The organism is Micromonospora sp. CPM1, assembly GCF_023896895.1.
GTDB classification, from domain to species: domain Bacteria; phylum Actinomycetota; class Actinomycetes; order Mycobacteriales; family Micromonosporaceae; genus Micromonospora; species Micromonospora tulbaghiae.
This window is the reverse complement of sequence record NZ_JAMHIU010000011.1, coordinates 56192-171534: the sequence shown is the minus strand read 5'-3', so window position 1 is coordinate 171534 and position 115343 is coordinate 56192. Positions and strand designations below refer to the sequence as shown.

Genomic DNA, 115343 nt, shown 5'->3' with positions numbered 1-115343 from the left:
CGAGCAGCGCCGACACCGCCCGCAGTTGCGCGTACGCCTCGTCCGCGTCGCCGTCGTGGCGGGCCATGTACGCCTCGGCCAGCGCCAGCTCGGCCAGCGCGCCCGGCCAGGCGACCCGGGCGGCGAGCCGTTGCGCCTCGGCCACGGCGGCGGCGCTCGCCGCCTCGTCGCCGCCCAGCCGGTACAGCCAGGCCAGCCGCGCCCGCATCCGGATCACGTCCTCGACGGCGCCGACCTCGGTGACCGCCGCGACGGCCTGCTCGTAGTACGCGCAGGCGGCGGCGACGTCACCGCGTACGGCGATCAGCTCGGCCAGCTCGCTGAGCGCGAACGAGATCCCGAAGCGTTCGCCCACCGCCCGGAACTCGGCGAGCGCCTGCCGCAGGCACGCCTCCGCCTCCGCCGCCTCGATGCCGAGGATGACCCGCAGCTTGCCCAGGTGCAGCCGGGCCAGCGCGCGTACCCACGGGTCCTCGTGGTCGAGCAGCGACTCCCAGGCGGGCAGCAGCGCGTCCGGCTCCCGCAGCATGCGCTCCATCGGCACGACAAGGGCCAGCTCCGGGTGACCGCCGCGGCCTTCCCCGCTCAACCGGTACGCCTTGTGGATCCACTCGGCCGCGTGCTGCGCGTCGCCCGGGCCGGAGCTGAGGAACAGCACCACCAGCCCGTACACCACGGCGCGGATGTGGTCGGGCACCTCGCCGGGCGTCTCGGTGGCCGCGATGATCAGTTCCATGCCCTCGGTCCGGTGGCCGCCGAGCCACCAGTACCAGCCGGCGCCGGCCGCGAGCCGCATCGCCTCGCGCCCCTCGCCCGCGGCGAGCGCACCGCGCATCGCGGCGGTGATGTTGTCGTGCTCGGCTTCGAGCCGGGCGAGCCAGGTGAGCTGGTCGGCGCGGCGCAGGCGCGGCTCCGCCGTCTCGGCCAGTTCGGTGAAGTACGCCAGGTGCGCGTGGCGCGCGAGGTCCGCCTCCCCCGCCTCGGCGAGCCGCTGCGCGGCGTACTCCTTGATCGTGCCGAGCATGCGGTAGCGCGGCGCGACGTCGCCGGCGGCGACCAGCAGCGACTTCTCGGTCAGCGCGGTGAGCAGGTCGAGCACGTCGCCCGGCTCGACGACGCCGCCGGCGCAGACCCGCTCGGCCGCGTCCAGGCCCGCCCCGCCGGAGAACACCGACAGCCGGCGCAGCACCGCGCGTTCGGCGTCGGTGAGCAGTTCCCAGCTCCAGTCGACCATCGCGCGCAACGTCCGGTGCCGGGGCAGGGCGGTCCGGCTGCCACCGGTGAGCAGGCGGAACCGGTCGTCGAGCCGGGTGGCGAGCTGGTCGACGGACATGGCGCGCAGCCGCGCCGCGGCCAGCTCGATCGCCAGCGGCATGCCGTCGAGCGCGCGGCAGATCCGCGCCATCGTCATCGCCGTGCGGGCGTCGGACGCGAGGTCCCGGCGGACCGCGACGGCCCGGTCCCGCAGCAGGCGGACGGCGGGCGACGACTCGACCTCGGCGACCGCGGCATCGCCGTCCGGCAGGCCCAGCGGCGCGACCGGCCACAACACCTCCCCGGTGATGCCGAGCGGTTCCCGGCTGGTGGCCAGGATCCGCAGCCGCCGGCACTCGCCGAGCAGCCGGTGCGCCAGCGCCGCCGCCTGCTCCACGACGTGTTCGCAGTTGTCCAGGATCAGCAGCATCTCCCGGTCCCGGATCGCCGCGACGAGCCGGTCGCCCGGCTCCGCGCTGCCCGCGTCGCCGAGCAGCGCGTCGCGCAGGCCGAGCCCGGAGATCGTCGCCTGTGCCACGTCCCCGTCGGCGCTGATCGCGGCGAACTCCACCAGCCACACGCCGTCCGGCAGGTCGCCCGTCATCCGGCGTCCGGTCTCGGTGGCCAGCCTGGTCTTCCCGGAGCCACCCGGGCCGGTGAGCGTGGTGAGCCGGTGCTCGGCCACCAGCGCGCCGACGGCGGTGAGGTCGGCGTCCCGGCCGACGAAGCTGGTCAGCTCGGCGCGCAGGTTGGTCCGGCGGGTGTCGTCGCGGCGTACCGTCTCGCCCCGCAGCAGGGCGACGTGCAGCGCCGACAGTTCCGGCGACGGGTCGGCGCCCAGCGCGTCGGCGAGCGCGTCGGCGGTGCGCTGGTAGACCAGCAGCGCCTCGGTGTCCCGGCCGGCCGCGACGAGCGCGCGCATCAGTGCCATGGCGAGCCGCTCGCGTACCGGATGGGCGGCCACCAGGTCGGTCAGCTCCGGGATCAGGTCCGCTTCCCCGCCGAGCCCGGTCTCGGCGTCGTACCGGTCCTCCGTCGCGGTCAGGCGCAGCCGTTCCAGCCGGGTCGCCGCCGCGTCGAGCGCCGGGCTGTCGGGCAGGCCGACGTCGCGCAGCGCGTCGCCGCGCCACAGGCCCAGCGCCTCGCGCAGCAGCCGTACCCGCTGCGGCCCGTCGCCGTCGCGGGCCCGCCGGACGAGACGTTCGAACCGTACGGCGTCGACGGCGTCGGGCTCGACGGCGAGCCGGTAGCCGTCCGGCAGCCCGTCGACGGCGCCCGCCGGCAGCGCCTTGCGCAGCCGGGACACCAGCCGTTGCAGCGCGTTCGCGGCGTCGGCGGGCGGCTGCTCGCCCCAGATCCAGTCGACGAGCGCGGCCTTCGGGACCACCCGGCCGGGCTGGAGCGCGAGGGCGGCCAGCAGTCCGCGCAGCCGTGCGCCCGGCACGTCGGCCGGTAGGCCGCCGTCCGTGGTGACCTGGAACGGCCCGAGCAACCCGATCTGCACGCGCCGATCCTGCCACGGCCGGCGCCCCGGTCCGGTCCGCCGCCCCCGCCGGTCAGGTGGCCAGGCGCAGATGCCGGCGCTGTCGCAGTCGCACCGCGGCGGCCACCACGACCAGCACCGTGAGCGCGACAGCGAAGACCAGCCCGTGGGTCAGGCCCCGGGTGAGATAGCCGCCGTCGGTGTGGTCCACGGCGTACGTGGCGAGCTCGCGGCTGAACCAGAACGGCAGCGCCCGGGTGGCGCTGCCCGCCGGGTCCATCACCATCTGGAGACCGACCACTGTCAGCAGCACCAGCGTGCCCTCCAGCTCGCGCGGCAGCACGGCGCTCAGCAGCAGGCCGAACGGCACCGACACGAACACGGTCAACGCCATGATCAGCGCGATCGCGCCGTACCGCACGTCGCGCTGGTCGACCAGGACGAGCAGGAAGTACGGGGTGGAGAGCAGCACGCCGACGGTCCAGAGCGCGAGCAGCCGGCCGAGCACCAGGTGCCGGCTGCCGTAGCCGGAGAGCCGCAGGCGGGGTTCCATGCCCCGCGCCGCGCTGCCCGCGAACAGCGCGGCGGTGCTGAGCGCCCAGGCCAGGCCGAGACAGACGAAGCGGATCGACTGCCCGAGAAAGTCGCCGCGGCGGCTCAGGTAGAAGGCCAGCGGCATCAGCAGCAGGATGACCAGCACGGTACGGCGGCGCAGCAGCTCGCGCAGGGCGGCCTCGGCCACCACGAGGGTCCGGCTCATGCGTTCCGCTCCCCGGAAAGATCAAGCACGGCGTCGACCCGGTCGAGCTGGTTGAGCAGGTGGGTGACGACCACGACGGCCTTGCCGGCGTCGCGCCACCGCCACACCTCGTGCCAGAAGTCGAGGTAGGTGCCCCGGTCGAACCCCTGGTAGGGCTCGTCGAGCAGCAGCACGTCCGGCTCGCCGAGCCGGGCCAGCACCAGGTTGAGCTTCTGCCGCGTGCCGCCGGAGAGGTGCCGGGCCTGGGTGCGCCGCGGCGGTGTCCACTCCAGCCCGGCCGCCTCCGCGCGCCCGGCCCGCCGCGCCGCCGTCCGGCCCAGCCCTCGGCCGGCGCCGATCAGCACGAAGTGCTCGTCCGGGCTGAGGAACTCGGCGGTGCCGCCGTCCTGCGGGCAGTATCCGAGCGTGCCGTGCACCTCGACGGTGCCCGCCTCCGGGCTCAGCAGGCCGGCGCAGATCCGCAGGAACGTGCTCTTGCCGGCGCCGTTGGCGCCGACCACCGCGGCGATCTGGCCGGCCCGGACGGTGAGGTCGACCCGGTCCAGGACGGTGCGTCCCCGGTAGCGCTTGGTGACGCCCCGGGCGGCGAGCCGCACCGGTCCGGGCTGGCGGCGCGGCGGCCGCACGTCGGGGCCGCCGAGGCTGTCGACCACCGCCCGGGCGTACGTCTCCGGCGCGCCGAAGACCCGCAGCGGCGATTCCCCGCTGTCGAGCAGGTGGGTGGCCGCCTCGGCGACGACGTGACCGGTCAGGTCGGGCCCCACCCCGTGCCGGCGCAGCTCGCCGGTCAGGGCGGCGAGCCAGGGTTCGTGGTTCACCGCTTCGGCTCCTCGCGCAGTATCTTGCCCACGCTCGACGCGAAGGCGCTCCAGTCGATCGCGGCGGCCCGCAACGCCGCGCTGCCGGCCGGGCTGATCCGGTAGTACTTCCTCGCGGGCCCGGTCCCGCCCTCCCGCCAGTGCGCGGTGAGCAGGCCGGAGCGCTGCAACCGCAGCAGCACCGGGTAGAGGGTGCCGCCCTGCACGATGCCCAGCCCGTGGGCCCGCAGCGCCTGGGACAGCTCGTAGCCGTAGGACTCGCCGCCGCTCAGCAGCGCGAGCACGCAGAGGTCGAGCACCCCGCGCAGCCACTGCGCCCGCCGTTCCTGGTTCATTCCGCTCCGCACTGTCCCGATCGGACGACATCCGGCGATGACGGTAGCGCCGCCATCTAGGTAGCGCAACCATCTAGTGGGCCTCCTCCGGCCCGGCGAGGCTGATAGGTTGCGCGCTCCGCACGGGTTCGACGGGGGAATGCGCATGTCCGACACGGGGGCCGGATCCGAGCAGGGACCGGCGGGGGACGCGGAACAGCGGGGAGAGACCGCCTGGATGCGGCCGGCCGGCGAGCCGCCCGGCGTTCCCGGGCCGCCACCACCGCCCGCCACCGGGCCGGGTCACGGGTCGCCCGTTGCGGGTTACGGGCCGCCCACCGCTGGTCCGCCGTACGGTCCGGCCACGCCACCCGGCCCGCCGTCGTCCGGCCGCGGCCGCGCTCTGGTCGTCGCCGTCGCGTTGCTGAGCGTGCTGCTGCTGGTGGCGTGCTCGGGCCTGATCGGCGGCGCGTTCCTGCTGGGTTCCTCGCCCCGCGAGGCGGCCGAGCGGGAGCCGGCCGCGCCGCCGGCGGCGCCCTGGCGGTCGTCCGGCGCTACGCCCACGCCGGGTGCGACGGCGAGCGCGGAGCCGTCGGCGCGCGGGCCGCAGCCGAGCGACTTCCCGGCGGCGCAGATCTCCGATCTGAACGACGTGTGCGACGGGGTTCTCTACTTCCCGCAGTCGCCGAAGCGCACCGGAGCGGCGCCGCACCCGGTGGCACTGCTCGTCGGCACCGACCTCGGCACGGGCAGCCGCCGCCACGACCAGGTCTACTACTACGACGAGGGCCTGTCGAAGCGGGTGGAGCGGACCTGGGCGTCGGAGGACCCGAAGGTCGTGCAGATGGTCGCCTGCCTGGATCGCACGAGCACCGGCGCGACGATCCGCAAGTGCCGCTACGACGACCCGGAGCCGGACACGCTGACGCTGCTGAAGGCCACCTACCGCCTGCGGGTGTACGAGGTGGCGACCGGTCGCCGGCTGCTGGACAAGACCATGGGCGGGGACGACCAGCAGTGCCCGTACGTGGTCCTGTACGGCCGGGACAAGAAGATCTACGCCGAGGTCAGCCACCGCTCGCTGCTCTCGGCGCTGCGCAACCTCGTCAAGCGGTAGGCCGCGAGCGCGGCGGTCAGGCGGTCAGTGCGATGTACTTCTCCTCCAGGAACTCCAGGATGCCCTCGGAGCCGCCCTCCCGGCCGAGCCCGCTCTGCTTCACGCCGCCGAACGGGGCGGCCGGGTCGCTCACGACGCCCCGGTTCACGGCCACCATCCCGGCTTCGAGCCGCCGGGCCACGCCCATCGCCTCCCGCTCCTCGCCGAAGACGTACGCCATCAAGCCGTACACGGTGTCGTTCGCCATCCGGACCGCGTCGTCGACGTCGTCGAAGCGGACGACGGCGGTGACCGGGCCGAAGATCTCGGTCGTGGTGATTGTGGAACCGTGCGCGACGTCGGTCAGCAGCGTCGCCTCGTAGAACGCGCCGCCGGCCACGGGCCGTCCACCGCGGACCACTGTGGCGCCCTGCGCGACCGCCGTCTCGACCAGGTGGGCCACCTTGTCCCGCTCGGCCACCGAGACCAGCGCCCCGAGGTCGTTCGTCCGGTCGAGGCCCGGCCCGACCGACACGGCGGCGAGGGCCGCGTCCATCCGGGCGACGAACTCGTCGTGCACCGCGTCGTGGACGTAGAAGCGGTTGGCGGCGGTGCAGGCGGAGCCGCCGTTGCGCATCTTGGCCAGCAGCGCGCCCGCCACCGCGACGTCCAGGTCCGCGCCGGGCAGCACGATGAGCGGAGCGTTGCCGCCGAGCTCCATCGACGTGCTCACCACGCTGTCGGCACACGCGTGCAGCAGCTCGCGGCCGACCTCGGTGGACCCGGTGAAGGAGAGCTTCCGGACCTCGGGGCGGTCGATCATCCGCTTCACGAGCGGGCCGGTCGGCACCGGCGTGACGAGGTTGACCACGCCGCGCGGCACCCCGGCCCGGCGCAGGACCTCCACGACGTACGCGGCGGTCAGCGGTGTCTCGCGGGCGGGCTTGAGAACCGTCGCGCACCCCGCCGCCAGCGCCGGGCCGAGCTTGCGCGTCGCCATGGCGGCCGGGAAGTTCCACGGCGTGACGAGCAGGGAGACGCCGATGGGCTGCCGGTCCACCACGATCCGCTTGTCCCCCGCCGGCGAGAGGCGGTAGTCGCCCGGCACCCGTACGGCCTCCTCGGCGAACCAGCGGAAGAACTCCTTGGCGTAATTGGCCTCTCCCACGGCGTCGGCCCACGACTTGCCGTTCTCGCGAACCATGATCTCCGCGAAGACGTCGATCTCGTCGGTCAGGATCTCGTACGCCCGGCGGAGGATCTCACCGCGATCCCGTGGCGCGGCGGCGGCCCAGGCCGGCTGGGCCGCCGCGGCCGCGTCGACGGCCGCCATGCAGTCCTGTTCGGACGCGACGGCGAACGCCGCGACGGTGGAGAGGTCGGCGGGGTCGACCACGTCGAAGCGGCGGCCGTCGGAGCCGGGGCGCCACTGTCCGTCGATGAAGAGGTCCGCGAGCAGGTTCACCTGACACTCCGATTCTCCAGGGCGCCGTGGTAGGCGCGTTCGAGGATGCCGAGCAGCAGTTCGTGGGACGGCTCGACCGGAGCGGCCGCGACGAGCCGGGTGGACCTGAGCCCCAGTTCGGCGATCTGCGGCAGCTGGTCGGGCGTCAGCCCGATGTCGGCGAGCGTCTCCGGCACGCCGATCTCCCGGTTGATCTCGACCACCCGGGCGAGGGTCCGCGCCGCGGACGTCTCCGCCGGGGGTATCGCTTCGAGCGCCGCGCCGAGCGCCGCGAGCCGCGCGGCGGCGTCCGGCTGCGCCATCAGCGTGTCGATGACGTACGGGAGCATCAGGCCGGTGCCGAGCCCGTGCGGGGTCTTCGTGAGCGCGCCGATCGGATACTGCAGGGCGTGGCACAGGTGGGTGCCGGTCGAGCCGAACGCGATGCCGCCGAGCAGCGAGCCCAGCGCGACCTCGTGCCGGGCCCGCCGGTCGCCGGGCCGGTGGACCGCGACCGGCAGCCACTGCCCCAGGCGCGTCGCCGCCTCCAGCGCGGCGGATTCGCTCAGCACGTTGCGCCCGGTGAACACCGGCAGCGGAGCCGGCCAGTCCGGGCCGAAGGGCTTGGCCGTGTACGACTCGACCGCGTGCACGAGCGCGTCGATGCCGGACCAGGCGGTCACCGTCGCGGGTGTCCCGAGCGTGAACTCGGGGTCCACCACCGCGACGGACGGCACCAGGAAAGGGCTGGAGATGCCCACCTTCAGCTCGCGTGCCGGGTCGGACACGACCGCGACCGGTGTCACCTCGGACCCGGTGCCGGCGGTCGTGGGCACCGCCACCAGCGGCACGATCGGCCCGGGTACGAGGTTCTCGCCGTAGTAGCGGTGCAGTGGCCCGCCGTACGCCGACAGCAGCGCGATCAACTTGGCGGCGTCGAGCGCGCTGCCGCCGCCGATGGCGAGGACGACGTCCGCCCGGTAGTCGCGGGCGGTCGCGACGGCGGCGTCGAGGGTGTCGACGGGCAGTTCCGGCGTGATGTCCGAGTGCACCAGCACGCCGAGCCCGGCCGCCGTCAGGGCGTCCACCGTCTCCCGCAGGATCGGGGTACCGACCAGGAAGGGGTCGACGACGGCGAGGACGCGCCGGCCGTGGAGCCGGACGACCTCCGGCAACTGCCGGCGGGCGCCGTACCCGAAGTGGATCCGCGGGGGGAGCCGGAGCGTGCCCACCGCGGCTGCCGCGGTGTCGTCAAGCACTGAACCCACCGTCCACCGGGAGCACGGCGCCGCTGATGTGGCTCGCACGGTCACTGAGCAGGAACGACGCCGTGGCGCCGACCTCCGCCCCGGTCCCCGCCTTCCGCAGCGGCGTCGCCGCGATCCGGGCCTCGACGCCGCCGGGGATCGCCAGCCGGGTCCGGGCCAGCATGGGCGTCTCGGTGGGGCCGGGCGCGATCACGTTCACCCGGATGCCGAGCGGGCCGAAGTCGTGCGCGGCGGTGCGGGTCAGGCCGATGACGGCGTGCTTGGTCGCCTGGTACGCACCCATGCCGGAGCTGCCCCGCAGCCCGCCGATGCTGCTCATGTTGACGATCGAGCCGCCGCCGTTGCCGAGCATCACCCGCACCTGCTCGCGGACGCACAGCCACGTGCCCTTCACGTTCACCGCCATGATCCGGTCGAAGTCCTCCTCCGGTACCTGGTCCAGGCGGCCGGCCTGCGTCATGGCCGCGTTGTTGAAGGCGCCGTCGAGCCGGCCGAACCGCTCGACCGTCCGGTCCACGAAGGCGGCGACGTCGCGGCTGTCCGACACGTCGCCGGTGGTGTGGGCGACGTCGTGCCCGGCCGAGGCGAGTTCGAGGGCGACCTTCTCCAGCGGCCCCTCGGAGCGGGCGACGAGCATCAGCGAGGCGCCGTCGGCGGCGAGCAACCGGGCGGCGTCGGCGCCGATGCCCGCGCTGGCGCCGACCACCAGGACGACTTTTCCGGACAACGGGAGGGTGTGGTTCTGCGGGTCAGGCATGGGCTTCTCTATCCCTCTTCTCAACGGCCGTCGGCGACGGCGATGTTCGGATAGCGCAACCGAAGTTCATATTACGGATCAGGCTTCGGGGTGTCCACAGTCGGAGATCGCCGGGCCGGGCACGGTGGAGCGCCTCTCCCGAGCCGATCGGAAGAGGCGCTCCACCGGGTTGCGGCCCGGATCCGGGCCTCAGCCCACGTCCACCCCGTCGACCTGCGGGCCGAGCGGCGGCTGCTGCCAGCCGTGCTCGGTCATCCGCCAGTCCGGCCGCACCTCGCACGGCGCGCACTGCGGCCAGTAGAACTGCGGCTCACGGCCACTGACCGGGTTCTTGTAGTGGAACCACATCGGCACGATCCCGGGCCACGCGATGTATCCGGGAGAACCGCCCTGGAACCCGCGCGAGCGCTCACCCATGCTGCTGAGCAGCACGTCCGGCGGGTACCTGGTCACCAGCGTGCTGGGTGCCGGGTCCGGCAGCTCCGGGTTGCGCGGGTTCGCCGCGGCCCAGCCGCCGGCCCAGTTCGTCGACTGCCAGTAGAACTCGTCGATGGTCAGGCTCCAGATGCGCCACACGCCGTTCTCGAGCACGAACTCGTCGTTGTACATCGCGCCGTTGAACGCGCCGGCGTTGGTTCTCGACGTACGCGGCTGGAGCAGCCGGGCGCGCATCGTCGCCGACCGCCCGTCCTCCGACACGAGGATCACCGGTTGCGGCCGCCAGTGGTACGAGATGCTGGCGCGCGTCGTCGACGGGTTGGTTCCGTAGACCGTCACCCCGGCCTGCCGGATCCGGTCCGGGCCCTGGAAGTAGCCGGCGAACGGCGACAGCTTGTGGCCGAACTCCGCGTGGATCTGCGCCATCTCGTAGATCCGGAGGTCGTCCAGGTAGGCGGTGTAGGCCATCGAGACGTTCTCCGCGCCGTCGAACGCCAGCGAACGAGCCAGCCGGCGGTCGAGGTCGGCCAGGTTCCGGTTCGACGACGCCGCGCCACCGGCGTTCTTCTGGCTGCGCGCCTCCACGTCGAGGAAGGCCGGCACCCGGGTCGGCGCCGGTGCGATGCCGCCGTCACCCCAGCCGGTGGAGTACGGGGCGATCACCAGCGGCGTGATGTTCATGTCCTTGAGCTTCCACAGCCCGCCCTGCTTGACGAAGTGGTTGTGGAAGACGGAGATCTCCCACGACGCCTCGCGGGTGTTGGCGTCCCCGACCATGGCGAACTCGATGCCCCGGGCGGTCGCCTGCGTGCCGCTGGTGTGCACGTCGACGATCGTGTCGAACTGGATCCGCTCGTTGAGGATGCCCTGGCTGAGGTTCTCCGGGCCCATGCGCTCCATCGCCTGGCGGACACCGGCGGCGCCCCGGAACGTGCCCACGTTGTCGATGGACACCGTGGCGCCGTTGGCGAACAGGTCGACCACGTCGGACCACATGCGCCGGTCGACGTAGTAGCCGTAGGCGTGCTGGAGGTTGCGGACCGCGTCCTCACTGTTGAGCTTGTCGATGCGGGCCGCCACCTTGTTGACGGTCGTGCCGGCCCGCGGGGCCGGGCCGACCGGCTCCGGGATCGGCACGCCCGCCTCGTCCGGGGTGAAGTGGTACGGGACGATCGGCAGCAGCGCGAGGTCCTTGTTGCGCCATCCGGTGGCGTAGTCGCCCTCGTACTGCGGGTAGTAGTGAAGCAGGGAGATCCGCCAGCGGCCGTTCTCGAAGACGTACTCGTTCTCGTAGATGCCGCCCTCGATCCGGGCCGCGCCCGCGCCGTCGCCCAGGAAGCGGAAGCCGTTCCAGCGCGCCTTGGCGGACAGGCCGTCGACGGAGAGGTTCACCAGCGGCTGGTCGACGATCACGGTGTGCAGGGATCCCGGGTTGACGCCGTTCATCGCGCCGGCGTCGGCCTCGAGCCAGTCCCTGATCGCGGTGCGGCCGGTCACCGTCTCGTCGCCCCAGCGGAAGGTCGCGTCGGTGCTGAACAGCGCCGCCATGTCCGACCACCGGCCGTACTGCGCCAGATGCGCGTACGTGCGCTGCACGTCCTTGACCTCGCGCAGCGACTCGACGCGGACCAGGTCCCGGGCGAGGGTGTCGAGGGTGACGGTCGGGGTGGTGGCCGAGGCCGGGGGCGCCTGGAGGGCGACCATTCCGGCGGCGACCAGCAGCAGTGCGGAGGCTGTCGCGGTCAGCCGTCTTGTCAGACGTCTCATCTTCACATCCCTGTCCGTTGCTGTCGTATGTGGAATCCCCGTGGATCGGCGGGCGGTCGTGGGATCACGACCGGAGGCAGTTGCCGGAAACGTACGGGACATGTTCGCAGGGCGCAAGGGCTGTTACGTCAGATGAACTTTGCCCAACCCGCACCATCTCGCCACCGACTGGGGGACGCCGGAGTGCGGCAGGCGCGCGGAGGCGCCCCTCCCCGCGGGATGCGGGAAGAGGCGCCTCGGGACGGTCGCGGCGGCCGGCCGCCGTCAGGGACGGATCAACCCACCTCCAGCCCGTCGATCTGCGGTCCGGTCGGCGGCAGCTGGTAGCCGTGCCGCGTCATGCTCCAGTCCGGCCGCACCTCGCAGGGCGCGCAGTCGTACCAGAAGTGCGGTGGCACCCGGCCGCTGACCGGGTTGCGGTAGTGGAACCACATCGGCACGATGTCCGGCCACTGGATGTATCCGGGACTGCCGCCACGGAAGCCGCGGGACCGCTCGCCCAGCGCGCTGTGCAGGACGTCCGGCGGGTAGGTGTTCACCAGGTTGCTCGGCGGCGGGTCGGGCAGGCTCGGGTCACGCGGGGCCACGCCGCCCCAGCCCTGGGCCCAGTTCGGCGACTGCCAGTAGAACTCGTCGATGTCCAGGCTCCAGATCCGCCAGATGCCGTCCTCCAGCACGAACTGGTCGTTGTACATCGCGCCGTTGATGTACCCCGCGTTGACGGTCGAAGCGTTGACGTGCATGAGCCGGGCCCGGACCGACGCCGACCGGCCGTCGTGCGAGACGTCGATGACCGGCTGCGGCCGCCAGTGCAGCACCAGGAAGGACTTCTGCGTCGGCGGTGGGGTGTTGCCGTACGTCGAGACCACCGAGCCGAGGATCCGCTCGCGCGTCACGTTCCAGCCGGCGAACGGCGACAGCTTGTGGCCGTTCACCGCGTGCACGGCCGCCATCTCCGGCCACCTGCTGTCGTCGATGTAGTAGCTGTACGCCGCCGAGACGTTCTCCGCCCCGTCGAACGCGACCGACCGGTTCAGCCTCCGCTGGAGGTCGGCCAGGTCCGCCTTCGGGCCCTTCGGCGCGCCGGCCGCCTTGCCGGGCTTCGGCGCCGGGGTACGCCCGGCCACGTCGAGGAAGTTCGGCGGCTTACCGGAGGCGGCCGGACCGGTCCCGCCGTCGCCCCAGCCGGTGCCGTAGGGCGCCGTGACCAGCGGCGTCAGGTGGATCTCCTTGAGCTTCCACAGGCCGCCCTGCTTGACGAAGCGGTTCGTGAAGACGGAGAACTGCCACGAGGCGCCACCGGCGTCGTTGAGCATGCCGACCTCGATGCCCCGGGTGGTCGCCTTCTTGCCGTTGTCCTCAACGTCGACGATCGTGTCGAACAGCGGCCGGTCGTTGAGCACCCCCTGCGTCAGACCCTCCGGTCCCATCCGCTCCATCGCCTGGCGGACACCGGCGGCGTTGCGGAACACGCCCACGCCGTCGACGGTGACCTTCGCGCCGTCGGTGAACAGGTCGACGACGTCGCTCCACATCCGGCGGTCGACGTAGTAGCCGTACGCGTGCTGGAGGTTGCGCACCGAGTCCTCGTCGTTGAGCGCGGCGATGCGGTCGGCCAGCTCCTTCGCGTTGAACCGGGTCTTGGGCGCCGGCCCGGTCGCCGCCGGGATCGGCACGCCGGCGACGTCCGGCGTGAAGTGGTACGGCACGACCGGCACCGGCTGGCGGTTGATCGTCCGGAAGCCGGTGGCGTAGTCCCCCTCGTAGAGCGGGTAGTAGCGCAGCAGCGAGATCTTCCACTCGCCGTTCTCCAGCACGTACTCGTTCTGGTAGATGCCGCCGTCGATGCGCGCCGCACCGGCCCCGTCACCGAGGAAGCGGATACCGGACCAGCGGCCCTTCGCGGTGCGGCCGTCCGGCGAGAGGTTGACCAGCGGCTGGTCGATCACCGTGGTGTGCAGCGCGCCCGGCCGGGCGCCGTTCATGTCCCCGGCCTCCGCCGCGAGCCATCCCTTGATGGCGTGGTGGCCGCTCACCACCTGACTTCCCCACTGCAGCGTGCCGTTCGCGCTGAACAGCTTCGCCATGTCCGCCCAGCGCCCGAACTGGGCCAGGTGGGCGTAGGACCGCTGCACGTCCTTGACCTCGCGCAGCGACTCGACCCGTTCGACGTCCCGGGCGAGCGAGTCGATGCTCACCGGGGCGTTTCCGCTCGCCGCCGCGTGCGGCGCCCGCACCGCGACGGTCACGCCGGCCACCAGCAGAAGCCCGGTCGCGGCCGCCGTCAGCCGTCTCGTCAGAGGTTTCATCGTCACATCCCTGTCCGTTGCTGCCGTGCGGAATCCCGCGCGGATGGGTGGAGGGAGAGCTCTGCCATCGCCAGGCCCGGCCGGGGTGCGATGCGGTGAAGGTACGCGAGCATGTTCGGCCACCGCAAGAACCATTCCGCTCTACGAACATTCCGCGCCTGGAGTGGCGGACGGCAGCGGCGCAGGCCCGGTCCGTGGTTCCGGACCGGGCCTGTGGGTTGGACGGAGGACGCTGTTACTCGTCGACGTGCGGTGCGCGGTCCGCGGGGGCGCCCAGCTCGGCGGTCAGGGCCGTGGCGGTCGCCACCAGCAGCTCGATGGCGTTGGAGAGTTCGGCGATGTCGCCCGCGCCCAGGATGGCGACGGTGGCGCACAGGCCCTTCTCGTCGAAGACCGGCGCGGCCACCGCGAACAGACCGCCGCTGTGCCGGGCCACGCTGTATCCCTGCCGGCGGGCCGCGTAGACCTCGGAGTCCAGGCGGGCCCGCGCCGCCGGGGACATGCCCGCGGCCAGCACGTCCATGGCCGCCGCGTCCGAGTACGCGAGGAACACGTGTGTCTGTGCCGCGCTCGCGTCGAGCTTCGTACCGGGGTGGACGGTGACCACCACCTGGCGGCTGGTGTCCTCCTCGACGAGCGTGACGACCGGGCCCTGCGCGCCGCGGACGCTGAGCACCGCCGTCATGCGCGCGTCGGTGCTCAGCTTCCGCAGGTGGGGGCCGGCGATCTCGACGATGCGCTGGCGCCCCAGCGCACGGATTCCCAGTTCCAGCATCAGCCCGCCGAGCGCGAACGTCCCCCGGCGCGTCCCCCGTTCGAGAATGCCGGCGGCAGTCATCGACGCGCAGTAGCGATATGCGGTGGTCCGGTTCAGACCCGTCCGTTCGGCGACGTCCGCAGCCGTGAGTTCGACGACCCGGGGCCCGAAGAGCGCGCAGATCTGGCCCACACGCGCAACCGCCCGGATGTCCGAGTTCGAGGCCTCATTCGGATCAAAGTTCGCCACCCCCGAAGCGTAGTTCACATGACGGACGAATCGCTACCTCGGGGTCGGGCTCAGCCCGCGAGCCAGTTGGTGAGCTTCGCGGTGACCTCGTTGAAGTTGTCGGCGTACCACTGGACGTCCTGCAGGACCGTCTTGCCGGTGTTGGCGTCGCCGTAGACCTCGACCTTCTTCGCGTTCGCCGAGAGGTTCGGCTTGGCGGCGAGGTTCACCGGCGCGGTGCCGAGCGCCTCGGAGATGCCGGCCACCGCCTCCGGGCTCACCACGGTGGCCAGGAACCGTTCCGCGGCCACCTTCTTCGGCGACCCCTTCGGTACGGCGAAGCAGTTGATCGACGCGACGGTGACGTCCCAGACCACGGTGATGTCCGCGCCCTCGTCCATCAGCGGCACGAGCCGCGCGTCGGCCAGCAGGAACATGTCCACCTGCTTGGAGCCGACCGCCTGCTGGAGCGCGCCGACGTTCGGGGCGAACGTGGTCACCTTGCGGATCGTGTTGAGCTTCTTCAGCGCCCGGTCGACGTCGAGCGGGTAGAGCGCGTCCGGCTCCACACCGTCGGCCAGCAGCGGGTATTCGAGGATGCCGTTCTGCAGGTTGGTCAGGATCCCGCGCTGGCCCGGGAACTTCTCCACGTCGAAGAAGTCCTTGATGCTCGTGGGCGCCTTGCTCGGGTCCGGGAACGCCTCGGTGCGGTACGCGAAGGGCGAGGCGTTGATGAAGTTACCGATGTAGCACTTGCCGATCGTCCCCTCCGCCAGGTCCTTAGTGTCGACGCCGGAGAAGTCGAGCGGCTCGAAGAGCGTGCCGCAGTTCTGGGTGGCGGCGGCCGGCGCGGTGGCCACCACGTCCCAGAGCACCGCGCCGCTCTCGACCTGGGCCTTCACCTGGGCCACGTCGGGCGGCGACGTGTTGGTGAAGGTCACGTTCGGGTGCGCCTTGGTGTAGGGCTCCTGATAGTGCTTGATCATGGCGTCCTGGCCGACGCCGCCGTACGCCACGAACGTCAGCTTGACGTCCCCTTCGGGGTCCACCGCGGCGGCCGGCTCGTCTCCGCCACAGGCGGCCGTCATCGAGACGACAGCGGTCGCCACGAGGACCGCGAGGACGCGGGATGTCTTCAACACCGTGTCACTTCCTTCGACTCTGGCCCGCTTGCGTGGGCTGGCTGTTCGGAATGTGTATTGCTACTTCGTATGGTGAACAGTATCGAGGTCGCAACGTCCCCAACAAGAGCGTGAGTCGAGTTCGTTACCAAAGCATGAAGCGGAATGTGCGCATGGTGAACGGCTAGACGGCGACGATGCGCTGCCGCTCCACCCGCCACCACGCGACCACCGGCTGGCCGATCCGCACGTCGCTCTCCAGCGCGTCGAGCCGTGCGCGACCGACCACGTCCGAGGCGCCGCCGAGCGACAGCATGGCGGTGCGGTACGCGCCCATGTACTCGATCTCGCGGACGATCGCGGCCGCCGCGTTCGTACCCGGCGGCACCGCGTCCCGGTCGGCCGCGATCCGGACGTCCTCCGGCCGTACCACCAGTGCGGCGGCACGCCCCTCGGTCACCAGGCCCGACACCGTGCCGGGGTCGACCGACCACACCTCGCCCTCCCACACCGCCGTCGTGCCGGCGGCCCGCGACAGGGTGAACACGGTGGAGTCGCCGAGGAACCGCGCGGCGAAGAGCGTCTCGGGAGACCGGTAGAGCGCCTCGGGGCGGCCGAGTTGCTCGATCCGTCCGTCGTTGAAGAGCGCGATCCGGTCGGACAGGTTCATCGCCTCCTCCTGGTCGTGGGTGACGAAGACGAACGTCGAGCCGACCTCCCGGTGGATGCGACGGATCTCCAGTTGCAGCGTCGCGCGCAGGTTGCGGTCCAGCGCGCCGAGCGGCTCGTCCAGCAGCAGGGCGTTCGGGTCGAAGACGATGGCCCGGGCGAGCGCGACCCGCTGCTGCTGCCCGCCGGACAGCTGGGCCGGGTAGTGGCCGTCACGCCCGGTCAGCTGGACGAGTTCGAGCACGTCGGCGACCCGGCGTGCGATCTCCGGTTTGGGCAGGCGGCGCTCCCGCAGCGGGTAGGCGACGTTCTGCGCCACCGTCATGTGCGGGAACAGCGCGTAGTTCTGGAAGAGCATGCCGAGGTTGCGCTTGTGCGGAGGCAACCGGCTCACGTCCACCCCGTTGAACGAGATGGCGCCGGTGGTGAGCGACTCGAAGCCCGCGATGAGGTTGAGCGTCGTGGTCTTCCCCGAGCCGCTGGGCCCGAGCAACGTCATGAACTCGCCCGGTTCGATGGTCAGCGAGACGTCGTCGACGGCCGGATGGGTCAGTCCGAAGTCCTTCGTCACGTTGCTGAGCCGGATCTGCGTTCCGGCCTGCGTGGACGACGCCGGCTTGGGCCCGGCCGTGCGAAACGTGGATGCGGACATGGCGCTCCTATCGGCTCTTTCGATTGCCCGCGAACAGCACGAGGCAGATGACGGTGACCGCGACGACGACCAGGCTGGACGAGGCGGAGATGGTGGGGTCGATCTCGACGGTGACGCTGTTGTACATCTGCACCGGCAGCGTCTGGAACGTCGGAGCACGGAGGAACAGCGCGATCACCACCTCGTCGAACGAGGTCACGAACGCGAAGATCGCGCCCGTGACGATCCCCCGGCTGATCAGCGGCATGGTCACGAACAGGAAGGTCCGCAGCGGCGTCGCGCCCAGCGAGGCCGACGCGCGCAGCAGCTTCGGGTCGAACCCGCTCAGCGCGCTCGTCACCGACACCAGCACGAACGGCACACCGATCGCCGCGTGGGCGAGCACGTAGCCGCTCAGCGTCCCGACGAGGTGCCACTTCAGGAACGAGATGTACACCGCGACCGCGATGACGATGGACGGCGTGACGATCGAGACCATGAGCAGGGTCCGCGCGATCCGCGCGAGCCGCCCGGTCAGGCTGTGCAGGCCGATCGCGGCCGCCGTGCCGACGACGGTGGCCAGCGACGCGGCGAGCACGCCGACGAGCACCGAGTTGCGCAGCGACGCCAGCCAGGTCGGGTCGGTGAAGAAGTTCTCGTACAACTTCAGCGAGAAGCCGGTGGGCGGGAACTGGAACGTCGACGCGGTGCTGAAGCTCATCGGGACGACGAACAGGGTCGGCAGGATGAAGTACAGGGCCACCAGGGCCCCGACGAGCTTCAGCCACCAGGGGATCGGGTCCACGCCGGTGACCCGGCGCGGCCGGCGTGGCGTGGTGGCCGGCCGCCGGGTGGTCCGCTGCGGGGTGCCGGTGGGCGTCGTGGTCATGGCTGGTCCTTCGTCCGGGCGGCGGCGACGACGCCGATCGCCGAGATGGTCCCGCCGAGGCGGTTCGCCCAGGCGACGAGCACGAGGGTGACGACGAGCACGAGCATGCCGAGCGCGCCGGCCCCCGGGAAGTCGAGCAGCAGGGTGGTGCGCTGCCCGAGCAACTGGGCGACGAGGGACTGCTGGGGCGAGCCGAGCAGCGCCGGCGTGACGTAGAAGCCGAGGCTCAGGGTGAACACGAGGATCAGACCGGCGACCACCCCGGCGCGGGACAACGGCCAGTAGATCTTCCAGAACGCGACGAGCGGGTGGGAGCCGAGACCGCGCGCGGCCAGCAGGAGGCGCCGGTCGATGCCGGACAGCGCGCTGAACAACGGCAGCACCATGAACGGGAGCAGCACCTGGCTCATGGCGACCGTCACGCCGGCCACCGTGCCGTACAGCACGACGTCCAGGCCGAACATCTCGAAGAACGAGTGCACCGGGCCGTTGCGTTGCAGGATGACGATCCAGGCGTAGTTGCGGGCCATGACCGAGGTCCAGAACGGGATCAGCACGACGACCAGCAGGACACCTCGCATGCGCGGCCCGACGCGGGTCATCAGGTAGGCGTACGGATAGCCCAGCAGGAAGGCGATGACGGTGACGGCCGCCGCCGTCATCGCGGTGCGGACGAGCACCCTCATGGTCACCCCGTCGGTGAACAGGGACTCGTAGTGCCGCAGCGTCCAGTCGCCGTTGCCGACGCTGCGCAGGAGGCTGTTCCCGAGCGGCACGAGCAGGATCCAGGCGAGCAGGGTGAGCGCCGGTACGAGGAGCAACCACTGCGGACGCGGCCGGAGCCGCCGTTGCAGACCTGGCATGTCGGTTTCCGCCTTCCGCCCGTCGTCCCGGGCTCGCCTGTCATGCATGGCTTGTCGCGATCATCGAGCCCAGCGCCTCGGCTGCCTGTTCGAGTGCGGCGACACGCGCCGGGGGCCGGTCCGCGGGGTTGAGCATCTCCGTCGTGCCAAGCAGACCCATCGCCGCCTGCACGTCGTAGGTGGCGAAGACCGGTACCGCCACCGAGGCCAGGCCAGCGCGGTCCAGGTCCGCCCACGCGATGCGGTGCCGCCGCACCCGGGCCAGCGCCTGACGTTCCACGGCCGCCTCCGCCGGGCCGAGGCCCGCGTGCGCGCGGGTCACAGTGGCCGGATCGGCCTGGAAGGCGAGCAGTACGCGGGTCTGGGCGGCCCTGAGCTCCAGCACCGTCCCGACCCGGGCGGTCAGCACGATGGAACCGTGCTGCGGCTCCTCGACGAGCGTCACCACCGCGCCGGAACGCCCGAGGAAGCTCAGCACCGTCGTGAGACCCGTCGTGTCCGAGAGCTGTCGCATGATCGCCGGCGCGAGCGTGAGGATCTGCTGGCGGACCGAGACGAGGGCGACGAGCTGGTCGAGCAGCGGACCGGGCCCGTACGACGCGCTCAGGAAGCCGGCCCGTTGCAGGGACTGGAGGTACCGGTGCGCGGTCGTCCGGTTCAGGCCGAGGCGTTCGGCCACCAGGCCCGGGGCGAGACTCCGGGTGTGCTGGTCGAGCAGCGCGAGGACGTTCGCGGCCCGGTCGATGGACTGGATCATCGTCCGGTCCGCATCCGCCGGCACCGCTCCGGCACTCGTGCGCTGGTGATCGGGATCGACGCTCATCCTCACCTCCTTGCCGGACGCTTCGTCCCGGGGGCACGGTAGGGGCAGACGAAAGTTCACATGCGGGCAACCCAGGCCACGATGCGAACGACAGTTCTTCCGCTCGACGCCGCGACGGGCACGCCGACGAGGCGCGAGCGCTGGGCGGATCCGGTTCGACGGAGGGCTGACCCGAGACCGGGCGTTCGTTTTGCGAGCTCCCGCTTTCGGTATGCGGACGATAACCGGTAACCCGCACGCAACACAATGGTCCTTTCGACGGCCCTGCGCAGGCGGAGCGCTGCGTGACGGCCCATGGACACGAACCATCGTCGTCCGTATCCTGAACGTCAAGTTCATTTGATGAACAGGAGGAGTCGATGGGCGTCTCGAAGGGTGACCAGCCGGTCTCACCAGCGCTGCTGAAGGTGCTGAACGGCGCGGTGGACCTGCACTGCCACTCCGGCCCGAGTCCCTTCCCGCGGCGGATCAACCACGTCGAGGCGTCGTACGACGCCGCACGCATCGGCCTGCGGGCGCTGCTGGTGAAGTCGCACCACCACAACACCGTCATGGACCTGCTCGCCATGGGCCCCTGGCTGAAGGACGCGCCGACTCCGGTCTACGGGGGCGTCGCGCTGAACTCCGAGGTCGGCGGCATCAACCCGTCGGCCGTGGCGATGAGCCTGCGGATGGGCGGCCGGTGCGTCTGGGCGCCCACCGTGTCCGCGCGCCAGCACATCGAGCACCACAGCCACGCGCACGGCTTCCCGACCTCCGGGCTGGACCTGCTGGAGAGCGAGGTGTCGGTCCTGGACGGGACCGGGTCGGTCTCCGGGGCGACCGAGCAGGTCGTCGAGGTCGTCGCGGACGCGGACGCGCTGCTGACCGGCGGCCACCTCGACGCCGACTCCATGCGCGCGCTGTTCACGGTCGCGGTGGCGAAGGGCGTCCGCCGGCTGCTCGTCCAGCATCCCGACTTCATCGTGGGCGCCTCCGACGGCGACATCGAGGAGCTGCTGCGCATGGGCGCGTACGTCGAGCACGAGATCGCGATGTACCACCCCGACGTCCCCAAGCCGGGTTGGCCGATCGAGCAGCTCGTCGGCTGGATCCAGCGCGTCGGGCCCGAGCGCACCACCATCGGCTCGGACCTGGGCCAGCAGGGCAACCCGCTGCCGGTCGACGGCTACGTCTACATCGTGCAGCGCCTGCTGGACCACGGGGTGTCCGAGAAGGACGTCCGCCGCATGATCGCCGGCAATCCGGCCTACCTGCTGGGTCTGGAGGACAGCCCGTCGTGATCAGGGCGGACAGGGTCATCATCAGCGCCGCGGTAACCGGGTCCGTGCACGTGCCCTCGCAGAGCGACCACCTGCCGCTGTCCCCCGAACAGGTGGTGCAGTCGTCCCTGGAGGCGGCTCAGGCGGGCGCCGCGGTCATCCACCTGCACGCCCGGCACGCGGACGGGCGGCCCGCGTTCGAACCGGCGGTCTTCGAGGAGATCATTCCGCCGATCGTCGGCCAGTGCGACGCCGTCATCAACATCACCACCGGCGGCGCCTCGTCGATGACGATCGAGGAACGGCTCGCCGCCGCGGCCCGGTTCAGCCCCGAACTCGCCTCGCTCAACATGGGGTCGATGAACTTCGTCTACTCCGGCATCGCGGAGCGGGTCGGCCGGTGGAAGCACGACTGGGAGAAGCCGTACGTCGAGAACACCTACCGGCAGCCCTTCATCAACACCTTCGCCCAGATCGAGTACACGCTGCGCGAGATCGGGGAGAAGGGCGGAACCCGGTTCGAGTACGAGTGCTACGACATCGGGCACCTCTACACGCTCGCCCACTTCGTGGACCGCGGCCTCGCCCGGCCGCCGCTGTTCATCCAGGGTGTCTTCGGCATCCTCGGCGGCATCGGCTCGGACCACGCCAACCTCACCCACATGATCGCCATCGCGGACAAGCTGTTCGGCGACGAGTACCACTTCTCCGCGTTCGCCGCCGGCCGCCACCAGATGCAGTTCTGCACCCACAGCGCCTGGCTGGGCGGGCACGTCCGGGTGGGCCTGGAGGACAACCTCTACATCGGCAAGAGCGAGCTCGCCACCAGCAACGCGCAGCAGGTGCGCAAGGTCCGTTCGGTGGTGGAGGACCTGGGCCGCACCATCGCGACGCCCGACGAGGCCCGGACGATCCTGGGCCTCAAGGGCGGCCGGAACATCAGCCGTTGAGGCCACCGACACTTCGCAGGGACGGATGACATGACGATGTATGCCAAGGACGACATCCGGTCACAGCTCGCGACCGTGGTTCCGTCACGATCGGTCGACCCCTCCACACCCGTGCGGCCGGCTCAGTACCTCGCGCTCTACGACACGGCGCCGTCGGTGGTCAGCCCCGCCGGCAGCCGGACCCGGCTGGTACGCGGCCAGCACCTCGTCCTGTCCTGGACCGAGGCCGTGGCGGGCGACCGGTTCACCCGCTCCGGGCACCCGGACGAGTACGCCGTGCTCGTGTACTCCGGCAGCGCGGCGGTGCGGGTGAGCGCGGGCGGCGAGTCGGCCGAGGTGGCGCAGGAGGCGTTCGTGGTGGTGCCGCCCGGTGACAGCGTGGTCGAGGCGCTCGCCGACGGCCCGGTAATCCGGGTGTTCTCCACTGTCGCGCCGGACCTCGCCCAGGGGTGCGCGAACGCGAGCGCCTACCGCGAGCCCGACCCTCGCTGCGCGCCGCTGGCCGCCTGGCCCGACCCGGTCGGCGGGTTCCGGCTTCGGGTGTATCCGCTCGCCGAGCACCCGATCGAGTCGGGCCGGTTCGGGCGCATCTTCCGCACCACGAACATGATGATCAATTTCCTGGCGGAGGAGCCCGCACCCCGCGATCCGCTGAAGCTCTCCCCCCACTCGCACGACGACTTCGAGCAGCTCTCCTTCGGCGTCAAGGGCGAGTTCGTGCACCACATCCGGTATCCGTGGGGGCCGGACTCGACCCGCTGGCGCCCGGACGAGCACGGACGGCTCGGCGTGCCCTCCCTCTGCGTCATCCCGCCGCCGACCGTGCACACCACCCAGGGCGTCGGCGACCACCAGCAGCTGATCGACATGTTCTCGCCGCCGCGGGCGGACTTCTCCGCCAAGCCCGGATGGGTCCGCAACGCCGACGACTACCCGATGCCGTCGTGAGCACCGGCGCGACCGGCCCGAGACGCAGCCGGTTCCGGGCGGCGCTCGCCCGTCCGGGCGGCCCGGCGCTCGGTACGTGGGTGAAGCTGCCGGTGACGGAGAGCGTCGAACTGCTCGCGCTCGCCGGGTTCGACTTCGTGGTCGTCGACCTCGAACACGCCCCGATCGACATGCAGACGGCGTACCAGCTGATCGGTACCGCGAACCAGCTCGGGCTGGGGTCGATCGTCCGGATCCCGGCACTGGAGCCGGGCGTCGTGCAGCGGGTGCTCGACGCGGGCGCCGAAGGCGTCATGGTGCCGCACGTGGACACCGTCGAGCAGGCGCGTGCCGCCGTCTCGGCGGTGCGGTTCCCGCCGCTGGGCGCCCGCGGCGTCGGCAGTACGAGCCGGGCCGGCGCGTGGGGCGCGACGGCCCGTGCCGAGTACCTGCGCTACGGCCAGGAGGAGGTCGTGCTCATCGCCCAGATCGAGAGCGCCCGCGCCGCGTCGTCCGCCGGCGCCATCGCCGCGGTGCCCGGTGTCGACGCGCTGCTCGTCGGCGCCGCGGACCTGTCCACGTCCGAGGGCACGACCGAGGACGATCCGCGGATCGTCTCGCTCGTCACCGCCGCCGTCGAGGACTGCCTCGCGGCCGGCGTACCGATCGGCAACGCCGGCGCGGCGACGGCCGAGTCGGTCCGACGGGCCGTCGCGACCGGCTACACCTTCACCCTGCTCGGCAACGACGCCGGCCTGCTCGGGGCGGCGGCCCGCGCGGCGGTGGAGGCGGGCCGTTCGGTCCGCCGCCCCGGTTGAGGCCCACGATGGCACCCCTCACCGCCGCGGTGCAGTTGCGCTGGGCGGACACCGATCACTACGGACACGTCAACAACGTCACCTGGCTGCGCTACGTCGAGGAGGCCCGGATCCGCACGTTCGGGCTGCCCGACCTGCCCGGCACGTTCGACCGGGCCCGCCCGCCGGCGCTGGCCGTCCTGGGGACCGGGACGTTCACCATGACCGCTGCGGCGCGACTGGAGTTCACCGCCGAGCGCCGACCGCCGGCCCCGGCCGCTGACCGGCGCCGAGCGCGAGGCGCTCGCGCCCTACCGGGGCGATCCGCTGACCTTCCGTTGAGCCCGCCCGAGAGGAATCACCGTGCCTACCTACGACGAACTCTCGACGCACGCGGTGCCCGGCGCCGCCTGGGACGTCTTCGGGCCGGGCGACCAGCTCGGCAGCATCAACCTGCTGACGCCGCAGCGGGTGGCCGCCGCCGCCCGCCTGGTCCGCCGCGGTACGCGATTCAACCTCGACTATCCGATGAACGCCTTCGAGCCCTACCCGACCGGCACGCGGCGTCCCACCGAGCACCACGTCTTCGCCAACAACCCGCTGCATCGCGACGACTGGATCGACTCGTTCTACCTCCAGTCCACCTCCCAGCTGGACTCGCTGCGCCACATCGGGCACCCGGCACACGGCTTCTACGGTGGGCTCTCCGCCGAGGACAACGTCGAGGGCTCCACAGCGCTCGGCATCCACCACTGGGCGCAGGCCGGGATCGCCGGCCGGGGCGTGCTGCTGGACGTCCCCCGCCACTTCGCCCGCGAGGGCCGCCCGTACGACTGCGAGCAGACCATCGCGCTCGACGAGACGGTGCTCGACGCCGTCGCCGAGGCGCAGGGCGTGACTTGGCAGGGCGGCGACATGCTCCTGCTGCGCACCGGCTGGGCGGAGAACTACGTCGCCAAGAACGTCGAGGAGCGCATCGAGTTCAACACCCGCAACCGGTCGCCCGGGCTCGCCCAGCGCGAGTCGGTGCTGCGCTGGTTGTGGGACCACGAGATCGCGCTCGTCGCGGCCGACAACCTGGCCGTGGAGGCCGATCCGGTGCTGGAGTCGGACTTCCGCACGGCCGGCGACCGCCCGCCGCCGCGCGGCGTGGATCACAGTGGCATGCTGCACCGGCCGCTCATCGCGCTGCTCGGGATGGCCATGGGTGAACTGTGGAAACTCGACGACCTGGCCCGCGACTGCGCCGCCGACGGCGTCTACGAGTTCTTCCTGACCTGCAAGCCGCTGAACCTGCCCGGCGGCGTCGGGTCGCCGCCGAACGCGCTCGCCATCAAGTGAACGGCTGACGACGCCGGCCCCGGATCGGGGCCGGCGTCGCTCGCTGTCGGCCGTCAGAGTGTGGTTTCGCCGGTGAGGCCGAAGTAGTCGTGCCATTTGGTGGAGGGGGCGAATGTGGTGCCGGTGGACAGGGCGACGTAGACGTCGTTGGTGGTGTTCTTGGTGAAGACGATGAGGTCGTGTTTGCCGTCGCCGTTGGCGTCGGCGAGGTAGGGGAATTCGCCGGGTAGGCAGAAGAAGTCGTGCCATTTGATCGTGGTGCCGGCGAAGGATGTTCCGGTGGAGGTGGCGGCGTAGACGTCGGCGTCGGTGTTGCAGGTGAAGGTGACGATGTCGTCGCGGCCGTCGCCGTTGATGTCGCCGACGCGGGGTTGTTCGGTGCCGACGGCGAACAGGTCGTGCCATTTCTGTGGTGCCCCGAACGAGGTGCCGGTGGACAGGGCGACGATGACGTCGGCTGCGGTGGCGGGGCCTTGGGTGAAGGTGATGATGTCGTCGCGTCCGTCGCCGTTGACGTCGCCCAGGGCGGGGAACTCCCCGGCGATGGAGAAGTAGTCGTGCCACTTGATCGCGGTGCCGGTGAAGGATGTGCCGGTGGACAGGGCGACGTAGACGTCGGCTGTCGCGTCGTGGGTGAAGGCGACGATGTCGTCCCTGCCGTCGCCGTTGACGTCACCGACGGCGGCGACCTCCGCGCCGGGGGCGAACCAGTCGTGCCATTTCGCCGACGCCGCGAACGACGTGCCCGTGGACAGGGCGACGTGGACGTCGGCGGTGGTGCCGTGGGTGAACACGATCGCGTCGTCTCGTCCGTCGCCGTCGACGTCCCCGGTCAGCGGTGTCTCCCCGGACAGGGCGAACCAGTCGTGCCACTTCACCGACGTCCCCGAGAACGACGAACCCGTCGACGTCGCCACATACGCGTCAGCCGCCGCACCGTGGGTGAACGCCACCACGTCATCCCGACCGTCACCATCGAAATCCGTCGGCGAACCACCGAGATAGCGCGCCGCCGATCCACCTCCGCCCTGGTTCACCAGCAAGAGGTAGTAGTTCCAGTTCCAGTTCGGCCCCGGGTCGGTGTGGTCGTTGCCCGGGATCTCGTTGTGGCCCTTGATGCCGGTGCGGTTCTTCGGGATGCCGTACTTGTCACACAGGTAACGGGTCAGCGCGGCCGACGATCGGTACATCGCGTCGGTGAACCAGGCCGGGTTGTCGACGTACCCCTCGTGCTCGATGCCGACGCCGTACGCGTTGCCGGACCGGGCGTGGTAGGCGGTGTCGCCCTCGCGGACCATCTGGGTGATCTCGCCGTTGCTGGACTTCACCACGTAGTGGGCGCTGACGCCGGACGACGGGTTCTGGAACCAGCTGATGGTCCCGGCGTACGAGCCCTGGGTGACGTGGAGGATCACAGTGGTGATCCGGCTGGACCGCCCGACGCCGTAGTTGGCACCGTTCGCGGCGACCCACCGCGCCGGCGGGTACTCGGGCACGGCGGCGGCCAGGGTACGGGACGCCGTGCCGGCGGGGGCCACAGTGGCGTAGCGGCCCCGCTCCGGCTCGACCCGGTGCGCCCGGACCGGCACCGCCCCGGCAATGCCCTGCTGCACCAGCTCGTAGATCCCGTCCGCGTACAGGCGTGCGGTGGCGTCGTCGGCCGCGCCGCCGTACCGCGCCACCACCGGATACCAGGCGGTCACCCGGTCCCGGTCCCGCGCGGTCAGCCCCTCGGCGTCGGCCAGATCGCGCAGCACGGCCGCACCGCCGCGGATGTTCGCCGGCGTGACGGTCTTCAGTCGCCCGACCGGCTCGCCGGTCAACTCCGCCGCCCGTTCCAGGCTGTGCTGGACCGGGTTGCTCACCAGGTGCATCACCCCGTAGCCGTTCGCCTGGCTCGGCTTGCCGCCGTGCGCGTCGAGGCGGGACTCGCCGTAGCCGACCGCGACCAGGACGTCCCGGGGTACGTCGTACTCCTGCGCCGCCCGCACGAACGCGGCGTCCAGCGCGGTCCGGCCCGGCGGCGTCGCGGACGCCGGCGCGGGCTGCACCGCGATCCCGCCGGCGAGCGCCGCGGCCAGCAGGGCGACGCCGGCGCGCCGCCGTCTCCGTCGTGTTCCGGCCACGGGGGCCTCCCATCCTGGTGTCACAGCGTCACCTCACCGGTGAGGCCGAAGTAGTCGTGCCATTTGGTGCTGGGGGCGAATGTGGTGCCGGTGGACAGGGCGACGTAGACGTCGTTGGTGGTGTTCTTGGTGAAGACGATGAGGTCGTGTTTGCCGTCGCCGTTGGCGTCGCCGAGGTAGGGGAATTCGCCGGGTAGGCAGAAGAAGTCGTGCCATTTGATCGTGGTGCCGGCGAAGGCGGTGCCGGTGGAGGTGGCGGCGTAGACGTCGGCGTCGGTGTTGCAGGTGAAGGTGACGATGTCGTCGCGGCCGTCGCCGTTGATGTCTGCGACGCGGGGTTGTTCGGTGCCGACGGCGAACAGGTCGTGCCATTTCTGTGGTGCCCCGAACGAGGTGCCGGTGGACAGGGCGACGATGACGTCGGCCGCCGAGGCGGGGCCTTGGGTGAAGGTGATGATGTCGTCGCGTCCGTCGCCGTTGACGTCGCCCAGGGCGGGGAACTCCCCGGCGATCGAGAAGTAGTCGTGCCACTTCACCGCCGTGCCCGCGAACGACGAACCGGTCGACAACGCCACGTAGACGTCCGCCGTCGCGTCGTGGGTGAAGGCGACGATGTCGTCCCTGCCGTCGCCGTTGACGTCACCGACGGCGGCGATCTCCGCGCCGGGGGCGAACCAGTCGTGCCACCGGCCCGGCGACGTGAACGCTGATCCGTTCGACAGCGCAACGTACACGTCGCCGGTGTTGCCGTGCGCGAACGTGACGATGTCGTCGCGGCCGTCACCGTTGACGTCGCCCGTCGACGCGGTCTCCCCGCCGATGGAGAAGAAGTCGTTCCACTTCACCGACGTCCCGGCGAAGCCGGTTCCGGTCGACGTGCTCGCGTACACGTCGGCGGAGGCGTTCTGGGTGAAGGTGAGGATGTCGTCGCGGCCGTCACCGTTCACGTCCGTCGACGAGCCGCCGGCCATGCCGTGGGTTCGCGCCGCCTGGTTGAGCAGCGTCCGCGCGGTCGCCGCCGCCTGGTCGTACCGGTCGGGGAAGCCCGACCGCTGGACGCACTGAGCGACCTGGCCCGGGGTGAAGCCGGGGTTGTTGCGGTCGCAGGTGATCGCGCGCGTGACGTACTGCGTGGTGGCGTAGACCGGGTCCATGATCTGCTCCGACGTGCCCCAGCCGTAGTCCCAGCGCTGCTGGAACACGCCCAGGCTGGACTTGTCGCCGCAGGGCAGGTTGTTCATGTGGGACTCGACCCAGCCCGCCTCGAAGGTGGAGAGCATGACCTTGTCGTTGACGTTGTACGACCGGGCCACCCGGTAGACGATCACGGTGACGGCGGGGTCGTGGGTGGCCGGGACGGACGGGCAGGCGAGCGTGTCAATCGGTACGGCGGCGGCCGGCGCGCCGAGCGCACCGGCCGCCGTGACGGTGCAGAGCGCGACAAGCATCGCCAGCAGGTTTCGTCTCACCGTGCTCCTCGGGGGTGTGGGGGTGACCAGCGGCACCAGGCGAGAAATCGATTGCTGACGAGTCTCGTAGTCACCATCATCGATGTCAATAGCGTCGGCCGTGCGCGACGCACCCGTCCGGAAATCGATTGCTGGGCGGGTATAGGATTCCGAGCGATCTCCCGCGGTGGCGGTCCCCCTCCGGTACGTCACCATCCGACGGGGGCCGGGCCGGTGCGCCCGGGCGACGACGACGGGAGCGCGATGACGACCATCTACGACGTGGCGCGTCGCGCGGGAGTGTCGCCGGCGACCGTCTCCCGTGTCCTCAACGGGCGTGCCTCGGTCGACCCGGAGATGGCCGCGCGGGTACGGCAGGCCGCGCAAGACCTCGACTACCGCCCCAACGCCGTCGCGCGCAGCCTCCGCCGCAGCCGGACCAGCCTCTGGGCGGTCATCATCTCCGACATCGGGAACCCGTTCTTCACCTCGATGGTGCGCGGTGTCGAGGACGTCGCGCAGGAGGCCGGCTTCTCGGTCGTGCTCTGCAACGGCGACGAGGACCCGGAGAAGGAGGCTCGCTACGTCGCCGCGGCCCTGGCCGAGCGGATGGCCGGGGTGATCATCTCCTCGTCCGGGCGGCCGGCCCTGATCAGCCGCCTGGTGCAGGCCCGCATCCCGGTCGTGGCGATCGACAGGCAGCCACGCGGCGTCGAGGTGGACACCGTGCTGGTGGACAACACCCACGGCGCCGAGCAGGCGACCGCCCATCTGGTGGGCAGCGGCTACCGGCGGATCGCCTGCATCACCGGCCCGCGCCGGATCTCCACCGCGATGCAGCGGCTGCGGGGTTACCAGCGGGCGCTGAAGGCGAGCGGACGCCCGGCCACCGAGGACCTGATCCGGTACGCGGACTTCCGCGAGGAGGGCGGCTACCGCGCGATGGCCTCCCTCCTGGAGACCGCCGAGCCGCCGGACGCGGTGTTCGCGGCGAACAACCTGATGACGGTGGGCGCCGTCGAGTGCCTCGTGGACAACGGCATCGGCGTGCCCGACCCGTTCGGCATCGTCGGGTTCGACGACATCCCGTGGGCGCACCTGGTCCGGCCCTCGTTGAGCACCGTCGCGCAGCCCACCTACGACCTGGGGCGCACCGCGGCGACGCTGCTGGTCGAGCGGATCGCCGACCCGGCCAAGGTGCCCTCGACAGTGGTGCTCCACACCGAGTTGCAGGTACGCGAGAGCTCGGCGCCGTCGGCCGGCCGGCAGGGCCCCGCGGCGGGCCGAACCCGGTCACGCGGCACTGCCGCCGGCTCGCTCAGATCGTGACCTCCCCGCACAGGTGCACCCGTACGCCCAGCTCGGCGAAGAGGGCGGCCTTGACCCGTAGCGCGCGGTCGGCGGTGTCGGCGTCGGGCGCGTAGACCACGTTGACGTGGTTGGCCTTGTGCCGGGCCATCAACTGGTCGCGGCCCACGCCGTGCAGCACGGCGTGCATGATCGGCCACTGCGGTGTGGTGGCGTCCAGCCGCCGCCGGGTCTCCGCCTCGGGCAGCTCCACCACCGTGCCGCGCCCGAGGTCGACGTGCAGGCCGCCGTCCATCACGAACACCCGCGACCAGACGATCTCCCCCGGCTTCGACACGCCGCTGAGCGTGCCGCCGCCGAGCGGGAAGTACATCGGCGGCTGACGCATGCTGTACGACCTGTCGTAGCCCCCGTTGTGCGACGCGGGCACCGAACCGGAGATCTCGAAGACCCAGACGAAGTGCTCGCCGTACTGCTGTCCCCAGCGGATGTCGTGCAGCGTCGTCGCCGGGTCCAGGCCCATCGCGGTCCAGATCCGGTTGGTGACCAGCGAGTCCACCGCGACGCCCTCGTCCACCTCGTTGAAGTGCGGCAGCGCGACGCCCGGGTACAGCTCCCGGGAGCCGTCCCGGCTGGTCACCGGGGGGCGATCGACGTTGTTGAGCAGGCCCTCGGCCAGGTCGCTGGCGGGCACCGTGTCCTTGAGCCCCTGCTGGTACTGGATCCCGACCGCGTCCAGGCCGAAGTCGTCGGCGATGCGCAGCGCCGCGACGTACATCCGGCACTGGCTGAGCAGCTGGGCGTGCGTCAGCTCGGTGGCCTCGTCGGCGCCGGTGTGGAACGTCATCCCGGCCGCCTCCAGCCAGGCGAGCACCGCCCGCGCCTCGGTGTCGGGCACCCGCGCCATCTCCGCCACCAGTGCGCTCTGCGACAGGCGTTCCTTGAAGACGCCGATCGGGTTGAGCAGCTCGTCGTCGATGATGGCGTTGTACATGCCCATGCAGCCCTCGTCGAAGACGCCGATGACGGCCCGCTCGGAGACGAGCTGCCGGGCCAGCGCCACGCCGAGTTCGACCTCCTCGTCCGGCCGCAGCTCGGGCAGCGGGCGTACGTGGCTCTCGTCGTGCGTCACCCGGCCGGTCTCCAGCCACTTCTTCAGGCCGTCGCGCGCCCACTCGTCGGTGAAGTCCTCGCTCCACAGCGTCGAGTACCGCACGCCCGCCTTGGTGAGGCTGCCGGCGAGGTTGAGCAGGCCCACCAGGCCCGGATACTCCCCGCTCCAGTTCGCCACCAGCAGGATCGGCCCGCGGTGGGCGCGCAGCCCGGCCAGCACGTGGTGGCTGTACTGCCAGACCGCCTCCACCACGACGAGCGGCACGTCGGCCGGGATGCTCCGGAAGACCTCGATCCCGGCGCGCTGGCTGTCGATGAAGCCGTGTCCCTTGAGCGGGTCGACGTCGTGACCGCGCCGGACGTGCCAGCCGAGCGCGGTGACGGCGGCGGCGAGGTCGGCTTCGAGCTGCCGCTGGGTGGGCCAGCAGGTGACGTTGGCGCTCGACCGCAGGTCGCCGCTGGCCACCGTGTAGACGGTGCGGGGCGGGGCGGCCGGGCGCTCGACCGGCACGGGCATTGTGTAGCGGGTCACGGGGCGGCTCCCTCGACGGGCGGACGGTGGGCGGGACAGGGCGCGGCCGCGTTCAGAGGCCACCGAGCTTCGCGTACGCCTCGGCGGCGTTCTCCTCGGTGATCCGCATGGTGCCCAGCGTGGTGGTACGCGGGACGTCCTCGGCGCAGTCGACGAGGATCTTCCGGGCCAGCTCGACCGCCTCCCGGCCGCCGGTGGCGTACTGGAACGTGGCGGCCAGGCGGCCCTGCTCGACGGCCTTGATCCCGCCGGAGGGCACCGGCAGCGCGTCGATGCCGGTGAACTTGATCCGCTGCGCCTTGCCCGCCGACTTCGCGGCGAGGTAGGCGCCCTCGGCCATCGGGTCGTTGTGCGCGTAGATCGCGGACACGTCCGGGTGGGCCTTGATCAGTGCGTCCGCCACCGACTGTCCCTTCTCCCGCAGCCAGTCGCCGGGCTGGGAGGCGACGATCTGGATCTTCGGGTTGACGGCGATGCCCTCGCGGAAGCCCTGCGCGCGTTCGGCGGCGGGGGTCGAGCCGGGCAGCCCGGCGATCTCGATCACCTTGCCGCCGCCGGGCAGCAGCGTCGTGGCGTAGAACTCGCCGGCCGCCTTGCCGATCGCCACGTTGTCGCCGCCGATGAACGCGGTGTACGCCTCCCCCTCGACCTTGCGGTCCAGCACGATCACCGGCACGCCCTGGTCGTACGCCTTCTTCACCACGGCGGTCAGCGGCTTGGCCTCGTTCGGCGAGACGATCAGCAGGTCGATCTTCTGGGTGAGGAAGTTCTCCACGTCGGCGACCTGCTTGCTGTTGTCCTGCGCGGCGTCGGAGACCACGACGCGGAAGCCGGGCACCGACTTCGCCGCCGTCTGCACGTCGTTGTTCATCACCTGCCGGTACGGCTCGGCGTTGTTGGCCTGGGACATGCCGATCAGGAAGTCCTTGCCGGCGCCGCAGGCACGGGCCTGCCCGGCGTCGTCGGACGGCTTCTCGACGCTGCACCCCGTCGCCGCCAGCGCGCCGGCGACCAGCAGCGCGAGCAGTGTGGTTCGCTTGTCCATCGGTGGCTCCTCGGAGTCGGTTCGGTCAGGCGAGGCCGCGGCGCAGCTTCTGCAACGCCGCCGCGAGCACGATCACCAGTCCCTTGATCAGCAGCTGGACGTTGGCGTCGATGTTGTTGAGCGCGAGGATGTTGTTGAGGATGCCGAGCAGCAGCGCGCCGGCCAGGGTGCCGCCCATCGAGCCGGAGCCACCGGCCAGGCTGGTGCCGCCGATGACGACGGCGGCGATCGCGTCCAGCTCGTATCCGGCGCCGTCGTTCGGGCTGCCCTGGTTGAGCTGTCCCGCGTGGACCACGCCGGCCACCGCCGCCAGGAGGCCGGCGACGGCGAACACGGCGACCTTGACCCGCGTCACCGGCACGCCGGAGAGCCGGGCCGCCTTCTCGTTGCCGCCGATCGCGTAGACGTGCCGGGCGAACGCCGTCGTCCGCAGCACCACGACAGCGGCCACCCCGATCAGGACGAACAGCACCGCCGGCACCGGGAGCACGCCGTTTATCGAGCCGTTCAGCAGTTCGAAGGCGGGCGGCGCCTCCTGGGGTCCGTCGCCGTAGGCGATCGGGATGCCGAGGCCGCCGGACCATATCCGGGCGATGCCTCGGGCGACCTGGAGACCGGCCAGTGTCACGATGAACGACTGGATGCCGAGGCGGGCCACGGCGTACCCCTGGAGCGCGCCGAACAGCGCGCCGATCGCGAGCACCGCGGCGACGGCGGGCAGGATGCCGAGCCCGGAGTCGACCATGAGCGTCGCGGTGCCGACCGCCGACAGACCGAGGATCGCCCCGACCGACAGGTCGATGCCGCCCAGCAGGACGACGAACGTCATCCCGATCGCGATGATGCCGATCTCCGACACCGCGCGGACGATGTTCCCCAGGTTGCCGGCGGTGAGGAAGAGGATCTCGCCGTCGCGGCGCGGGGAGGCGAGGACCGCCACGACGAAGACCACGAGCAGCGCGAAGAGACTCTGCACCGCGAAGAGCCGGTCGGCGAGTTCCCGGCGGCTGCGCGGCCGGCGCAGCCAGTGGGCTGTCGCGCCGCGCAGTCCGGCCGTACCGGCGGCCGGCCCGGTCACTGCCGGCTCGGGCGGCGGCACGCGGGTGTCGGTCATCGGTCGTCCCTTCCGGCGGCCGGGCCGCCCATCGCCGCCGCGAGGATGTCCTCGGCGGTGCAGCCGCCGGTGGCGAGGTCGGCCACGGCCCGGCCGCGGCGCAGCACCACCACCCGGTCACAGACGCCGAGCAGCTCGGGCAGTTCCGAGGAGGCGAGCAGGATGCCCATGCCGTCGCCGGCGAGCCGGCGCAGCAGCCGGTAGATCTCCGCCTTCGCCCCGATGTCGACGCCGCGGGTCGGCTCGTCCAGCAGGAGCAGCCGCGGCTCGGTGAGGAGGTGGCGGGCGAAGACGACCTTCTGCTGGTTGCCGCCGGAGAGCGCGCCGACCGGCGTGGCCGCCGACGCCGTCTTGATCGCCAGGTCGGTGACCGACCGCGCGACGGCCGCCCGTTCCCGGCCGCGGCTGACGAACCCGGCCGAGGTCAGCCTGGACAGGGCGGCCAGCACGATGCTCCGGCCGACCGGGTGTTCCAGGACGAGCGCGGAGCGGCGCCGGTCCTCGGGGACGAAGCCGACGCCGGCACGCAGCGCCGCGCGGGGCCGGCGCGGCGCGTACGGGCGGCCGGCCAGCAGGACCGTGCCGGTGCGGCGACCGGCGGGCCCGGCGCCGAACAGGGTCTCCAGCAGTTCGGTGCGTCCGGCGCCCATCAGCCCGGCCAGGCCGACGATCTCCCCGGCCCGCACGGTCAGGCTGATGCCGTCCGGCTCGCAGCGGCCGGGCCGGGGCGCCCGGGGCCGCACCGCCAGGTCGGTGACGTGCAGCACCGGGTCGTCGCCGGCCGATCCGGGCGGCGGGCCGGGAGCGCCGGCCACGTCCGTCGGAGCGGGCTCGAACAGTGACGCGGCCCGGCCGCCGACCATCATCGCCACGATCCGCCGCCGGTCCATCCGGCCGGCCGGTACGACACCGGCGACGGAACCGTTGCGCAGCACCGTCGCGCGGTCCGCGACGACCTCGATCTCCTCCATCCGGTGGGAGATGTAGACGACACCGACGCCCCGGCGGCGCAGGCCGCCGATGGTGGTGAACAGCCGCCGCACCTCCCCGTCGGCGAGGGCGGCCGTCGGCTCGTCCATGACGAGGACGCGGGCGTCCAGGGCGAGCGCCTTGGCGATCTCGACGAGCTGCTGCTCGCCGACGCGCAGCGAGCCCACCGGGCGGCGCGGGTCGATGTCGGCGCCGAGCCGGTCCAGGTGCTCGCGCGCGGTACGGGCCGCGGCCCGCCGGTCGACTGTGCGCAGCCGGGTCCGGGGCTCCCGCCCGAGCACGAGGTTGTCGGCCACCGACAGGGCGGGCACCAGGTCGAGTTCCTGGTGGATGGTCGCGATCCCGGCGGCCTGGGCGGCGGCCGGGCCGGTGAACCGTACCGGCGTCCCGTCGACCGTGACCTCGCCGTCGTAGTCGGTGATCACGCCGGACAGGACGTTGATCAGAGTGGACTTGCCCGCGCCGTTCTCGCCCAGCAGCGCGTGCACCTCGCCCGCCCGTACGTCGAAGTCGACGCCGTCGAGCGCCGTCACGCCGCCGAACCGCTTGGCCACACCGGTCGCCGCGACCACCACCCGGCCGCTCGGGCCGGGCGCGTCGCGGTTGTCCACGCCGGTCATGGGATCGCGTTGATCGCGGCGTGCGCGGCGTCGGCGGACGGCACGTCCCGCCGGACCCCGCTCGCGGTCAGGCGCCAGGTGCCGCCCGCGTACTGGCCGGGCGCCCAGGACAGGCCGCCGGAGCGCCACAGCGGCTGCCAGGCCGCCATCGCGTGGCCGGCGTCGTACCAGGTGTTGTCCCCGCGCCAGGCCGACCCCCACCGGTGCGCCGCGACCACCGAGAGCCCGTCGCCGGTGCTCATCGTCCAGCGGGGCATGCCGGTGACGTCACCTGTCGGCCGCGCCTCCGCCGCCGGGTCGCCGACCAGCGGCGACGCGCCGTCGATGTTGAACGCCACCTCCCACACCGCGGCGGTCGGCCACCCGTTCACCGACCAGGTGACGTCGCTCTGCAACCCGGGACCGGTCCACCGGGGCGTCACGGTGAGCAGCCAGTCGGCGGTGACCGGCTCGTCGCCGAACGGGATGCCGACCAGGTTGATCCGGGAGCCGTCGGCCGACACGTCGACCCGGGCCGGCGCCCCGGCCCGGTCGGTCACGTCGAACCGGCCGACGGCGAGGTACGGGCCGGTGCCCCGGTGCGACGAGTCGAGCGCGGGACGGTGGTTGCCGGCGCCGGCCGGGTCCACCGCCAGCTCGGCGATCCGGGCGTTCGGCCAGGTGCGCACGTCGGCGCGCAGGAATCCGGTGGTCACCGTCCAGCCCCGGGCCACCACACCGGTCGACCAGGTCAACGGCGCCAGCCAGAGCCCGCCCTGACCCCAGCCGGCGTGGGTCAGGTACCAGTTGGAGCCGTCCACCACGACCTCGGCGGCGTGCGCGTCCAGCACCGTCACCTTCTCCGCGCCGTCGAAGCGCAGGGGGTCGCGGCTGCGGTAGACGGCCGTCCGCCGGTACGCGGCGCCGTAGTCGGTGCCGTCGCAGCAGACGAACAGGTACCACCACTCCCCCCGGCGCACCACGAACGGCGACTCCGTCTGCCCGCCCGCCCGGCCGGTGTACGGCGAGGTGTACGCGATCGCGCGGCCGCTCCACGAACGCAGGTCGGTGCTGGTCCGGTAGGCCACGACATGGTTGCCGCCGGACGGGCTCGACGTGGCCGTGTAGTACATGACCCAGCGGTCGCCGACCCGGGTCACCATCGGGTCGCGGCCCTCCCACCCGTCGGTGAACAGCGGGTTGGCGGAGCTGCGGGTCCAGGTGAACAGGTCGGTCGAGGTGGCCAGGTGCATGCGGTACCGGGCGTAGTCGGGGTTCCCGGCCGCGTAGAACATGTAGTAGACGCCGTTGTGCTGGACGACGTGCGGGGCCCAGATCCACTGCTCCCCGGCTCCGGGGTCGGCGGCCAGCGCCACCGGCCGTTTCGTCCACGGGCCGGTCGGGGTGGGCGCGGTGGCGTGCCCGAAGACCTTCTCGTCCTGCGGCGCGCCGGGTTCGGCGTGGGTGATGCCGAACAGGTGCCACACGCCGGTCTGCTCGTGTCGTACCAGCGTGTGGTCGTTGTAGTACCAGGTCGTCGACTCCCCGGCGCCGGGGTCGTAGACGCGCGTGGACGCGCCCCGCGCCGGCGTCTCGCCGAGCGTCTCGTACGGCGTCGTGGTGACCGCCGCGAGCGGGCCGACGCGGCGCAGCGTCACCGTGTCCAGCCCGGCGAAGAAGCCGGTGGAGGACGCGGACCGGCCGGTCACCGTGACGGTGAGGCGGTGCGTGCCTGTCGACAGGGACGCCGAGCCCAGCGGCACCGCGCCGGTACGTTGCACCCCGCCCGCGTACCCGTCGAAGAGTTGACCGACCGCCACCCCGTCGACAGCGAAGCGCAGCGTGCCGTAGTCGCCGGCCCGGGTGAGCACCGCGCCGATGTCGTACTGCCCGGCCGGTACCGAGGGCAGCGTGAGCGTCACCGTGTCACCGGCGCGGGCACCCCGGAACCACAGTTGCCGTCCACCGGACCAGCTCACCCCGCAGCAGTCGGCCTGCGCGCCGACCGGCGCGGTGGCGGAGACGACGGCGAGCGACTCGGCCTCGAACCGGACCGGGTCGTCGGCCGCTGCCGGTCCGGCCGGCACCGCCACCAGGGCGGCCCCGAGCAGGAGCGCCGCGAGGACACACCGGGCGCGCATCACGACACGCTCGGACGGGGCAGGTCGGCGCCGGGTGCGAACTGGTCGTGCCAGCGGTTTCCCGGTGGCCCGAATCCTCCGCCGGTGGAGAGCGAGACGAACACGTCGGCGGTCAGGCCCCTGGTGAACGTGACCACGTCGGCCCGCCCGTCGCCGTTGAAGTCCCCCACCCCGGGCAGTTCGTCGCCGAACGCGAAGTGGTCGTGCCACTTCCAGGAGTTCTGCACGAAGCGGCCGCCGTCGGACAGCGACACGAACACGTCGCCGGTCGTGCCCCTGGTGAACGTCACGACGTCGTCCCGCCCGTCACCGTCCACGTCGCCCACCGCCGGCAGCTCGTCGCCGACGGCGAAGCTGTCGTGCCACTTCCAGCCGTCCTCGACGAAGCGGGTGCCGTCGGACAGCGACACGAACACGTCGCCGGTCGTGCCCCTGGTGAACGTCACGACGTCGTCCCGCCCGTCACCGTCCACGTCGCCCACGGCCGGGAACTCGTCGCCGAGCGCGAAGTGGTCGTGCCACTTGACGCCGGGTCCGAAGCCGGAGCCGGTGGAGAGCGCCACGTAGACGTCGGCGGCGGCGCCGCGGGTGAACGTGATGATGTCGGCGCGGCCGTCGCCGTTGACGTCGCCGACCGCCGGGATCTCGGCGCCGACGGCGAAGAAGTCGTGCCACTTGACCCCGGCGGAGTATCCGGCGCCGGTGGAGAGCCCGACGTAGACGTCGGCGCTGTCGCCGCGGGTGAACGTGATGACGTCGGCGCGGCCGTCGCCGTTGACGTCGCCGGTGAGCGGCACCTCCGCGCCGACGGCGAAGAAGTCGTTCCAGGGCCGGCTGTCCGGCACGAACCGGGTGCCGTCGGAGAGCGAGGTGAACACGTCGGCGGCGGCGCCTCGGGTGAAGTCGACGGCGTCGTCGCGGCGGTCGCCGTCGGCGTCGCTGGTGTTGCGGGTACGGGTGGTGGCCGACACCTCCGCCGAGGGCGCGGCGGCGTTGCCCGACCCGTCGACAGCCACGACCCGGTAGTGGCGGGTCTGCGCGGCGGGCAGCGGACCGTGCCGGAACGTGGTGGCACGGGTCGTGCCGACCAGGTTGGCGGCGGTGATCGCCACCCCCGGGTTCCGGGAGGCGTAGACGCGGTAGGAGACCACGCCGACGTCGTCGGCGGAGGGGGACCAGGTCAGGCCCAGCGCGTGCATGCGCCCGCCGGTCAGGGCGAGACCGGCGACCGGGGCCGGGGCGACGGTGTCGGTGAACGGCGCCACCATGCTGTCGGCCAGGTACCGGGCGGCGGTCCAGGCCGGCGCGCCGGTAGCCGGGGTGAGCTGGACGGTGACCGCCGACCGGCCCGCCGTCAGCGCCGCGGGCAGCACGAACTCGTCGGCCAGCCAGCGCTGTCTGTCGTTGCCCAGCGGCTGCAGCCACACCCCGGCCGGCGTGCCGTCCACCGACACGGCCGCCTGCTGGTAGCCGCCGGCCTGGTCGCCGTGGCGGCGCAGCCGTACCCCCTGGTTGGCCGGGTCGATCGCCAGCCGGAAGCGGACCGGTGCGGTGGTGGCGCGGACCTGGCCGGTCTGCGGGACGTTGTCGTCGTCGCCCTCGAAGGCGGAGCTGAGCGCGGTCTGGGTCGCCCCGGAGTCGGTGTACGCGTGCGCGGCGCGGCTGGCGGCGTCGCCGGTGACGACGGTGTCGGTCCGGCGGGTGGTGACGGTGCGCTGGGTGTAGAGGAACGCGGTCGAGGCGTACTCGGCGGGCATGTCGTTGGCCGGTCCGTGCTCGATGCCGAAGCGCAGCGCGGTGCCGTACGCCACCGCGTCGCCGATCATGAGCCGGTAGGCGGCGTCGCACTCGTCGGCGCATCCGCCGCCGCGGACCAGGTGGGCGGTGTTGCCGGTGAAGGCGCCGCTGTACTCGCCGCGGTTGAAGTACCAGCCCGACTCGTAGAAGTCCTCGGTGCCGGTGCCGTAGATCTGCGGCGTGGGCGAGCCGTCGACGTACACCCGCTCGTCGCCCTCCAGGTAGTTGCGGGTGTTGCCGCCGATGATGTGGCCGCGCATGGTCTGCGAGACGCCCACGAACCGGCCCCGCCCGGACTGGTCGGCGATGATCCAGTCGGTGCCGCCGACCGTCTCGGCGCGGCGTGACTGGGTGGTGAAGTAGCCGGCGTTGCCGTCGGCGGCGAGCCGGGACGTCCACTCGGTGCCGGGCGCCGACGTCACCTCGACCTCGACGCCGCCTACTGTGGCGCCTGTCGTGTTGACGAGCGTCAGTGCGGCGGCGGTGCGGAACGGCATCGGCCACCACGCGCTGTACCAGCCCCCGGGCGCGGAGTCCATCGCGAACATCAGCGACCGGACGGTGCGCTCGCCCAGCCCGGCGCCGAAGAACTCCCCGATCGGGCTGTCCACTGTGGTACGCCCGTCGAACGTCATCCGCAGCCGCAGCCCGGCGAGCGTCGGCGCCCCGGCTGCGGCGTCCGGTACGCGCAGCCGCAGCGCGGTGATCGCGCGTGGCCCGGTCAGGGCGGCCAGTGACACCTGCCCCTGCGCCGGGGCGGTGACGGTGGCGCGCGTGGTGGAGGCGCCGGCCTGGGCGGGCTTCGGGTCGCGGGTGCCGGCGGCGCGCAGCAGCGTGACCACATCGGTGGCCGGGTCGGCCGGATCGAACCGGGGCACCCCTGCCGCGTCGGCGAAGGTCCGGTAGGTGACGTGGTGGAACAGCGGGTTGTTCTGGGTGGTGATCCGCATGGACTCCCGGTAGGGCATCGGCACCTTGACGGTGACGCCGCCGGACGTCTGGTCGGCGTTGCTCACGAGCGGCGCGACGAACGGGCTGCCGAGCCGCCCGTCCACCAGATCCTGGAGGTCGGCCTGGACGACCACGACGCCGTCGAGTTCGACGCGGATCCAGCCGGTGGCGCGGACGTTTCCGTCGTCGCGGGTGAACCAGATCGACTGCACCTCGCCCGGGCCGCGTGCCTCGGCGATCACACATCCCCCGCTCTGACGCAGACACGACCAGGTGCCGACGAAGCCGTCGTCGTTGGAGCCGTCGCGGCCGAAGCTGGAGAACTGGTGGGTACGGGTGCCGGCGGCCAGCTCCGGCAGGCGGTCGAGCCGGCGGTAGGCGTCCCAGCCGATCGGGCCCTTGTCGTCGGCGACGGCGAGAGCGGGAGCGGGCGCCCTCGTGGCGGCCGGCGCGGCGGCGGACGAGGTCGCGGGCACGGCAACGGCCAGCAGCGCGGCTGCTGCGGCGCCGGCCCAACGGCCGATGCGAAACCTCATCGGTGTCCCTTCCGAGCGGCCGTAGGAGCATGAGAAATCGATTGCTGGCGAGTTAACTTCGAGACTTCCACGGTTGTCAATACTTTGCGCCCGGCTTTCCCTCCAGGGCAGGAATCTTCGCGGCGGGTCGGCCCGCACGCCGCGCAGCCAGGCCGGGCGGAAGCGACGCTGAAGGAAGTTTTCCGCCGGCACTCACCACCCCGGCGGGTATTGACAGGCTCCGAAGTCTGCGGTTTCACTTCTCCTCAGCGCCACCGTCCCGCCGATCGGGACGCCAGCCGCCCCTTCTCCGACGCGAACTGTCAGGGCCCGCCCATCGGCGACACCGGCCCCTGGCCCGACGCGCCCACGCGCCGCTCCGACCGTGCATCCCTCTTCCGACGAGGAGTCACCGCATGCCCAGATTCCCGACGCGTCCCGCCCGGCGGGCCCTCGTCGCGCTGCTCACCCTGGCCGCGGCCACCCTCACCGCGGTGACGGTCGCCCCGTCACCGGCACTCGCCGCGCCCACCTTCAAGGCACCGTTCCCCTGCGGGCAGCGGTGGACGTACAGCCACCACAGCGCCGAGGTGCGGCAGGCGCTGGACTTCGTCCGCGCCGACGGTGTCACAGGCGGTACGCCCCAGGTGGCGTCCGCCGCCGGAGTCGCCCGCCGCTACTCGCAGCCCAGCGGCGCCGGCAACTACATCGTCATCGACCACGGCGGCGGGTGGACCACCTACTACTTCCACCTCAGCGCCTACTCGGTGCCCGACGGCGCCTACGTGCAGCAGGGGCAGCAGATCGGGATCACCGGCAGCACCGGCAACTCCTCCGGCGCGCACGTGCACTACGAGCAGCTCTACAACGGCGTCGGCCAGGTCATCTCGATCAACGGCGTCTCGCTCGCGCCGTATCCCGGCCAGTACAACCAGAGGTTCCTGGTCAGCGACAACTGCGGCACGCCACCGCCGCCGCCCACACCCCGCTATCTCGGTGGTTCGCCGACGGATTTCGATGGTGACGGTCGGGATGACGTGGTGGCGTTCACCCACGGTGCGGCGGCTGACGCGTATGTGGCGACGTCGACGGGTTCGTCGTTCGCGGGGACGTCGGTGAAGTGGCACGACTGGTTCGCCCTGTCCGGGGAGACACCGCTGACCGGGGACGTCAACGGCGACGGACGAGACGACGCGATCGTGTTCACCCACGGCACCACCGCCGACGTCCACGTCGCCCTGTCCACGGGCACGTCGTTCGCGGCGTCGGCGAAATGGCACGACTGGTTCGCCCCCGGCACCGAGGTCCCCGCCGTCGGCGACGTCAACGGCGACGGCAGGGACGACATCGTCACCTTCACCCACGACGCGACAGCCGACGTCTACGTCGCCCTATCCACCGGCACATCCTTCACCGGCACCGCGATCAAATGGCACGACTACTTCTCCATCGCCGGGGAGTTCCCCGCCCTGGGCGACGTCAACGGCGACGGACGCGACGACATCATCACCTTCACCCAAGGCCCCGCCACCGCAGCCGACGTCATCGTCGCCCTGTCCACCGGCACCTCGTTCGGGGCACCACAGAAATGGCACGACCTGTTCGCCGTCGGCACCGAACAACCCCGCGTCGGCGACATCAACGGCGACGGCCGCGACGACATCGTCACCTTCACCTGCAACACCGACGCCGACGTCTACGCCGCCACCTCCACCGGCACCGCCTTCGCCGGCACCACGATCAAATGGCACGACTTCTTCTGCCTACCCGGCGAATTCCCCTACCTCGCCGACGCCAACGGCGACGGCAAAGACGACCTCATCGTCTTCACCAAGAACACCACCAACGACGTCTACGTCGCCCTGTCCACCGGCACCACATTCGCCCCCAGCACCAAATGGCACGACTACTTCGGCCTCACCGGCGAAACCACACTCTGACCCCCAGGAGGAACCCCCATGTCGCACGACCGGAACGTCTCCCCCACGGTGAGCCGCCGGCGGCTGCTCACCGGCGCCGCCGCGGTCGCGGCGACCGGCGCCCTCGCCGGCGCCTTCACCGCGCCGTCCGCGGCCGGTGCCGCCGTCAACGGGTACGGCCTGCGCATCGTCGCCCGCAACGAGAACGGCGGCCGGTTGCAGTACTACCGCTTCGCCACCGACGCGATCGAGTGGGATCCGGCGGTGAACGTGCTGCTGCCCGACGGCTATCACACCAGCGGCAAGCGGTATCCGGTGCTGTACCTGCTGCACGGCGGCAACGCGGACTTCCGCACGTTCCACCTCCAGGACAACATCATCAACCTCACCGCCGGCCGGGAGATCATCGTCGTCATGCCGGATGCCTCCACCGGCTGGTACAGCAACCCGGTCAGCACCAACGTCGGACCGCGCGACTGGGAGACGTTCCACATCGCCCAGTTGCTCCCCTGGATCGAGGCCAACTTCCGCACGTTCCCCGAGTACAACGGCCGCGCCGTGGCCGGCTTCTCGATGGGCGGCTTCGGGGCACTCAAGTACACGGCGAAGTACTACGGCCATTTCTGCTCGGTCAGCGCCCACTCCGGGCCGGCCAGTCTGCGCCGCGACTTCGGCCTGGTCGTCCACTGGGCGAACGTCACCTCGGCCGCGCTCGACCTCGGCGGCGGCACCGTCTACGGCGCGCCCCTGTGGGACGAGGCACGGGTCAGCGCGGACAACCCGATGGAGCGCATCGAGAGCTACCGCAACAAGCGGATCTTCCTGGCCGCCGGCACGTCACCCGACCCGGTCAACTGGTTCGACTCGGTCAACGAGGGTCAGGTGCTGGCGGGCCAGCGCGAGTTCCGGGGAGCGCTCAGCCGGGCGGGCATCCCGCACGAGTGGCGGGAGGTGCCAGGCGGGCACTACTTCCGCCATGAACTGTTCGTCCAGGACCTCGCCGGCATGCTCGGCCGGCTGCGCCGGGCCGGCTGACGCGCAGCGGCGTCGCACGAGGGGTTCCACCTGCGGTCCCGCTGCGAATCGTGGGTGGACACCCCTCGCGGATCCGCCGGGATGTTCGATACCATCGAACATCCCGGCGGACGTCCCGCCACCGCGACAGGAGGTCCCCGTGCGGCCCATGAACAGTCAGCCGCCGTCGGAGCAGGCCGGCTCCGGTGGCGCCGCGGACGAGAACACGCCCGCTGGCGTCGTCGGCGGCCGGATCCGGCGCTACCGCAAGGAGCGCGGGCTGACGCTGCGGGGCCTCGCCTCCCGCTCCGGGCTGTCCATCGGCTTCCTGTCGCAGGTCGAGCGCGGCATCTCCTCCATCGGCCTGACCGCGCTCGGCAGCGTCGCCAAGGCGCTCGACCGGTCGGTGGCCGACTTCTTCGACGCCGGCACCGCATCGCCGGACAGCACCGTCTCCTCGCTCCCCCGGCACTTCACGCTGACCAGGGCGGAGACGGCCGCCACGCAGTACGTGTCCGGGCAGCAGACCTACCGCATGCTCTCCGACCGGGGGCCGGACCTGGTGCTCGAACCGATGCTCGTGCACATCGCGCCGGGCGGGCGCCGGGAGAACGCGTACGGCCACCGGGGTGAGGAGTTCGCCTACGTCATCTCCGGCGAGCTGCTCTACGAGGTCGAGGGCGTCGAGCACCGGCTGTTCCCGGGCGACAGCGTGCACCTGCGCTCGTCGGTGCCGCACCAGCTCTACAACGACACCGACGCGGTGACGACCGTGGTCTCGGTCGTCACGCCCCGCCTGTTCTGACCCGCACACCGGGCACCACGAATCGCCCTCCGTGTTCACCTACGTGAACCCGGAGGGCGATTTCGCGTCCGGCGTCAGCGACCGAGGCGGGCGTCCACGGCGGTCATCGTGTCCTGCCAGATGACCGAGGCCGGGTCGATGACGGCGAAATGGTCCCCCGGCTGTTCCAGGTGGCGGACGTCGTCTCCCGCGCCGGCCGCCGCCACGGCGTAGCGCCGGTTGGCGTCGACGAGGTCGAGGCTGTCCTCCGTGCCCTGCACGAGCAGCGTGGGCACCCGGGTCGGCAGCCGCCGCATCGGGTCGCTCTCGGCGTACCGGCGTGGAGCCGTCGCCGGTGAACCGCCCAGGGCCGCGGCGACCGCGCCGTCGCCGAGGTAACGCCGCTCGCCCTCGGTGAGGTCGAGCACCCCGGCCAGCGACACCGCGAGCGCGACACGCGGCCCGCTCGTACGCCCGGCCAGGTCCGCCGCGGCGCGCAGCGCGAGCTGGCCACCGGCCGAGTGTCCCAGCACCACGATGCGGTCCAGGTCCAGCGGCCGGTCGCGGGCCAGCTCCCGCAGCGCGACGAGGCCCGCCTCCACGTCCTGTGTGGTCGCGTCCCAGCCGTGCCGGTCCGGACGCCGGTACTCCAGGTTCCAGGACGCGTAGCCGCGCCGGGTCAGGTCGGCGGCGAGCGCGTCCATCAGGTCCGCGCCCCAGATCGACCGCCAGAACCCGCCGTGCAGCAGCACCGCGACCGGCGCCGGGCCGGTGTCGAGGGCCGACGGCAGTCGCAGGTCACCCCACTGGTCCGGGTCCGGTCCGTAGGCGATCCGGCCGGCCGGCGCGCGGAGGCGGTGCACGGCGTGCCGGATCGCCCAGGCCAGGCCCCACAGTCCCCGCCCCGCCAGGTGGACCGCGCCGGGCACCGGCGGCTCGACGGTGAGGTCGTACCAGACCACGCCGGACGGCTGCGCGCCGATCAGGGCACGGGCCGCGGGTGTGGGGCCGGGCAGCGCCACCACCGGCTGCTCCGTCGCGGCGAGCAGCGAGCGCATCTCGTCGGCCGAGCCGGCGGTGACGACCCGACCGGTGACGTCGAGTTCGGCGCAGGTGGCGGCCGTCGACGACGCCAGCAGGGCCGCGTCGGCCACCAGGCCGGGGCCGACCAGGACGGTGAGCCGCATCGGACTCACCTGCGCAGCAGCGGCAGGACGGCGGAGCCGAGCAGGTCCACGCCACGCTCGTCGGTGAGGCCGTGCGGCGTGCCGAACTCGACCCGGCGGACACCGGCGTCGATGAGCGCCTGGGCCTGCGCGGCGACCTGCTCCGGGGTGCCGGAGAAGGCGAACCGGTCGAGCACGTCGTCCGGGATCAGCCGGCCCGCCGCCTCGTCCTCGCCCGCGTCGACCAGCTCGCCGACGCGCTTGACCAGGTCGTCGGGCATCACGACGGTCGGGTCCAGCTCGGCCACCACCGCCAGGTACATGGCCACCTCGGTGCGGGCCTTGGCGCGGGCCGCCTCGCCGTCGGTGTCGACGACGGTGACCGCCCCGAGCACGATGCCGACGTCCGCGACGTCGCGTCCGGCCTTCTCCGCGCCGGTCCGCAGCCGCTCGCGGATCACCGGGACCATGTCCGGGTTGGCGCTGCCGCCCACCTTGATCTCGTCGGCGATCCGGCCGGCCAGCGCCGCGCCCTGCGGACCCCACGCGCCCAGCAGCAGCGGCGGGTCGGGCCGCCGCACGTCGTAACGCAGCGCGGTGCCGGGGGCGAGCGAAAAGACCTTCCCGGTGAAGCCGCTGCGGTCGCCGCGCAGCAGGCGGTAGACGACCTGGACGGCCTCATCGATCGTGGTCAGCGGCCGCGGCTGCGGCAGGCCGACAGCGCCCAGCCAGGTCCCCCGGGCCAGACCCAGGTAGGCCCGCCCGTGCGAGGCCAGGTCCAGGGCGGCGATCTGACCGGCGATCTCGTACGGCGCCATCGAGTACGGGTTCAGGCAGGCCGCGCCGAGGCGTACCCGCTCGGTCGCCTGCGCCATCTCCAGCAGCGGGAAGATCGGCGGCTGGTACATCAGGTCGCCGAAGACGGTGAGCACGTCGAAGCCGTGCGCCTCGGCGGCGCGGGCCAGCCGGGCGTAGGCGCCGGCCGGCTTGTCGCTCTGCAGGCCGAGTCCGATCTCGACCGTCATGTCAGGTCCGCCGAGTTCATCGTGCGCCGGCAGGTCCGTTCCACCTTCATGACGAGCCGCTCCTCCGGGTCGGGGCAGATGAAGTGGGAGTCCTGGGCCAGCCAGTCCCCCGGCGCCAGGTCACGCTGCTTGGCGGCGAGGAAGGGCAGCACCGAGGCGAGCGCGTACACGCAGAAGTGCTTTCCCTCGGGCAGCCGCAGGTGAGCGCTGTTGGTGAGTTCGAAGTGGTCGCCCACGGCCATGCCGCACACCGACCGGCCCTCGATCCGGTCGACTGTCACCTTCAGGTCGTAGATCTCCATGTCGCCGTCGTCGCTGTCGCTCACGGCCCCTCCCCCTCCTCGATCCGTACGATGATCTTGCCGGTGGTCCGGCGTTCGGCCAGCTCGGTGAGCGCCGCGGGCGCCTCGTCCAGCGACACCACGCGGCTGACCGGCGGCCGGACCGCGCCGGAGACGCACATGTCGAACAGTTCCTGGTAGGCGGCCTCGACGGCGCTCGCCCGGCGCCACGGGTACTGCGAGCCCCAGGAGAGGCCGACGAGCGTCGCGTTCGCCGCCATCAGCCGCAGCGGGTCGACTGGCGGCGGCGTGCCACCCGCCGCGCCCACCGCGACCAGGCGGCCCTCGAACGCCAGGCAGTCGCAGGAGCGGGCGAACACGTCGCCGCCCACCGGGTCCACCACGACGTCCACGCCCCGGCCGCCGGTGGCCGCCAGCACGGCGGGCACGAAGTCCGCCGCGGTGTAGTCGATCGCGACCGCGGCGCCGTGGTCGCGGCAGATCGCGGTCTTGGCCGGACCGCCCGCGGTGGCCAGGACCCGCGCGCCGCGGGCGACGGCGAGCTGGATCGTGGCGATGCCGACCCCGCCGGCGCCCGCGTGCACCAGCACCGTCTGCCCGGCGGTGACACCGGCCCGCTCCAGCGCGAACCACGCGGTCTGGTAGGTGACCGGCAGCGCCGCGGCGGTCACCGGGTCGACGGTGGACGGTCGCGGTACGACCACCGCGGCGTCCACGGTGACGGTCGTGCCGAGCGCGCCGCGCGGCAGCGCCGGGCAGGCGAGCACCTCCCGGCCCAGCAGGTGCTCGACCCCGGCGCCGGCGGCGACGACCCGTCCGGCCGCCTCCACGCCGGGTGTCATCGGCGGGTCCGGCCGCACCGGGTACTCGCCCCGGCAGAGCATGACGTCCAGGAAGTTCAGCCCCACCGTACGCACGGCGAGCCGCACCTCGCCGGGGCCGGGCGGCGGGTCGTCGGGCAGGTCGGCGACCGACAGCACGTCCGCCGGCTCGCCGGTCCGCCCGGCGACCAGCCGCCGGATCACGCCGCGCCCACCGGTTCCCGGACCAGCTCGGCGTGGTGGTGCACGATCACCCAGCGGCCGTCGATCCGGCGCACCACGTCGGTGACCCGGGTGATCTCCGGCTCGTCGTCCGGGCCGAGCTGCGAGACCAGCTCGTACCGGGCCACGCCGAAGTCGTCCCAGACGTCGATGCGCTTGTCCCGCGCGGCGAGCACCGCCAGCCGGGGCCGCTGCCCCGCGGCGTCCCGCCGGGCGCGGTACTCGTCCAGCTCGGCGCGGGTCCGCAGCGGCCCGGGCAGGTGCGTCTCCCAGGTGGTCACCTCGGGGTGCAGGTGCGTGTCGAACCGCTGCTGGTCCCCGGCGAGGAACGCGTCGTACATGTCATCGATGCCGGCGGCGATCGCCGCCGCGCCTGCCTGCGCGAACATCATCGCGTCTCCTCCTGGTTCCGGTCGTCGCGGGCGATCTGCCCGCCCTTCATCACCCACCGCACGTCCCGGAAGGCCGAGGTGTCGGCCAGCGGGTCGGCGTCGGTCGCGATCAGGTCGGCCAGCTTGCCGGCCTCGACGGTGCCGAGGTCGGACTCCGCGCCGAGCCACCGGATCGGCCCGAGGGTGCCGGCGTGGATGGCCCGCGCGGTGCCGATCCGCTCGGACATGTACTCCAGCTCCCGGATCGAGGCGGTGGTGCCCTCGAACTCCCAGAACGGGGGCATGTCGCTGCCGAGCAGCACCTCCACGCCGGCGGCGATCGCCATGTCGAAGCTCTCCAGGTGCCGGGGGCCGGCGCCGAGCGACCGGCACTGCATCCACTCCGGTACGCCCAGCTCGTCGAAGAACTCCTTGCACCGGGTCACCAGCAGCGTCGGCACGAGCGCGGTGCCGCGCTCGGCCATTCGCGCCGCGACCTGCGGGGTGAGCTGGTAGCCGTGCTCCACGCAGTCCAGTCCCAGATCCACGGCCGCGCCGATCACGTCGGCCGGTCCGGCGTGCGCGGTCACCTTGCGGCCCCACGCGTGCGCGGTCTCGATCACCGCGGTCATCTCGTCGGCGAACAACTGGGGCGTGTGGATGCTCTCGTGCTCACCGGCGATGCCACCCGAGATCATCACCTTGATCAGGTCCGCGCCCGCCTTGATCTGGCTGCGGACGCCCCGGCGGAAGCCCACCGGGCCGTCGCATTCGAGCGTGTCGTTGCTCTCGTGGCCGTGCCCGCCGGTGCACACCAGCGCCCGGCCGGCGGTGTAGATGCGCGGACCCGGCACGCGCCCGGCGTTGATCGCCCGCCGCAGCGCGAAGTCGGCGTGGTCCTTCTCCGCCACGCAGCGCACTGTGGTCACGCCGGAGTGCAGCGTGCGCCGCGCCCCGTCGGCCATGTAGTGGGCGAGGTCGTACGAGCCCATCCCCTTGACGCCCTCGCCGGCGGAGCCGGGCAGCGACAGCGAGAAGTGGGTGTGCATGTTGACCAGGCCGGGCGTCAGGTACGCGCCGTCGAGGTCCACCTCGGTCAGCCGGCCGGCGGCGCGCGCATGCCCGGCCACCTCGGCGTACGGCCCGACGGCGGCGATCCGGTCACCCCGGACCCACACCCCGGCACCGGTCACGGGCGCCATGCCGTCCACCACGCGGGCGTCCAGCACTGTGCAGTTGCCGAGCAGCACGCTCGGCTGCTCGGGCGAATAGGCGGCACTCACGCGATCACTCCATAAACGTCTCGGGCGGCCCGGGCCGAGACGTAGCCCTCGGCCACGTCCCGTCGCACCGCCTCTGGATCCCGACTCCTCGGGTCACCGTGCCCGCCGCCACCGGCGGTCAGCAACGTCACCCGGTCCCCCACCGCCACCGCGGTACGCCGTGTGCTCACCCGGTGCTCGCGGTCCGTGCCCGGGAACACCACCACCTGGTTCGGCTCCGGCTGCTCGCCGCCGGCCAGCGCCCACGGCGCGGTCCTCGTCTTCTTGATCACCGTCAGGAACTCACCCGGTGTCACGAACCGGATGTCCCGCCGCAGGCCGCAGCCGCCCCGGAACCGGCCGGCGCCACCGGAGTCGGTACGGATCTCCAGGCGCTCGAAGAACATCCCGGTCTTCGACTCCAGCACCTCGACCGGCGTGTTGCGCGCCTGGGTCTGGCACAGGTGGTTCGCCGGTCCGATGCCGTCGTGCCGGGGCGTGCCGCCCCACCCGACCGGGTCGTTGTTGCTGACCGCGAACATGTCGCCGGTGTCCGGGTGCAGGCCGACCATCATGAACCCGGGCACGTCACCGCCGGAGGACGCGGGCAGCCGGTCCGGCATGCCCTGCGCCAGCGCCTTGAGGATCAGCTCCAGCGCGACGGTGCCGGTCCACTGGGTGAACGTGGCGGCCGGGTACTGCGCGTGGAACAGCGTGCCGGGTTCGGCGCGTACCCGCAGCGGCGCGAAGTGCCCGGCGTTGGTCTGCTCGTGCGGCGTCGTGACGCCCTTGAACGCGACCCGGCAGGTGGCGATGGTGGCCCCGAGCGGCAGGTTCACCGGCCCGGGCACCGCCGGGGACGAGCCGGCGAAGTCCACTGTGAACTCGCCGTCGGCGACCGTGACGGTGACCCGCATGAGGATGGGCTCGTCGGTGACGCCGTCGTCGTCGAGCCAGTCCTCGGCGGTCCAGCTGCCCTGGGGCAGCGCGGCCACCGCCTCGCCGGCGCGCTGCGCGGCGGCGTCGATCACCCGGTCGATCACCGCGTCGACCACCGCGGGGCCGTAGTCGCGGTACAGCTCGGTCACCCGCCGATCGCCGGTACGCAGCGCGGCGATCTGCGCGTTGAGGTCGCCGATGACGAGCTCCGGCATCCGCGAGTTGAACCGGATCAGCTCGTGGATCTCGCGCACCGGCTCACCCCGGTCGTACACCTTCGTGCCGGGGAAGATGATCCCCTCCTGGTGCATGTCCGTGGAGTCGAGCACGTAACCGGGATCCTTGGCGCCCAGGTCCATCCAGTGCGCCCGGATGCACAGGAACCCGATCAGCTCCTCGCTGTCCGGCAGCACGACCGGCGCGAACATCGTCGCGTCGTACGTGTGCGCCGCGTTCCAGTACGGGTAGTTGAGCAGCACCACGTCGCCGCGGCGCAGGTTCTCCCGGCCGACGTACTCGACGCCCTTGCGCAGCGAGTAGTCGTTGGCGCCGAGGAAGCGGGACAACCCCGTGGACTCCGCGACCAGCCGAAGCCGCCGGTCGTAGACGGAGATGCCGAAGTCGTACACCTCGTAGATCACCGGATTGAACGCGGTGCGCACCAGCGCGGCCCGCATCTCCTCGGCGGCCGAGACGAGGTGGCTGCGGACGACCTCGACGGTTGCCCCGTCGACCGTCGGCTCACCCATCGACGTCCACTCCGTAGACGTCCCGGGCCGCCTCCCGGGAGACGTAGCCCTCGGCCACGTCCCGCCGGACCGCCTCGGGGTCGCGGCCGCGCGGGTCGCCGTGCCCGCCGCCACCGGCGGTCAGCAGCGTGACCCGGTCGCCCGCCGCCACCACGGTGCGCTTCGTGCTCACCCGGTGCTCGCGGTCGGTGCCCGGGAACACCACGATCTGGTTCGGCTCCGGCTGCTCGCCGCCGTCGAGCGCCCACGGCGCGCTCTTGGTCTTCTTGATCACGGTGAGGAACTCGCCCGGGGTCAGGAACCGGATGTCCCGCCGCAGGCCGCAGCCACCCCGGAACCGGCCCGCGCCACCGGAGTCCGCGCGGATCTCCCAGCGCTCGAAGAACATCCCGGTCTTGGCCTCCATGACCTCGATCGGGGTGCCCCGGCCGGTGCTGCCGGAGACGTGCGTGGCGGCGTCCATGCCGTCGTGCTGCGCGGTGCCGCCCCAGCCCACCAGGTCGTTGTTGCTGACCGCGAACATCTTCCCGGTGTCCGGGTGCAGGCCGACCATCATGAAGCCGGGCACGTCGCCGCCGGAGGAGGCGGGCAGCCGGTCCGGCATGCCCTGGGCCAGCGCCTTGAGGATCAGCTCCACCGCCACGATGCCGGTCCAGAGCGTGAACGTGGGCTGCGGGTAGACGGCGTGGAACAGGCTGCCCGGCTCGGCCCGCACCTCCAGCGGTGCCACGGTGCCGGCGTTCGACGGCTCGTCCCGCGACGTCAGCGACTTCAGCACGACCTTGCAGATCGCCTCCGTCGCCCCGAACGGCATGTTGATCGGGCCGCGGGTGGCGGGCGCCGAGCCGGCGAAGTCGACGACGAAGCGCCCGTCGGCGATGGTCACCGTGACGCGCATCTTCACCGGGTCGTCGGTGATGCCGTCGTCGTCCACCCAGTCCTCGGCGGTCCAGGTGCCCTGCGGCAGCGTCGCCAGCGCCGCGCGGGCGCGGGCCTCACCGTCGGCGATGATGCGGTCGATCGCCTGGTCGACGGTGTCCCGGCCGAACTTCTCGATGATCTCCAGCATCCGGCGCTCGCCGGTACGCAGCGCGGCGATCTGCGCGTGCAGGTCACCGAGCACCGCGTCGGGCATCCGCGAGTTGAAGCGGATCAGCTCGTGGATCTCGCGCACCGGCTCGCCCCGGGACACGACCTTGGTGCCCGGGAAGATCAGCCCTTCCTGGTGCATGTCGGTCGAGTCCAGCACATAGCCCGGGTCCTTGGCGCCCAGGTCCATCCAGTGCGCGCGGACGCAGAGGAAACCGACCAGGTCGCCGTCCGCCTCCGGGTCGGCCTCGTCCGGCCGGAACACCGGCGCGAACAGCGTCGCGTCGTACGCGTGCGCCGCGTTCCAGTACGGGTAGTTGAGCAGCACCACGTCGCCGCGGTGCAGGTTCTCCCGGCCCACGTACTCCACGCCCTTGCGCAGCGAGAAGTCGTTCGCGCCGAGGAAGAACGTCAGGCCGGTGGCCTCGGCGACCAGCCGCAGGTCGGCGTCGTACATCGACAGGCCGAAGTCGTGCACCTCGTAGATGACCGGGTTGAACGAGGTACGGATGAGGGTGGCCCGCATCTCCTCCGCGGCCGACAGCAGATAGCTGCGGACGACCTCGACCTGGGCTCCGTCCAGCGTGGTCATGCGGCTTCCTCCAGGGTGACGAGCAGGTATCCGTGGTCGTCGACGGTGACCCGCTGGCCGCTGGGCACCACTGTGGTGGAGGTGCCCTCGTCGATCAGCGCCGGTCCGTCGAAGGTGTCGCCCGGCTCCAGGCGGGCTCGGTCGTAGACGGCGAACGGCACCACCGCCTGCTGCCCGAAGTCGTACGCGTCGCGGTGGGTCAGCAGCGCCTGCGCCGGGTCGCCGTCACCGCGCGCCAGCGTCTCCAGCTCGGGCCGGTCGGTGCGCCCGATGCCGCGCACCCGCAGGTTGAGGATCTGCAGCGGGTTGCCCATGGTGTGGCCGTACCGGGTGCGGTGCGTCTCGTCGAACGCGGCCCGGATCGCGTCGCGGTCCAGCCCGCGCCCGACGGTGACCATCAGGCTGTGCTCCTGGCCCAGGTAGCGCAGCTCGAACTGCCGCTCCAGCACCGCCTCGCCGGCCGGCACGCCCTGCGCCACCAGCGACGCGACCGCCTCGGCCTCGACGGCCTTGAACAGCTGCTCCAGCTCCGCCAGGTCCGCGTCGTCGAGCGTGGCCATCACGGTGCGGCTGAAGTCGTTGACGATGTCGGCCGAGAGCATGCCCCAGGCGGAGAAGCCGGACGGGGCGAACGGCACGATCACCTCGCCGATGCCCATCTCGCGGGCCAGCAGCGGCGCCAGCAGCGGTCCGGCGCCGCCGAACGCGAGCAGCGCGAACTGCCGGGGGTCGTGACCCCGCTCGACGGTGATCTGCCGGACCGCGCCGACGGTGCGGGCCAGCAGCACGTCGAAGACGCCCGCCGCCGCGTTCTCCACGGTGAGGCCGAGCGGCTCGGCGAGCTGCTCGGTGATCGCGGCGCGCGCCTCGGCGTCGCGCAGCCCCATGGTGCCGGCGAGGAACCGGTCCGGGTCCATGTAGCCGAGCACCACCGCGGCGTCGGTGACAGTCGGCTTGGTGCCGCCCCGGCCGTAGCAGACCGGGCCGGGGTCGGCGCCGGCGCTCTGCGGGCCGACCTTGAGCAGGCCGTGGTCCAGCCAGGCGATCGAGCCGCCGCCGGCGCCGATGGTCCGGATGTCGTACGTCGGGATGAGCAGCGGGAAGTGCTCCAGCTGGGCCTCGTACGCGGCGACCGGGTTGCCGCGCTCGATCACGCAGGCGTCCAGCGAGGTGCCGCCGATGTCGAACGTGAGCACGTTGTCCCGGCCCAGCTCGGAGGCGACGTACGCGGCGCCGACGATGCCACCGGCCGGGCCGGAGAGCACTGTGTGCGTGGGTGCGGTCTTGGCGACCGCGCTGGTCATCGAGCCGCCGCCGGACCGCATGATCAGGAAGCGCCCGGCGAAGCCGCGCTCGGCCAGGCCGGACTCCAGCTCGTCCACGTACCGCTCGAAGATCGGCCGGATGTACGCCTCCAGCACCGTGGTGCTGGTCCGCTCGTACTCCCGGTACTCGCGCACGATGTCGGTCGACAGCGACAGGCTGACCTCGGGGAACTCCTCGTGGATCAGGCGCGCGGCCTCCCGCTCGTGACCCGGGTCGAGGAACGAGTGCAGGAAGCAGATGGCGATGGAGGTGACCTGCTCGTCCACCACGAGCCTGCGCGCGGCCTCCCGGACGCTGTCCGGGTCCAGCGGCTCCACCACGCGGCCCCGGTAGTCCAGCCGGCCCCGCACGCCCGCGGTGAAGCGGCGCTGCACCAGGCTCTCCGGCCGCTGGTACTGGAAGTCGTACATGTGGTCGGACGGCACGTTGCCGCGGCCGATCAGGAAGATGTCCCGGAAGCCCTCGTTGGTGATGATGCCGGTACGGCCACCACGCCGCTCCAGCACCGCGTTGAGGCCGAGCGTGGTGCCGTGGATGAACAGCTCCACCTCGGACAGGTCGGTGCCGAGCGCGGTGATCGCGTTGAGGACACCGTCCGCGGGCCGGGCCGGGGTCGTCGCCGCCTTGCGGAAGCGGACCCGGTTGGTGCGCGTGTCGAGTTCCATGGCGTCCACGAAGGTCCCGCCGATGTCGACGGCGAGCCGGATGGGGCGACGGGTCATGGCGTGACAGCCTGCCTTCCGATGAGGGCGGGAAGCTCGGGAACTCGCCAGCAGGCGGCCCGGCTCTCGCCGTACGACTGAAGCTCCTGCTGCTCCGCTCGGCACCGGTCGGTGACGAACGGGCACCGGGCGGCCAGTGGGCACCCGGTCGCGGCGTCGGCTTCCTCCAGGTCCTTGACCAGCTCGACGGCCTCGCCGTCGGACCCGGTCGTCCCGCCGAGGCGGGGGGCGCTGCCCAGCAGCGCCCGGGTGTACGGGTGCCGGGGCGTGTCGAACACGACGTCCACCGGTCCCTCCTCGACGACGCGGCCGAGGTAGAGCACCACGACCCGGTCGGCGAACCCGCGCACCGTGGCCAGGTCGTGGGAGATGAACACCGAGGCGCGGTCCGCGTCGGCCGCCACGTCGGCGATCACGTCGAGGATCTGCGCCTGGACGGTGACGTCCAGGGCCGAGGTCGGCTCGTCGAACACGATCAGGTCCGGCTCGCCGACCAGCGCGCGGGCGATGCCGATGCGTTGCGCCTGACCGCCGGACAGCTCGTGCGGGTAGCGCTGGAGGATCGACCGGTCCAGCTCCATCCGGTCCAGCACGGCGGCGACGCGCTCGGCCCGCTGGGCCGGGGACAGGCCCGCGGCGCGCAGCGGCTCGGCGATGGAGTCGCCGACGGGACGGCGCGGGCTGAGCGAGCCGATCGGGTCCTGGAACACGAGCTGCGCCCGGGTCCGGGCCCGGCGCAGCGCCCGGCCCCGCGGCCGGGGGCGGCCCGGCTGCTTGACCAGCGCCTGCCCGGCGACCGTGACGGTGCCGGACGTGGGCGCGACCAGACCCATGACGAGCTTGGCGAGCGTGCTCTTGCCGCAGCCGCTCTCGCCGACCACGCCCAGCGTCTCGCCCGGCCCGAGCCGCAGCGTGACGCCGCGCAGCGCGTGGTGCCCGCCGGAACCGAAGCGGCTGCGGTAGACGACGTGCGCGTCCTCGATCTCCAGCACTGCGGGCTTCGCGTCCGAGGCCGCGACCGCGCCGGACGCCGCCGGCGTGTGCGACGTCCGCGGCAGGCCGGCGTCCAGCGGCCGGGTCTGCGGGTGGAAGCAGGCGAGCGACCACTCACCACCACCGGGCACCGGCACGGTGGCCGGACGACGGGACGAGCAGGTGCCGTCGGCGTGCGCGCACCGGGCGACGAACGGGCAGTTGTGCGGCGCCTCGGTGAGCAGCGGCATGGCGCCGGGGGTGGCGACGACCGGCCGGCCGCCGACGTCCGGCACCGAGCGCAGCAGCGCCCGGGTGTACGGGTGCGCGGGCTCCCGCAGCACCTGCGCGGCCGGTCCGCTCTCCACCACGGTGCCGGCGTAGAGCACCACCACCCGGTCGCAGACCTCCGCGATGGACGCCAGGTCGTGCGAGATCAGCAGGACGCCCCGGCCGTCGGTGTCGGCGGCGTGCCGGAACTGGCGCAGGATCTCCCGGGTCAGCGTCACGTCCAGGCCGGTGGTCGGCTCGTCGGCGATCAGCAGCTCCGGCGCGCAGCCGGTGGCCAGCGAGATCATCACGCGCTGGGCCATGCCGCCGGACAGCTCGTGGGCGTACGCGTCGAGCCGGCGCTGCGGGCTGCGGATGCCGACCGCCTCGAACAGCTCGCGCGCCGCCTCCCTGGCCCGCTCGCCGGACATCTCCTGGTGGGTGGCGAGCCGGTCGACGAGCTGCTTGCCGATGGTGCGGGTGGGGCTGAGCGCGCCGCGCGGGTTCTGGAAGCAGATCGCCACTCCCCGCCCGCGGTGGGCGGCGAGCGCGGCGTCGTCCATGCGCAGCACGTCCGAGTCGCCGAAGCGCACCCGGCCGGTGGCGTGCGAGCCGCCGGGCAGCAGCCCGACGACGGCGCGGGCCACCATGCTCTTGCCGCCGCCGCTCTCGCCGACCAGGCCGACGACCTCGCCGGGTCGTACGGCGAAGCTGACGCCGCTGAGCGCTGCCACCTGCCGGCCGGGCCGGCGGATCGTGACGGAGAGGTTCTCGATCGACAGCATGGTCACCGCCGCTTCGCGTTGGCGCGGTCCTGCAGGCCTTCGCCGAGCAGGCTGAACCCCAGGACGCAGACGAACAGGGCCAGGCCGGGCGGGACCGAGGTCCACCACCGGCCGCCGACCACGTCCGCGGCGCCGAGGCTGATCATGGCGCCCCACTCCGCCTCGGGGATGCTCACGCCCAGGCCGAGGAAGGAGAGCCCGGCCAGGGTGAGCATGGCCCAGCCGCAGTTCAGCGGCGCGATGACCCGGACCGGGGTGAGGCTGTTCGGGAGCAGGTGCCGCCAGAGCACGCCGACCGGCGACGCCCCGGAGGTGATCGCGGCGTCCACGAACGGCAGTTCCCGCAGCGACCGCACCTCGGCGCGGACCAGCCGGGCGTACGCCGGCGCGTTCACCGCCGCGATCGTGATGATCAGGTTGATCGTGCCGTTGCCGAGCAGGGCGGCCACGGCCAGCGCCAGGATGAACGTGGGGAACGACTGGAAGATGTCGACCACCCGCATCAGCACGTCGTCGAGCCAGCCGCCGAAGTAGCCGGCGACCAGGCCGAGCAGCGTGCCGACGACCACGGCGAGCGCGACAGCGGCCAGGGCGATGCCCAGGTCGAGCCGGGCGGCGTAGAGCACCCGGCTCCAGATGTCCATGCCGTTGCCGTCGGTGCCGAGCAGGTGGCTGCCGCCCGGGGCGACCAGGGTGTTCGCCGCGTCGATCTCGGTCTCGCCCCACTGGCTCAGCAGCGGCGCGAACACCGCCACCAGCGCGACCACCGACAGGATGCTCGCCCCGGCGATGATCATGCGGCGGGCGAAACGGCTGTCCCGGTCACCGCCGGGCACCACCACCGGCGCGGCGGCGGGACCGTCGGGGACGGTTCGCAGCTCGGCCATCAGAGCCTCACTCTCGGGTCGAGGATCGCGTGGACCACGTCGGCGATGAGGAACACCAGCACGTAGCACAACGCGATGACCAGCACCGACGCCTGCACCACCGGGTAGTCCCGGTAGAGCAGGCCGCGCAGGGCCCACTGGCCGAAGCCCTGCCACGAGTACACGTACTCGACGAGCACGGTGGAGCCGATCGCCGTACCGAAGACCAGCGCGGCGAGCGACGGCAGCCGGACCAGCGTCGCCCGCAGCAGGTAGCCGTAGTGCAGCGTCCGGTCGCGCAGCCCGTGCGCCTTGGCCGCGGCGTACGACTCGGAGTGCAGCACCTCCAGCGCGGAGGCCCGGACGCTGCGCAGCAGCGGGGCGACCACGCCGACCACGAGGGTCAGCACCGGCAGCACGAGGTACGCCGCGGCCGAGGCGATCGCCGGCCCGTTGGCGGTTAGGACGGCGTCGACGAGATCGGCGCCGGTGAGCGGGGTCAGGCCGGTGTCCGGGTCGACCCGGCCGTTGGGCGCCGGGAACCAGCCGAGGATGCTGTAGCCGACGAGCACCAGCACCAGGCCGAGCCAGAACTCCGGTACGGAGTTGCCGACCAGCGCGAAGATCCGGACGCTGTGGTCCCCGGCCCGGTTGGCCCGCTTGGCCGACCAGATGCCCAGCACCGTCGCCACCACGAGCGCGATGGTCACCGAGATGACCACGAGCTCCAGGGTCGGACCCACCCGGAGCGCCATCTCCGAGCCCACGGAGCTGCCGCTCTGGATCGAGGTCCCGAAGTCACCGGTCAACAGCCCGCCGAGGTAGTCGAGGAACTGCTGCCACAGTGACTGGTCGAGCCCGAAGCGGGCCCGGGCCGCGGCGGCGTCCTCCTCGGTGGCGTTCTGCCCGAGGATGCTGCGGACGGGGTCGCCCGGCAGCACTCGGACCAGGAGGAAGGCCAGGACGACCACTCCGAGCAGAACGGGGATCAGCTGGAGCAGTCGCCTGGCGACGAACCGGAAGATACGCATGGGTGGGTGACGTCCCTAGGCCGAAGCGCTCAGGTAGCGCAGGCGGGCGAGGCCGTCCATCGGCTGCACCCAGCCGGCGACGGATTCCCGGACGGGCAGGTTGAAGTTGGGCTGGCAGATGACCACCCACGGCACGTCGGCGGCGAGGATCTCCTGGACCCGCTTCCACAGCGCGTTGCGGGCGCCCGTGTCGACAGTGGTGTGCGACTTCTCGTAGATCTGCTCGATCTCCGGGTTGGTGTAGTTCGAGTAGTTGAGGTTGGCGCCCTTGACGAAGCTGGTCGCCAGCATGTACTCGACGTCGTCCACCCAGAGCTGCCCGGAGGTGATCTGGAGCGGGATGTTCTTCTTGGTCCGCCGCTCGCCGAGGGTCGCCGGGTCGAGCGGGGTCAGCTTGAGCCGGATGCCGGCCTTGGCCGCCTCGCTCTGCACCTGGACGGCGATCTTCTGCTGCTCCTCGTTGTCGGCCTCGAAGACCAGCTCGGAGTCGAGCGACGCCCGGCCGGCGGCGGCCATGGCGGCCTTCGCCTTTTCCAGGTCGTGGGTGAACGGGTAGCCGCTCTCGTCGTACCCGGGCATGTCCAGCGGGACCGGGCTCTTGGCCGCGCGGGCGTCGCCGCCGTACACGTTGTTGATGATCTGCTCGTAGGGCACCGCGTAGGCGAGCGCCTTGCGCACGTTCACGTCGTTGAACGGCGCCGCGGTGACCGACATCTGGATGGCGACCTGGCGGTTGCTGGCCGCTGAGATGACCTTGATGCCCGGGGCCTTCTTGAGGTCCTGGATGTCGCGCTGGCTGATGCCGAGGGCGATGTCGATGTCACCGGCCTGGAGCTGGAGCCGCTGGTTGGAGGCGGCCGGCACGACCGAGATCCGGATGGTCGGCGTCTTGGCCGGGTCCGGGCCCGGGTAGCCGGTGTTGGCGCTGAGCTCGATCTCCTGGCCCTGGGTGGCCTTGGCGACGTTGAAGTAGCCGCCGGTGGGCGGGTTCTTCGCGAACCAGTCCTTGGCCCAGGGGTCGCTGGCGCTGGCGTGCTTCTTGGCCTCGACGGAGTCGAAGACGTACAGCGAGATCGCCTGGATCTGCCGGGTGAGCGCGCTGGGGAACGCCTGGTGGAACTCCACCGTGTAGTCGTCGACCACCTTGACCTGGTCGGCGCTGGTGAGGCCGATGGTGCGGTAGACGCCGGCGACGTTGGCCTGGGCGGCGAACGCGCGGTCCTTCGACCACTTGACGTCGGCGGCCTTCATCTCGTTGCCGCTGGCGAACTTCACGCCGCGGCGCAGCTTGAGCGTCCACACCTTCTGCTCGGCGTCCGGCTCGAACGACTCGGCGAACGTCGGGGTGATGTTCTGGGTGTCGAGGATCTGGCTGCCGCCGGCGTTGGTGACCCCGTAGTCGATCAGGTACGGGAAGACGTTCTTGTAGAGCATCAGCGCGGTCAGGTCGAAGCCGACGAAGTCCTGGTCCCAGCTCGACAGGTAGCTGGAGACGGCGATGCGCAGCGTCTTGGCGGAGGCGCCGCCGGACTTGCCGTCCGTGGACTTGTTACCGCTGTCCGCGGCGCAGGCGCCGGTGGCGAACAGGAGCGCGACGCTGCCGCCCAACTGCAGGACGCCGCGGCGGGAGAGCGCGGGCGAGGAGGCGCCCGGACGGGGTGAACGAGCCATGAGAAGTCCTCCTAGAAGCACGAGGCAGATGGCCCGAGCAGCGGACCTACCAGGAGTTCTACCGGATTTAGCACCAGTGAACAATAGGGTGAACGGTGTTCAGTGAACACGGCTGCGCAACGAAACGAAAGCGCTCCCGAAGTGCGGGATAGCCGCGCTGTCAGCGTTCACATGGGTTCACACAAACGTTACGTACGGCGGATCGAACGGGGCCGGGAACGCCGATGACCCCGGGAGGGACACCCGGGGTCATCGTCTCGCGCGGTGGTTCGCGCGGGTCAGGGGCGGACGGTCTCCTCGGACGCGCCGGTGATCATCGAGACGATCTCGTTGCGGCTGGTCTCGGTGATGCCGCGCACGCCGACCTGGCGTCCCCGGCGCAGCACCGCCACCCGGTCGGCGATGCGGAACACCTGGTCCAGGTTGTGGCTGACCACGAGCACGGCCGCGCCCCGCTCCCGCAGCTTCAGGATCAGCTGCTCCACCTTGGCGGTCTCGGCCACGCCCAGCGCCGCGGTCGGCTCGTCCATCAGCACCAGGCCGCTGGCCCAGTGGGTGGCGCGGCAGATCGCCACCGCCTGCCGCTGGCCGCCGGACAGGTCCCGGATGGTCGCCTTCGCGCTGGGGATGCGTACGTCCAGCGCGTCCACCAGCTCCTGCGTCTCCCGGGCCATCCGGCGCCGGTCCAGCAGCCGCAGCGGACCGCGGGTGAGTTCCCGGCCCAGGAACATGTTCATGTAGACCGGCTGCGAGTCGGCCAGGGCCAGATCCTGGTAGACCACCTCGACGCCCTGCCGGCGGGCGTCGGAGGCGTCCCGGAACGTCACCGGCCGCCCGTGCATCTCCAGCTCGCCCTCGGTGGGCTGGTACACCCCCGAGATGATCTTCACGAGGGTGGACTTGCCGGCGCCGTTGTCGCCGACCAGCGCGGTGATCTGGCCGGCGGCCAGTTCCAGGTCGAAGCGCTCGATCGCGACGACGCCGCCGAACTGCTTACGGATGCCGCGCAACCGCAGCGGCGGGGCGCCCGCCCTGGTCGCGTCGGTCTTGTCGGTGACCGTGCTCATCATGCCCTCCCTGCGCTGCGAGCGGTGTGGTTGCCGGTGCCGGGGCCGCCGACCGCGTGGATGTCGTCCAGCCCGATCGGCGCCGAGCCGTCGGCGGCGTACACGCCGGCCACGGCCGGGGCGCCCGACCGGACGCCGGTCACGCCCGCCGTCAGCGCCCGCGTGACGAACGCCTGCGGCCGGAAGCCGAACAGGACCGTGTCGCCGGGCGCGACGCCCGGCGCCGCCGTCACGTCGGCCATCGCGTAGTAGTCGATCGCCTCCGGCGCGGGCATCTCCACGTCGACCAGGTACGCGTCGTCGAGACCACCGCCCCGGGGCACGATCAGCGCCCGGGTGCCGCCCAGGCCCAGCACCGGGTCGACGTAGAGCCCGCCGCCGAAGACGTACGCCCGCCCGTCCCACAGGTGGGACACCTCGCTGACGTAGAGCACGGCCGGCTCCTCGACCAGGTCGGTGACCGCGTGCCAGGGCGTGGTGCCGGTGAGCCCGTGACCGGGTTCGACCTGCGTCACGCCCGCCTCGGCCAGCGTGGGCAGGATCGCCGCCGACGTCGTACCCGGGGCGTTGATCTCGACGTGCGACCACCCGGCGGCGCGCAACGCCGCGGCGGCGCTCCGCAGGGTGCCGAGGTTGGGGGTCGGCACGACCCGCCCGGCGGCCGGATCGAACAGCTGGGTCGGGAAGCTGGTGACACCGGCGAACCGGGCGCCGTCGAGGGCGTCGAGCCGGTGGGCCACAGCGACGACCTCCTCGGCCGGCCAGCCGCCCTCGTGGCCCCGGTAGAACCGGTCGCCGGGAGCCGCGATCCGGGCGAGCAGCGCCTGCTCCCGCCCGGCCGCCGCGCTCGCGGCGGCCGCCTCGGCGGCCTTGGCGTCGTTGAAGACCGTCCAGTACGCGGGCGCGAGCGCGGCGGCGACCGCGGCCTCGTGCCGGGGGATCTGCACCAGGTGGCCGAGGTGACCGATGCCGAGCCCGCCGCGCCGGTCGGCGAGCGCGCACTGGAGGTCGACGCCGACCGCCTCGGTGATGCCCGCGTCGCGGACCGTCCGGCAGAAGTCGGGGTTGCGCCCGACCTGCTTGGTCATGGCGTAGACGGACAGCCCGAACCGGTCGGCCTCGCCCCGGATGGCGGCGGCGTTCGCGGCGACCGTGTCCAGGTCCAGCGCGTAGCAGTTGGCCGGCAGGTCACCGCTGCCGTGCAGGTTCGCGGCGGCGGCGAGCAGGCCCGGATTGCGGCGTCGCAGCAGGTCCAGAAACATGCGTGTGCTTCCTTCCGGGTCAGCTTCGCCGCTCGCGCAGCGAGAGGGAGACGGCCACCAGGATGATCGCGCCGCGCGCCATCATCTGCTGCGACACGGACAGGCCGGCCAGGATCAGGCCGTTGTTGAGCATGCCCATCAGCAGGCTGCCCAGCACCGCGCCGATGATCGAGCCCTTGCCGCCGAAGAGGCTGGTCCCGCCCACGATCACGGCGGCGATCACGGACATCAGGTCGGCCTCGCCGAGGGTGTACCGGGCGCCCTGGAGGCGGCCGGCGTACAGCAGGCCGGCCATCGCTGCGCACATCGCGCTGCCCATCAGCACCATGATCTTGACGCGGATCACCTTGATGCCGCTGACCCGGGCCGCCGCGACGTTGTCGCCGATGGCGAGCGTGTGCGCGCCGTACCGGGTCTGCCGCAGCACGAGGTAGCCGACCACTGCCGCCGCCACCGACCAGAGCACCAGGCCGGGGATGCCGAGGATCTCGCCCTGGCCGAAGAAGGACAGGAACGCGTCGTTGCTGACCGGCACCGACTGGAGGCCGGTGACCTCGCGGGCCAGACCGGCCACCGCACCCATGGTGGCGAGCGTGACCAGGAAGCTGGGCAGCCGCACGAGCGTCACGAAGACGCCGTTGACCAGGCCGACCGCCGCGCCGGCGGCGAGGCCCGCGGCCACGCCGAGCAGCATGCTGTCGGTCTCGCGCAACGTCACCGCGCCGACGAGCGCGGAGAGCGCGACGACCGAGCCGATGGACAGGTCGATCTCACCGGCGGCCAGCACGAAGACCAGCCCGACCGCCATGATCGTGATCGGCGCGGTCTGGATGACGATGTTGGTGAGGTTGCTCGTGGTCAGGAAGCCGTTGCTGCCCTGGGTGATGGCGAAGAACAGGAACACGACCGCGAAGCCGATGTAGACCACGTAGTCGCGCCAGTTGATCCGGCGCCAGGCCGGGGCGGCGCTGGTCTTCACCGCCGCATCCGTGTGGGTCATCTATCGTCCCTCCGCTGTCTGGAAAGAGGTGTTCCGGTGGGCCGGCACGTCGTCGCGTACGCCGGCCTCCCGGCGGGCGACCGCGACGGCGCCGAGCAGGCCGGCCCGGTCGCCGAGCCGGCTGGTCTTGATCAACGGGGCGTCCGCGCTGAGCGCGGCGACCCAGCGCCGGACCGGTTCGACGAGTTCGGCCCGGGAGCCGATGCCGCCGCCCAGGACGACCGCCTCCGGGTCCAGGACGGCGGCGACCGCGACGACGGCCAGGGCGATCAGCCGCGCCTCCTCGTCGATGGCCGCGAGGGCGTCCGGGTCACCGGACGCGGCCCGGTCGAAGACGTCGGGCACGCTCGCCTGCTCGCCGGACACCGCCCGGTAGCGGGCCGCGAGGGCGGCGCCGGCGACCGCCTCCTCCAGCGCGCCCTTCACCTGGTTGTCCTTGTCGAACGGGTCGGTGCCCAGCGGCAGGTAGGAGATCTCCCCGGCCGCGCCGCGCGCGCCGCGGACCAGCTCGCCGTCGAGCACGATGCCCATGCCGACGCCGGTGCCGACCGCCACGAACACGAAGTGCCTGTGGGTACGCCCGCTGCCCAGCCACTGCTCGCCGGCGGCGGCCATGTTGACGTCGTTGTCCAGCACGACCGGGTGGCCCAGCCGGCGGGTCAGCTCGGCCCGCACGTCGAGGGCCTCCAGGTCGGAGACGTTGGGCGACAGCTCGATGGCGCCGGTCGCCGGGTCGGGTACGCCGGGCAGGCCGATCGCGCTGGCCCGCACGTCGGACCAGTCGATGCCGGTCCGGGCGGCCAGCTGGCGCAGCAGCGCGTCGATCTGCGCGGCGACCGCCGTACCGCCCCGGGGGTCGGTCGGCTGCACCTGCTCGTCCACGACGAGACCGTCGAGGTCGGCCAGCGCGGCCCGCAGCTTGGTGCCGCCGAGGTCGACGCCGGCGACGTAGCCGGACGGACGCGGATGCGCGGCCATCAGCCGACCGTCAGGAGCCGGGCCGGGTTGGCCACCAGCATCTGGTCGATCGCCTCCGGCGGCACACCGAGCCGGGCGAGACCCGGCACGATCTCCGCGCCCAGGTACGAGTACCCGAGGCGGCCGTGCGTGCCCGGGTTCAGGTACGCCTCGGCGCCGGTCAGGTCCATCGAGAGCAGGATCCGGTCGGCGTACCCGTCCCGGACCAGCCCGGCGAGCATGTCCAGCCGGGCCCGGTCGGGCCGGTGGTACGCGCGCTTGGCGAACTCGCCCTCCGGCGGGTCCGCCGGCAGCGGGGCGAGCACGAAGTCCCAGAACTGCTTGCCGAGCGTGTCGAAGGCGATGTTCACGCCGGTGGCCAGCACGGCCCGCAGATAGTCCGGGTCGGGGTTGATGTCCAGGTGGCCGATGACGACGCGGGAGAGGTCGGCCTTCTCCTCGCGCAGGATCTCGACCTGCTCCAGCGCCATCGTGCCGTGGGTGGTGTGGGTGTTCACCGCCAGGCCGGTGGCGACGTGGGCGCGGGCGGCGGCGCGCAGGCACTTCTCCTCGTGCGGGGTGATCTCGTTCAGGCCGGTGGCCTGCTCGCCGAAGATGCCCACCTTGATCCCGGTGTCCCCGACGCCGATCGTGGCGTCGGCGACGAAGCGCTCGCGCATCTCGTCGACGCTCGCGGTCAGCGCCCAGCCCGGGGAGTACGGCTCCAGGTAGATCGCCGATCCGGCGACCACGTTCAGGCCGGTACGCAGCGCCACCTCACGCAGCAGCGTCACGTCGTGACCGACCACCTCGTACGGGGACAGGTCCACGACCGTGCCGAAGCCAAGCTCCGGCAGGCCGCTCACCGCGTCGGCGGCGAGGTCGGCGCGGTCGTCCCCGGCGCCGCCGGACAGCCACGGCCCGGGCACCAGCGCGCCGAGGTGCTCGTGGCTCAGCACCCGGCCGAGCGACTCGGGAGCCACCGGCCCGAGGACTGTCTGGACGTACCCCATGTGCTTCTTCCTCTCGTCTCGCTGTGGTCGCGGGCCCGGCGGTGTGGGCCGGGCCGCGTCCGGCGAGGTCCGGGGCCCGTTCGGGGAGGCCCCGGACCTCGCGGCCCGGCGTCAGTTGCCGAGCACCTCGGCCGGGGGCTCCTGGCCGTAGTCGTCGCGCCAGGCGTCGGCGATGTTGTCCTTGGTGGCGGCCATCGGCGATCCGACGACCAGCTCCGGGGCCTTCTTGCCGAGCAGGCCGTACGCGGCGACGACGCCCAGGTTCTCGCCGAGGCGGGTCGAGCCGTTGGCGACGACGCCGGCGACGTTGCCGCCCTTGACCATGTCGGCGGCGAGGTTCGCCTCCAGGTCGTTCGTGACGATCTTGACGTCGGTGCGGCCCTGCTGACGGGTCGCGGCGAGCACGCCCTCGGCGGCGGTGGCCCAGGCGACGTAGACGCCCTTGAGGTCGGCGTGGCGGGTCAGCATCGCGGTGGCGATGTCCTCGGTACGCGCCGGGTCGGAGAACCCGGCCTCCTCGACGATCTCGATGTCCGGGTAGAGGTAGCCCAGCCAGTCCTTGAACGCCTTGTCCCGCTGGTTGGTGAACCAGAAGTCGGCGTCGTGGTAGACGTAGCCGACCTTGCCCTTGCCGCCGAGCGCCTTGCCGAGCATCTCCGCGTTGGCCTTGCCGAACGCGGTCAGGTCGGCGGTGACGATGCCGACGATCTGCTCGCCGGACTTGTAGCCCTTCGGCGGGGTGGTCATCACGACGAGCTTGACGCCGGCGTCCACGGCGGGCTTGAACGCCGCGGCCGCCGCGGTCGGGTCGACCGCGATGGTGACGATCAGGTCGGGCTTGAGCGCCAGGACGGTCTGCACGTTGTTGGCCTGCCGGGCCGCGTCGAACTCGGCGCTGGTGCTGGCCAGCACCTTGATGCCGAGCTGGTCGAACTCCTTGCGGACGCCGGACTCCACGGCCTTGGTCAGCGCGGAGCCCTCGTGCCAGACGAAGGCGGCGGAGTACTCGCCGTCCTTGACCTTCTGCCGCTCCTCGGGAGTGAGCGAGAGCTGGTCGGCGGCGGTCGGCGTCTCGCCGCCGGGGCCGACGAACGACAGGCTGGGCTCGGTACGCGGGCCGCTCGACGCGCCGCCGCTCCCGGAGGTCTCGTTCGAGCAGGCGCCGACCATGAGCGCCAGGGCGCAGAGCGCGCCGAGGGCGGCACCACGTCTACGGCTGAGAATCATTGCTCTTCCCTTCACAGCAACGGGGTCTGGAACCGGTGATTCCGGACTGACACGGGGGTCCGATGCGACCGGCACGGCGCGTGCGGGGGCACCCGCCGCCGTCCCTGGGGGCCAGCGACCTCTATTTCCGTTCAGGGTGAAAGTATTATCGCGGTCATCACACTCCGTCAAGGGTGCTGGTCAGAGATTCCTCCCACTGACTTCGAGTCGCTGGCATGGCACTTGACCTGGGCTTTCACGCCCGCGTGAGGCCGCGGGAGGACGGGCGTCGATGTCCGCCACGCGCCGCCGCCGGGCGACACGCCCCGGGTGGTTGCCCGGGAGGCGGCACGGCTTTAACATTCGGGCGGAAATAAAATCGGCGGAGGTGGGCGTGGAATCTCGAGCACCCCGGGCGGCGAACCGGTCCACGGTGCTGGCCCACGTGCTGACCCACGGTCCGGTGAGCCGCACGGCCATCGGCCACGAGACCGACCTCTCCCCCGCCACCGTGTCGCGCATCGTGGAACAACTGCTCGACGAGGGGCTGCTGACCGAGACCGACGGCGCGCCGACCACCACCCGGGGCCGGCGGGCGACCCGGGTGGCGATCGCCGCCGGACGCGGCGTGGTCTGCGGGGTCGACGTCGGCGGCTCGAACGTCCGGCTGGTCGTCGCCGACCTCGCCGCCGAGCCGCTGACCGGCCGGACCGTGCCCACGCCGGCCGGATACGACGCCCCCCGGCTGGCCCAGTGGCTGGCCGACCTGATCCTCGGGACCGTCGGCGCCGACCGGGAGCGCCTCGACTGCGTCGCGGTGGGCCTGCCCGGCGCCGTCCGGCAGGGCGACCGCGCGGTGTCCAACGCCCCGAACCTGCCGCAGGTGGAGGACCCGCTGTTCCTGCGGCTGCTGGAGAAGCACCTGGACACCGCGGTCGAGGTGGACAACGACTCCAACTACGCGCTGCTCGGCGAGCTGCGCTTCGGCGCCGCCCGGGACGCGCAGACCGCGGTGATGCTCACCATCGGGGCGGGGCTCGGCGCCGGCGTCGCCATCGACCGCCGGCTGTTCCGGGGCCGCAGCGGCCTGGTCGGCGAGTTCGGCCACCTGCCCGCCGGTCCGCTCGGCGCACCCCTCGAACGGATCATCAGCGGGTCCGGCATCCTCGCCCGCGCCCGCGAGCTCGGCCTGTCGTTCGACAACGCGGCGGACGTGTTCCGCTCGGCCGACCCGCGCCTGGTGCCGGTCCGGCAGTACGTCGAGCAGGCGCTGCTGGTCATCCTCACCGCGGCGGTGGTCGCCTACGAACCGGAGGTGATCGTCCTCGGCGGCGGCGTCTCCCACGCGCTCACACCCGATCTGGTCCGGCTGCGCGGCCGACTGCACGAGATCGTGCCCGCCGCCGCGGCGACTGTGCACGGCGCCGAACTCGGCGACCTCTCCGGCGCGCTGGGCGCCGTGGTCGCGGCGCTGCACACCGCGTACCGGCGGCTCGGCCTCGCCGAGGCGGACCTCGCCCGCGTACCCCAGCCGGACGCCCTCGCCGGCTGCGACCTGCCGGCCCTGGCCGACCGCGCCTGAGCAGGCGGCGACGCCGGCGCCGCGCTCCTGTGAGCGCTCACCCGGCGGCCCACCCGGCATTCCTCCGGGCCCGGCCGGTTGAACATGTTATCGATAACCTGCTATGTTCCGGCACGGGAGCGAAGGGCACGCTCCCCGTCACCCCCGCAACCGGCAAGGCGACCCGAGGCACCGTCCTCGCCGCCCCGCCGGCCGGTGACCAGTCCGGGCCGCTCCGCCGATGCACGCCGACGCAGGCGGCCAACGGACGACTTCGGCCCCGGCCGCACGCGCGGCTCCGCGCCCTCTTCGCAGGCGACGTCGGCATCGACGGACGGCCCGGCCTGCACCGGCACCCAGGGCAAGGAGTCCAGCAATGGCGAAACGAACATCCCTCCTCTCATCCGTCGCCGCCGCGGCCGTGCTCCTCGCGGCCGCGGCCGGCGGCGCGCTCAGCGCCGGCCTCGGCGAGACGGCGCAGGCGTCGACAAACGGCACGCTCGCGGCGACCGCCGGCTGCGGCAAGGCCCCGACGCTGTCCAGTGGGACGCGCACCATCTCCAGCGGCGGCCAGAACCGCAGCTACATCCTGCGCATCCCGGACGGCTACGACCGCAACCACCCGTACCGGCTGATCTTCGGGTTCCACTGGTTGAACGGCTCGGCGAACAACGTCGCCTCGGCCGGCTACTACGGCCTGCTGCCGCTGTCCAACAACAGCACGATCTTCGTCGCGCCGCAGGGCATCGACAACGGCTGGGCCAACACCAACGGCCGCGACCTGACGCTGTTCGACGACATCTCCCGGCAGGTCGAGAACGACCTCTGCGTCGACACCAGCCAGCGGTTCGCGCTCGGCTGGAGCTACGGCGGGGCGATGAGCTACGCGGTGGCCTGCGCCCGGCCCACGATCGTCCGTGCGGTCACCGTCATCTCCGGCGCCAACCTCAGCGGCTGCAACGGCGGCACCCAGCCGGTCGCCTACTTCGGCATCCACGGCATCTACGACAGCGTGCTGAACATCTCCATGGGGCGGTCGCTGCGCGACACGTTCGTCCGCAACAACGGCTGCACCGCGCAGAGCCCGCGCGAGCCGAGCCGGGGCAGCCTCACCCACATCACCACCACGTACTCCGGCTGCCGCGAGGGCTACCCGGTGCAGTGGGCCGCGTTCGACGGCGACCACACCCCCAGCCCGGTCGACGGGTCGTCCAGCCCGAACGACTCCCGGACCTGGACGTCGGGGGAGATCTGGCGGTTCTTCAGCCAGTTCGCGTCCACCACGCCGCCGCCCACCACCGCGCCGCCGACCACCGCGCCGCCCACGACCCCGCCGCCCACGACCCCGCCGCCGACCACCCCGCCGCCCACGACCCCGCCGCCGACCGGTGAGCCGGGCGCGTGCACGGCGACCTACCGGACCGTGAACACCTGGCCCGGTGGCTTCCAGGCCGAGGTCACGGTGGCCAACAACGGCGCGACCACGCTCAACGGCTGGACGGTACGCCTGACCCTGGCCTCCGGCCAGGCGATCAGCAGCCTCTGGAACGGCGTCAACACGGGCACCACCGGCTCGGTGTCGGTCCGCAACGCCGACTACAACGGCACGGTCGGCGCGAACGGCTCGACGACGTTCGGGTTCACCGCCACCGGAAACGGGGCCACCGCGCCCAGCGGTGTCAGCTGCACCAGTCCCTGACCTCGCCGGAGCGCCGATCCCCGCACGGGGAGCCGGGCCGTGGGTGGCATGCCGCCGCCCCGGCCCGGCACCGGCCGGCACAACCGATGTCCCGCCGGGCGGCGGGATGTGCTCTAATTAACTCTGGTCGATGTTTGCGCTAACATCTGTGACTCCGCAGGCCACCACCACCGACACCTCGGAGCTGCCGCACTGCCGCTGTTAGCGTTGACACCGACGGCCACCCACAACTCGCGAGGCGCCGTACGGTCGGGCGCCCGCGCGTACCCGAGGAGCCGTCATGGTGATCCCCCGTCCCCGGTCCGTCCGATCCGGACCATCGCGTCTCGTCATTCCCGCCCTGGCTCTCACCCTGGCCGCCACCGGCGGCGGCCTCACGCTCGCCGCGAGCCCCGCACAGGCCGCCACCACGATCACCGTCAACGGCGCCTCCGGCGGCCAGACGTTCGACGGGGTCGGCGCGGTCAGCGGCGGCGGCGGCAACAGCCGGCTGCTGATCGACTATCCGGAGCCGCAGCGCGGGCAGATCCTGGACTACCTGTTCAAGCCCGGCTACGGCGCCGCGTTGCAGATCCTCAAGGTCGAAATGGGCGGCGACACCAACTCCACCAGCGGCTCGGAGCCGAGCCACGAACACGTCCGGGGCGATCTCAACTGCAACCGCGGCTACCAGTGGTGGATCATGGAGCAGGCCAAGGCCCGCAACCCCGCCATCAAGCTGGCGGCACTGCCCTGGGGCGCTCCCGGGTGGATCGGCAACGGCAACTTCATGTCCCAGGACATGATCAACTACTTCGTGGACTGGCTGGGCTGCGCACGGCAGCACAACCTCACCATGGACTACATCACCGCCGCCCAGAACGAGAAGCGGACCGACGCGAACTGGACCATCAGCCTGCGTCAGGCGCTGAACGCCAACGGCTACAGCGGCGTAAAGATCATCTACGGGGACGACTACCCCGGTAGCTGGGGCCCGGCCAACGCCGTGGCCAGCAACGCCACGTTGCGCAACAGCATCGACGTGCTCAGCGGCCACTACCCGTGCGGCTACCTCAGCGCGCAGACCACCTGCACCGTCTCGTCGACAGCCACCTCCACCGGCAAGACGCTGTGGAACAGCGAGGGCGGCTCCCAGGACTACAACGACGGCGCCAAGCCGCTCGCGCGCGGCATCAACCGCGGCTACATCGACGGCCGGATGGTCGCCTACCTCAACTGGGACCTGATCGCCGCCATCACCCCGAACCTGCCCTGGTCCACGGTCGGGCTGATCCTGGCCAACCAGCCGTGGTCCGGCTGGTACTCGGTCGGCAAGAACACCTGGGCGCTCGCGCACACCACGCAGTTCACCGCACCCGGCTGGCGCTACCTGGACTCGGCCTCGGGCTACCTGGGCGGCAACCGCAACAACGGCAGCTACGTGTCGCTGCGCTCGCCCACCACCGGCGACTACAGCACTGTCGTCGAGACCATGGACGCCACAGCGGCCCAGCAGATCACCATGAACGTCACCGGCGGGCTGTCCACCGGCCAGGTGCACGTCTGGTCCACGAACCTGAACTCGACCAACCCGAACGACTTCTTCGTCCGCGGCGCGGACATCACCCCGTCGGGCGGTTCGTTCTCGCTCACCGTCCAGCCCGGCCACCTCTACACCGTCACCACCACCACCGGGCAGGGCAAGGGCACCGCGACCAGCCCGGCGCAGGGCTCGCTGAGCCTGCCGTACCGCGACGACTTCGACAGCTACGCCAGCGGGCGGTTCCCGAAGTACCTCCAGGACATGCAGGGCGCGTTCGAGATCGTCGGCTGCGGCGGCGGCCGGGCCGGCATGTGCCTGCGCCAGATGTCCGCGCAGGCGCCCATCACCTGGAAGACCCTCGCCGACCCGGCCACCTACGGCGGGAACCTGAGCTGGGGCAACTACACGGTCTCCGCCGACGTCCTGCTCGAACAGTCCGGCTACGCCCAGATCCAGGGCCGCGTCGGCAGCACCAACCTGGACCCCATCGGCCGCTACAACGCCTACTTCCTCCGGGTCACCGACTCCGGCGCGTGGTCCATCCTGCGCAACAACACCGCCGGGCAGCTCACCACGCTGCGCAGCGGGAACGTCGCGGCGCTGGGCACCAACCGCTGGCACAGCCTCGCGCTCGGCTTCTCCGGCACCACCATCACCGCCACCATCGACGGCACGACGGTCGGCACAGCCACCGACTCCACGTTCGGCACCGGCCAGGTCGGCTTCGGCACCAGCCAGGGTGAGACCGCCCAGTTCGACAACCTGTCGGTGGTCGCCGGCCCGGGCGGCAACCCCGGGGGTACGAGCGGCGCGTGGCTCAACCCCAACTCCAGCCGGTGCCTCGACGTGCCGAACCAGTCCCAGACCAACGGCACGCAGGTGACGTTGTGGGAGTGCAACGGCGGGACCAACCAGCAGTGGACGGCGACGTCGAGCCGGCAATTCCAGGTGTACGGCAGCAAGTGCCTCGACGCCGAGGGCCAGGGCACCTCGTCCGGCACCCGGGTCATCATCTGGGACTGCAACGGCGGCGCCAACCAGCAGTGGAACGTCAACACCGACGGCACGATCACCGGCGTCCAGTCCGGACTGTGCCTGAGCCCGAACGGCGGCGGGACCGGCAACGGCACCTCCATCGTCCTGTCCGCCTGCACCGGCGCGAACAGCCAGAAGTGGAGCCGGGCGTGACGGCCCGACCCTCGCCGACCACACCCGTCCGCCACGGCGCGGCCTACCCCGGGAGATGACCTGTGACGTCAACGCTATGGAGAACCGACCGCCGGACCAGACGATGGCTCGCTCTGGCCGTGACCATGCTCGCCCTGCTGGGGCTGGCCCCGGCCATCGCCGGCGGGCTGAACCCGACCGCCGCCCGGGCGGACAACCCGATCGTGCAGAACATCTACACGGCCGACCCGGCGCCGCTGGTCCACAACGGCCGGGTCTACCTCTACACCGGCCACGACGAGGACAACTCGACCTGGTTCACGATGAAGGAGTGGCGGGTCTACTCGTCCGACGACATGGTCAACTGGACCGACCACGGATCACCGCTCAGCCTCGCCACGTTCAGCTGGGCCAAGCAGGACGCGTGGGCCGGCCAGGCGGTCTACCGCAACGGCAAGTTCTACTGGTACGTGCCGATGGTCGTGCGGGCGACCGGCCAGATGGGCATCGGAGTGGCGGTGGCGGACAGCCCCACCGGACCGTTCCGGGACGCCATCGGGCGCCCGCTGGTGAGCAACGGCGAGATCGACCCCACCGTGTTCATCGACGACGACGGCCAGGCGTACCTGTACTGGGGCAACCCGCGCCTGTGGTACGTGAAGCTGAACTCGGACATGATCTCGTACTCCGGCAGCCCGACGCAGATCCCGCTGACCACCGCGGGCTTCGGGACGCGGACCGGAGACGCGAACCGGCCCACCCTGTACGAGGAGGGGCCCTGGGTCTACAAGCGCAACAACCTCTACTACAACGTGTTCGCCGCCAAGTGCTGCTCGGAGTTCCTTGCCTACTCCACGGCGCCCGGCCCGCTGGGGCCGTGGACCTACCGCGGCACGGTCATGCCCACCCAGGGCAGCAGCTTCACCAACCACCCCGGGATCGTCGACTTCAAGGGTGGCTCCTACCTCTTCTACCACAACGGAGCGCTGCCCGGAGGCGGCGGTTTCACCAGGTCGGTGGCGGTGGAGAAGTTCTCCTACGGCGCTGACGGCTCGATCCCGACGATCAACATGACCACCACGGGCCCCCCGCAGGTGGGGACGCTGAACCCGTACGTCCGGCAGGAGGCGGAGACGATCGCCTGGGGGCAGGGGATCGAGACCGAGCCGGCCAGCGGCGGCGGGATGAACGTCGGCTTCATCGACAACGGCGACTACATCAAGGTCAAGGGCGTCGCCTTCGGCACCGGTGCGACCTCGTTCACCGCCCGGGTGGCCTCGGCGGGCAGCGGCGGCACCATCGAGCTGCGCCTGGACGGCACCGGCGGCCCGGTGGTGGGCACCTGCCGGGTGTCCGGCACCGGCGGCTGGCAGACCTGGGCGGACACGACCTGCGCGGTCAGCGGCGCCACCGGCACCCACGACCTCTACCTGCGGTTCACCGGCGGAAGCGGCTCGCTGTTCAACATCGACCACTGGCGGTTCACCTCCGGTGGCAGCACCCCGCCGCCCACCAGCCCGCCGCCGAGCAGCCCGGCGCCCACCACGCCGCCGCCCACCACTCCCCCGCCGCCCACCACGCCGCCGCCGAGCGGTGACGCCTGCACCGCCACCTACCGCACCACGAACTCCTGGTCGGGCGGCTTCCAGGCCGAGGTGACAATCACCGCGGGCGCCGCGGCGCTCAACGGCTGGTCCGTCCGGTGGAACCTGGCCGGTGGCCAGAGCATCAACCAGGTCTGGAGCGGCACGCTGAGCACAAGCGGCTCCACCGCGACCGTCAGCAACGCCGCGTACAACGGCTCGGTGCCCGCGTCCGGCTCCACCACGTTCGGCTTCATCGCCAACGGCTCGCCGACCACCCCGTCCCTGACCTGCACCGGCTCGTGAGAGGAGCAGTAATGCGTACCAGAGCGAGGAGATGGCTCACCGCGGGCGCCGCGCTGGCGCTGCTGGCCGCCGGTGTGCTCACGCCGGCCGGCCCGGCGGGAGCCGAGTCCAACGGCGGCACCCGGGTGATGCCGCTCGGTGACTCCATCACCGAGGGCACCCAGGTGCCGGGCGGCTACCGGATCGGCCTGTGGCAGCGGCTGGCCGGCGGCGGCTACCGGGTCGATCTGGTCGGCTCCCAGTTCAACGGGCCGGGCAACCTCGGCGACCACGACCACGAGGGCCACCCCGGCTGGCGCATCGACCAGATCGACGCCAACATCACCGGCTGGCTGAACGCCTACCAGCCGCGCACCGTGCTGCTGCACATCGGCACCAACGACATCCTGCAGAACTACAACGTCTCGACCGCGCCGAACCGGCTCTCCTCGCTCATCGACCGCATCACCAGCACCGCGCCGAACGCGGACGTGTTCGTCGCGCAGATCATCCCGCTCGCCAACTCCGGCCAGGCGGCGGCGGTACGCACGTTCAACGCCGCGCTCCCCGGGATCGTGCAGTCGAAGGTGAACGCCGGCAAGCGGGTCCACCTGGTCGACCAGTACTCGGCGCTGACCACCGCCGACCTGATCGACGGCATCCACCCGACCGCCACCGGCTACGACAAGATGGCGGCGGTCTGGTACCGCGCGTTGCAGTCGGTGTCCGGCAGCATCGGCACCCCCGGCAGCGGCGGCGGCACGTACCAGAACGTGCAGCTCGTCGGCGCCGGCTCGGGCCGGTGCCTGGACGTGCCGAACGGCAGCACCACGAACGGCACCGCCGTGCAGTTGTACGACTGCTGGGGCGGCACGATGCAGCGCTGGACCTACACCTCGGCCAAGCAGTTGCAGGTGCTCGGCAACAAGTGCCTGGACGCCAGCGGGCGGGGCACCGCGAACGGCACCAGCGTGATCATCTGGGACTGCAACGGCCAACCCAACCAGCAGTGGAACCTCAACGCCAACGGCACGATCAGCGGCGTCCAGTCCGGGCGCTGCCTGGACGCGGCCGGCTACGGCACCGCCAACGGGACGAGGATCAACCTCTGGGACTGCCACGGCGGCACCAACCAGCAGTGGAGCGCCCGCGCCTGACCGGCACGAGACGGGCTCCCCGGCGGACGCCGCCGGGGAGCCCGTCCGGGCGGCGCCCGCCGCATGACCAGCGGCGGACCCCGCGGGTACGTAGAGTGCGAACCATGTCGAAGCCGCCGCTGCCCGAGCCCGCCGTCGCCATGCTGGGCAAACCGAATCCCGCCGTCATCGCCACGCTTCGCGACGGCCAGCCGGTGTCCGCGGCCACCTGGTACCTGTGGGAGGACGGCCGCGTCCTGGTGAACATGGACGAGGGCCGCCGCCGGCTGGCGCACCTGCGCAACGACCCCCGGGTCTCCCTGACCGTGCTGGACGAGGGGAACTGGTACACCCACGTCAGCCTCATCGGGCGGGTGGTCGAGCTGCGCGACGACGAGGGCCTGGCGGACATCGACCGCATCTCGCAGCACTACACCGGGCGGCCGTACCCGCGTCGGGACCGCACCCGGGTCAGCGCGTGGATCGAGATCGAGCGCTGGCACGGGTGGGGCGCGCACAAGGACAGCAGCCAGACCGGCTGACCGCCGCCCCCACGATGTCCGACCCGTACGGCAGAGTGTCGGGCATGACCGCACCGAAGGACCCGAAGGCAGCGCTGCACCACTACCTGCGCGCGATCCGGGAGAACCTTATCTGGAAGCTCGACGGGCTGAGCGAACGCGACGCCCGGCTTCCCCGCACCGCGACCGGCAACAACTTCCTGGGCCTGCTCAAGCACTGCCTGAACGTCGAGGCCGGCTACTTCGGGACCACGTTCGGCCGGGAGTTCCCCACCCCCGGGGAGCTGGTCCCGGACGACGCGGTCGACGCGGACCCGCAGGCGGACTGGTACGCCCGGGAGGACGAGACCAAGGACGGGCTGATCGACCTGTACCGCCGCGTGGGTGCGTTCGCGGACGAGACGATCGAGGCGCTGCCGCTGGACGCGCCGGGGCGGGTGCCGTGGTGGGGGCCCGGCCGGCAGGACGTCACGCTGCACCAGGTCATCGTGCACGTCTGCGTCGACCTGGCCCGGCACGCCGGTCACGCCGACATCATGCGCGAGCAGCACGACGCGGCGATCGGGCTGGGGCGGGACAACAGGAACATCCCCGGCGGCTACGACTGGCCGGCGTACGTCAGCAAGCTGACGACGCTCGCCGACCGGTTCGCGTAGCCGGCCTTCCGGTATTCCGGCCGGAAGTTTCAACCATATTTCGGACAGCGGATCGACAGGACCAGCAGCATCGTGAAGCATCTATCCCATGAAGATCCGGCCCGCCGTCGCCCCGCCGACCGCTGAGGACACCGGTCCCGAGCAGCCTCCCGCCGACCGGCCCTCGGACGACCGCCCCTCCGACGAACGGCCTGCGGACGGCAGACGCCGGTGGCGGCCGAACCCGGAGTGGACGCTGGCGATCCTCGGCAGCCTGCTGCTGGCGGTGGTGCTGACCTGGCCGACGATGCGGCACCCGGCGACCACGATCCCCGGCGACCTCGGTGACCCGACGTTGCAGGCGTGGCAGGTCGCCTGGTCCGGGCACGCGCTGCTCAACGACCCGGCCAACCTCTGGAACTCGAACACGTTCTATCCGGAGCGCTACACGTACGCCTACAGCGACACCCTGCTCGGGTACGCCCCGTTCGGGATGATCGGCTCCGGCTTCGAGGCCGCCGTGATCCGCTACAACGTGCTCTACGTGCTGCTGCACGCGCTGGCGTTCCTCGGGGCGTACGCGCTGGCCCGGCAGCTCGGCGCGAACCGCTGGGGCGGGGCGGTCGCCGGGATCGCGTGGGCGTACGCGCCCTGGCGGCTGGCGCACTCCGGCCACCTGAACATCCTGTCCAGCGGCGGGATCGCGCTGGCGCTGGCGATGCTGGCGCGCGGTCACGGCTGGTCGCTGCGCCACGGCTACCGGCCGGAACGCCGCAAGCCCGGCTGGGCGGTGGCCGGGTGGCTCGTCGCGGCCTGGCAGGTCACGCTCGGCTTCGGCATCGGGCTGCCGCTCGTCTACTTCCTGCTGGCCGCCGCGCTGGTGGCGGCCGGCTGCTACGGCTGGTCCTGGTGGCGCAAACGGGAGCGGCCCCCGTTCGGCCGGCGGCTGCTGATCGCCGACCTCGCGGGCGGCGCCGTGTTCGGCACCGTGACGCTGCTGCTCGGGCTGGTCTACCTGCGCGTGGTCGACCTCAACCCGCAGGCTGTCCGGTCGCTGGACTGGACCAAGATGTTCTCCCCGCCGCTGATCGGGTTCGTCACCGCGCCCGGCGACTCGTGGCTGTGGGGGGAACGGCACGCCGCCGCCCGCGAGCAGCTGACCTGGCCGCCGGAGATGGCACTGCTACCGGGCATGACGCTGATCGGGCTGGCCGCGGCGGGGCTGTTCGTCTCGGCGTTCCCGGTGCGGCACCGCGTCGCGCTGGGGCTCGGCGTGGCCGGCACCGTGCTGCTGGGCCTGGGCGCCACGCTCGGCGGGGACGGCGACCCCGGCTACCTGACGTTGTCCACGCTCCTGCCGGGCTGGGACGCGTTGCGCACCCCGGGCCGGATGATGCACTGGACCAGCCTGCTGCTCGCGGTGCTGGCCGCCGGGCTGGTGACCGCGCTGGCCGAGTCGTGGCGCCGGCCCGCGGCCGCGCGCGCGTCCCGGGCCGTGGCGGCGCTGGTCCTGCTGGTGCCGCTCGCCCTGGTCACGCTGGAGGGCGTCAACCGCACGCCGCACCCGGCCGTGCCGACGCCGCCGGCCGCGATGCGGACCGCGCCGGAGCCGATGCTGGTGCTGCCCGCCGGCGGGGTGGGCGACCTCAACTACATGCTCTGGTCGACCGACGGGTTCCCCCGGATCACCAACGGGCTGGGCGGTTTCGAGCCGGTGACCCAGGCCCAGACGCGGGTCGCCGTGGCGACGTTCCCCGACGCGGGCAGCGTGGCCTACCTGCGCGGGATCGGCGTGCGGTCGGTCGTCGCGGTGCCGAGCCGCGCGGCGGGAACGCCGTGGGAGGGCATCGAGACCCGGCCGGTCGACGGGCTGGGCATCACCCGGGAGGATGTCGATGGCACGCTTGTCTACCGCCTCTGACAGCGTGGGCACCGGGTGCGTGTGCCCGGGCCGGGCGGGGTGAGCACCGTGCGGCTGTCCGTGGTGGTGCCCTGCTTCAACGAGGAAGCGTCGGTGGAGCGGCTGCACGAGATGCTCAGCGCCGCGCTCGCCGAGTTGTCCGACGTGGACGTCGAGGTGGTGTACGTCGACGACGGCAGCGAGGACGGCACGCTCGCGGCGCTGCGCCGGCTCGCCGCGGCCGACCCGGCCGTCTGCTACACGTCGCTGAGCCGCAACTTCGGCAAGGAGGCGGCCATGCTCGCCGGCCTGCGACGGGCCACCGGCGACGCGGTCGTCATCATGGACGCCGACCTGCAACACCCGCCGCGGCTGCTGCCCGAGATGGTGATGCTCTACCGCCAGGGGTTCGACCAGGTGATCGCCCGCCGGGACCGCCGTGGTGACCGGTTCGTCCGGATGGTCGCGTCGCGCTCCTTCTACCGGCTGGTCAACTGGTGGATAGACGTCCGCCTGCTCGACGGCGCCGGCGACTTCCGGCTGCTGTCCCGGCTCGCGGTGAACGCGATCCTGGCGATGCCGGAGTACAACCGTTTCTCCAAGGGCCTGTTCTCGTGGATCGGTTTCCGCACCGCTGTGGTGGCGCACCGCAACGAGACCCGGCAGGCCGGGCGCAGCCGCTGGACGTTCGGCAAGCTGTTCAACTACGCGTTCGACGGCCTGCTGTCGTTCAACAACCGGCCGTTGCGCCTGGCCATCTACGGTGGCCTGTTCCTCACGCTCATCGCGGTGGGCTACATGGCCTGGGTGGTCGCGGACGCCGTGGAGAAGGGCATCGACGTGCCCGGCTACACCACGATCATCGTCAGCGTGATCGGACTCGGCGGCATCCAGATGATGATCCTCGGGGTGATCGGCGAGTACATCGGCCGGATCTACTACGAGACCAAACGCCGTCCGCACTATCTGGTGCAGGAGACCGAGCACGTCGTCGATACCCCCGGCCGGGTGTCCCGGATTCCGGAGCAGCGTACGGCCACGGGCGAATCGATGGCCGGCGAAACCGGCTGAGCAACGCCGATCGGTGGGCGCCGATAGGCGCAGAATCGTTCTCTTTTCGCAGGTGGCGGGCGGTTGCTATGGTCGCCCGCGACGCCGGAGACCGGCGCCGAGGAAAGGGTTGCGATGGGGCTGATGGACAAGCTCCGGGGCGAACTCATCGACATCATCGAGTGGCTGGACGACAGCCGCGACACGATGGTCTGGCGGTTCCCCCGGTATCAGAACGAGATCAAGATGGGCGCCAAACTGGTCGTCCGGGAGTCCCAGACGGCGGTGTTCGTCAACGAGGGGAAGATCGCCGACGTCTTCCCGCCCGGGACGTACACGCTGGAGACCCGCAACCTGCCGATCCTGTCCACCCTGAAGGGCTGGAAGTACGGCTTCAACTCGCCGTTCAAGGCCGAGGTGTACTTCGTCAACACCCGGCAGTTCACCGACATGAAGTGGGGCACCCAGAACCCGGTCATCCTGCGCGACGCCGAGTTCGGCGTGGTCCGGGTGCGGGCGTTCGGCGCCTTCGCGGCGCGCGTGGTGGACGCGTCGCGGCTGCTGCGGGAGCTGGTCGGCACCGACCCGCAGTTCCGCACCGAGGAGGTGCAGGAGTACCTGCGGCAGCTCATGGTGGGACGCCTCGGCGGCGCGCTCGCCACCGCCGGCGTGCCGCTGCTGGACCTCGCCGCGCACCAGGACGCGATCGGCCGGCGGCTGGCCGCCGTGCTGACCGAGGAACTGGCCGAGGTCGGCATCGCGATCCCCAAGTTCGTCATCGAGAACGTGTCGGTGCCGCCGGAGGTCGAGCAGGCGCTGGACAAGCGGACCAGCATGGGCGCGGTCGGCGACCTGGACCGGTACACCCGCTTCCAGGCCGCGAACGCGATGGAGGCCGCGGCGAACAACCCGGGTGGCGAGGCGGGCGCGGGCATCGGCCTGGGCCTGGGCATGGCGATGGGCCAGCAGATGGCCCGCTCGATGGGCGGAGGCGCGGCCACGCAGCCGGCACCGGCCCAGCCCGCCCCCGCGCAGCCGGCCGCCGCCGAGCCGCCGCCGCTGCCGGGCCAGGCCCAGTGGTACGTGGGCGTCGGCGGCCAGCGCCAGGGCCCGTACGACCTCGGCGGGCTGGCCGAGCAGGCGGATGCGGGCGCGCTCGCCGCGGACACGCTCGTCTGGCGTGCCGGCATGGCGCAGTGGCAGCCGGCCGGGCAGGTGCCCGAGCTGGCGCCGGTGCTCGCCAGCGTCCCGCCGCCGCTGCCGCCCCAATGAGCGACACGGCAGTCTCCCCGCCCTCGTACCAGTGCGGGGGTTGCGGCGCCCGGGTGGAGTTCGCGCCGGGCACGACCGCGTTGAGCTGCCCGTACTGCGGGCACCGGCAGGAGATCGCCGGCGCGGGCCGGGAGGTGCGCGAGCACGCGTACGCGGAACTGGCGTCGCTGCCCCGCAAGCCGGTGGCGAGCGTCGGTGCGCACACGTTCGTCTGCCCCGGCTGCGGCGCCCGGACGGAGAGCGACGCGCTGGCGCAGCGCTGCCAGTTCTGCGCCACCCCGCTGGTGGCCGACGCCGGGGCGGGTGAGCTGATCGCGCCCGAGGCGGTGCTGCCGTTCGCCGTCGACCGCAACGGCGTGCGGACGGCCCTGGGCCAGTGGTGCCGCAGCCGCTGGTTCGCGCCCGGGAGCCTGAAGAAGATCAGCGAGGCGGAGACGCTCAAGGGCACGTACCTGCCGCACTGGACGTTCGACGCGCGGACCGTGTCGGACTACCAGGGCCAGCGGGGCGAGCACTACTACGTCACCGAGACGTACACGGTGACAGTCGACGGCAGGCAGGAGACGCGGACCCGGCAGGTGCGGCACACGCGGTGGCACCCGGCCGCCGGCACCGTCCGCCGGGACTTCGACGACGTGCTGGTGCCGGCCACCACCCACCTGCCCACCGAGCAGCTGGACAAGCTGGCGCCGTGGCCGCTGGCCGAGGTCACCGCGTTCCACGGCGACTACCTGGCCGGATACCAGGCCCTGCGGTACGACACCGAGCCCGAGGCGGGGCTGACCGAGGCGAAGGCGCGGATGGCGCCGGTCATCGAGCGGGACTGCCGGTCGGACATCGGCGGTGACGAGCAACGGGTGTCCGCCGTGGACACCGCGTACTCCGACGTCTCGTACAAGCTGGTCCTGCTGCCGGTGTGGATCGCCGCGTACCTGCACGCGGGCCGGTCGTACCAGGTCCTGGTGAACGCGCGGACCGGTGAGGTCATCGGCGAGCGTCCCTACAGCACGGCGAAGATCGTGGCGGCGGTGCTGGCCGCGCTGGCGCTCGTCGCGCTCGTGGTGGCGTACGCGATGAGCCGTTGACGCGCGCGGGCCACCGGCATGCCGTGCCGGTGGCCCGCGCGCATCGCGCGAGGTGACTGTCCGAGCGGCCGATGCGCCGCCGCGCCGGTCCACAGGAGAGTGAGGGCACGACCACCATCGGCCGGGCGGTGACGGAGGAGGCCCCGATGGACCCACTGCGGAAGATCTCGCTGGTCGCCGGCGGCGCGTACCTGCTCACCTTCGTCTCGATCCCCACCGTCGGCCTGTACGCCCCGATCCGCGAGTCGGACTACGTCCTCGGCACCACGTCGCCGGCTCCGGTCGTCCTCGGCGGCGTCCTGGAGGTGGTCGTCGCGCTCGCCTGCATCGGCACCGCCGTCGCGCTGTACCCGGTGCTCAAGCACCAGGGGCAGGCCCGGGCGCTGGGTCTCGTCGGCGCCCGGGTGCTCGAAGCCGCCGGCATCCTCGTCGGTGTGGCGAGCATCCTGACGCTCGTCGCGCTGCGGGAGTCCGACGCCGGGCCGGACGCGCTCGTCACCGGCCGGATGCTCGTCGCGTTCTACGACTCCGTCTTCCTGCTCAGCCAGGGGTTCCTGCCGGCCGTGAACGCGCTGCTGCTGGGCACCCTGCTGTACCAGTCGCGCCTCGTGCCGCGCGTGCTGCCGGTGCTCGGGCTCGTGGGCGCGCCGCTGCTCGTCGCCTCCGACCTCGGCACGCTGTTCGGCGCCTGGGACCGGCTGTCCCCGGTGGCGGCGGTCGCCGCGCTCCCCATCGCGGCGTGGGAGTTCTCGCTCGGCGTCTACCTGGTCGTCAAGGGCTTCCGGCCCTCCCCCGTGACGGCCGGCACGGCCGAGCCCCGGCCGGTCCAGGACGCCACCGTCTGAGCCGGGTCAGGCCCGGGCGCCGCCGTCGACCCGCAGCACCGTACCGGTCACGAAGGAGGCGCGGTCGCTGAGCAGCCAGGCGGCGGCCTGGGCGATCTCGTCGGGCTCGGCGGCCCGGCGCAGCGGCGTGGCCGCCGCGAGACGGTCGATGATCCCGGGCGACTCGGCGTCCCAGGACCGCATCATCTCGGTGAGCGTGCTGCCCGGGGCGATCGCGTTGACGCGGATGCCCTCCGGCCCGTAGGTGACCGCCGCGGACTCGGTGAGGCTGTTGACCGCGCGCTTCATCGCCCCGTACGCGGGCAGCGCGGGGTTGCCCATCAGGCTGCCGACGCTGGAGTTGTTGACGATCGCGCCGGTGCCGGCGGTGGCCCGGATCGCCGCGACCTCGGCGACCATGGCGAGCCACGGTCCCTTCAGGTTGACGGTGTAGACGTGGTCGAAGTCTTCTTCGCGCACCCGGTCCATCGGTCCGGGCGGCACGATCGTCGCGCCGTTGTTGAAGGCGACGTCGAGGCGCCCGTACACCTCGACCGTGCGGTCGACGGCGGCGCGCACGCTTGCCGCGTCGGCCAGGTCGCAGACGACGTACTCGGCGGTGCCGCCCGCGGCCCGGACCTGCTCGGTGACCGCCTTCAGCTGTTCCTCGGTGCGTGCGGCGAGCAGCACCCGGGCGCCCTCGGCGGCGAACAGCCGGGCCGCCGCGGCGCCGATGCCGCGCCCGGCGCCGGTGACGAAGGCGACCTTGCCGGCGAGCAGGCCCTGAGTGTTTCGTGTGGTGTCCATGCGGCAAGCCTGCGTCCGGCCGCGGAGCCCATCCAGGCACCGGCGGTACCTGGTTACGCGCCGCCGCACGCGGGCACACTGGGGTCGTGGACCGACGTGAGCTGGCAGTGTTCCTGCGCAGCAGGCGGGAGCGGATCGCCCCGGCCGACGTGGGCCTGCCCGCCGGGCAGCGCCGCCGCACGCCGGGGCTGCGCCGCGAGGAGGCGGCGCGGCTGGCGTTCATCTCGACCGAGTACTACACCCGGCTGGAGCAGGGCCGGGGTCCGCGTCCGTCGCGGGAGGTGCTGGCCGGGCTGGCCCGCGCGTTGCGGCTCTCCGACGCCGAACGCGACCACCTCCACCACCTGGCCGGGGAGCCGCCGGGGCCGCCGCCCGGGCCGCCCCGGGAGGTACGGCAGAGCGTGCTGGACCTGCTGCACCGGCTGCCGCAGGCGGCGGCGTTCGTGACCTCGGCGGCGTTCGAGGTGATCGCCTGGAACGACCTCGCGGCGGCGCTCATGGAGGACTTCTCCGCAGTGCCCCGGCGGGACCGCAACCTGGTCCGCCGGGCGTTCCTCGGCCCGCACCTGCACGGCGCGGGGCTGTACGACGTGTCGGACGTCCGCGAGTTCGCCCGCCACTCGGTCGGGCGGCTGCGTGCCGCAGCGGCCCGCTACCCGGACGACCCGGAGATGGCCGCGCTGATCGCGGAGCTGCGCGCCGGGAGCGAGGAGTTCGCCCGGTTGTGGGCCTCCCACGAGGTGGGCGGCGCGCGGACGCTGTGCAAGACGTTCCGGCACCCGCTGGTCGGCCCGGTGACGGTCAACTGCGACGTCCTCGACATCACCGACCGCGACCAGCAGGTGGTCATCTACACCGCCACGCCCGGCTCACCGTCGGAGGAGGCGCTGCGGCTGCTCTCCGTGATCGGCACCCAGCGGATGACCGTCGAGCACTGAGCCGCCCGGTGGAACGCCACGGGTGCCTGCGCACGCGTTCGGCACCCGTGACGTTCCACTCGCCGTGGGTCAGCAGCCGATGCGGGTGGAGCCCATCGCCACGTCGTCGTACCAGAGGGTGTCGGCACCGCCGCCGTAGCTCTCCCAGCCCAGCTTCAGGTCGGTGAGCTGCGGTCGCCAGGTGCGGTTGTACCACTGGCCGTCGATGTCGTGCGTCGGTACGCCGTCGGCGGTCAGCCCGGTCACGGCGACGCCGTCCAGCCAGGTACGCAACTGGCCGGCGGAGCCGTCCACCATGAACTCCAGGCAGGCCCAGCGGTTGGTGGGCAGCGGCACGCTCTGCGCCACACCGGCCGGGCTCTGCTCGGGCAGCGTGGCGTCGTCGGAGGCGCGGTTCCACTGGAGCGCGCCGTTCTGGCCGCCCAGCCGCAGGTCCCGGTTGCCGTCGGCGGCGTCGGACATGGTGATCATCGTGGTGTGGTCGGTGGGCTGGGCGGTGGTGTGCCGGACCCAGATCCGGGCGTACCGGACGCTGCCCAGGTTGCTGAGGTTCTTCGTGGTCCGGACGAACACGTGGTTGCAGTAGCCGGCGGCGCCGTTGATCCGGACCGCGCGGCTGCCGCTGTGCGTGGTGGCCGTGTCGACGGTGGCCGTGCCCGCGCCGGAACAGTCCGGGCTCACCACGCTCCAGTCACCCGAGGGCGTCGAACCGGTCTGGTTCTCGAAGCCGTCGCAGAGCACCGCGCCCGCGCAACCGCTCGGCGGCGGGGTGGTCGGCGGAGGCGTCGTGGGAGGTGGCGTCGTGGGCGGAGGCGTGGTCGGCGGGGCCGTCGTGGGCGGTGCGGTCGTGGGCGGCGCCGTGGTCGGTGGGGCGGTCGTCGGCACCGTCGTGGTGGGCGGCGGCGTGGTCGGGCCGGCGCCGTTGCACGGTACGCCGTTCAGGCTGAACCCGGTCGGCGTGCCGCCGGCGGTGCCGAACGTGCCCTGCACGCCGAACTCGGTCGAGCCGCCGGCCGGGATGCTGCCGTTGTACGACATGTTGCGGGCGGTCACCGTCGACCCGGACTGGCTCACCGTGGCGTTCCAGCCGTTCGTGACGCGCTCGTCCCCGGCGTACGTCCAGGTGACGGTCCAGCTGGAGACGGCTGTGTCACCCGGTGACACCTTGATGTTCGCGGTGAATCCGCCGGGCCACTGGTTGGGTGTGTAGTCGACCCGGCAGCCCTGTGCGGCTGCGGCCGGGCCGGTGAGCAGCGCCGTACCGGCCGCGGTGACGGCGGCCAGCGCGGCGACGGCCGCCACGAGCGGGGCGGGGCGGGCACGGAGAATCGTCATGGGAAGTCCTTCGGCGTGGGACAGGGCGCAGCGACGCGCGTCCGGGACGGACGCCGCAGCGCGGGAGGGTGCGGCGCGGCGATGCGCCACGTGGTCGATGCGTACGACCGATGTGCCCGGCTCGAAGGCGGCCCGGTCAGCCGCCGGGGTCCGGTGTGCGGACCTCGGCGGCGCCCGAGCCCAATCTATTTACCGTCGCCTATCCAATCAAGGTCTGCGCCCGCCCGTCATCCCGGATCGGCGCCCGCGCCGCCGCGCAGTGGTTGCCAGCCGTCGCGATAGCGGACACCGCCGGGTCGCAGCCGGATCCGGTCGTGCGGCGTACCGGGGACCGGCTCGGTCCGGATCGTCTGCGGCCGGTCCACGACGACGCAGACCTCCTCCCCCGGCCACCACCAGCCGCAGGAGCGGGCCAGGTCGGCCCAGGTGTCGAGGTGCCCGGCCTCCTCCGGCCCGTACCGGGCGAGGCCGAGCCGGCGCAGCACGTCGTAGTAGGCGATCCAGGACGCGTCCTGCTGCCCGTACCAGCACACGGGCACCGGACCGTCGTTCGCGAGCGCCCCACGCACCGGCAGGTAGAACCCGTGCGCGAGGCTCCGGTGCAGCGCCGCCCGTACCCCCTGGTGCAGCACGACCGCGAGCGGTACGCCGCTGTCCAGCGCCCGCAGCGGCGCCAGCTCGGGCCACGGCTCCTTGGCCTTGCCCGTACGCGCGGGTGACAGCTCGGGATCGGTGTGCACGACGCCCGCGCTCAGCGCGCCCCGGAGCTGGGAGACGATCATGGCGATGTCGCTCGCCAGCAGGGGTGTCCGGGCCGGCCGTGCCGCCCGGATGCGTTCATGGAGGTGGTCGAGTGTGGGCCAGCCGCTGACCAGCGGCATCGCCTCGTCCGGGGAGTCGACCCACTCGAACCGGGGCCGCGGCCGCGACGCCCTCGCGTAGAGGGCGGTCAGGCAGCGCTCGGCGGCCGGTCGGTCGGCCGGTTGCGTGGACAGGGCATGGTCGAGCCATTCCTGGCGGATCCGGACCGCCTGCTGCCACAGGTCGTGCGGGGTCTTCGCGGCGCCGTCGCGCCGCGGGGAGGCGCTCATCGCGCCGGGGCGTCGCCGCCCTTCCGGTTGAAGATCATGGAACGACTCTGACGCACGTCGCGGCACCGCTCAAGCGAATTCCGCCCCACCTTCCCGCCGGGCTCGCAGTCCCGCCCACAGCAGGAGGAAGCAGCCGGCGACCAGGATCGGCTCCAGGGCGAACCCGGCGGCGAGCCCGTACCGGTCCGCGAGGCTCCCCAGCACGAACGGGGAGGCGGCGGCGACCAGGCCGAGGATCAGTTGCGAGCGGGCGTTGGCCCGGTCCTCCTGCCCGTCGGCGGCAGCGAGGGTCAGCGCCAGCGAGAGCGGATAGAGGTTCGCGATGCCGACCCCGGACAGGAACAGCGCCGCGACGGCGAGGGCCGGCCGGTCGGTCGACCAGAACAGGACGACACCGGCGAGCGAGACCGCCAGCGAGGCGTACAGCAGGGGGACGGCGCGGCCGGGACGGCGGGTGAGCCGCGCGCCGGCCAGGCGTCCGAGGAGGATGCCGAGGAGGTTGCTGCTGAGCGCGGTGCCGGCGGCGGTCGCGGAGAAGCCGGAGTCGATGAGCATCTGCGGACCGAAGTACACCAGGCAGAACTCGACCGCCGAGCCGACCGCGGTCAGCACGGCGAACAACCAGCAGGCGGCCGGCAGCCGTCCGGCACCCCGCGCGGCGTGCCTCCGTGCCGGCACGGGCAGCGGCCGGTTCCGGTAGCGCAGGTAGAGCACCACGAGGACGGCGGCCGGCAGGGCGAACGCCGCGCGCCAGCCGATCACTGTGGCCGCCAGCGCGCCGACGGCCAGCGGGGCGAGCACCGCCGACACCCCGGCGCCGATGTTGGCCTCGGTCAACGCGCGGTCGCGACGGCTGCCGTGCCGGTCGGACAGGATCGCCTGGACGACGGTGAGCAGCATCGCTCCGGCCGTACCGAAGACGGCCGCTCCGGCGAGCGTGGCCGGCACGCCCCGGCCGAGGGTGAACAGGCCGGCGCCGACAGCGGTGGCCAGGGCCGATCCCCACAGCAGTGAGCCGCGGGAGAGGTGCCGGGCGGTCCACGCGAAGCATGCTCCGGCCAGGGCGGCTCCGGCCGACCAGCACACCTCGTAGGCGCCGAGCACCGAGTAGGAGAAGCCGATCTCGTCCCGCAACAGCGTCACCGCCGGCGCGAACGCGTACAGCCAGAACGTGAAGCAACCGAGCGCGGCGTAGGAGAGCACGGTGGGTGAGTCGCGGACGAACGCGTCCGTGCCGGCGGGCGGGACCGCCTTCTCTGTGTATCGATACACAGCTAGAGTATGGACATGGATCGCTCTGCCGACAACCCGAGGCGGCGGCCGACCATGAGCGACGTGGCCCGGGCGGCCGGGGTGTCGCCGATGACGGTCTCCTATGCCTACTCGAAACCGGAGCGGGTCTCCGCCGAGACCGCGGCGAAGGTGCGAGAGGCCGCGCGGCAACTCTCCTATCCCGGGCCGCATCCGGCCGCCCGTTCGCTCCGTCGCGGGCGGGTCGGTTCACTCGGTGTCGTGCTGGGTGAGCGGTTGAGCTACGCCTTCGAGGATCCGCAGGCGGCACGGTTCCTCGCCGGCGTCTCCGACGTGTGTGCCGCCGAGGGCGTCGGGCTCACCCTGGTCCCGATCACCGGCGGCCCCTCGGACGCGCGACGCGTCGCGCAGGCGGCCGTGGACGGCTTCGTCGTCTGGACCACGAGCGACGACGACCCCGTCCTGGAGGCGGTGGCCGACACCGGCCTGCCCGCCGTCGTCCACGCCGGCCCGAGCCGGGCCGGGATACCTGTGATCGGCATCGACGATCGGGCCGCGGCGACCGCTGTCGGCCGGGTGGCGTTCGTCCGCGCCCGACGCCCGGTCGTGCTCGGCTTCCCGCTCGACCGCGCCCGCGTCCGTCAACTCCTCCCGGGCGACCAGGTCGCGGACGTGAGGTTCCCGGTGACCCGCCACCGCTGGGAGGGCCTCCGCGACGCCTGGACCGACGGTGACCGCTCGGCCTCGCAGATACGGCTGGCCGTGTGCCCGCTCAACCATGTCAACGAAGGCGAGCGCTTCGCCCTCGAACTGCTTCAGGGTGCCGAGCCGCCGGACGCCATCGCCGCGATGAGCGACGAGCTGGCCCTCGGCGCCCTCCACGCCGCGGCGCGCGCCGGGCTGCGCGTACCCGAGGACGTGGCCGTCACCGGCTGGGACGACAGCGACAGCGCCGGGCCCGCCGGCCTCACCACCCTCGCGCAGTCGCTGCGCGACCAGGGGGCCGACTGCGCGCGTACGGCGCTTGGCCTCCCCACCCGGGGGCCGGCGCGGCACGAATGGCGGGTCGTGGTGCGCACCAGCAGTCGCCGTCCAAGCCGACCGCGCGGTCCGGCCATATAGTGACCGCGTTCGCAGTGTCCGGCCAGGAGAGAAGGGAACACCGCTGCCCGTGGACAGTGACCGTCTGACCCGACCCCCTGTCATCACCGCGCAGATGCTCATCCGCCGGCCCGCCGCCGAGGTCTTCCAGGCGTTCGCCGACCCGGCCGTGACCACGAAGTTCTGGTTCACCAGGAGCAGCGGCCGGCTGGAACCCGGCGCCGTCGTCACCTGGGACTGGGAGATGTACGGCGTCTCCACCGTCGTGACCGTCAAGGACGTGGAGGAGAACCGCCGCATCCTGGCCGAGTGGGATCCGGAGTCCCCCACCCAGGTCGAGTGGCGGTTCCTGCCGGGCGAGGGCGACACCACGCTGGTCCGGGTCACCGAGACCGGCTTCGCCGGGACCGCCGACCAGGCCGTCAGAAAGGCGATCGACTCGATGGGCGGGTTCACCATGGTCCTCTGCGCCTGCAAGGCGCTGCTGGAGCAGGGTGTGCTGCTGAACGCCGTCGGAGACGCCCACCCGGCGGGCTTCGAGGACTGACCGCAGCCGCCGGCCCGGCAGTCCGGTCAGGCGCCGGCGACCGGTACCGGCGCGAACAGGGGCGGTGCCGGGTCGGCGGCCCGGATCGCGCCCACGAGCTGCGCCAGCTGCGGGTAGTCGCCGCGGGCCGCGCGGAGGAGATGGTGCGCGTCGGCGTGGTTGCCGAGGTACGACTCGGCGGCCGCCCGCAGAAGGAGCGCGACGGCACAGAGGTCGACCGGTTCGCTACCGGGGCGGACGTCGAGCAGCAGCGATCGCGCATCCTCGGGCCGCTGGTTGAGCAGATGAGCCAGGCTCATCGCGATCCGGGCGGAGAACGCGTGCGGCTGTGTCCGGGCGGCGATCCCGGCGAGTTCCGAGATCTCCCGCACCTCCCGGCGTGCCACCGGCGAACCGGTCACCACCGCGGCGTACAGGTACCACAACCCGAACTGGACGCTCAGGATCTGCCCGATGGCCGCGGCCGCCGCGGGATCGGTGCTGCCCGCCCGTGCCAGCGCCGCGAGCCGCTCGGCCTCCTCGACCAGATCCGCCGACTGCGTGTGTGCCGTGCTCAGTCTCTGCTGGTAGGCAGCGAGGGCAAGGAGCGGATCGCTGCCGGCGCGGGCCTGAATCCCGACCCGGTGGACGACACCACCCGTTCGGGCGACCGCTCGCAGTGCCCTGACCACCTCCTCCTGGTAGTAGCCCGCCCGCAGCGCTTCACGGGCGGCTGCCGGAGCCCGGAGCCAGCGGAGCAGGTTGTGGCCGTCGCTGCGGGTCGAACGCCCCGGAACGAGGTTGGTCAGGCCGAGCAGTGCCCCGACGAACGCGGCGCCGAACAACGTCAACCGCGTCAAGGCCGTACCGGTGTACCCGGACGCGACGACGAGTGCCGTCGCGGCGCACAGGTTGGCGAGCGGGCCACCGAGGTAGAACAGCACCATCCGCAGCGGTAACGCCGTCGTCGACGGCGAAGGCCGGACGGACACCTCGTTGCGCCAACCGTTGAAGGGCGCGATACGGACCGCGACGACCGGCAGACGCAGCAGCTTCGCCACGACCAGGTGCCCGCACTCGTGCAGGACGAGGTGCAGCCACAACGACAGGCAGGTCAGGCCGGCGGCGACGATCGCACCCGCCACGGACTCGGTGACGAGCAGCGCGAACGCCGTCGCCTCCACCGCCAGGAGGAGTGGCACGGCGACCAGCCGACGGCGGAGCTTCACCGGGAGATGGTACGGCCGGACGGGCGGCCGCAGGGGTACACGCGCCCTCGCCCCCGGCATCACCGCAGCCCGACGGTACGGCCGTAAAGCCGCAGCCCGGGCTGGGCGACGTGTCGTGCTGCGGGGTAGCTGACGTGGAGCATCGACTGGGACAACTTCGTCGACGAGTACCCCGGGATCGAGGGAACCGAAGAGGAGTGGACGAGGCGGCTGGCTCTGGCCCTCGAACGCGCCTGGGGATAGTCGGACCGCGTAGCCGCGCGGACATAGCGGCGCGGACAACTGTCGGCCTGAAGATCGGAGAAGGAGGCCCGGCCCTACCGGTTGCCGCCGAATGACACTCTTGCGCCGATGGACGCGTTCATCTCACAGTTGCCGGCGTTGCTCGGCGTCGTTGTCGGTGCCTTGGGCACAGGCCTGGTGGCTTTCCTGTCCGCCAGAAGCCAGTGGAAGCGCGGCCAGGCCGTGCGGTGGGACGAACGACGACTGGAGGCATACAGCGAGTTCGCCCAGGTACTTAAGGAGATTCAGGCGATATCGCTGAAGGTGCTGGCTACAGCGGCCGGGGACAAGTACCGCTCAGGGCTGAACGAAGCAGAAGCTTTTCCTCGGCTCGCCGAGGCCGACATCAGGCACACCCTCGTCTGGGAAAGCCTCTTGCTGCTCGGAGACGCTTCCACCGTCATGGCCGCACAGGACTGGCGGGAGGCAGTCTGGAGACTCGAACACCGAGCCCGTGGCGTCGACGAGAACTCCGAGCCGTTACTGGAACTGGTCCAGCAGGCGAACGCGAGTCGGGACCGCTTTTATCATGCAGCTCGACGGGGCCTCGGCGTAGGCGGCGGATCGGTCGCTCAATCCGACCGCCTGCAGCGACGCCTCGCATCCCAAAACCACGAGCCTCCGTCGCCAATCAGCTGAACCAGCTGGACTCCGCGATGAGTTCGGCTGCCTCCGCCGGTCTTAGCTGGTGCATCCGATCGGATGCGGAACAGCCGACCGCCAGGAGGGACGAGAACCATGACCGTCGTCGACACCACTCCCCCGCCCGTCGCGCGCGGGTTGCACCGGACGCTGTGGGCGCTGCAGGGCGTCCTCGGAGTCTTCCTCATCGTCGCCTCCGCCGGTCCCAAGCTGTTCGGCGAGGCCAACGCGGTCCAGACCTTCGAGGACATGGGCGCAGCGCCCTGGTTCCGTTATCTCGTCGGCCTGCTGGAGCTGGCCGGTGGCATCGGGCTGCTCGTGCCGCGGCTCGCCGGGCTGGCCGCCGTCGGGCTCGCGCTGCTCATGGTCGGCGCCGCGATCACCCAGGCGTTCATCCTGGACGGCGGCGCGCTGGTGCTCACGCCCGTGGTGCTGTTCGCGTTGTTCGTGTTCATCGCGTGGGGCCGCCGCCACTCGATACGCCGGCTGCTCAAGCGCTGAGCTGGGGGGGTGCGCCGGCCGATCCGTCAGGGCGTCCAGCGCACCCCCGGGTTCACCCGCCCGAACCAGTCGAAGAGGGCCATGTTGTCCCACCCGTTCCCGGTGCCGTTGATGTTCGCCGGGTCCCAGCCGTTGCCGCTGACGGCGTACCAGGTGGGTTCCCAGTAGAAGACCCCGATCGCGCCGGCGTTGCGGGCGGTGTTCTGGACCCAGTCGAACTCCTGGGCCTGCCCGGCCCAGGTCGCGCCGATGCCGTCGCAGGTCGCGTCACCGATGACGTTCGGCTGGCCGTCCGCGTCGTCCCGGGTGAAGGGGTACGCGGTCTCCACGATCACCACCGGCTTCCCGTAGCGGTTCCGCAGGTCCACGATGTTGTCGTAGAGGTTCGCCAGGCTGCCGTGCCACATGCAGTAGTAGGACAGCGCCGTCATGTCCCACTGCACGCCCTGGGCGCGGATGCCGTCGTAGAACCACCGGGCGTTGGCGTTGCTGTCGGCGTTCGCGGTGTGGATCATCACGGGGATGCCGCCGCCGCAGGCCTTCACCGCGTTGTAGCCCTGTTTCAGCAGGCCGGCCAGCGGGCCGAAGTCGTTGTTGACGACCTTCCCCTCGTTCCACAGCATCCCGACGTTGATCTCGTTGCCGATCTGCACGCTGTCCGGCAGGGTGCCCTGTCCCCGCAGGGCGGCGCAGACGTCGTACGTGAACGCGTACACGTCGTTGCGCAGCTGGCTCAGGCTGTGCCCGGACCAGGCGGCCGGCTTGTACTGCTTGCCGGGGTCGGCCCAGGTGTCGGAGTAGTGGAAGTCGATCAGTACCTTGAGGCCCTTCGCCTTGGCCGTGCGCGCCTGGGCCAGCACCCTGCTCTTGTTGTTGTAGCCGCTGGCCGGGTTGTTCCAGACGCGCAGCCGGACGTAGTTGACGCCGACGGATTTGAGGATGTCCAGCGGATCGCGGGCGACCCCGTTGGCGTCGTAGTACTTCGCGCCGAGGTCGAGGCTGCGCTGCAACGACGAGACGTCGGCGCCCCGCATGCTGAGCGTGTTCGCGGCGGCGACGGGCGCTGGCGTACCCCCGAATGTGGTGGTGGTGGCGAGGACGACGGCCGTGACGGCCCCGGCCAGGGTCCGACGGCGGTGGGGTGTGGTCACGAGACTTCCTCTCAGCTGGCAGTGCAGGGGGCGCCGTTGAGCGAGAAGCCGGTCGGCGGCGCGTCGCTCGCGCTCCAGCGCCCCTGGAAGCCGAAGGTCGTGGAGCCGTTCGGCGCGATGACGCGGTTCCAGTCGGCGTTGCGGGCGGTCACGGCGGCACCGGTCTGGCCGACGGTGGCGTTCCACGCGGTGGTGACCTGCTGGTCCCCGGGGAAGCTGAAGGTGAGGATCCAGCCGTCCACCGACGTCGTCCCGGTGTTCTGGACCGTCACGGTCGCCACGAAACCGCCGGGCCACTCGGACTGGTTCCGGTAGGTCACCCGGCAGGTCGAGGGCGGCGGGGGCGGCGGCGTGGACGTCGTGGGCAGGGTGACCGTGTTGGACGCGATCGAGACGTTGCCGGCGGCGTCCCGGGCCCGCACGTAGTACAGGGTGCGCAGCGGCGTCTCCGGGGGCAGCGCGGCCATGTACGTGGTGCCCGGCACGGTGGCCACGCGCGTCGAGGTGTACCAGCCGTCGAACCGGTAGACGTCGTACCCGAGCACGCCGGTGTCGTCGGTCGACGGCGACCAGGACAGCTTGGCGGTCGAGGCGGTCACGTCGCCGACTGTGAGGTTCTGCGGGGCGCTCGGCGGGGTGGTGTCCGGGCCGGTGTCCGTCACGGGCGTGACCACCGTCAGCGCGTCGGTGGAGGGCGAACGGCGGCCGTCGCCGTCGCGGGCCGACACCCGGAACGAGTACTGCCGGCCGGGCTGGATGTAGGTGGTGATCGTGGCGGTGGTGACGTCGCCGAGGCTGACGCCGTACACCACGTCGTCGAACGCCTGGTAGTACGTGATGTCGTACCCGACGACGGGGCAGCAGCCGCGCGTGGCGGCCGTCCAGGTGAGGGTGACCGACGTGCTCCGCACCTGGGTGGCGGTCAGGTTCGTGGGCGCGCTCGGCGGGAACGGCGTGGTGCTGGGCGTGCTCGGCGTCGACGTGGGCGGCGGCGGCGCGGTCCCGGTCGGCTCCGCCGCGAAGGCCGCGGCGCCGCCGGGCGCCGGCGCGACCCGGGGGTACGCGGTGCCGGCGCCGGCCGACGGCGCGGCGGTCAGCGCGGTTGCGAGCACCGCCGTGGCCAGCACGGCGGCGGCCGGCAGACCCGGCCGCAGGCGGCGGAACAGCGAGGACGAACAGACGGCTGCCATACGTCGACGATGCGGTCAACCCATCGATGATCGCCAACGTATCTCACGCCTCGGTCGGCGCGGCGGCCCAGCCGGTCCGTCGCGAGGGGGAAGTTCCGCCTCATTCGTCGTTTTGCGCCGCTTCTGCCGTCGATCGCCCACAATCGGGGAGACGGGGTGAGTCGCCGCGGAACGGCCACCCGCACGCACGAGAGGCCCGGACGGGAACGGCGATGGCCACCTTCGAGTACCGCTGCCAGCAGGACGGCAGGTTCGACGTCACGCTGCCGGTCGGCGCCGCGGGCCCGTCGACAAACTGCCCCCGGTGCGGGAACCCGGCGACGCGGGTGTTCGCCGCGCCCCGGCTGGGCCGCATGCCGGCAGCGCTGCGCGAGGCCATGGACCGGACCGAGCGCAGCGCGGAACAGCCGGAGGTGGTCGGGCGGGTACCCGGTCGTCGCCCGGCACGCCGCTCGACCGACCCGGCCCACGCCCGCCTGCCGCGATGGTGACCACGAGAAGGGCTCAACGCCGTGCCTGAACTGCTGTTCCCCCTCGACTCCGCCAAGAGGTTCACCGACCAGGAGAAGGTCGGGCACAACCGCTGGCATCCCGACATCCCGCCCGTGGCGACGGTACGGCCCGGACAGTCGTTCCGCGTCCACTGCCGTGAGTGGTTCGACGGCGCGATCCACAACGACGACTCCGCCGAGGACATCCGGGACGCGCCGCTGACCCGGGTGCACGCGCTCAGCGGCCCGTTCGCCGTCGAGGGCGCCGAGCCGGGCGACCTGCTCATGGTCGACATCCTCGACATGGGCCCGATCCCGCAGGAGTCCGGTCCGCTGGCCGGCCAGGGCTGGGGCTACACGGGCATCTTCCCCACCGGCAACGGCGGCGGCTTCCTCACCGAGCAGTTCCCCGACGCCTACAAGGCGGTCTGGGACTTCACCGGCCGCACGGCCACCTCCCGGCACATCCCCGGGGTCTCGTTCACCGGGATCGCCCACCCGGGGCTGATGGGCACCGCCCCGTCCGCGTCGCTGCTGGCCACCTGGAACCGGCGGGAGGGTGCGCTGATCGCCACCGCGCCCGACCGGGTGCCGCCCCTGGCCCTGCCTCCCGAGCCGCAGGACGCGATCCTCGGCGGCCTCAGCGGCGCCGACTTCGACCGGGTGGCCGCGGAGGCGGCGCGCACCGCTCCGCCCCGGGAGAACGGCGGGAACCAGGACATCAAGAACTTCACAGTCGGCAGCCGGGTCTTCTACCCGGTGTACGTGCCGGGAGCCAACCTGTCCGTCGGCGACCTGCACTTCTCCCAGGGCGACGGGGAGATCACCTTCTGCGGCGCCATCGAGATGGGCGGGTTCATCGACCTGCACGTGGACCTGATCAAGAACGGCATGCAGACGTACGGCGTCGCCGAGAACGCCATCTTCATCCCGGGCGACACCCCGCCGCAGTTCTCCCGGTGGCTGGCCTTCTCCGGCATCTCCGTCACGCTCGACGGCGAACAGCGGTACCTCGACTCGCAGCTCGCGTACCAGCGCGCCTGCCTGCACGCCATCGACTACCTGACCCGTTTCGGCTACCAGCCGGAACAGGCGTACCTGCTGCTCGGTGCCGCACCCATCGAGGGCCGGCTCTCCGGCGTGGTGGACATCCCCAACTCCTGCGCGACCGTCTACCTGCCCACCGAGATCTTCGACTTCGACATCCGCCCCTCGGCCGCCGGTCCGGCCCGGATCGACCCGGGCATGGGCGCCCCGAAGGCCACGATGAGCTGAGCAGGTGACCGCGCCACCCGTTCCGGCAGGGCCGGGCCGGTCAGGGGGCGGGCGGGCGCCGGAAACTCCTCGCCGCGCGGGGCGCCGGGATGTCAGCCGTACGCCGCATCGCGGCGGCGCGACCCGGCGTGTAGCCGTACTCGCGGGCGAAGGCGGAGATGAACGCGGACGGGCTGGCGTACCCGATGCGGCGGGCGACCTCGCCGACCGGCCGGGTCTCCAGCAGCGCCAGCGACGCGCGCAGGCGCAGCTTCGTGCGCCACTGCGAGTACGACATGCCGAACTCGCGGTCGAAGTCGCGTTGCAGCGTCTTGACGCTGACGTGCAGGCGGTCCGCCCACTCGGCGAGCCCTGTCGTGTCGCCCGGGTCGCGGGCCAGGGCCGTGGCGACCGCCAGCGCGACGCCCGTACCGCCGGCCTGCCGGTCGTCGGGGTCGGGCCGGGGGGCGAGCCCGGACATGATGCGGCTGCGGGCGGCGGGGGCGTCGCGTTCGTCGTAGCCGGCGGTGGCGAGCGTGAGCACGAGCCGAACGGCCTCGGCGTCGATGGTGGCGACGCCGGCCCCCAGCCCGTCGAGGGCGCCGGGCACCTCGCGCAGGCAGATCCGGTAGACCGTCTGCCGGTCCGCCGCGTGCACCTCGTGGGTCACGGCCCGGTGCACCCAGAAGACCTCGTCCGGCCCGAGGAATGTGGTGTGCCGACCGTGGCGGGCGGAGAGCAGGCCGTCGGGTGACCAGTAGAACTGGTGCAGGAAGTCCTCCCGGTTCTCGGCGAACGCCAGCCGGGTCACCGACCGGTAGCGCAGGAGGAGGATGCCGTCCGGGCGGCCGAGGCCGTAGCCGAACTCCTCGCAGCTGACCGGATCCGCCGTGATCGGGCCGGTGACCATCACGCTCTGACCTCTCCCCGACATCGGTTGACCTCTCGGCGACATTCCGCCCACAGAAGTAAGGCTAGCCTAAGCTCTGCAGCCCAGCGGGGCTGCACCTCTGTGTTGAGAACCCGAAGGAACTGGCAGATGTCCGTACGACAGCACTGGCGCGTGATCGCCGCCGCCGCGGTGACGCTCGCCGTGGTCACCGGTTGCGGATCCGACGGCGGCGACTCCGCCGCGAAGTCCGGCGACGCCGCGACCCGCGTCTTCGCCGCCGACAACGGCGAGATCACGATCCCGGTCGACCCCAAGCGGGTCGTCGCCACCGGCTACGCCGTGCCGGTCCTGATCGAGGCGGACGCCGCGCTGGTGGGGATCTCCAGCTGGAAGCGCGGCCTCGCGCTGATGACCGAGCAGGACCGGGCCACCTACGAACGGCTGCCGAAGGTCGCCGGCGAGGCCGCTGCCGAGACCAACTACGAGGCCGTCGCCGCCGCCAAGCCGGACCTCATCGTGATCGGGGTGCCGAAGCCGGCTCTCGGCAGCATCGACATGAAGCGGCTGGAGAGCATCGCGCCGGTCGTCGCGATCGGCCCCACCACGCCCGCCGCCTGGCGCGAGCTGTCCCGCCGGCAGGCCGACGCCGCCGGTCGCAGCACGAACTTCGAGGCGGCCAAGGAGGCGTACGACAAGAAGGCCGCGGAGCTGAAGGACAAGTACGCCGCCGCCCTCGCGGGCCTGAAGTTCGGGCACGTGGGCAGCTACGGCGAGATCGCCAAGGGCACCTTCCACCGCGAGTTCGCCGGCTCGTGGGGCACGAACATCGCGCAGGACGCGGGCGTGACCTACTACGGCGAGGTCAAGGAGAAGGGCGGCGGCGGGCTCGACGTCACCGAGTACCCGGCGATCGAGGAACTTCCCACGAGCCTCGGCGAGGCCGACGCCATCACGTACACGTTGCAGCCCGACGGCACCCCCGCCGAGGCGGTGAAGCAGGTGCTCGACTCCGCGCTGTGGAAGAACCTGGCCGCGGTCAAGGCCGGCCGGGTGTTCGGGTTGCAGTACACGGAGGCGGCGACGTACGAGTCGGCCCTCCGGACGCTCGACTCCGTCGACAAGGCATTCGCGCCGCTGCTGGCCCGATGACAGTCGACCGTCACGACCCGGCCGGCCGGGTCGCCGCCCACCACCGCGCGGGCAGTGGCACGGTCCGGATCGGCTACCCGATCGACGTACGCGAGGTCCGGGTCGTCGCCCGGCGGCGGCTGACCCCGCGCATGGTGCGGCTGACGCTCGGCGGCCCGGCCCTCGCCGGTTTCCACACCTACCAGGCGGACGACCACGTCAAGCTCGTCTTCCCGGATCCGGACGGCACCCGGCGCGATCCCGTCCCGGACGGGCGGGGCATGCTCGACTGGCCCCGCCCGCTGCCGACCACCCGCAAGTACACGGTGCGCCGCTACGATCCCGCCGCCTGCGAGATCGACCTGGACTTCGTGCTGCACGACGGGGGTGTCGCGTCGGCGTGGGCGGACGCGACGGCGGTGGGCGACGAGGTGACGATCGCGGGTCCGCCCGGCGCTAAGGCGTTCCCGCACAGCTACGACCACTACGTCTTCGCCGTCGACGCCACCGCCCTGCCGGCCGTCGCCAGGTGGCTGGAGGAGTCCCCGGCCGACGTGTCGGCGCACGTGGTCGCCGAGGTCGACGACCCGGCGGAACGGGACTACCCGCTCGCGCACCGCGACGGGGTGGCGGTGACGTGGCTGGTGCGCGCGGCCACCGGGTCCACGCTCGCGCGGCAGGTGACGTCGCTGCGCCTGCCGGCCGGGCGGGCGTTCCTCTTCGCGGCCGGGGAGGCGAACGACATCAGGCCGCTGCGTGCCTGGAGCGCCGGCCGCCTCGACTCGCTGATCACCGGGTACTGGAAGCGTGGAGTCGCCGGGCTTGAAGACTGACCTGTCCCGGCGGGTGGCGTTCCTGCTCGTGTCCGTCGCGCTGCTGGTCGTCGCTGCGGGCGCGAGCATGGCCGTGGGCGCGCGGCCGGTCGCGCCGGTCGAGGTGTGGCGGGCGCTCACCGACTTCGCGGCCACGACCGACCACCTCGTCGTACGCGACATCCGGCTGCCCCGCACGATCCTCGGCGTCTGCGTCGGCGCCGCCCTCGGCGCGGCCGGGGTGCTGATCCAGACGCTGACCCGCAACCCGCTGGCCGAGCCCGGCATCCTCGGCGTGACAGCCGGGGCCGGCTTCGCGATCAACCTGGGCGTGCTGGTGGGCGTCGCCGGGTCGCAGGCCGGGCAGCTCGTGCTCGCGGTGGCCGGCTCCGCGCTCGCCGCTGTCGCCGTCTACGCGGTCGGACGGACCTCGCCGCTGCGGCTGGTCCTGGCCGGTGTCGCGCTGAGCTGGGTGCTGATGGGCGTCTCACTCGGGCTGCGGCTGGGCTTCCCGGACGTCTTCGACAGGTACCGGTTCTGGTCGGTCGGGGCGCTGGCCGGCGCCGAGCGGACGCCGCTGGTGCTGCCCGTGGTGGTGACTGCGGTCGCCCTCGTGGCCGCGATGGCCGCGACCCGGCCGTTGAACGCGCTCGCCCTCGGCGAGGACGTGGCCCACGCGATCGGCGCTCACGTGACCCGGACCCGGATCACGGTCCTGGTGCTCGTCACGCTGCTCACCGGCGTCGCCACCGCGGTCGCCGGCCCGATCGCGTTCGTCGGGCTGATGGTTCCGCACCTGGCGCGGCGGCTCGCAGTCGACTCGATCCCGTGGATCATGGCGTACTCGATGCTGCTCGGGCCGATCCTGCTGCTCCTCGCGGACGTCGGCTCGCGGGTCCTGCTGCCCACGGGCGAGGTGCCGGTGTCAATCGTCACCGCGTTCCTGGGCGCTCCGGTGCTGATCTGGGCGGTCCGCCGCTACGGGGCGGCGGCGCTGTGAGCACCGTGACGCTGCGGGCGGGACGGTTCCTGGTCCGGATCGAACGGCGCACGGCTGTCGCCTCGGCCGGGCTCGTCACGGCCGCGGCGGCGCTCGCCCTGCTGGCCCTGAGCCACGGGCCGCAGTGGGCGACACCGGCCGAGGTGTTCGACGCCCTGCTCCGGGGCGGTGACGCGGGATTCGTGATCCGGGAGTGGCGGCTCCCCCGGGTGGCCGCGGCGCTGATCTTCGGGGCCTCGCTCGGACTGGCCGGGGCGGTCTTCCAGAACCTGACCCGCAACGCGCTGGGCAGCCCCGACGTGATCGGCCTCGACGCGGGCGCGTACACCGGGGCGCTGGTGGCGATCACGCTGCTGAACGGCACCGCCGGGCAGCTCGCGGCCGGGTCGGTGGCGGGCGGGCTGCTCGCCGCCGCCCTCATCTACCTGCTGTCGCTGGACTCCGGGCTCAGCGGCGTCCGGCTGGTGGTCATCGGCATCGCCGTCAACGCGATGCTGACCGCGCTGAACTCCTGGATCGTGCTGCGGGCCGAGATCGACGTGGCGCTCGCCGCGACCGGATGGAACGCCGGCTCGCTCAACGGCGTCGACTGGGCCGAGGTGCGGCTCCCGTTCGTCGTCATCGGCCTGTTCGTCCTGCTGCTCGTCGTCGTCTCGCACGCCATGCACCAGGCGGCGCTGGGCGACGAGATCGCGCGCACCACAGGCGTACGCCTGGGCCGGCTCCGCCTGCTGCTGGTCCTGGCCGGGGTGGGCTGCACCGCGACGGTGACAGCGGTGGCCGGGCCGGTCGTGTTCATCGCGCTCGCCGCGCCCCAGATCGGCCGGCGGCTCGCGCGGGCCGCGGGTGTCCCACTGGTGCCGGCGGCGCTGACCGGCGCGGTGCTGCTGCTGGCCGCCGACCTCGTCGCGCAGATGCTGCTCGCGCCGGTCGCCCTGCCGGTCGGCGTGGTCACCACGGCGATCGGCGGTTGCTATCTGATCTGGCTGCTCAGCATGGAGGTGAAACGGCGGTGACCAGTCGTCTGATCGCGGAGGACGTCACGCTCGGCTACGGCGAGCGGGTGGTGTCGACGGGGGTGAGCCTGGCCGTGCCGGACGGCGCGTTCACGGCGATCGTCGGGCCCAACGCATGCGGGAAGTCGACGCTGTTGAAGGCCATGGTCCGGCTGCTCACGCCGGCGTCGGGCGCGGTACGCCTCGACGGCCGGGACGTCGCCGAGCACCGGCCGAAGCCGTTCGCCCGCCAGGTCGGCTTCCTGCCGCAGGGCCTCGTCGCGCCGGAGAACATCGTCGTCCGGCGGCTCGTCGCCCGGGGCCGCTACCCGCACCAGTCCCTGCTCGGCACCGGCACCGCCGCCGACGAGGAGGCCGTCCGGTCGGCGATGGCGGTTGCCGGCGTCACCGACCTGGCCGAGCGGCCCGTGGAGGAACTCTCCGGCGGGCAGCGGCAACGGGTCTGGATCGCCATGGTGCTGGCGCAGGAGACGCCGTACCTGCTGCTGGACGAGCCCACCACGTTCCTGGACATCACGCACCAGTACGAGCTGCTGGCGCTGTTCGCCAAGCTGCGCGACGAGGGACGCACCGTCGTCGCAGTGCTGCACGACATCAACCAGGCGTGCCGGTTCGCCGATCACATCGTGGCGATGAAGGCCGGCCGGATCGTCGCGCAGGGCCCGCCGGCCGACGTGGTGGACGCCGACCTGATGCGGGAGGTCTTCGGCCTGCCCAGCGTGGTGATGCCGAACCCGGTCACCGGCACACCGATGGTGGTGCCGACCGTCTAGCCGGAAGCCCTCGCCGGTATGCCAGAGTCGACCTGAGCCGGTTGGGCGGCTCGGGAGAAGCGGTACGACGAGAGGACGGGACACCTGATGCAGAAGTCATCCCTCACCGCGCTGGCCCGCGAGCAGCTGGAACTCGCGCACACCTCCTCCAGCGGCCGCAGCAGCTCCACCGTCTACGGCGGTCACGAGCACAGGCTCCGACAGACGCTGATCGCGCTGACGGCCGGGCAGATGCTCAGCGAACACGAGAACCCCGGCGAGGCCACCGTGCACGTCCTGCGCGGCCGGGTCCGGCTCGGCGCCGGCGAGACATCCTGGGACGGCTCAGCCGGCGACCTGCTGATCGTGCCGGACCGCCGGCACACGCTGGAGGCGCTCGAAGACTCCGCGGTGCTGCTCACCGTCGCCAAGCGCTGACGGCCCGAACCCGGCAGGGCGGCCAGCCGACCGCGACCAACCGCCGGGCGTGCCCCGGGTCCGTCGCCGGCCGCCCGAACGATTGAGCAGGTCACGGCCGGGGTAGTGGCCCTCCTCGCAGAAGATCAAGCGGCGGCCGGTCCGGGTCCGCCCGGCGAGAGGGGCACCACCGGTGCGGACCTGGTTACGCGACGCCGTCGCGCGGCTGCGCGGCGACGGGATGACAGTGGTCGAGCTGACCGCTGCCGCTGTGGTCGCCTGGATCGTGGCGGCGGTGGTGATCCGTCACCCGGACCCGTTCTTCGCACCGACGGCCGCGCTCGTCGTGCTCGGCGAGTCCCGTGGTCGACGGCTGCGGCAGACCGTCGAGATCCTGCTCGCCGTGGCAGCCGCCGTCCTCGTCGCGGAGCTGCTGGTGTACGCGCTGGGCCCGGGCACCGAGACGGTTCTGCTGGTGCTGCTGCTGACCACCGCGACGCTCGTGGTGATCGGGGCCCGCCGTGCCCTGGTCGTGCAGGCAAGCGTCTCGGCCATGTACCTGGTGGTGGTCTCCGCGCCGAACGGGACGCTGATGCCGTTCCGCTTCGTCGACGCGCTCATCGGCGGCGTGGTGGCGCTCGCCGCCAGCCAGCTGATGGCCGCCCGTGACCCGCTGGCGCCGCTGGTGGCCCAGGCCCGGCGCAGCTACACCGATCTGGCCGACCTGCTCGACCAGGTCAACGCGGCCCTGCGCGGCTGCGACGAGGACGCCGCCCGCGCCGCGCTGGACCGGGCGCGGCAGGTGGACGACTGCGTCGCCGAGATGCAGGCCGCCGTGCTCGCCACCGGGGAGACGCTGCGGCTGGGACTGCGCCGCCGGCATCTGGGCAAGCTCGTCGAGGTGGAGGCCACGCTGCGGCAGCTCGACTACGCCGCCCGCAACATCCGCGTGCTGGCCCGGGCCGGCGTGACCCTGACCCGCCGGCACACCGCCACCCCGCCGGAGCTGGCCGCCGCGATCGGCGCGCTGACCTCCGCCGTACGGTCGGCCGGTGAGGCCATGGCCCACGACCTCACCGGCGCCGACGCCGACCGGCACGCGCAGCAGGCCGACGCGGCGGCCCTGGAGGCGGTACGGATCGCCGCCGGCCTGCTCCGGACCGATCCGCCGCTGCCGGTCACCATGATCGTCGGGCAGATCCGGGCGACCGCCATCGACCTGCTGCGCGGCGTCGGCCACGACGACGTGACGGTGCTGGACCGGGTGGACGAGGCGCTCGGCCTGAGCCGGGGGTGACGAGTACGCTGCCGGCCGGTCAGCGGTGGTGGATCGGGGTGTCGAGGTCCGTCAGCCGCCGGCCGGAGCCTCCCGCGGCCAGGGCGACGAACTCGGCGGCGATCGCCACGGCGGTCTCCTCCGGCGTCCGCGCCCCGAGGTCGAGCCCGATCGGTGAGGAGAGCCGGGCGAGGGCGGCCTCGTCCACGCCCGCCTCGCGCAGGCGGCGTAACCGATCGGCGTGGGTGCGGCGGCTGCCCATCGCGCCGATGTAGCGGGCCGGGGTGCGCAGGGCGACCTGGAGCAGCGGGACGTCGAACTTCGGGTCGTGGGTGAGGACGCAGAGCACCGTTCTCTCGTCGACGGTCGTCGACTCCAGGTAGGTGTGCGGCCACTGGACGACGAGGGCGTCGGCGTCGGGGAAGCGCTTGCGGGTGGCGAACACCGGACGGGCGTCGCACACCGTGACGTGATAGCCGAGGAAGCGGCCGATCCGGGCCACCGCGACGGCGAAGTCGATCGCGCCGAACACGATCATCCGTGGTGGCGGCAGGTACGACTGGACGAAGACGGACACCTCGTCGTGCCGCTGCTGCCCGCGCGTACCGAGTCGGACTGCTCCGGTGGTGCCGAGGGCGAGCATGCCCTCGGCCTGCTGCGCCACCGCTCGGTCCAGGTCGGCGTCGCCGAGAGTGCCGGCCACCCGGTCGGGCCAGACCACCAGCTGAGCTTTCCCGGCCGACGCCGTCGCCACCGGCTCGCCTGCGCGGATCGCGGCGAGCACCGCGTCGGGCTCGGTCAGCACGACGTCCGGCTGCACCAGGACCTCGATGGTGCCACCGCAGGTCAGGCCCACCGCGAAGGCGTCGTCGTCGCCGACACCGTACGTCTCGGTGCGTGCCTGGCCGGTGTGTATGGCCTCCTGGCAGAGCTCGTACACCGCGCCCTCGACGCACCCTCCCGAGATGCTGCCGACGACCTCGCCGTCGGCGCAGACCGCCATGGCCGCGCCCGGCGGTCTGGGCGCCGACCTCCAGGTCCGCACGACTGTCGCGACGGCGAACCGGACGCCGGCCGACGACCGTCACGAGCCGGTAGTTCATCATGGGCCGGCAGGAGATCGCCGGTTCGGCCACCGGCGGCAGCGGCCCCATCGCGATGTCCGCGGACCGGGTCAGCAGCGACTCGAAGGAGCCGGGGTCGCAGACGCTCAGCTCGATGTCGAGGTCGGCGGCGCGTCTGGCGAACAGCTCGATCAGTCTCGGCGCGGCGAACTCGGCGAACTCGCTGGACGCGGCGACCTGGCCCGACGGGCTGAGCCACCCTCGCGCACGGGTGACCGGACGTCGGTCCCGGTCCTCTGGTGCCGGGCTGCACTCAGGTCACGGCGAGCGCCTTGATGATGTTCCGTTCGGCGAGGTCCAGCATCCACTTCCGATCCGGGAAGTCGGTGTCCGCGATCCGCAGTGGCCCTTCGATCAGGGACAGCGTCTGCGCGTACCGGTAGAGCTCAAGCCGGTGGGAGTCGAGATCGACCGGACGCAGCGCCGGGTAGGCGTCGCCGAAGCGCATCTGCAGCCAGGCGTGGTCCCATTCGACGTCGAAGTACGTCAGCCCTTCGAAATCGATCATGACGGCCTCACCGGCGGGTGTGACGAGCACGTGATCCGGCCCGAGTTCACCGTGCACCAGCCCGTACTCCTCGCGTGGGGTGACCGCGCTCCTGAGACGGCGTACGTGGGCGGTGATCCGGTGATGGGCGTCGGCCAGCCGGGCGTCGCGGGCCGCGACCGCGTCGAGGTGGCCGAACGCGCGGTCGACGATCACGTCCTCCGTGCGCCGCGCCTGGGATGCCTCACCTCGGGCGACGGCCGCGACCTTTCCGTAGTGCGGACCGAAGGTGGTGTGCATGCGGCGCAGGGCGTCACCGAGCGCGGACAGCGGCGCGGCGGCGGTGGCCGGATCGTGTTCCAGCAACGTCTCCAGCCGCAGCGCGCCGGCATCCTCGACAAGCGCGATGTCGGCGTCGAGGTGCCGGCCGTCCCGGTCGATCATCATCAGATGCGGGACACGCACTCCTGCTCCGACGAGCGCCGCGTGGCCGGCGGCGAAGAGATCCGCGCCTGACGCGTCAGTGAACGGGTCGTCCGGGACGGCCGGTGACGGCGGCCAGTAGTTCTCGCCCGCGGCCCACACGTACAGCATCACGGTCGTCCGGTCGTTCAGCCGGAGCCGGTAGACGCCCTTCTTGGTGCCGCCGGTCAGCCGTTCCAGGGCAGCGAGCCGCCGGTCGGAGCCGAACTGGTCCGACACGAGGTCGTGCAGGTCATCCGGCTGCAGGAAGGTACGTGTCATGGCCGCCTCTCGTCAGACCGAGGCATCCAGGCTGCCCGGCCGGGCAGCGGCACACAACCGGGTTGACGGCCGTCCGGCGCGCCGTCGCCCGGTCCGCGACCCGCCACACAGCTCTGCGGCCGGTAGGTACTCGATTCTCCGCCGGGCGGTCCGGCCGTGACCGGACCGCCCGCCCGCCGTCAGGCGCGGGTGCGCTGCCGCTGCCGCGTCGACACGATCGCGACGACCGCCATGAGGACCGCGACGACCAGGGACGGCAGTGCATCGGGCCGGCGCAGCAGTTCCCCCGTCAGCCCGGCGTTGTCCAGCTGGTGCAGCGTGCCCAGCAGCAGGGTGGGGACGACCGCGATCAGCAGCCGCTGGTCGGCGGTGGCCACCCACAGGAAGGCGGCCACCCCGGCGACCACCATGGCGGCGGCGACGATCCGCGGGGCCGCGTCGACCATGCGGAGGCCGCCCGCGGGGATCAGGTGCAGGGCGAGGACGCCGGCGGTGACCAGGACGGCGTTGGCGCGGGGCGCCGGCGGCACGTCCGCCGGCCGCCGCAGGCCCAGCACGATCAGGGGCGCGGCGACGACCGGCGCCCACCACTGCGGCAGGCCGTTGAGGAACAGGTACTGGGAGATCGCGGTCGGCACCACCGCCGCGGCGACCGCCAGGACGGCGGCGGTGCGGGTACGGCCCGCGACGAGCGCCACCAGCGCCGCGATCAGCACGACTTCGTGGCCGCCCTGATTCCGCAGGACGGTCAGGGGGTCCGAGAGTCCGCCGTACTGGAACGCCTCGACGATGTCGTCCAGGCCGATGAGCACACCCAGCGCCAGCGCCGCCAGGGCGCCGAGGTGGATGCCCTGCCAGAACAGCACGGCGGCGGGCCGGGGCGCGGTGCTGCCGCCGTGCACCCGCAGGGCACCCCGGACGAGCGAGGCCGCCTCTCGGAGGCTGGGCCAGCGACGGTCGGTCGGTTCGTCGCCGATCAACGTGTCGATCAGCTCGTCGGCGCGTTCGCGGCGGTAGCCGGCCGGGTAGGCCCGCAGCAGCAGGCGGTAACGCTTCTCCAGAACATCGGAACTCATGCTGGTCTGATCCTCGCGGTAGAAGGTTGAGGGGCGTTTGCCTGCGATGTGACCCGGCGTGGCAGGCGGTCCATGACCACCCGCGCGGCCTGGGCGAGCCGGTCGGCCTCTTCGGTGAGTACGCGACAGCCCTCGTCGGTGAGCCGGTAGTAGCGACGGGCACGCCCGTTGACGATCTCCTCCCCGTCGGCGGTGACGAGTCCCTCGCCGAGCAGCCGGTCGATCACCGAGTACAGCGATCCGGCGGCGAGGGTCACCCGCCCGTCGGACAGCTCGGTCACCCGCTTGATCACGGCGTAACCGTGGAGCGGCCCACCGAGCAGGGCGGCGAGGACGAAGTACGACGGTTCCCGTAGCGCGGGACGCGAAGCAGATCCCATGCCGCCGAATATACAACCAACTTGAGTATCCGTCCAAGGTGACTGTTCACAGTGCCCCTTGCTCAAATTATCTTAATGGTTAAGGTAATCGAATGAGCGCATCGACCGACTTCTCCGTGGCGATCGCCGGCGCCGGCCTCTCCGGCCTCTGCCTCGCCCAGTACCTGACGCGTGCCGGCGTCGACGTGCACGTCTACGAGCGGAACCCCGGCCCCTTCGTCCGGCGGCAGGGCTACCGGATCATCCTCGACCGGTACGGGCTGGCGGCGTTGCGCGAGAGCCTGCCCCGCCCGCTGTACCGCCTGGCGCTGACCACCGGCGACGAGCCCGGCGGGCACCTGCGCTTCACCGACCGACGGCTGCGGGACGCCTTCACGATCACCTTCAAGGACGATCCGCACGAGACCCGTCAGGTGGACCGGCTGACGCTGCGGTCGATTCTCCAGTCCGGGCTGGACGGGCGCATCCACTACGGCAAGGCCGCCGTCGCCGTGGACAGCGGCGGCCCGGCCGGGCTGCGGCTGCGGTTCTCCGACGGCAGCGCCGCCGCGGCCACAGTCGTGGTGGGCGCCGACGGCGTCGGTTCGGCGCTACGCGCGCAGCTCATGCCGGACGCCGACCCCGCGGACACCCCGATGGCGGGCATCTACGGCCGGTCGCCGCTGTGGCGCGACGGCGCGAGCGTCATCCCGGACGCACTGCGCACCAGCGGGGTCCTGTCCATCGCCGACCGGCCGGGCAGCGCCTTCTTCTTCACCTCGATGCGGTTCGGCGAGAGCCCACGGGAGGCGTTCACACGCCTGGCCCCGGGCAGCTACGCCCCCACCGGCGACGACTACGTCATGTGGGCACTGCTGCTCCGGCGGGACGAGCTGCCTCCCGGCGTACGCGGGGACCTGCGGGCGCTGTGGCACGTGGCGGCCCGGATGAGCATCGACTTCCACCCGCTCGTCCGGCGGCTCGTCGACACGGCCGAGCTGGACGCCACGGTGCTCAACCTCTTCGCCACCGGCCGGCGGCCGCAACGGTGGGCGGTGCCCCGGGCGACGATGATGGGCGACGCCGTACACGTCATGCCGCCGTTCGGCGCCCACGGCGGCAACACCGCGCTGCGCGACGCCGCCCTGCTCGGCCACAGGCTGGTCGAGGCCCGGAGGAACGGCACGCCCGTGGAAGAGGCGATCGCCGGCTACCAGGACGAGATGGTGCCGTACGCCTTCCACGCCGTCGACGACGCCGCCAGGCTGATGCGCCGCCTCACCGGAGGCGCCGCGGCACCGCACTGGGTGCTGACCCGCGTGCTACCTCGGCTGCACCGGGTCACCGTGCCGGAGGCATGATTGCCCGCATGTCCCACGATCCGGCCCGCGCCTCCGCGATCGCCGACCTCATGCGCGCCGGGCGGGAGACGTCGCGGCTGTCCACCGTGCTCCGGTACGCCATCGCGGAACGGCTCGGCCTCGCCGTGAGCGACCTGGAGTGCCTGGACTTCCTGGCGGACGTCGGATCCGCCACGGCGGGACAGATCGCCGAGCGGACCAACCTCACCACCGGCGCGGTCACCAGCATGGTCCGCCGGCTCCAGCAGGCCGGCTACGTGACGGCCGAACGCGACCCGGCCGACCGGCGGCGGGTCGTCGTCACCATGCGGCCGGAGCGGATCGCCGATCTGGAGCGACCGTACGAGCGTTTCGCCGAGCGGGCGGAACGGCTCGTCGAGGGCTACAGCGCCGAGGAGGTCGGGCTGCTTGTGCGGCACCACGGCCGCCTGCAGGAGATGTACCTCGCCGAGCTGGACCACCTCCGCGACGACGGCACCGGGCAGCGGCCCGCCTGAGCCGGCGTCTCCTGTCGCTCTGCCGCTATCCCACAGTCGCCAGGAAGTCCGAGTAGAACAGGCCCAGGCCGGCCGCGACGCAGACGCCGGCCACGATCCAGAACCGGACCACGATTGTCGACTCGCTCCACCCGGCCAGCTCGAAGTGGTGGTGCAACGGCACCATCCGGAAGACGCGTCGTCCGGTGGTCCGGTACGAGACGATCTGGATCACCCAGGTCGTGGTGATGATGACGAAGAGCCCGCCGATCAGGATCGAGAGCAGCGTCGTACGGGTCACCACCGCGAGCCCGCCGATCAGGCCGCCCAGCCCGAGCGCGCCCACGTCCCCCATGAAGATCCGCGCCGGGGACGTGTTCCACCACAGGAAGCCCACGCAGGCGCCGGCCGCGGCTGCCGCGATCATGGCGATCTCCAGGGGATCGCGGACCTGGTAGCAGTACTCGTTCACACGCGCGTACCCGTCGTCTGCGCACCAGTGCCGGTACTGCCAGAAGCCGATCAGCGAGTACGCGCCGAGCACCAGGATCGACGCGCCGGTGGCCAGGCCGTCGAGGCCGTCGGTGAGGTTCACCCCGTTCGACATCGCCGTGATCACGAAGATGAAGACCATGACCGCGCCGACCTTGCCGACGTCCAGCCAGCTGATGTCGCGGATGAGCGAGATGTGCTCGCTGGCCACGGTTTGGCCGTTGGTGCTGGGCACGTACAGCGCGGCCACGCCGAACCCGCCGCCGACGAGCGCCTGGCCGAGCAGCTTGCCCTTGGCCGACAGCCCGTCGGAGTTGCGCCGGCGCACCTTGAGGATGTCGTCGAAGAAGCCGACCGCACCGCAGAAGACGAACAGCCCGAGCAGCACCAGGGCCGTCATGGTGGGCCCCTCCTGCGCGATCTGCCGTTCGGGCAGGGTGGTCAGGGCGAGGTGCCCGGCGACGTACGCGAGGACCGTCGCCACGATGAAGACGACGCCGCCCATCGTGGGCGTGCCCACCTTGTGCTCGTTGCTGGCGAGCCCGATGGACCGGATCGGCTGACCGGCCTTCAGCGCGGTGAAGACGCGAACCGCCACCGGCGTGCCGAACAGGGAGATGACGAACGCGACAGCGGCCGCGACGATGACCGCCCTCACCGGCGGACCTCCACGAGGTCCGGATCTCGTACCGCGTCCCCACCGCTCTTCGCGAAGTCGTCGACCACGACACGTGAGCTTGCCATCCGGCGGCGGACGGAGCAGCCCTCTGACCGTCACCACGCCGAGACTGGCGCGTACGCCGTAGCGTCGAGGGCATGAGAACGGTGGTGATGTCGCTCGCGATGGTGCTGGTTCTGGTGCTCGCGCTCGTCGTCTTCGTCGCCCGGCGCGACCGGACGAGGCGCCCGTCGGACGAGGCCTCGGCTGCGGTTCACCAGGCCCGCGCCGACCAGCACCGGCACGACGCGCAGCGGCAGGTCGCGTCGGGCCTCGCCGAGCGGCACCGCAACCCGCCGAGCACATAGTCGCGACCGGAGGATGCGGTTGCGCGTACCCCTGATCCTGAGCTCATGGGCGACGCGGACGTGCTTGCGGCCACCGCCGCCCTCACCGCTCCGGCGTCAGGTAGCCGCGGGAGAACGCTGCCGCCACGGCCGCCGCGCGGTCGTTGACGCCGAGTTTCGCGTACGCGTGCAGCAGGTGCGTCTTGACAGTCGCCTCGCTGATGAACAACTGCCTCGCCGCCTCGCGGTTCGTCGACCCCCGGGCGACCAGCTCCAGGACCTCCAGCTCCCGCTGCGACAGCGGCTCGGAAGCCGGTTGCCGCATCTGCCGCATGAGCCGCGTCGCGACGGCCGGGGACAGCGCCGCCTGCCCCTGCGCGGCCGCCTCCACCGCGCGGAACAGCTCCTCGCTCGGCGCGTCCTTCAGCAGGTAGCCGGTGGCGCCCGCCTCGATGGCGGGGAGCACGTCGCTGTCCGTGTCGTACGTCGTCAGCACCAGAACGCGGGCCGGCACTCCCCGTCTCGCCAGCTCCCGGATGGCGCAGACGCCGTCGACGCGCGGCATACGCAGGTCCATCAGGATCACGTCGGGCCGGAGCGCCTCCCCCGCGACGATCGCCTCCGCACCGTCACCCGCCTCGCCCAGCACCTCGAAACGCGGGTCGGCGCTGAACATGCCGCGCAGCCCGTTGCGTACGACCGGGTGGTCGTCGACGATCAGCAGCGAGATCACCGGCCCGCTCCGACGGGGATGGCCGGCACCGTGGCCGAGATCGCCGTGCCGCCGCCCGGTTCCGACTCGATCTCCAGCCGCCCGGCGAGGCGCTGCACCCGCTGCCGCATGCCGGTGAGCCCGAAACCCCCGGCGCCGTCGGCACGTCTCGCGCCGGGCTCGAAACCCACCCCGTCGTCGCGTACGTCGAGCGTCACCAGGTCCTCCATGTACGACAGCGTCAGCCCGACCCGGCTGGCCCGGGCGTGCTTGGCGACGTTGGCGAGTGCCTCCTGCGCGGCCCGCAGCAGTGTCACCTCGACGTCGGCGTGCATCGGGCGCGGATCGCCCGTGGTGGTCAGCACCGCGTCGATGCGGTGCACCTGCGACCAGCGCCGGGTCACGTCGCTGATCGCCTCCGGCAGCCGGGCCTCGGCGAGCACCTCGGGCTGCACGGCGTGCACCGTACGGCGGGCCTCGGTGAGGCTGTCGCGGGCCAGGTTCTTCGCGTTGCCCACGTGCCGGCGCCATGCCTCGTCCCGGTCGGCCGTCCGCTCGGCGGCCTGGAGCTGGGTGAGGATGCCGGCGAGCCCCTGGGCGAGGGTGTCGTGGATCTCCCGGGCCATCCGCTGCCGCTCGTCCTGCACGCCCGCCTCGCGGGCCTGCACGAGCAGTTGGGCGTGCAGCCCGGCGTTCTCCGCCAGCGCCGCCTCCAGCTTGCCGTTCGCCTCGTGCAGCTCGGCGAGCGCCCGCTTCTGCCTGTGGCTACGCCGGTCGTCCAGCTCGGCGAAGCGGAAGAACGCCCCGGCCAGCACGATCGTGACCAGCGACAGCACCAGCCACTCGTTCACCGTCGCGCCGGACAGGCCACCGGTGGAGGACGCTGCCTGGATCATCGCCGTGGCGGCGACCCCGGCGTACCGCCAGCGGCCCTTCAGGAACAGGAACGCGTGGACGTACCCGGTGAAGGTGAAGATGCCGTACCAGGGAGCGAGCGCCACCACGCTCGCCCCCAGCACGATCAGCCCCACGTAGTAGAGGCCCGTCAACGGGCCGCTCTCCTGCCACTGCGGGTGCGTGTGGAACCAGCCCACCCAGAGGGCGATCACGAGTGTGAGCCCGAGCACCAGCGGCAGGTTCAGCGACACGTCCCAGAACGGCAGTACCAGCGTGATGAGCGCGCAGACCGACAGGAGGAAGTACGGCAGGACGGTGAAGAACACCGTCTCGTTGCGTTCCCAGCGGTCGGACTCCGCACGTAGCTCGGCCTCGATGCTCACGACCTACTCCCAGCGGAAGTACCGCGCGGCCAGCCCGCCGGCCACGATCGTCCACCCCAGCATCACGGCCACGTGCAGCACCTGCGGCCACTGACCGGCGGTGGCGTCCTGCAATGATTGCACGCCCGCGCCCAGCGGGGTGAAGTCGCTGATCGTCCGCAGCACGCCGGGCATGCTGTCGCGCGGGAGCCAGAGACCAGCGAAGAACACGACCGGGAAGAAGAGTACGGTCCCGACCGCACCGGCACTCTTGCCGCTGGGCGCGAGCGCGGCGACGAGCAGACCGATCGCGAACATCGTCACGGCTGCCAGCACGTAACTCGTCAGGTATGCCGGCACCTGCCGGGGCAGCCGTACGCCGAACGCCAGCCGGCCGATGGCGAGCGCGACGAGCATCGTCACCACGGACATCGCCGTGGACATCAGCAACTGCGCGCCGAGCATCGCCGCCGGCTTGACCGGCGTGGTCCGCATCCGGCGCAGCACGCCCTTCTCCCGGTAGGTGGCGAGCAGTTGGCACAGGCTGTTCAGCGCGAACATGGCGATGCTCAGCGCGACGATGATCGGCACGTACAGGTCGATGGTCCGCAGCCCGCCGAGGTCGGCGTCGGGCTCCCGGAACGCGGGGATCGCACCGAAGATGACGAGCAGGAGCGGCGGGAACCCGAGCGCGAAGAAGACGATGAGCGGCTCGCGGAAGAACAGTCTGGTCTCGGTGGCGGTGAGCCGGTACAGCGCGGACATGATGTCTCCTCAGGCGTCGATCGGGCGGCCGGTGAGCGCGACGAACGCGTCGTCCAGCGAGGTCTGCTCGACCCGCAGATCGGCCGCGACGACCTGATGGCGGGCGAGCACAGTGGTCACGGCGAGCAGCAGGTTCGCCGTACCGGTCACGACGAGCTGGCTGCCCGCCCGCTCGACGGACGTGACCTCCGGCAGCGCGGTCAGCAGGGCGTGATCAAGCGGCGCGGAGGGCCGGAACCGGATCCGCTGCCGGTCGTCGACGCGCGCCACGAGCCCGGCCGGGGAGTCGAGCGCGACCAGGCGACCGGCGTCGATCACCGCCAGCCGGTCGCAGAGCCGCTCCGCCTCCTCCATGAAGTGCGTGACCAGCAGCACCGTCACCCCCCGATCACGGACGCCCTCGATCAGCTCCCACGTGTCGCGCCGCGCCTGCGGGTCGAGGCCGGTGGTCAGCTCGTCGAGCACCGCCACCTTCGGGTCGCCGACCAGCGCGAGCGCGATCGACAGCCGCTGCTTCTGCCCGCCGGAGAGCCGCCGGAACTGCGTGCCGAGCTTCCCGGTGAGACCCAGTGTGTCGATCAGCGCACGCCAGTCGGCCGGCCGGCGGTAGAAGGAGCTGTACAGCTCCATCGCCTCGCCGACTGTGAGCTTGTCGGGCAGCTCGCTCGCCTGGAGCTGCGCGCCGAGCAGGTGCCGCATCTCCCCGGTGTCACGTTGCGGGTCGATGCCGCAGACCCGGACGGTGCCGCCGTCCGGGACGCGCAGCCCTTCGACGCACTCGACTGTCGTGGTCTTGCCGGCCCCGTTCGGGCCCAGGATGCCGAAGATCTCGCCCTGCTCGACGGCGAAGCTGACGCCGTCCACAGCGGTGTGCTCGCCGTAACGCTTGACGAGGCCGTCCACCTCGATGATTGCCATGACAGAAGCGTGCCGCCCGGCACCCGTACGCCGAATCGACTGCGCGGCGAGAGCCGCCGCACAGCCCGGTGGGTGCGGCGGTCAACCAGGTGGTTGATGCCGGGGTCGACCGGGGTCGTTGGCATGCTGCCGGCGATGGCCGGGGCGGCTTAATCGGTGGCCGCCCGGCAACCGGCCGCGCAGGATCACCCAGTG

98 protein-coding genes and 2 pseudogenes (2 of these 100 running past the window's edge) are annotated in these 115343 nt (G+C 72.3%); 41 read left to right on the top strand and 59 right to left on the bottom strand.

Annotation, left to right across the window (positions count from 1 at the left end; all coding sequences use genetic code 11):
* The 4 genes in view from M8C11_RS15975 to M8C11_RS15960 are tightly spaced (at most 52 nt apart) and all read right to left on the bottom strand, a layout consistent with a single transcriptional unit that may run on beyond the window.
* Positions 1-2758 carry the 5' portion of a BTAD domain-containing putative transcriptional regulator gene (locus M8C11_RS15975; RefSeq protein WP_252450132.1) on the bottom strand. It extends 380 nt beyond the left edge of the window, so the window shows 2758 of its 3138 coding nt (coding positions 1-2758); the start codon lies at positions 2756-2758; its stop codon lies beyond the left edge, outside the window.
* 52 nt (positions 2759-2810) lie between these two features.
* Positions 2811-3497, bottom strand: a complete 687-nt coding sequence (locus M8C11_RS15970) for a hypothetical protein (RefSeq protein ID WP_120570805.1) — start codon at positions 3495-3497, stop codon at positions 2811-2813.
* Complete coding sequence (locus M8C11_RS15965) at positions 3494-4315, bottom strand: ATP-binding cassette domain-containing protein (protein WP_252450131.1); 822 nt, start codon at positions 4313-4315, stop codon at positions 3494-3496. Before M8C11_RS15965 ends, M8C11_RS15970 begins: the two co-directional genes overlap by 4 nt.
* Positions 4312-4662 (bottom strand): PadR family transcriptional regulator, encoded by a 351-nt coding sequence (locus M8C11_RS15960; RefSeq protein WP_252450130.1) that lies wholly within the window; start codon positions 4660-4662, stop codon positions 4312-4314. The genes M8C11_RS15965 and M8C11_RS15960 overlap by 4 nt, the downstream gene beginning before the upstream one ends.
* 133 nt (positions 4663-4795) lie before the next feature.
* Between M8C11_RS15960 and M8C11_RS15955 the strand changes: the two genes are divergently transcribed.
* Positions 4796-5746: a hypothetical protein gene (locus tag M8C11_RS15955; protein ID WP_252450129.1), complete on the top strand. Its 951-nt coding sequence runs from the start codon at positions 4796-4798 to the stop codon at positions 5744-5746.
* A gap of 16 nt (positions 5747-5762) precedes the next feature.
* Here M8C11_RS15955 and M8C11_RS15950 read toward each other — a convergent pair whose 3' ends face one another.
* From M8C11_RS15950 to M8C11_RS15900, 11 genes are all read right to left on the bottom strand, one after another.
* The gene (locus M8C11_RS15950) at positions 5763-7190 is read right to left on the bottom strand and encodes an aldehyde dehydrogenase family protein (RefSeq protein WP_252450128.1); all 1428 of its coding nucleotides are present in this window, start codon (positions 7188-7190) and stop codon (positions 5763-5765) included.
* On the bottom strand, positions 7187-8428 hold the full coding sequence (locus M8C11_RS15945) for an iron-containing alcohol dehydrogenase (protein WP_252450127.1): 1242 nt from the start codon (positions 8426-8428) through the stop codon (positions 7187-7189). The genes M8C11_RS15950 and M8C11_RS15945 overlap by 4 nt, the downstream gene beginning before the upstream one ends.
* Positions 8421-9194, bottom strand: a complete 774-nt coding sequence (locus M8C11_RS15940) for an SDR family NAD(P)-dependent oxidoreductase (protein ID WP_252450126.1) — start codon at positions 9192-9194, stop codon at positions 8421-8423. Before M8C11_RS15940 ends, M8C11_RS15945 begins: the two co-directional genes overlap by 8 nt.
* A 189-nt stretch (positions 9195-9383) precedes the next feature.
* Entirely contained in the window at positions 9384-11399 is a 2016-nt protein-coding gene (locus M8C11_RS15935) for a nuclear transport factor 2 family protein (protein WP_252450125.1), read from the bottom strand.
* Between the two features lie 275 nt (positions 11400-11674).
* Positions 11675-13708 (bottom strand): nuclear transport factor 2 family protein, encoded by a 2034-nt coding sequence (locus tag M8C11_RS15930; RefSeq protein WP_252450124.1) that lies wholly within the window; start codon positions 13706-13708, stop codon positions 11675-11677.
* Between the two features lie 235 nt (positions 13709-13943).
* Entirely contained in the window at positions 13944-14657 is a 714-nt protein-coding gene (locus M8C11_RS15925) for a helix-turn-helix domain-containing protein (RefSeq protein WP_308212750.1), read from the bottom strand.
* A gap of 107 nt (positions 14658-14764) precedes the next feature.
* The gene (locus M8C11_RS15920) at positions 14765-15835 is read right to left on the bottom strand and encodes an extracellular solute-binding protein (RefSeq protein WP_252450122.1); all 1071 of its coding nucleotides are present in this window, start codon (positions 15833-15835) and stop codon (positions 14765-14767) included.
* A gap of 163 nt (positions 15836-15998) precedes the next feature.
* Positions 15999-17135 (bottom strand): ABC transporter ATP-binding protein, encoded by a 1137-nt coding sequence (locus tag M8C11_RS15915; protein WP_252450121.1) that lies wholly within the window; start codon positions 17133-17135, stop codon positions 15999-16001.
* A gap of 7 nt (positions 17136-17142) precedes the next feature.
* Positions 17143-18003, bottom strand: a complete 861-nt coding sequence (locus M8C11_RS15910) for an ABC transporter permease (RefSeq protein WP_252450120.1) — start codon at positions 18001-18003, stop codon at positions 17143-17145.
* A complete protein-coding gene (locus M8C11_RS15905) occupies positions 18000-18866 on the bottom strand; it encodes an ABC transporter permease (protein ID WP_252450119.1) in 867 nt (288 codons plus the stop codon). Before M8C11_RS15905 ends, M8C11_RS15910 begins: the two co-directional genes overlap by 4 nt.
* A 40-nt stretch (positions 18867-18906) precedes the next feature.
* A complete protein-coding gene (locus M8C11_RS15900) occupies positions 18907-19689 on the bottom strand; it encodes an IclR family transcriptional regulator (protein ID WP_252450118.1) in 783 nt (260 codons plus the stop codon).
* A 359-nt stretch (positions 19690-20048) separates the two neighbouring features.
* On the opposite strand from M8C11_RS15900, the gene M8C11_RS15895 reads away from it, so the two are divergent.
* From M8C11_RS15895 to M8C11_RS15875, 6 genes and pseudogenes are all read left to right on the top strand, one after another.
* The gene (locus M8C11_RS15895; RefSeq protein ID WP_252450117.1) at positions 20049-20972 is read left to right on the top strand and encodes a DUF6282 family protein; all 924 of its coding nucleotides are present in this window, start codon (positions 20049-20051) and stop codon (positions 20970-20972) included.
* Positions 20969-21901, top strand: a complete 933-nt coding sequence (locus M8C11_RS15890; RefSeq protein ID WP_308212749.1) for a 3-keto-5-aminohexanoate cleavage protein — start codon at positions 20969-20971, stop codon at positions 21899-21901. The genes M8C11_RS15895 and M8C11_RS15890 overlap by 4 nt, the downstream gene beginning before the upstream one ends.
* Before the next feature lie 30 nt (positions 21902-21931).
* The gene (locus tag M8C11_RS15885; protein ID WP_252450115.1) at positions 21932-22849 is read left to right on the top strand and encodes a hypothetical protein; all 918 of its coding nucleotides are present in this window, start codon (positions 21932-21934) and stop codon (positions 22847-22849) included.
* Positions 22846-23646, top strand: coding sequence for an HpcH/HpaI aldolase/citrate lyase family protein (locus M8C11_RS15880; protein ID WP_252450114.1), 801 nt, complete (start codon positions 22846-22848; stop codon positions 23644-23646). The genes M8C11_RS15885 and M8C11_RS15880 overlap by 4 nt, the downstream gene beginning before the upstream one ends.
* An 8-nt stretch (positions 23647-23654) precedes the next feature.
* Positions 23655-23852: pseudogene (locus tag M8C11_RS30720) on the top strand (thioesterase family protein); the annotation flags it as partial.
* Between the two features lie 136 nt (positions 23853-23988).
* A complete protein-coding gene (locus tag M8C11_RS15875; protein ID WP_252450113.1) occupies positions 23989-24966 on the top strand; it encodes a cyclase family protein in 978 nt (325 codons plus the stop codon).
* A 53-nt stretch (positions 24967-25019) separates the two neighbouring features.
* On the opposite strand, the gene M8C11_RS15870 is transcribed toward M8C11_RS15875, so the two are convergent.
* Together M8C11_RS15870 and M8C11_RS15865 are read right to left on the bottom strand one after the other, a co-directional pair.
* Positions 25020-27092 (bottom strand): N-acetylmuramoyl-L-alanine amidase, encoded by a 2073-nt coding sequence (locus tag M8C11_RS15870; protein ID WP_252450112.1) that lies wholly within the window; start codon positions 27090-27092, stop codon positions 25020-25022.
* 20 nt (positions 27093-27112) lie between these two features.
* On the bottom strand, positions 27113-28561 hold the full coding sequence (locus tag M8C11_RS15865) for a VCBS repeat-containing protein (RefSeq protein WP_252450111.1): 1449 nt from the start codon (positions 28559-28561) through the stop codon (positions 27113-27115).
* A gap of 243 nt (positions 28562-28804) precedes the next feature.
* Here M8C11_RS15865 and M8C11_RS15860 point away from each other — a divergent pair, with 243 nt between their 5' ends.
* Entirely contained in the window at positions 28805-29869 is a 1065-nt protein-coding gene (locus M8C11_RS15860; RefSeq protein WP_252450110.1) for a LacI family DNA-binding transcriptional regulator, read from the top strand.
* On the opposite strand, the gene M8C11_RS15855 is transcribed toward M8C11_RS15860, so the two are convergent.
* Genes M8C11_RS15855 through M8C11_RS15830 form a run of 6 tightly spaced genes read right to left on the bottom strand, consistent with a single transcriptional unit; the run spans position 29859 to position 40666 of the window.
* The gene (locus M8C11_RS15855) at positions 29859-31493 is read right to left on the bottom strand and encodes a fucose isomerase (protein WP_120570810.1); all 1635 of its coding nucleotides are present in this window, start codon (positions 31491-31493) and stop codon (positions 29859-29861) included. The two genes, M8C11_RS15860 and M8C11_RS15855, sit on opposite strands and share 11 nt — an antisense overlap.
* A gap of 52 nt (positions 31494-31545) precedes the next feature.
* Positions 31546-32538: a substrate-binding domain-containing protein gene (locus M8C11_RS15850; RefSeq protein WP_252450109.1), complete on the bottom strand. Its 993-nt coding sequence runs from the start codon at positions 32536-32538 to the stop codon at positions 31546-31548.
* Positions 32539-32563: 25 nt separating this feature from the next.
* Positions 32564-33652 carry an ABC transporter permease gene (locus M8C11_RS15845; protein WP_216928025.1) on the bottom strand — a complete coding sequence of 363 codons (1089 nt, stop codon included), beginning with the start codon at positions 33650-33652 and terminating at the stop codon, positions 32564-32566.
* Positions 33649-35262, bottom strand: coding sequence for a sugar ABC transporter ATP-binding protein (locus tag M8C11_RS15840; protein WP_252450108.1), 1614 nt, complete (start codon positions 35260-35262; stop codon positions 33649-33651). Before M8C11_RS15840 ends, M8C11_RS15845 begins: the two co-directional genes overlap by 4 nt.
* Positions 35259-37382 carry a family 43 glycosylhydrolase gene (locus M8C11_RS15835; RefSeq protein ID WP_252450107.1) on the bottom strand — a complete coding sequence of 708 codons (2124 nt, stop codon included), beginning with the start codon at positions 37380-37382 and terminating at the stop codon, positions 35259-35261. Before M8C11_RS15835 ends, M8C11_RS15840 begins: the two co-directional genes overlap by 4 nt.
* Positions 37382-40666 (bottom strand): DUF2961 domain-containing protein, encoded by a 3285-nt coding sequence (locus M8C11_RS15830; protein ID WP_252450106.1) that lies wholly within the window; start codon positions 40664-40666, stop codon positions 37382-37384. The genes M8C11_RS15835 and M8C11_RS15830 overlap by 1 nt, the downstream gene beginning before the upstream one ends.
* A 395-nt stretch (positions 40667-41061) precedes the next feature.
* Here M8C11_RS15830 and M8C11_RS15825 point away from each other — a divergent pair, with 395 nt between their 5' ends.
* The 3 genes from M8C11_RS15825 (at position 41062) to M8C11_RS15815 (ending at position 44383) form a co-directional block, all read left to right on the top strand.
* Positions 41062-42585, top strand: coding sequence for a VCBS repeat domain-containing M23 family metallopeptidase (locus M8C11_RS15825; RefSeq protein WP_252450105.1), 1524 nt, complete (start codon positions 41062-41064; stop codon positions 42583-42585).
* An 18-nt stretch (positions 42586-42603) separates the two neighbouring features.
* The gene (locus tag M8C11_RS15820; RefSeq protein ID WP_252450104.1) at positions 42604-43599 is read left to right on the top strand and encodes an alpha/beta hydrolase family protein; all 996 of its coding nucleotides are present in this window, start codon (positions 42604-42606) and stop codon (positions 43597-43599) included.
* A gap of 148 nt (positions 43600-43747) precedes the next feature.
* Positions 43748-44383, top strand: a complete 636-nt coding sequence (locus M8C11_RS15815; protein ID WP_233585729.1) for a helix-turn-helix domain-containing protein — start codon at positions 43748-43750, stop codon at positions 44381-44383.
* A 74-nt stretch (positions 44384-44457) separates the two neighbouring features.
* On the opposite strand, the gene M8C11_RS15810 is transcribed toward M8C11_RS15815, so the two are convergent.
* The 19 genes from M8C11_RS15810 to M8C11_RS15720 form a co-directional block, all read right to left on the bottom strand.
* Positions 44458-45549: an alpha/beta hydrolase gene (locus M8C11_RS15810; protein ID WP_252450103.1), complete on the bottom strand. Its 1092-nt coding sequence runs from the start codon at positions 45547-45549 to the stop codon at positions 44458-44460.
* Positions 45550-45554: 5 nt separating this feature from the next.
* Complete coding sequence (locus tag M8C11_RS15805; RefSeq protein WP_252450102.1) at positions 45555-46553, bottom strand: LLM class flavin-dependent oxidoreductase; 999 nt, start codon at positions 46551-46553, stop codon at positions 45555-45557.
* Positions 46550-46879 carry a TIGR04076 family protein gene (locus M8C11_RS15800; protein ID WP_120570819.1) on the bottom strand — a complete coding sequence of 110 codons (330 nt, stop codon included), beginning with the start codon at positions 46877-46879 and terminating at the stop codon, positions 46550-46552. The genes M8C11_RS15805 and M8C11_RS15800 overlap by 4 nt, the downstream gene beginning before the upstream one ends.
* Positions 46876-47880: a zinc-binding dehydrogenase gene (locus M8C11_RS15795; RefSeq protein ID WP_252450101.1), complete on the bottom strand. Its 1005-nt coding sequence runs from the start codon at positions 47878-47880 to the stop codon at positions 46876-46878. Before M8C11_RS15795 ends, M8C11_RS15800 begins: the two co-directional genes overlap by 4 nt.
* The gene (locus M8C11_RS15790) at positions 47877-48290 is read right to left on the bottom strand and encodes a nuclear transport factor 2 family protein (RefSeq protein WP_252450100.1); all 414 of its coding nucleotides are present in this window, start codon (positions 48288-48290) and stop codon (positions 47877-47879) included. Before M8C11_RS15790 ends, M8C11_RS15795 begins: the two co-directional genes overlap by 4 nt.
* Complete coding sequence (locus M8C11_RS15785; RefSeq protein ID WP_252450099.1) at positions 48287-49552, bottom strand: amidohydrolase family protein; 1266 nt, start codon at positions 49550-49552, stop codon at positions 48287-48289. The genes M8C11_RS15790 and M8C11_RS15785 overlap by 4 nt, the downstream gene beginning before the upstream one ends.
* Positions 49549-51219 (bottom strand): hydantoinase B/oxoprolinase family protein, encoded by a 1671-nt coding sequence (locus M8C11_RS15780; RefSeq protein ID WP_252450098.1) that lies wholly within the window; start codon positions 51217-51219, stop codon positions 49549-49551. The genes M8C11_RS15785 and M8C11_RS15780 overlap by 4 nt, the downstream gene beginning before the upstream one ends.
* Positions 51212-52900: a hydantoinase B/oxoprolinase family protein gene (locus M8C11_RS15775; protein ID WP_252450097.1), complete on the bottom strand. Its 1689-nt coding sequence runs from the start codon at positions 52898-52900 to the stop codon at positions 51212-51214. The genes M8C11_RS15780 and M8C11_RS15775 overlap by 8 nt, the downstream gene beginning before the upstream one ends.
* Entirely contained in the window at positions 52897-54948 is a 2052-nt protein-coding gene (locus tag M8C11_RS15770; RefSeq protein WP_252450096.1) for a hydantoinase/oxoprolinase family protein, read from the bottom strand. Before M8C11_RS15770 ends, M8C11_RS15775 begins: the two co-directional genes overlap by 4 nt.
* Entirely contained in the window at positions 54945-56975 is a 2031-nt protein-coding gene (locus M8C11_RS15765; protein WP_252450167.1) for an ABC transporter ATP-binding protein, read from the bottom strand. The genes M8C11_RS15770 and M8C11_RS15765 overlap by 4 nt, the downstream gene beginning before the upstream one ends.
* A 2-nt stretch (positions 56976-56977) precedes the next feature.
* Positions 56978-57862: an ABC transporter permease gene (locus tag M8C11_RS15760; protein ID WP_091427917.1), complete on the bottom strand. Its 885-nt coding sequence runs from the start codon at positions 57860-57862 to the stop codon at positions 56978-56980.
* Positions 57862-58872 carry an ABC transporter permease gene (locus tag M8C11_RS15755; RefSeq protein ID WP_128138124.1) on the bottom strand — a complete coding sequence of 337 codons (1011 nt, stop codon included), beginning with the start codon at positions 58870-58872 and terminating at the stop codon, positions 57862-57864. Before M8C11_RS15755 ends, M8C11_RS15760 begins: the two co-directional genes overlap by 1 nt.
* Positions 58873-58887: 15 nt before the next feature.
* Positions 58888-60543: an ABC transporter substrate-binding protein gene (locus tag M8C11_RS15750; protein WP_120570828.1), complete on the bottom strand. Its 1656-nt coding sequence runs from the start codon at positions 60541-60543 to the stop codon at positions 58888-58890.
* Positions 60544-60821: 278 nt separating this feature from the next.
* Positions 60822-61610 carry an ATP-binding cassette domain-containing protein gene (locus M8C11_RS15745; RefSeq protein WP_120570829.1) on the bottom strand — a complete coding sequence of 263 codons (789 nt, stop codon included), beginning with the start codon at positions 61608-61610 and terminating at the stop codon, positions 60822-60824.
* Positions 61610-62872, bottom strand: coding sequence for an alanine racemase (locus tag M8C11_RS15740; RefSeq protein WP_252450095.1), 1263 nt, complete (start codon positions 62870-62872; stop codon positions 61610-61612). Before M8C11_RS15740 ends, M8C11_RS15745 begins: the two co-directional genes overlap by 1 nt.
* A 19-nt stretch (positions 62873-62891) precedes the next feature.
* Positions 62892-63872: an ABC transporter permease gene (locus M8C11_RS15735; protein ID WP_121684515.1), complete on the bottom strand. Its 981-nt coding sequence runs from the start codon at positions 63870-63872 to the stop codon at positions 62892-62894.
* On the bottom strand, positions 63873-64850 hold the full coding sequence (locus M8C11_RS15730) for an ROK family protein (RefSeq protein WP_252450094.1): 978 nt from the start codon (positions 64848-64850) through the stop codon (positions 63873-63875). It abuts the gene before it with no gap.
* Positions 64850-65842: a phosphotriesterase gene (locus M8C11_RS15725; protein ID WP_252450093.1), complete on the bottom strand. Its 993-nt coding sequence runs from the start codon at positions 65840-65842 to the stop codon at positions 64850-64852. The genes M8C11_RS15730 and M8C11_RS15725 overlap by 1 nt, the downstream gene beginning before the upstream one ends.
* Before the next feature lie 111 nt (positions 65843-65953).
* Positions 65954-67069 (bottom strand): substrate-binding domain-containing protein, encoded by a 1116-nt coding sequence (locus tag M8C11_RS15720; protein WP_091427902.1) that lies wholly within the window; start codon positions 67067-67069, stop codon positions 65954-65956.
* Between the two features lie 373 nt (positions 67070-67442).
* On the opposite strand from M8C11_RS15720, the gene M8C11_RS15715 reads away from it, so the two are divergent.
* The 12 genes from M8C11_RS15715 to M8C11_RS15660 all read left to right on the top strand — a co-directional run bounded on the left by M8C11_RS15715 (position 67443) and on the right by M8C11_RS15660 (position 83309).
* The gene (locus M8C11_RS15715) at positions 67443-68630 is read left to right on the top strand and encodes an ROK family transcriptional regulator (protein ID WP_252450092.1); all 1188 of its coding nucleotides are present in this window, start codon (positions 67443-67445) and stop codon (positions 68628-68630) included.
* Between the two features lie 355 nt (positions 68631-68985).
* Positions 68986-70308 (top strand): cellulose binding domain-containing protein, encoded by a 1323-nt coding sequence (locus M8C11_RS15710; RefSeq protein ID WP_252450091.1) that lies wholly within the window; start codon positions 68986-68988, stop codon positions 70306-70308.
* A 280-nt stretch (positions 70309-70588) separates the two neighbouring features.
* Positions 70589-73018, top strand: a complete 2430-nt coding sequence (locus M8C11_RS15705) for a ricin-type beta-trefoil lectin domain protein (protein ID WP_252450090.1) — start codon at positions 70589-70591, stop codon at positions 73016-73018.
* 125 nt (positions 73019-73143) lie between these two features.
* Positions 73144-74886, top strand: coding sequence for a family 43 glycosylhydrolase (locus M8C11_RS15700; protein ID WP_252450166.1), 1743 nt, complete (start codon positions 73144-73146; stop codon positions 74884-74886).
* An 11-nt stretch (positions 74887-74897) separates the two neighbouring features.
* Positions 74898-76022: an RICIN domain-containing protein gene (locus M8C11_RS15695; protein WP_252450089.1), complete on the top strand. Its 1125-nt coding sequence runs from the start codon at positions 74898-74900 to the stop codon at positions 76020-76022.
* Positions 76023-76126: 104 nt separating this feature from the next.
* Positions 76127-76543: a PPOX class F420-dependent oxidoreductase gene (locus M8C11_RS15690; protein WP_252450088.1), complete on the top strand. Its 417-nt coding sequence runs from the start codon at positions 76127-76129 to the stop codon at positions 76541-76543.
* A 44-nt stretch (positions 76544-76587) separates the two neighbouring features.
* Positions 76588-77178, top strand: coding sequence for a DinB family protein (locus M8C11_RS15685; protein WP_252450087.1), 591 nt, complete (start codon positions 76588-76590; stop codon positions 77176-77178).
* A gap of 88 nt (positions 77179-77266) precedes the next feature.
* Positions 77267-79078 carry a hypothetical protein gene (locus tag M8C11_RS15680; RefSeq protein WP_252450086.1) on the top strand — a complete coding sequence of 604 codons (1812 nt, stop codon included), beginning with the start codon at positions 77267-77269 and terminating at the stop codon, positions 79076-79078.
* 48 nt (positions 79079-79126) lie between these two features.
* Positions 79127-80128 carry a glycosyltransferase family 2 protein gene (locus M8C11_RS15675; RefSeq protein ID WP_374668331.1) on the top strand — a complete coding sequence of 334 codons (1002 nt, stop codon included), beginning with the start codon at positions 79127-79129 and terminating at the stop codon, positions 80126-80128.
* Between the two features lie 114 nt (positions 80129-80242).
* Positions 80243-81379, top strand: a complete 1137-nt coding sequence (locus M8C11_RS15670; RefSeq protein ID WP_308212747.1) for an SPFH domain-containing protein — start codon at positions 80243-80245, stop codon at positions 81377-81379.
* Positions 81376-82464, top strand: coding sequence for a hypothetical protein (locus tag M8C11_RS15665; protein ID WP_252450083.1), 1089 nt, complete (start codon positions 81376-81378; stop codon positions 82462-82464). Before M8C11_RS15670 ends, M8C11_RS15665 begins: the two co-directional genes overlap by 4 nt.
* 146 nt (positions 82465-82610) lie before the next feature.
* Positions 82611-83309, top strand: a complete 699-nt coding sequence (locus M8C11_RS15660) for a DUF4386 domain-containing protein (RefSeq protein WP_252450082.1) — start codon at positions 82611-82613, stop codon at positions 83307-83309.
* 6 nt (positions 83310-83315) lie between these two features.
* On the opposite strand, the gene M8C11_RS15655 is transcribed toward M8C11_RS15660, so the two are convergent.
* Complete coding sequence (locus M8C11_RS15655) at positions 83316-84095, bottom strand: SDR family NAD(P)-dependent oxidoreductase (protein ID WP_252450081.1); 780 nt, start codon at positions 84093-84095, stop codon at positions 83316-83318.
* An 86-nt stretch (positions 84096-84181) separates the two neighbouring features.
* Here M8C11_RS15655 and M8C11_RS15650 point away from each other — a divergent pair, with 86 nt between their 5' ends.
* On the top strand, positions 84182-85033 hold the full coding sequence (locus M8C11_RS15650; protein ID WP_252450080.1) for a helix-turn-helix transcriptional regulator: 852 nt from the start codon (positions 84182-84184) through the stop codon (positions 85031-85033).
* A 69-nt stretch (positions 85034-85102) separates the two neighbouring features.
* Here M8C11_RS15650 and M8C11_RS15645 read toward each other — a convergent pair whose 3' ends face one another.
* From M8C11_RS15645 to M8C11_RS30560, 3 genes are all read right to left on the bottom strand, one after another.
* Positions 85103-86368 (bottom strand): cellulose-binding domain-containing protein, encoded by a 1266-nt coding sequence (locus tag M8C11_RS15645; protein ID WP_252450079.1) that lies wholly within the window; start codon positions 86366-86368, stop codon positions 85103-85105.
* A gap of 227 nt (positions 86369-86595) precedes the next feature.
* Positions 86596-87459 (bottom strand): DUF6745 domain-containing protein, encoded by an 864-nt coding sequence (locus tag M8C11_RS15640; RefSeq protein WP_252450078.1) that lies wholly within the window; start codon positions 87457-87459, stop codon positions 86596-86598.
* A 69-nt stretch (positions 87460-87528) separates the two neighbouring features.
* Complete coding sequence (locus tag M8C11_RS30560) at positions 87529-88731, bottom strand: sugar MFS transporter (protein ID WP_252450077.1); 1203 nt, start codon at positions 88729-88731, stop codon at positions 87529-87531.
* A 15-nt stretch (positions 88732-88746) separates the two neighbouring features.
* Between M8C11_RS30560 and M8C11_RS15630 the strand changes: the two genes are divergently transcribed.
* Both M8C11_RS15630 and M8C11_RS15625 read left to right on the top strand, forming a co-directional pair.
* Positions 88747-89832, top strand: coding sequence for a LacI family DNA-binding transcriptional regulator (locus M8C11_RS15630; protein WP_252450076.1), 1086 nt, complete (start codon positions 88747-88749; stop codon positions 89830-89832).
* 94 nt (positions 89833-89926) lie between these two features.
* Positions 89927-90358 (top strand): SRPBCC family protein, encoded by a 432-nt coding sequence (locus M8C11_RS15625; protein WP_256486676.1) that lies wholly within the window; start codon positions 89927-89929, stop codon positions 90356-90358.
* 26 nt (positions 90359-90384) lie between these two features.
* Here the strand turns inward: M8C11_RS15625 and M8C11_RS15620 are convergent, their stop codons facing one another.
* Positions 90385-91566, bottom strand: a complete 1182-nt coding sequence (locus tag M8C11_RS15620; RefSeq protein WP_252450074.1) for a hypothetical protein — start codon at positions 91564-91566, stop codon at positions 90385-90387.
* Between the two features lie 351 nt (positions 91567-91917).
* Here M8C11_RS15620 and M8C11_RS15615 point away from each other — a divergent pair, with 351 nt between their 5' ends.
* On the top strand, positions 91918-92487 hold the full coding sequence (locus M8C11_RS15615) for a hypothetical protein (RefSeq protein ID WP_252450073.1): 570 nt from the start codon (positions 91918-91920) through the stop codon (positions 92485-92487).
* A 99-nt stretch (positions 92488-92586) separates the two neighbouring features.
* A complete protein-coding gene (locus tag M8C11_RS15610) occupies positions 92587-92991 on the top strand; it encodes a DoxX family protein (protein ID WP_120570850.1) in 405 nt (134 codons plus the stop codon).
* A gap of 26 nt (positions 92992-93017) precedes the next feature.
* Here the strand turns inward: M8C11_RS15610 and M8C11_RS15605 are convergent, their stop codons facing one another.
* Both M8C11_RS15605 and M8C11_RS15600 read right to left on the bottom strand, forming a co-directional pair.
* Complete coding sequence (locus tag M8C11_RS15605; protein WP_252450072.1) at positions 93018-94142, bottom strand: glycosyl hydrolase 53 family protein; 1125 nt, start codon at positions 94140-94142, stop codon at positions 93018-93020.
* A gap of 11 nt (positions 94143-94153) precedes the next feature.
* Positions 94154-95332 (bottom strand): cellulose binding domain-containing protein, encoded by a 1179-nt coding sequence (locus tag M8C11_RS15600; protein ID WP_252450071.1) that lies wholly within the window; start codon positions 95330-95332, stop codon positions 94154-94156.
* A 212-nt stretch (positions 95333-95544) separates the two neighbouring features.
* Here M8C11_RS15600 and M8C11_RS15595 point away from each other — a divergent pair, with 212 nt between their 5' ends.
* Positions 95545-95823 (top strand): FmdB family zinc ribbon protein, encoded by a 279-nt coding sequence (locus M8C11_RS15595; RefSeq protein WP_252450070.1) that lies wholly within the window; start codon positions 95545-95547, stop codon positions 95821-95823.
* A 21-nt stretch (positions 95824-95844) separates the two neighbouring features.
* Positions 95845-97098: a formamidase gene (gene fmdA, locus M8C11_RS15590; protein WP_252450069.1), complete on the top strand. Its 1254-nt coding sequence runs from the start codon at positions 95845-95847 to the stop codon at positions 97096-97098.
* 40 nt (positions 97099-97138) lie between these two features.
* Here fmdA and M8C11_RS15585 read toward each other — a convergent pair whose 3' ends face one another.
* Positions 97139-98011 carry an AraC family transcriptional regulator gene (locus tag M8C11_RS15585; RefSeq protein WP_252450068.1) on the bottom strand — a complete coding sequence of 291 codons (873 nt, stop codon included), beginning with the start codon at positions 98009-98011 and terminating at the stop codon, positions 97139-97141.
* A gap of 105 nt (positions 98012-98116) precedes the next feature.
* Here M8C11_RS15585 and M8C11_RS15580 point away from each other — a divergent pair, with 105 nt between their 5' ends.
* The 7 genes from M8C11_RS15580 (at position 98117) to M8C11_RS15550 (ending at position 104391) form a co-directional block, all read left to right on the top strand.
* On the top strand, positions 98117-99118 hold the full coding sequence (locus tag M8C11_RS15580; RefSeq protein ID WP_252450067.1) for an ABC transporter substrate-binding protein: 1002 nt from the start codon (positions 98117-98119) through the stop codon (positions 99116-99118).
* Entirely contained in the window at positions 99115-99930 is an 816-nt protein-coding gene (locus M8C11_RS15575) for a siderophore-interacting protein (RefSeq protein WP_252450066.1), read from the top strand. Before M8C11_RS15580 ends, M8C11_RS15575 begins: the two co-directional genes overlap by 4 nt.
* Positions 99920-100909 carry an iron ABC transporter permease gene (locus M8C11_RS15570; RefSeq protein ID WP_252450065.1) on the top strand — a complete coding sequence of 330 codons (990 nt, stop codon included), beginning with the start codon at positions 99920-99922 and terminating at the stop codon, positions 100907-100909. The genes M8C11_RS15575 and M8C11_RS15570 overlap by 11 nt, the downstream gene beginning before the upstream one ends.
* Positions 100906-101925: an iron chelate uptake ABC transporter family permease subunit gene (locus tag M8C11_RS15565; protein WP_252450064.1), complete on the top strand. Its 1020-nt coding sequence runs from the start codon at positions 100906-100908 to the stop codon at positions 101923-101925. The genes M8C11_RS15570 and M8C11_RS15565 overlap by 4 nt, the downstream gene beginning before the upstream one ends.
* Positions 101922-102698 carry an ABC transporter ATP-binding protein gene (locus M8C11_RS15560; RefSeq protein WP_252450063.1) on the top strand — a complete coding sequence of 259 codons (777 nt, stop codon included), beginning with the start codon at positions 101922-101924 and terminating at the stop codon, positions 102696-102698. Before M8C11_RS15565 ends, M8C11_RS15560 begins: the two co-directional genes overlap by 4 nt.
* An 87-nt stretch (positions 102699-102785) precedes the next feature.
* A complete protein-coding gene (locus M8C11_RS15555) occupies positions 102786-103115 on the top strand; it encodes a cupin domain-containing protein (protein WP_252450062.1) in 330 nt (109 codons plus the stop codon).
* Positions 103116-103287: 172 nt separating this feature from the next.
* Positions 103288-104391: an FUSC family protein gene (locus M8C11_RS15550; RefSeq protein ID WP_252450061.1), complete on the top strand. Its 1104-nt coding sequence runs from the start codon at positions 103288-103290 to the stop codon at positions 104389-104391.
* 19 nt (positions 104392-104410) lie between these two features.
* Here M8C11_RS15550 and M8C11_RS15545 read toward each other — a convergent pair.
* The 4 genes and pseudogenes from M8C11_RS15545 to M8C11_RS15530 form a co-directional block, all read right to left on the bottom strand.
* Positions 104411-105448, bottom strand: a pseudogene (locus tag M8C11_RS15545) (XdhC family protein); the annotation flags it as partial.
* A 299-nt stretch (positions 105449-105747) separates the two neighbouring features.
* Positions 105748-106725, bottom strand: coding sequence for a phosphotransferase family protein (locus M8C11_RS15540; RefSeq protein WP_252450060.1), 978 nt, complete (start codon positions 106723-106725; stop codon positions 105748-105750).
* 179 nt (positions 106726-106904) lie between these two features.
* Positions 106905-107801: a hypothetical protein gene (locus M8C11_RS15535; protein WP_252450059.1), complete on the bottom strand. Its 897-nt coding sequence runs from the start codon at positions 107799-107801 to the stop codon at positions 106905-106907.
* Positions 107798-108181 (bottom strand): PadR family transcriptional regulator, encoded by a 384-nt coding sequence (locus tag M8C11_RS15530; RefSeq protein ID WP_252450058.1) that lies wholly within the window; start codon positions 108179-108181, stop codon positions 107798-107800. Before M8C11_RS15530 ends, M8C11_RS15535 begins: the two co-directional genes overlap by 4 nt.
* A 92-nt stretch (positions 108182-108273) precedes the next feature.
* Between M8C11_RS15530 and M8C11_RS15525 the strand changes: the two genes are divergently transcribed.
* Both M8C11_RS15525 and M8C11_RS15520 read left to right on the top strand, forming a co-directional pair.
* Positions 108274-109521 (top strand): NAD(P)/FAD-dependent oxidoreductase, encoded by a 1248-nt coding sequence (locus M8C11_RS15525; protein WP_252450057.1) that lies wholly within the window; start codon positions 108274-108276, stop codon positions 109519-109521.
* An 8-nt stretch (positions 109522-109529) separates the two neighbouring features.
* The gene (locus M8C11_RS15520) at positions 109530-110018 is read left to right on the top strand and encodes a MarR family transcriptional regulator (protein ID WP_252450056.1); all 489 of its coding nucleotides are present in this window, start codon (positions 109530-109532) and stop codon (positions 110016-110018) included.
* A gap of 25 nt (positions 110019-110043) precedes the next feature.
* Here M8C11_RS15520 and mraY read toward each other — a convergent pair whose 3' ends face one another.
* Positions 110044-111147, bottom strand: a complete 1104-nt coding sequence (mraY, locus tag M8C11_RS15515) for a phospho-N-acetylmuramoyl-pentapeptide-transferase (RefSeq protein WP_121683339.1) — start codon at positions 111145-111147, stop codon at positions 110044-110046.
* A gap of 158 nt (positions 111148-111305) precedes the next feature.
* On the opposite strand from mraY, the gene M8C11_RS15510 reads away from it, so the two are divergent.
* Entirely contained in the window at positions 111306-111515 is a 210-nt protein-coding gene (locus M8C11_RS15510; RefSeq protein WP_252450055.1) for a hypothetical protein, read from the top strand.
* Positions 111516-111597: 82 nt separating this feature from the next.
* On the opposite strand, the gene M8C11_RS15505 is transcribed toward M8C11_RS15510, so the two are convergent.
* The 4 genes from M8C11_RS15505 to M8C11_RS15490 are packed head-to-tail and all read right to left on the bottom strand — an operon-like array spanning position 111598 to position 115148.
* Positions 111598-112227 (bottom strand): response regulator transcription factor, encoded by a 630-nt coding sequence (locus M8C11_RS15505; protein ID WP_120570867.1) that lies wholly within the window; start codon positions 112225-112227, stop codon positions 111598-111600.
* Positions 112224-113486 (bottom strand): sensor histidine kinase, encoded by a 1263-nt coding sequence (locus M8C11_RS15500; protein ID WP_252450054.1) that lies wholly within the window; start codon positions 113484-113486, stop codon positions 112224-112226. The genes M8C11_RS15505 and M8C11_RS15500 overlap by 4 nt, the downstream gene beginning before the upstream one ends.
* Before the next feature lie 3 nt (positions 113487-113489).
* Complete coding sequence (locus M8C11_RS15495; RefSeq protein ID WP_252450053.1) at positions 113490-114230, bottom strand: ABC transporter permease; 741 nt, start codon at positions 114228-114230, stop codon at positions 113490-113492.
* Between the two features lie 9 nt (positions 114231-114239).
* Positions 114240-115148, bottom strand: a complete 909-nt coding sequence (locus M8C11_RS15490; protein WP_252450052.1) for an ABC transporter ATP-binding protein — start codon at positions 115146-115148, stop codon at positions 114240-114242.
* A 192-nt stretch (positions 115149-115340) separates the two neighbouring features.
* On the opposite strand from M8C11_RS15490, the gene M8C11_RS15485 reads away from it, so the two are divergent.
* On the top strand, positions 115341-115343 hold the beginning of the coding sequence (locus tag M8C11_RS15485; protein WP_252450051.1) for a nucleotidyltransferase domain-containing protein. Its footprint extends 780 nt past the window's final position; only the first 3 of its 783 coding nucleotides appear in the window; the start codon lies at positions 115341-115343; the stop codon falls past the right edge of the window.

Coding starts and splice junctions, on each gene's coding strand:
- M8C11_RS15970 (WP_120570805.1), bottom strand. CDS start 3,497: ATGAGCCGGACCCTCGTGGTGGCCGAGGCCGCCCTGCGCGAGCTGCTG.
- M8C11_RS15955 (WP_252450129.1), top strand. CDS start 4,796: ATGTCCGACACGGGGGCCGGATCCGAGCAGGGACCGGCGGGGGACGCG.
- M8C11_RS15940 (WP_252450126.1), bottom strand. CDS start 9,194: ATGCCTGACCCGCAGAACCACACCCTCCCGTTGTCCGGAAAAGTCGTC.
- M8C11_RS15935 (WP_252450125.1), bottom strand. CDS start 11,399: ATGAGACGTCTGACAAGACGGCTGACCGCGACAGCCTCCGCACTGCTG.
- M8C11_RS15930 (WP_252450124.1), bottom strand. CDS start 13,708: ATGAAACCTCTGACGAGACGGCTGACGGCGGCCGCGACCGGGCTTCTG.
- M8C11_RS15915 (WP_252450121.1), bottom strand. CDS start 17,135: ATGTCCGCATCCACGTTTCGCACGGCCGGGCCCAAGCCGGCGTCGTCC.
- M8C11_RS15910 (WP_252450120.1), bottom strand. CDS start 18,003: ATGACCACGACGCCCACCGGCACCCCGCAGCGGACCACCCGGCGGCCG.
- M8C11_RS15905 (WP_252450119.1), bottom strand. CDS start 18,866: ATGCCAGGTCTGCAACGGCGGCTCCGGCCGCGTCCGCAGTGGTTGCTC.
- M8C11_RS15900 (WP_252450118.1), bottom strand. CDS start 19,689: ATGAGCGTCGATCCCGATCACCAGCGCACGAGTGCCGGAGCGGTGCCG.
- M8C11_RS15895 (WP_252450117.1), top strand. CDS start 20,049: ATGGGCGTCTCGAAGGGTGACCAGCCGGTCTCACCAGCGCTGCTGAAG.
- M8C11_RS15885 (WP_252450115.1), top strand. CDS start 21,932: ATGACGATGTATGCCAAGGACGACATCCGGTCACAGCTCGCGACCGTG.
- M8C11_RS15860 (WP_252450110.1), top strand. CDS start 28,805: ATGACGACCATCTACGACGTGGCGCGTCGCGCGGGAGTGTCGCCGGCG.
- M8C11_RS15850 (WP_252450109.1), bottom strand. CDS start 32,538: ATGGACAAGCGAACCACACTGCTCGCGCTGCTGGTCGCCGGCGCGCTG.
- M8C11_RS15845 (WP_216928025.1), bottom strand. CDS start 33,652: ATGACCGACACCCGCGTGCCGCCGCCCGAGCCGGCAGTGACCGGGCCG.
- M8C11_RS15840 (WP_252450108.1), bottom strand. CDS start 35,262: ATGACCGGCGTGGACAACCGCGACGCGCCCGGCCCGAGCGGCCGGGTG.
- M8C11_RS15835 (WP_252450107.1), bottom strand. CDS start 37,382: ATGCGCGCCCGGTGTGTCCTCGCGGCGCTCCTGCTCGGGGCCGCCCTG.
- M8C11_RS15830 (WP_252450106.1), bottom strand. CDS start 40,666: ATGAGGTTTCGCATCGGCCGTTGGGCCGGCGCCGCAGCAGCCGCGCTG.
- M8C11_RS15825 (WP_252450105.1), top strand. CDS start 41,062: ATGCCCAGATTCCCGACGCGTCCCGCCCGGCGGGCCCTCGTCGCGCTG.
- M8C11_RS15820 (WP_252450104.1), top strand. CDS start 42,604: ATGTCGCACGACCGGAACGTCTCCCCCACGGTGAGCCGCCGGCGGCTG.
- M8C11_RS15815 (WP_233585729.1), top strand. CDS start 43,748: ATGAACAGTCAGCCGCCGTCGGAGCAGGCCGGCTCCGGTGGCGCCGCG.
- M8C11_RS15810 (WP_252450103.1), bottom strand. CDS start 45,549: ATGCGGCTCACCGTCCTGGTCGGCCCCGGCCTGGTGGCCGACGCGGCC.
- M8C11_RS15805 (WP_252450102.1), bottom strand. CDS start 46,553: ATGACGGTCGAGATCGGACTCGGCCTGCAGAGCGACAAGCCGGCCGGC.
- M8C11_RS15790 (WP_252450100.1), bottom strand. CDS start 48,290: ATGATGTTCGCGCAGGCAGGCGCGGCGGCGATCGCCGCCGGCATCGAT.
- M8C11_RS15780 (WP_252450098.1), bottom strand. CDS start 51,219: ATGGGTGAGCCGACGGTCGACGGGGCAACCGTCGAGGTCGTCCGCAGC.
- M8C11_RS15775 (WP_252450097.1), bottom strand. CDS start 52,900: ATGACCACGCTGGACGGAGCCCAGGTCGAGGTCGTCCGCAGCTATCTG.
- M8C11_RS15770 (WP_252450096.1), bottom strand. CDS start 54,948: ATGACCCGTCGCCCCATCCGGCTCGCCGTCGACATCGGCGGGACCTTC.
- M8C11_RS15765 (WP_252450167.1), bottom strand. CDS start 56,975: ATGCTGTCGATCGAGAACCTCTCCGTCACGATCCGCCGGCCCGGCCGG.
- M8C11_RS15760 (WP_091427917.1), bottom strand. CDS start 57,862: ATGGCCGAGCTGCGAACCGTCCCCGACGGTCCCGCCGCCGCGCCGGTG.
- M8C11_RS15755 (WP_128138124.1), bottom strand. CDS start 58,872: ATGCGTATCTTCCGGTTCGTCGCCAGGCGACTGCTCCAGCTGATCCCC.
- M8C11_RS15750 (WP_120570828.1), bottom strand. CDS start 60,543: ATGGCTCGTTCACCCCGTCCGGGCGCCTCCTCGCCCGCGCTCTCCCGC.
- M8C11_RS15745 (WP_120570829.1), bottom strand. CDS start 61,610: ATGAGCACGGTCACCGACAAGACCGACGCGACCAGGGCGGGCGCCCCG.
- M8C11_RS15740 (WP_252450095.1), bottom strand. CDS start 62,872: ATGTTTCTGGACCTGCTGCGACGCCGCAATCCGGGCCTGCTCGCCGCC.
- M8C11_RS15735 (WP_121684515.1), bottom strand. CDS start 63,872: ATGACCCACACGGATGCGGCGGTGAAGACCAGCGCCGCCCCGGCCTGG.
- M8C11_RS15730 (WP_252450094.1), bottom strand. CDS start 64,850: ATGGCCGCGCATCCGCGTCCGTCCGGCTACGTCGCCGGCGTCGACCTC.
- M8C11_RS15725 (WP_252450093.1), bottom strand. CDS start 65,842: ATGGGGTACGTCCAGACAGTCCTCGGGCCGGTGGCTCCCGAGTCGCTC.
- M8C11_RS15720 (WP_091427902.1), bottom strand. CDS start 67,069: ATGATTCTCAGCCGTAGACGTGGTGCCGCCCTCGGCGCGCTCTGCGCC.
- M8C11_RS15710 (WP_252450091.1), top strand. CDS start 68,986: ATGGCGAAACGAACATCCCTCCTCTCATCCGTCGCCGCCGCGGCCGTG.
- M8C11_RS15705 (WP_252450090.1), top strand. CDS start 70,589: ATGGTGATCCCCCGTCCCCGGTCCGTCCGATCCGGACCATCGCGTCTC.
- M8C11_RS15700 (WP_252450166.1), top strand. CDS start 73,144: ATGCTCGCCCTGCTGGGGCTGGCCCCGGCCATCGCCGGCGGGCTGAAC.
- M8C11_RS15695 (WP_252450089.1), top strand. CDS start 74,898: ATGCGTACCAGAGCGAGGAGATGGCTCACCGCGGGCGCCGCGCTGGCG.
- M8C11_RS15690 (WP_252450088.1), top strand. CDS start 76,127: ATGTCGAAGCCGCCGCTGCCCGAGCCCGCCGTCGCCATGCTGGGCAAA.
- M8C11_RS15685 (WP_252450087.1), top strand. CDS start 76,588: ATGACCGCACCGAAGGACCCGAAGGCAGCGCTGCACCACTACCTGCGC.
- M8C11_RS15680 (WP_252450086.1), top strand. CDS start 77,267: ATGAAGATCCGGCCCGCCGTCGCCCCGCCGACCGCTGAGGACACCGGT.
- M8C11_RS15670 (WP_308212747.1), top strand. CDS start 80,243: ATGGGGCTGATGGACAAGCTCCGGGGCGAACTCATCGACATCATCGAG.
- M8C11_RS15665 (WP_252450083.1), top strand. CDS start 81,376: ATGAGCGACACGGCAGTCTCCCCGCCCTCGTACCAGTGCGGGGGTTGC.
- M8C11_RS15660 (WP_252450082.1), top strand. CDS start 82,611: ATGGACCCACTGCGGAAGATCTCGCTGGTCGCCGGCGGCGCGTACCTG.
- M8C11_RS15655 (WP_252450081.1), bottom strand. CDS start 84,095: ATGGACACCACACGAAACACTCAGGGCCTGCTCGCCGGCAAGGTCGCC.
- M8C11_RS15645 (WP_252450079.1), bottom strand. CDS start 86,368: ATGACGATTCTCCGTGCCCGCCCCGCCCCGCTCGTGGCGGCCGTCGCC.
- M8C11_RS15640 (WP_252450078.1), bottom strand. CDS start 87,459: ATGAGCGCCTCCCCGCGGCGCGACGGCGCCGCGAAGACCCCGCACGAC.
- M8C11_RS15630 (WP_252450076.1), top strand. CDS start 88,747: ATGGATCGCTCTGCCGACAACCCGAGGCGGCGGCCGACCATGAGCGAC.
- M8C11_RS15625 (WP_256486676.1), top strand. CDS start 89,927: ATGCTCATCCGCCGGCCCGCCGCCGAGGTCTTCCAGGCGTTCGCCGAC.
- M8C11_RS15615 (WP_252450073.1), top strand. CDS start 91,918: ATGGACGCGTTCATCTCACAGTTGCCGGCGTTGCTCGGCGTCGTTGTC.
- M8C11_RS15610 (WP_120570850.1), top strand. CDS start 92,587: ATGACCGTCGTCGACACCACTCCCCCGCCCGTCGCGCGCGGGTTGCAC.
- M8C11_RS15600 (WP_252450071.1), bottom strand. CDS start 95,332: ATGGCAGCCGTCTGTTCGTCCTCGCTGTTCCGCCGCCTGCGGCCGGGT.
- M8C11_RS15595 (WP_252450070.1), top strand. CDS start 95,545: ATGGCCACCTTCGAGTACCGCTGCCAGCAGGACGGCAGGTTCGACGTC.
- M8C11_RS15585 (WP_252450068.1), bottom strand. CDS start 98,011: ATGTCGGGGAGAGGTCAGAGCGTGATGGTCACCGGCCCGATCACGGCG.
- M8C11_RS15580 (WP_252450067.1), top strand. CDS start 98,117: ATGTCCGTACGACAGCACTGGCGCGTGATCGCCGCCGCCGCGGTGACG.
- M8C11_RS15575 (WP_252450066.1), top strand. CDS start 99,115: ATGACAGTCGACCGTCACGACCCGGCCGGCCGGGTCGCCGCCCACCAC.
- M8C11_RS15555 (WP_252450062.1), top strand. CDS start 102,786: ATGCAGAAGTCATCCCTCACCGCGCTGGCCCGCGAGCAGCTGGAACTC.
- M8C11_RS15540 (WP_252450060.1), bottom strand. CDS start 106,725: ATGACACGTACCTTCCTGCAGCCGGATGACCTGCACGACCTCGTGTCG.
- M8C11_RS15535 (WP_252450059.1), bottom strand. CDS start 107,801: ATGAGTTCCGATGTTCTGGAGAAGCGTTACCGCCTGCTGCTGCGGGCC.
- M8C11_RS15530 (WP_252450058.1), bottom strand. CDS start 108,181: ATGGGATCTGCTTCGCGTCCCGCGCTACGGGAACCGTCGTACTTCGTC.
- M8C11_RS15525 (WP_252450057.1), top strand. CDS start 108,274: ATGAGCGCATCGACCGACTTCTCCGTGGCGATCGCCGGCGCCGGCCTC.
- M8C11_RS15520 (WP_252450056.1), top strand. CDS start 109,530: ATGTCCCACGATCCGGCCCGCGCCTCCGCGATCGCCGACCTCATGCGC.
- M8C11_RS15510 (WP_252450055.1), top strand. CDS start 111,306: ATGAGAACGGTGGTGATGTCGCTCGCGATGGTGCTGGTTCTGGTGCTC.
- M8C11_RS15495 (WP_252450053.1), bottom strand. CDS start 114,230: ATGTCCGCGCTGTACCGGCTCACCGCCACCGAGACCAGACTGTTCTTC.
- M8C11_RS15490 (WP_252450052.1), bottom strand. CDS start 115,148: ATGGCAATCATCGAGGTGGACGGCCTCGTCAAGCGTTACGGCGAGCAC.